We start from the raw sequence: 115343 nt of genomic DNA on the forward strand, positions 1-115343 counted from the left end.
GGGCCTGAACCGTTGTCTCTTCGAGATGGTCAATATCCGCGACCACTGCTCCTGGGTTCATGCCAACGAGCCCGCGGCCGCGACCCAGAAGTCCAAGGATCTGGTCCGCATGGGCATTGCCAAGGCCCGCCACATCCAGCCCCTGCCCGAGCAGACCGTGCCGGTCACGGCCAAGGCCCTGGTTCTGGGCGGCGGGGTGGCAGGATTGACCGCGGCCCTGACCTTAGCTGAGCAGGGCTTCCAGACCACGGTGGTGGAAAAGGAGGCGATCCTGGGCGGCCATCTCCAGCATCTTTCCTACACCCTGCAGGGTGACACGGTGAGCACCGTTCTCGGCGCGCTTACCGACACGGTGAAGAAGAACAAGAAGATCGAGGTGCTGACCAATACCGAACTGACCCAGGTCAACGGCTTTGTCGGCAACTTCAGCTCGGTGCTCACCACCACCAAGGGCAAGAAGGCTACGGAAACCACCCTCGACCATGGGGTGATCATCATCGCCACCGGCGGCCGCGAACATCGGCCCGAGGTGGTGCTGGGCAATCCGGTGAAGTTCTCCGACACCATCGTCACCCAGCGCGAGCTGGAGCAGCGTTTGGCCGGCAAGGGCAAGAACCTGGCACCCAAGTCGGTGGTCATGGTGCAGTGCGCCGGGTCCCGTGGGGATGATCTCAACTACTGCAGCAAGGTCTGCTGCAACCATGCGGTGAAAAACGCCCTCAAGATCAAATCGCTTGACCCTGCCTCCCAGGTGGTGGTGCTCTACCGCGACATGCGCACCTACGGCTTTGCCGAGGACGCCTACCGCGAGGCCAGGGAAAAAGGGGTGGTCTTCATCCCCTACAGCATGGACAACAAGCCCAAATTCAAGAGCAGCGGCAAGAAGACCAGCGTCACCTTTTACGATCCGATCCTGCGCGACGAGGTCACCATGACCCCCGAGGTGCTGGCCCTGAGCGTCGGCATCGTGGCCGAAGGGACCGAGGAGATCAGCAAGCTCCTCAAGGTGCCGGTGAACGAGGACAGGTTCTTCCTTGAAGCCCATGTCAAGCTGCGGCCGGTGGAACTGCCGGTGAGCGGGGTCTATGTCTGCGGCCTGGCCCATTCGCCCAAGCCGGTGGAGGAGATCATCGTCCAGGCGCAGGCAGCGGCGGCCAAGGCTTCCATCCCGCTCTGCAAGGGCTTTGTTTCGGTGGAGCCCACCATTTCCAGCGTGGACAAGGAAGCGTGCATCGGCTGCGGCCTGTGCGAATCGCTCTGCCCCTACCAGTCCATCCGGATCATCAAGGACGAAAACGGCAAGCGCAAGGCCGAGACCATCGCCGCCTCCTGCAAGGGCTGCGGCATCTGCGCCTCGCACTGCCCGGTGTTCGCCATTTCCATGGGTGGCTTCACCGACGAACAGATCAACGCGCAAATCACCGCCTTTGGTGAAACCAAGGAGGCTTAATATCTATGAGCAAGAATGATTTCAATCCCAGAATCCTGGGGTTTCTCTGCAACTGGTGCTGCTATGCGGCCGCTGACAGTGCCGGGGTTTCCCGCTATCAGTACCCGCCCAATCTGCGCACCATTCGGGTGATGTGCACCGGCCGGCTGGATGCGGCCTTTGTTCTGCGCGGCTTTGCCGAGGGAGCCGACGGCATCTTCACCGGCGGCTGACAACTCGGTGAATGTCATTACCAGGTTGGTAATTATGACGCGATGGGTGTGAGTGCATTGGTGAAGAAGGTTTTGAGCGAAGTGGGCATCAGGCCGGAGCGGTTCAATCTGCAATGGGCTTCCGCTGCCGAGGCGCCGCGCTTTGTCAAGCTGATCACCGATTTCACCGTGAAGATGAAGGAGCTTGGCCCGATCGGCCAGGTGGAGGGGGTTGCCCCGGAGGAACTGAAGAACCGGATCGACAAGGCCCTTGCCCTGGTCAGCGACAAGAAGCTGCGGGTTGCCTTTGGCAACGCCACCAAGGCCATCCGCAAGGAAGGGAATTTCAGCGAGGAATTCATTGCCGGGGTTATCGAGGACAAGCTTGGCAAGACCATGAGCGGCGCACTGTAAAAAGCTGAGAAAACGCTTCAGGTTTTTTTGCAAGACAGGTATGTTTGCGACAATGGGTTCGGGCCTTGGTGGTCCGAATCCATTTTTTTTGTTTCTGATACATGGTATGGTTATGGTGTCTCTCCCGGCAAGTTAGGAGCGGAAAGTCTTGCCGGTTTTGTTTCCCCGCCGGAGCAGAGTTCTTTCGCCGCGGTCTTAAAATATATACGCCGTCAAGGCTTTCAAGGAGGTCGTCATGGAGACATCAGCAGTCTTCCGTATTCCCCTCGGATTGCTTGTGATTTTCTGCTCGTTTTTCTCTCTCTTCATGTCGCCGCAACCGCTTTCGGCCCAGGACAGTGATCCGACCGCGCCGGATAAATACAGCCGGGAGGAGCTCGCCCAGATGCTGGCGCCCATCGCTCTCTATCCGGATACGGTTCTCTCGCAAATCCTGATGGCATCCACCTATCCCATTGAAGTTGTCGAAGCCGACCGCTGGACCAGGAAGAATCCGAACCTGAAGGGCGAGACCCTCAATACGGTGCTTTTGGACAAACAATGGAGCCCCAGCGTCAAGGCGCTCTGCCATTTCCCGCAGATTCTGGCTCTGATGAGCGAGCGGATCTCCGAAACCACCAACATCGGCAATGCCTTCCTCGCCCAGGAGGCCGAGGTCATGGATATGGTACAGGAACTGCGGGCCAAGGCCGTTGCCCAGGGCAACCTCGCCACCTCCTCGCAACAGAAGGTCGTCGTGGAAAAGGAGACGATCATCATCAAGCCGGCGGATCCCACGGTGATCCATGTGCCGTACTATGATCCCTTCCGGGTCTATGGTCCGTGGTGGTACCCCGCCTATCCTCCCCATTACTGGGGCCCTCCCGGCGTGAGCATCAGTGTCGGCATCTCTTACTGGCCCGGCATTTATTTTGGTTTTGTCTTTGGCAACTGGTGTTATTTTGATTGGCATCGACACTACATTTATGTCGATGTCCATCGGCGGCCGCGATTTGTCCGGCACGAACACTGGTATCCGACGCCTGGCCGTTGGCAGCACGACCCCAGGCATCGTCGGGGTGTCGCCTATTATGATAAGGCCACGGCAAGGAAATATGGCCAGTCTTTCCATCGTGCCGGTGATTACCGGCACGATACCCGGGGAGGGTCCGAGCAGGGGGACAGGGAGCGGGAACGTGAACGCCTCGAACTGGAGAGGCGGAAACATGAACGTGTCGAGGGCGAACGGAAGGAACGGCGGACAAGGAGCGAGGTTGACAGCCGGGAAGGCATGCGGCTTGAGCCGGAACGGCAGAAACAGGAGCGCGTCGAGTCCGACCGGAATAAAGGACGGACAGGAAGGGAGGTCGACAAACAGGAACGCCAACGGCTCGAATTGGAAAAACACGATCGCGTATCTGACGAGAGTCAACGCCAGGAACGGACCAGGAGCGAACCAAGCCAGCGCGGCAGCCGGCAGGGCCGGGGCGATGACTCCGGCGATGGCGGACGCTCGGACAGAGACTCCCGGGGGCGCGGCAACAAGTGGTGAAGCGAAAAATCAGACCATGATTCCATCCATACCGAGAGGGAGACTGGTGATGGGGCGAAAAGCAGAAGAGCCAGCTGGGCGGTAATGGTTTTGCAGGCCGCTCCGGAGCGATGGCGGCGGTTTGCCGCCCAGGATGCGGCGCCGGATTGCGTCGGCTCCGAAAGTGGTAAAGAAATTCGGCCCCTCAAGGAGGATTTGCCCCCTCGCCCGTTCCGACCTTGGTCAGAAAAAGCAAAGCAGCCGCAAGGCCGGGTACCCTGCCCGGCGGTTCCTTATCTTCTTGTAGATCCCGTCGCGCCTCGGTTGCCGGTGCCATCTCAACGCCACCCGGGCCAGCAGCCCCTTTGGGGAAATATTTTTCCCGACAGCCTCCGCAGGGGGGAGCACCTCCCCCCCTGACTCTGGTCATTGCAGATAATCCCGGATGGTGGCGATGGAATCCCCCTGGGTTTTCAGGAAGGAAACCCCGATGTCGAAAGATTCCCGACCGAGCTTTTCCAGCCGCACCACCTCGCCCTGAATGGTCAGTTTTTTGTTGGCGAGGATGATCTCGAGTTCGAGCTGGGAGCCGGTGTCGATGGGAACGCTGCTCTCCAGCAGGATGCCGGTGCAGCCGAGATTCTTGCTCTGCATCGGAGCCAGGCTAAAGGGTTTTGAGTCGATCTGCGTTATGGCGAGGGGGGCCAGGATTTCGACCCGTTTGGAGCGGCGTTTTTCCGGCACATGGTGCAGGATGATATTTTTCCCGGAATATTTGGCCTGATAGAGAGCATTGTCCGCATACCTGAAGACCTGCATGCCGCTTGCCGCGTCCTCGGGATAGGTGGCGATGCCCCCGCTTACCGTCAGGCGCACCTGCCTGTTTTCAACGACAAGGCATTCCTTGCTGATTTCCGAACGGATTCTTTCCGCCATCTCCAAGGCCTTTTGCTTGTCGGTGTCAGGAAGGAGCAGGACGAACTCATCGCCGCCGAAACGGGCGGCAATGTCAATGGACCGTTTGTTCTGGGCGATGATCCTGCCCACGTGTCGCAGTATCCTGTCTCCGGCCAGATGGCCGTGGCGATCGTTGATTTCCTTGAAGCAGTCCAGATCGAGGAAGAGGACGGAGAGTTCATGGTGGTAGCGTTCGGCCCGCTTGAATTCCTGGTTGAGTGCGCTTTCCAGGCTCTGTTTGTTGTGGAGACCGGTCAAAAAGTCAAACTGTCGCTCCATGTGCATGGCTTCAAACTCATGGACGTCGATGAGCTTGGGAAAGCTGCCCCAGGTGTCGTGCAGGGAGAAATAATCGCAGACCGCGACGGAAATGGTTACAACCCGGCCGAGGGAGCAGGACATCGCCCGATGGTGGTCAACGATCTCCTGCCAGTAATGTGCCGCCTCTCCGCAGCCGAAGCTGCGGTGCATGAGCAGTTCCAGGATGATCTTGCAGACGGAATTTCCTTCCTGGCGGACAAGTTGATTCAGATTTTCGAGGATATCCTCTCCGGGCGTCTGGTTCCGCAGGCAGGTCAGGACAGCATCCACGACAGGGTTTTCGGTCTCCGACTTCAGAAAGTTTCGGTTCAGGCTCTGTTCCATTCCTTTTCTCCCTGTTCGGCGTAGTGATTGTTTTTCCCTTCCGATCAGCAGCAGGAGCAGGATGCGGTCAACCGCTCGACCGGAGGACAGGCCGGGGAAAATTCCTGGTTCAGAACCAGCCCGACCCGCGGTGTCCTTTTCCTGGAGGAGATGGCCGGGCGTTTTCGTGCCTGGCCGGCGATTTTCGTTTTCATGGTTTTTTGCCCATTTTCAATTGGTTTACCTGCTTAGTTTGCAATAAGCGGGCCATTATGTTTTTGAAAATAATGTGCTTTGTTTTCAGTATGTTGTCGTTATTGGAAATGGCGAGCGACAAAAGGGTATGGGGATATTGCGAACTGTTGGGGATTTCACCAACTCGGGGAAGGGCTGAGAAAAAACTTGCAGGGGGCGACGGATACCGGTGCGGCCCAGCCCGCTTTGTAACGGACTGTTAGGGCATTTTTGCGGAAGCAAGGATTTTCCGGGCCAGGGGGATGTCGGCCGGAGCAAGCTGAAACTCCAGGAGATTCCGGGCCGGAACCCATTCGGCCCGGTCGTGGACCCGCAAATGGAATTCATGGTCGAGCAGTTCCGTTTCCAGGCCGATAAGTTTGATCTTCCCATGCGCATAGTGGTAAACGCTTTCAGCAAAAACGTCACCTGCCCTTGCCGCGACGCCGAGCTCTTCCTGCAGCTCTCTTTCCAGGCATTCCTGCAGCGTTTCCCCATCTTCGACCTTGCCGCCGGGAAATTCCCAATAACCTGACAATTTTTCCCCTTCCTTGCGTCGGGTCAGCAGGACGCGGTCGTTTTTCACGATTATGGCGGCGGTCACGGTCTTCATATCTTCCAAAAGAGGAGGCGCGGAATCCACTTCTCCGATGGGGGGCGCTTCGGCGCCTGCTTCCATGCCATCGGCGACTTCACGGATGATGCCCATGCGGATGTAGATCGGCCGGACCTTTTCCCTGATCTTCGGGAGATTTCTGGCAAAGAGCGCTCCGCCGGCAAGGCAGAATCCCGCCCCGAGCAGAAGCGTGTCGCGGGGGCCGATCGCCTGGGCCATGGCTCCGGCGGCAAGGTTGCCAAAGGGGGCTATCCCCACGAACGACATGGCGAAGAAGCTCATGACCCGGCCGCGCTTGTCTTCGTCAAGGATTGTCTGGAGGACCGTGTTGCTGGATGAGACGAGGGTCATGGCCCCGAAACCGGCCAGGCTCAGGGCCAGCAGCGAAAAAATGAAGCTGCGGGAGAGGGCGAAGGCGGCGATGCCGACCGCGAACAGGGTGGTGGCCCTGGTTATCACCCTGCCGAGCCCGAGGACGCTTTTGCGGGAGGCAAGATACAGGGTGCCCGAGAGAGCGCCGCAGCCAGCAGCGGTCATGAGGAAACCGAAGGTTTGCGCGCCGCCATGCAGGATCTCCTTGGCAAAAACCGGCGCCAGCACGGAATACGGCATCCCCATGAGGCTTACCAGGGCCATGAGAAGGAGGATGCTCCTGATCGGCCCGAAACCGAAGGCGTAAGCAAACCCCTCGCGGAGTTCGTGAAGAATGTGACGCCTCGGCCGTTGCTGGTGCTGGCCCGGATCTACCTGCATTGCCGCAAGGGCCAGAATCACCGCCAGGTAACTGGCCGCGTTCAGCACGAAGCAGATCCCCTCGCCGACGGCGGCCACAAGAATCCCGGCAATGGAAGGGCCGACAAGGCGGGCGCCGTTCACCAGGGAAGAATTGAGGGCAATGGCGTTGCCCAGATCTTCCCGATGGTCGACCATTTCGACGACAAAGGACTGGCGGATGGGGATGTCGAAAGCATTGACAATGCCAAGGAAAAGGCTCAGGAAGATTATCTGCCAGACCTCAATGGAGCCGGAGAGAACGGCCAGGGCCAGAAAGGCCGCTTGCAGCATGGCCAGGCTCTGGGTGGCGAGCAGCAGGCGGCGTCGGTCCCAGCGGTCGGCGAGCACGCCTGCCACGGGCGCCATAAAGAAGGTGGGAATCTGGCTGGTGAACCCGACCACGCCCAGGAGCAGGGTCGAACCGGTCAAACGGTAGACAAGCCAGCTCATGGCAACCTGTTGCATCCAGGTGCCGACGAGAGAGACGCCCTGGCCGGCGACAAAGAGCCGGTAATTTCTGGAGCGCAGGGCGCGCAACAGCAACCGGGCCCGTGTCCATTCTTTACCGTTCTTGATTTCCGCGGTCACCGCCATGCCGCTTTCGGTTTCCCGGACCCGAGAGAGACCACCGCTGCGGCCGCCAGCGAAAATGGGTAGAGATTCGCCCCCAACCCGGCCTCCCTACTGCGCAAGCGTCCCAACGATGTCCGGCATGGCCTGTTTCATGAGATCCTGCATGGTGTTGCGCAACATCTCCTCGGCGAGGCGGTCGCGGTCCTTGACCGCGATGTCGGTGCTGTTTGCCTTGTAACGGAGAATGCGGGCCGGGGCGCCTGGCCTGGCCACGGTGATGGCGACGCTGATGGTGCAGGAGCCGTCCACCCTGGAGATGTTGGTTTTCTGGTCCAGCTCGATGATCGCCTCGTTGATCTCCACCACTCTTGCCTCCGCGCCAGCGGGCAGGTTTTTCTGGGGAAGCACCTGATAGCCGGATTTGTCAAGCTCGCGGCTCAATGCGGTCTGGACCAGACCGGCAGGGGAGACGCCGCTCCAGAGGGTGTCGATGGGGTTGCCGTCCCGGTTCTTCACGGTGCCGATGGGCCAGGCCCCGGAGGAGGAAGGGGGTTGCAGCTCCGAGTTGACCAGATACAGCTCGCCGCCGGCGAAACGCTTGCTGGTGACGGGTTCATAGCGCATCACCACCTGGCGGGTGTAAGTGGCGCAGGCGCCGATGGCGAGAAGCAGGGGCAGACACAGGACCATAAGGGTGCGGCACGTGGTGGGTTGCATTGATTCCTCCATGGGATGAGAAAGGGTTTCCTGAAGTAAAAGCCGGCGTTCCCGACCGGGCGAGGCCGGGTTCATGCGGTTTTTCGGGAAGCGGCGCAGGTTGCGGCTGTTCACTGCGGTTCTGCATTAATTAGAATGTTCGCCGCCGGAAAGTCAATGGAAAAGCCTGGAGTCGCGGAAACTTGTCGGACCGGGGCAGGGGGCTACTCCTCCCCGTCTTCGGCATCGTCCTGCACGGCGAGCTGGCCGCAGGCCGCGGAGATGTCCGCGCCGCGGGATTCCCGGATCAGCGCGGTGATACCCGAGTCGCGCAGGGTGCGCTGGAAGAGTTCCACCCGCTCCCTGGGCGGGCTCTGATAGGGAAATACCTCGTTTTCGTTGTAGGGCAGGATGTTGACCTTGCAACGCAGGCCGTGCAGCTTTTTGATCAGGAGCCGTGCATGCTTGACCGAATCATTGAGATCCTTGATCATGATGTATTCGATCATCACCTTACGCCGGCTGGGCAGCGGATAGGCGCGGCAGGCGGCGAGCAGCTCGTCAATCGGGTAGGTCCGGTTGATCGGCATCAGTTCGTTTCTGGTTTCGTCGTCGGCCGCATGCAGGGAAATGGCCAGGTTCACCGGCACCGCCTCGCCCAGGGGCACGAGCTTGGGGATGATGCCGCAGGTGGAGACCGTGATTCTGCGGCTGGAAAAATCAAGGCCCCGTTGTTCCATGAGAATCCTGAGGGCCCGGATCAGGTTGTCGAAGTTGGCCAGGGGTTCGCCCATGCCCATGAAGACCAGATTGTTGATCCGGTTCCATCCTTCCGCCTTCACCTTTTCGCTGATGGCCTGGACCTGGCCGACGATCTCGGCGGGCTTAAGGTTGCGGACAAAGCCCATGGTGCCGGTGAGGCAGAATTTGCAGCCCATGGCGCAACCCACCTGGGAGGAGACGCAGAGGGTGAGGCGGTCTCCCTCCGGGATCAGCACCGATTCGATGAGGCTGCCGTCGGCGAGGCGAAAGCCGAACTTGCTGCTGCCGTCGCCGGAATGTTCCTCCACCTCAGGAAGCAGGCGGCTGATGACGGCCCTTTCGGCAAGCTCGGCCCGCAGCTCCTTAGAGATGTCGGTCATCTGGGAAAAATCGCTGACGCCGGGGCGGTAGAGCCAGGCGAAGATCTGCTGGGCCCGGAAGGCGGGCCAGCCCCGCGCCTGCACCCAGTCGCGCATTTCGGCCATGGTAAAGTCTTTGAGATCGGGCTTCTCCATTCACAGGGCTCGCAGGTATTCGGGTTTAAGATGGGCCCGGCCGGCCAGGGCCTGGTCGATTGCCGCCAGCACCGCCTCCTTGTCGCGGGGCAACCGCGCATTGATCGGCAGGTAGTTGGAGGCGTGGTTGCTCTGCAGCTGCCCCCGCTTCACCTCGATATGCTCCACCATGACGCGCAGCTCCTCCAGCATGGCGAAGCGGTCTGGAAGCCTGAATTTCCCGGCTTTTTCAAGGCGGTACAGCTCGGTGTCGGCAAGGAGCATCAGGGTGAGGATGCCGATCTGGTTGGGCTCCATGGCGGAGAGCACCCGGCCGGTGGCCCGGGCATGTTCCCGGGACAGGGCCTGGCCCGCGATGCCGAGCAGGGCGGTGACCGAAAAAAAGAGGCCGGCCGCGTGCAGCCTTGCCGCCGCTTCGATCATCGCCGCTGCGTCCGCGCCCTTGCTGATCTGGGCAAGCACCCGATCATGGCCGCTCTCCAGGCCCATGTAGACCCGGTTCAGCCCCAACCCTTTCAATTCCCGCAGCTGTTCGACGCTTTTGTTGCGGATCGCCCTGGCGTTGCCGTAGAGGCTGACCCGATTCACCCAGGGCAGCTGTCGGCGGATCTTTCCAAGCAGGGCAACGAGCCGTTTCTGGCTTAAGGCCAGGACATCGCCGTCGGCCAGAAAGACCCGGCTCTGCCTTTGACAGTAAGTGGCGGCAAAGTCGAGGTCCAGGTCCACGACCGCCAGATCCTTGATGCGAAAGCGCTCCCCCTTGTAAGTACCGCAGAAGGTGCAGCGGTTATGGGAGCAGCCCACCGTCACCTGGAGGATGATGCTGTCCGCCTCACTGGGTGGCCTGATGATGTGGGCGCCTTCGTAGTGCATGTTTCAGCTATAAGCCTTCAGCTTTCAGTCCTCGGCTGACGGCCATCAGCTTATGGCTGACAGCTGCCCCAATCAACCGTTCTTCTTCTCGAATTCGCGCATGAAGGCGACCAGCTTTTCCACCCCCTCCCTGGGGAAGGCGTTGTAGATGGAGGCGCGGCAGCCGCCCACGGAACGGTGGCCCTTGAGACCGTCGAAACCGGCGGCGGTGGCCTCCTTGATGAACTTGGCCTCAAGCTCCGGGGTGGGCAGGTTGAAGGCGATGTTCATGTCGGAGCGGGAGCCGGGCTGGGCATGGCCGCGGTAGTAGTCGGTGGAATCGATGGCATTGTAGAGGATGGCTGCCTTTTCCCGGTTGATCTTTTCCATGGCCGCCACACCGCCCAGTTTTTTAAGCCATTTCAGGACAAGGCCCACCACATGGATGGCGAAGCAGGGCGGGGTGTTGAACATGGAGCCGTTGTCGGCGTGGGTCTTGTAGCGCAGCATGGTGGGGACGTTTTCCGGGGTGCGCTCCAGGAGATCCTCGCGGATGATGACCACGGTAACCCCGGCAGGCCCCATGTTCTTTTGCGCACCCGCATAGACCAGACCGAAGGGGGTGATGTCGAATTGCCGCGAGAGGATGTCCGAGGACATGTCGGCGATGAGCATCTTCTCGCTTGTGGGCATCTTGGCGAACTGGGTGCCGTAGATGGTGTTGTTGGTCACGAAGTAGAGATATTCGGCTGCCGGATCCACGGCATAGTCGCCATCCCTGGGCACATGGTTGAAGGTGCTCTCCTCGCTGGAATAGGCCACCTGGATCTTGCCGAAGAGCTTGGCCTCCTTGATCGCCTTCTTGGCCCAGACCCCGGTGTTGAGGTAACTGGCGGTTTTGCCCGGGCCGAGCAGGTTCATGGGAATCATGGCGAATTGGGTGGAGGCGCCGCCCTGCAGGAAGAGCACCTTGTAGTTGGCCGGAATCTTCATCAGTTCGCGCAGGTTTGCCTCGGTTTCATCCACCACGGCGATGAAATCCTTGGAGCGGTGACTCATCTCGATGAGGCCCATGCCCTTGTCGTTGAAATTCACGATATCTTTGGCCGCCTGGGTAAGCACCTCGTAGGGAAGGGTGGACGGTCCGGCGCTGAAGTTGTAAATTCTTTCAGGCATGATTTTCTCCTTTCTGGATATATGGTATGGTGTTCGGCATTGGTCTGGTCAACGGGTTTTCGCCGAATTGACCGTGGCTTTATTCAAATCGGAACTGTCAAATTTACCGGAAATCAACGAGAAGAACAATCGATTTCTTTGTCAAACCGGAAGGATATCCAGCTACGCCCATGGCCTCAGGTCTTCACCACAACCCGATCGCGGAGCCGGTTCTTGTCCTGCTCGGTCCCACCGCCGTGGGCAAAACCGCGCTTTCCCTCAGGCTGGCCCAACGCTTTTCCTGCGAGATCGTGGGGCTTGACTCCATGCAGATCCACCGCCGGATGGACATCGGCACGGCCAAGGCCAGCCCGGAGGAACGCGCCCTCATCCCCCATCATCTCATCGACATCGTCGACCCTGACGAGGAATACCATGTTGGCCGTTATGTTGAGGATGCCGTGGCCGCCTGCCGGGAAATCATCGGCCGGGGCAAACGGCCCATGCTGGTGGGCGGCACCGGTCTTTATCTGAAGGCCCTCATGAACGGGCTTTTTGAGGTTGAGGCCAATGAACCGACCATACGCACACGCCTGAAAGAGCGTCTGGCCGAAGAGGGCAGGGCTGTCCTTTTTTCGGAGCTTGTCGCCTGCGACCCCCAGACTGCCGCGCGTATACATTCTAATGATACGCAGCGACTGCTGCGCGCGCTCGAGATATTCCTGGCAACCGGCAGAGGCTGGAGCACCCACTTGGCGCAGCAGCCCCGGCAGGAGCCGGTTTTTTCCAGAGTGTTGAAAATCGGTTTGCAGGGTGAGAGGGAGACGCTCTATGAACGGATCGACTTCAGGGTGCAACAGATGGTGGAACACGGGCTGCTGGACGAAGTCCGTTCGCTGCTTGACATGGGCTACCCGGCTGAACTGAAATCCATGCAGGCCATCGGTTACCGGCACATGGTCAATTTTCTCAGCGGCGCCTGGCAATGGGAAGAGGCGTTGCGCTTGCTGGCCAGGGATACCCGGCGCTATGCCAAGAGGCAGCTTACCTGGTTCGGGGCCGACCCGGAGATCCGCTGGTTTTCGCCCGAAGACGAGCAGGGGGTGCTCGCCAAGGTTGCCGTTTTTTTAAATGCCTAAGGCAGGTTTGTCGAGTAACTTGCCGGGGAAGGGGGGGAAGTGAACATACCAAACTGCATCACCATCGTCAGGATCCTCTTGATCCCGATTCTGGTCATTTTTCTACTGGAAGGCAGATTGCTTACCGCCTTCTGGATCTTTGTCGCCGCCGGGGTGAGCGATGGCCTGGACGGCTTTCTGGCCAGGGCACTCAAACAGAAAACCGATTTCGGCGCCTTTGTCGATCCCATTGCCGACAAGCTTCTGCTCATCACCTCCTTTGTCACCCTCGCCGCCCTGGGAATGTTGCCCAAGTGGCTGGCGGTGCTGGTGGTGAGCCGCGACATCCTCATTGTCGGCGGCATCGGCGTCCTCATGCTCTATGATCGCCCCTTTGACATCAAGCCCGCCTTTGTCAGCAAGATCACCACCTTTCTGCAGCTGCTCACCGTGGTTCTCCATCTTGGCCAGGAGTATGTGACCTCGCTCTTTGCCATGCGGGACTATCTGATCCTGTTGACGGCGCTGTTCACCATCCTTTCCGGAGCGCAGTATCTGATCAGGGGATTTACGATTCTCGGCAATCCTGATCTTGCCCACAGAACAAAGAAAAATGGCTGAATTTATTTTATAATTTCAGCCTATTGCCTCCAAAAGTTAACGTAGCGTCTCAGGTGTGTCCGATGTCTTCCTTGCTGAAGAAGAGATGGGAAGTTCTGCCGGTGGATGGGGGGCAGGCAGAGCGTCTTGGCGCCGAGTTGCGCCTGCCCGTGATCTTTGCCGCCCTTCTCCTGCAGAGAGGGATCGCGGACAGGGGGGAGGCGGAGCGATTTTTTTCTGCCTCCCTGGCTGATCTGCCTTCCCCCTTTTTGCTCAAAGGGATGCGCGAAGCGGTGCTGGCCGTGGCCTCGGCTCTTGCCGGGCAGCGGCCGGTGGTGGTCTACGGTGACTATGACGTGGACGGCACCACCGGCGCGGCGATTCTCTCGATTTTTTTGAAAGCAGTCGGCTTCCGGCAGGTTTTTCCCTGTCAGCCCCTGCGCCTTGAGGATGGCTACGGCTTGCATCCGCGGGCGGTGGAACGCAAATTACCCGCGGAAATTTTCGGTCAGGCGCCGCTGCTCATCACTGTTGATTGCGGGATTTCCGACCACCTGGAGGTGGGGCGTTTCAAGGAAATGGGCTGGTCGGTCATTGTTACCGATCATCACCAGCCGCCCGCGCAGCTGCCGGAAATGGCCGATGCCGTCATCAATCCGCTCCAGCCGGGCTGCGCTTTCCCCGACAAGAACCTGGCCGGGGTGGGGGTCGCCTTTTTTCTGCTCATGGGGGTCCGAAGCCACCTCCTCGCCCAGGGGTATTTTCCCGGAAAGGGCATGAGCCCCAACCTCAAGGCCTACCTTGACCTGGTGGCAATCGGCACGGTGGGCGACATGGTTCCCCTGACCGGGGTCAACAGGATTCTGGTGAAGGCGGGCCTTGAGCAGCTGCAGAAGTGCGAAAGGCCGGGGATCAACGAGTTGCTCAGGGTTTCCGGCCTCAAGGGGCCCGGGGTGGGCTGTGAGGATATCGGCTTCCGCCTTGGCCCGCGAATCAACGCCGCCGGCCGCCTTGGCGACGCGGCCAGGGCCCTGGCGCTTCTTGCCAGCAACGATGCCGGGGAAGCCCGAGAGTTGGCGGAAGAATTGAACCGGGAAAACGAAGCCCGGAAACTGCTCATCGATGCCCTGTTCAAACAGGCCGCACCCGTGGCCGAAGAGATGCTTGCCCGGGGGAAAAAAGGCCTTGTTCTCCTGGGGGAAGAGTGGCATCCCGGCGTGATCGGCATCGGCGCCGCCAAGATCGTGGAACGATATCATCGCCCGACCCTGGTCTTTACCAGACTGGCCAACGGCCTGGCCAAGGGATCCGGCCGCTCGGTCCCCGGTTTGAACCTCCATGAGATTCTACGGGCAATGGGCGAACTTTTCACCCATTTCGGGGGACATGAGGCGGCAATCGGCCTCAGTTTGCCGCTGGAAAACCTGGCGGAACTGGAGCGCCGTTTCGAGGAAAGCCTCGCGGAAAAGATGACCGCCGGGATGCTGCAGCCAAGGATCGAGATTGCCTGGCACGGGAAGGCGGACGAATGTGCCGGCAGGGAGTTTCATGCATTTTATGAAAGGCTGGCGCCGTTCGGCATGGGCAACCCGGAACCGATTTTTGCCCTGAGCAAAACCCTTGAGGAAGCGCGTGTGGTTGGCGTCAATCATCTCAAGTTCAGGACGAAGATCAACGGTGCGATTTATGGCGGTATTGGTTTTGGTCTGAGTGATTGTCTGCAACTTGCCGAGAGCGGTCAACGGCTGGAGCTGGCCTTCCGCTGGCGGAAAAATTTTTTCCGGGGAGAACAGAGCTGGCAACTCGACGTGGTGGACATCAGGCATTCATCTGACTGATTTTATTATTTATTCAAAAACTATACATAATATACATTATGCGACATTGTATATTGAGGTGAATTCTAAGTTCGGGCTCCAGGGCCTTTGTGGGAGCATTTTTTCATTTTTTTTGGTAAAGGATTTTCTGTGATTTTGCCCATGGTTCCATTCTTGGACCGCATGCCGCCTGAGCCTCTTTTCAGGCAAAAAAACAAACCATGCCGCAAGGCCGCTCCGGCGTTCTTGCCTTTTTTTAGGGAGATTTCCATGAACCGCGAGATCTATCAGGAGCCCCTGGTCAGCCGTTACACCAGTCGGGAAATGCAGGAGCTTTTTTCCGAGCGCACCAAGTTCGAAACCTGGCGCCGTTGCTGGATCGCCCTGGCCGAGGCCCAGTTCGAGCTGGGCCTCACCGAGATCATCACCCAACCCATGCTCGACGAACTCAAGGCCCATGCCACTGACATTGATTTTGAGGTCGCCGCCAGGAAGGAAAAGGAAATCCGCCACGATGTCATGGCCCATGTCTATACTTACGGCCTCAAGTGCCCCACCGCCGAACCCATAATCCACCTCGGCGCCACCTCCCAGTTTGTCGGTTGCAACACCGACCTGCTCATCCAGAAAAAGGCCCTCCGGCTTGTCAAAAAGGCTCTGGTCAACGTCATTGCCAACCTGAGCCGCTTCGCCCTTGCGCACAAGGATCTCGCCACCCTGGGCTACACCCATTACCAGGCAGCCCAGCCCACCACGGTGGGCAAGCGCAATACCTTATATATCCAGGATCTCCTCCTGGATCTTGATTATCTGGAAAATCTGGAAGGCCAGATCAGGGCCAGGGGCGCCAAGGGCACCGTCGGCACCCAGGCCACCTTTGTCGAGCTTTTCAAGGGCGACCATGAAAAGGTTCGCAAACTGGATGAGCTTGTTTCGCAAAAGATTGGTTTTTCGCAGGTTTTTGCCGTTACCGGCCAGACTTACACCAGAAAGCTGGATATGAAGACCGCCGAAACCCTTGCCGGCATCGGCGCTTCTGCCCACAAGTTCGCCGTTGACCTCCGCCTGCTTTCGAACCTCAAGGTTCAGGAGGAACCCTTTGCCAAGGATCAGGTGGGAAGCTCGGCCATGGCTTACAAGCGCAATCCCATGCGCTCCGAGCGGATGACCGGCCTGGCGAGGAAGCTGATGGGACTGCCGGCGAATTTCGCGGCCACCTATGCGAACCAGTGGTTTGAACGGACCCTGGACGACTCCGCCATCCGGCGCATGGATATTCCCCAGGCGTTCCTGCTCACCGACGCGATCCTGAGGCTGTTTCTCAACATCACCAGCGGAATGGTTGTTTATCCGAAACAAATTGAACGCCATCTCCGGCAGGAACTTCCCTTCATGGCCACGGAAAAAATCCTCATGGCCTGCGTGGAGCAAGGCAAGAGCCGTCAGGAGATCCATGAGGTGATCAAGGTCCATTCCGTGGCTGCCGGCAAGGTGGTCAAGGAGGAAGGCAAGGACAACGACCTCCTGGTCCGCCTGGGCAACGATCCGGCTGTGCCCTTTACTGCCGGCGAGCTTGCCGCCCTGGTCGGTGACGGCAGCGAATTTGTCGGCCGCGCGCCCCGGCAGGTTGAGGAGTTTGTCGCCGAGGTGGTCAAGCCCCGCCTGGCCCGCTATACTGATCTGCTCGGCGCCCTTGACGCCACCCTTTCGGTCTGAGTCCTGATGGAGAAGCGACTGGCCCGGCTCAGGGTGCGGATCAATCCCGGGCAGATTCATTTTCTCAAGTTCATTCTTGAGGCCTACGACGGCCTGGCCATCCTCTCCACGCTGGACAGAACCCTGGGGCTGATGGAGTTGAAATACCCGGAACAGCTGAAGACGGATCTTGACGCTCTTCTGGAGAGCATGTCCGCCCGCCTTGATTTGCAGCGGAATGTCGGGTGAGGTTTTGCCTTGACTGTACGTTCTATCGTTTTGTTTTTGTGTGATTTGTAATTGGTTTGCAGTCTACGGGGACTGCGATGTAGAGGGGACTGCGATGTAGACATGAAGCGGCACCCTGAAAAAAGAATTGAATTGAAAAAAATGAGCATCAGACATCTTTACATAGAAACCATCGGTTGCCAGATGAACGAGCGCGACTCCGAAATCATGGCCCAGCTCCTCGGCGAGCACGCCTATCTCCCCTGCGCTTCGCCGGAAGACGCGGATGTCATCGTGGTGAACACCTGCAGCATCCGCGGCAAGGCCGCCCAGAAAGCCTACAGCTCGTTCGGCCGCTATAAAAAACTCAAGGCGAACAATCCCGGGCTGATCATCGTCGTGGCCGGCTGCGTCGCCCAGCAGGATGGTGAAGCGCTACTTGAACGGATGCCCTACCTGGACATCGTCATGGGTCCGCAGGCCATCTATACCCTGCCGGATCTGGTCGCCAGGGTGCGGGAAAAACGCCATGGCCTGGTGGCCACCGGGCTGAGCCCGGACTTCGTCATCCCGCCCTTCCTGCCCAACCTCGCCGGCGCCACCCCGCACAAACGCTTTATCACCATCATGCAGGGCTGCGACAACTTCTGCACCTACTGTGTCGTCCCCCATACCAGGGGCCGGGAAATAAGCCGCGCCTTCACCGATATCCTGGATGAGGCAGCGCACCTCATCGGCCAGGGCGTCAGGGAAATCACCCTCCTCGGCCAGAACGTCAACTCTTACGGCCGGGAGCGTTCCGGCGCCCAGCCCCATACCTTTCCCGAACTTCTCCGCGCCGTGGCGCAACTGCCCGGCCTGGCGCGCCTCCGTTTCACCACCTCGCATCCCAAGGATCTCTCCGAGGAGCTGATGCGTTGTTTTGCCGAGATTCCCCAGCTCTGCCCCCATTTTCATCTGCCGGTGCAGTCGGGCTCAAACGCTGTGCTGAAGCGGATGAACCGCAAATACACCATCGAATCCTATCTGGACAAGGTTGTGAAACTCCGCGAATACTGTCCGCAAATCGCCCTCACCACCGATATCATCGTCGGCTTTCCCGGGGAAAGTGAAGCGGATTTCAACGCCACCATGGAGCTGCTCGAAACCGTGCGCTACCACGGCGCCTTTTCCTTCATGTATTCCGACCGTCCCAACGCCAGGGCCGCCGAGTTTGACGGCAAGGTCGAGGAGGAGGTGAAAAACGGACGGCTGGCCAGGCTGCAGGCCCGTCAGGAAGAGATTTCCCTGGCCCGCAAGCAGGAGGATGTCGGCAAAACCGTCACGGTGATGGTGGAAGGCAAGAGCAAGGCGGCGGGCAGCCAGTGGTGCGGCAGGAGCGGCACCAACCATATCGTGAATTTCAAGAGCATGGAGGCCCTGATCCCTGGGCAGATGCTCGATGTCATCATTGAAGAGGCCTGCCAGAATTCCTTGCGCGGCAGGATAGTCGGGGGCTCGCGGCCCATATGATCCATAAACGAATCTGGAGAATGCCATGATCGATCTGCATACCCATTCCCTGTTCAGCGACGGCGAACTGGTTCCTGCCGAACATGTACGCCGGGTGGAAATCCTCGGCTACGAGGCCATCGCCATCACCGACCATGCCGATTCCTCAAACCTCGAACTGATCATCCCCCATATCGTCCGGGTGGCGGCGGATCTTGCCCCACACTGTGCCACCAGGCTCATTCCCGGCATCGAGCTGACCCACGTGCCGCCTGATCTTTTTGCCGAACTTACCGCCAGGGCCAGGGCACTGGGGGCGCTGGTCGTGGTCGGCCATGGCGAGACCCCGGTTGAGCCGGTGCGGCCGGGCAGCAACCAGGCCGCCCTGGAGGCCGGCGTCGATATCCTGGCCCATCCCGGCTTCATCACCCTGGCCGAGGCGAAGCTCGCCGCGCGGAAGGGCATCCTGCTTGAGCTTTCCGGCCGCAAGGGACACAGTCTCACCAACGGCCATGTGGCGAAGATGGCCCTGGCGGCCGGCGCGAAGCTCGCGGTCAATGCCGATGCCCATGGGCCCGGCGATTTCCTCACCGCGAGGATGGCGGAAACGGTCGCCCTGGGCGCGGGCCTTTCCGCCGAAGAGTATGCCCAGGTGCGCAGTAACATGCGGGAACTGGTGGCAAGGGTATCGGGGTGAGTCTTTTTGCTGCTGAATCCCGATTCTCCAACAGCCCAAAAAAAACAGGGCCGCGAAAGCGACCCTGTTTTTTTTGCACCGCGCAAACGCGCTACGCCTTTTTCCTGCGCAGGCGCCTGCCGGCCAAGCCGGCCAGACCCGTGCCGAAGAGCAGCATGGTGGCCGGTTCGGGCACTTCATTGTCATTGTCATCGCCCGAGGCGTAAGTGAAATTATCGATGAAGACGTAGTCACTCCCGCCTCCGGTGATGCTCAATACGGCATGGGTGATGCCGCCGTAGGCAATGCCGAAATAATCGCCGCTGTTGCTTGCCCCGGTGGGGGTAATGGTAAGGGTTTCCAGCAAGGAAACGCCTGAATAGGCGGCCAGGCTCCAATTATAATCCGCGGCTCCCCACAAGAACGCAAAGGCATCCACCGGTGCGGCGAAGTCGAACCGGAAGGTGCTCGGGTAGGTGGGATAGCTTGTTATATGATATCTGCCCCGGGTATTGTACGAACCGGCATAGTCGCCATCCACGACAATATTCGCGTCGCCCGAGAAGGTTACGCCGGAAACCGTGAGCGAAGGGGCGTTGACGTATCCGGTCGACTCAAAGTCCACCACCGTTCCGCCGGTCAAGTTGATGTTGTCGGTGGGCAGCCCCTGACCGCTGATGGGGGTTGCGCCTGCCTGGGAAAGGAAAATCATCGGCGCTGCAACCACAATTGCCGTCGCCAATCCTTTGAAGATTTTTTTCTTCATAACGCCGCTCCTTTTTTCATTGTTGCCGGGATGAGAGCATCCGGCTGCTTGAATCGTAAAAAAAAAACCTTGTTTCGCCTCTGTCTTAAGCATGACAATTTTGCAAGAAGCGTGCCTCGTGTGATTTTTAAATAGTTTTAATAATTCAGATGTGTTACCTGCTGGCTGACCTTGGGAAAGACAGTGCGAAAATCCGGAAAAAAACCGCGGCTCTCCGTAAACCCGGACAAACGGCAGGCCCTGCCGCGTCTTTTTTGGAAATGTTCTTGCACACCCAGGCCCCTTCTGAGAAAATTTTCTACGCATATTAATCTGCGTCTCTGCGCCGTTGCCTTGAACAAACAGTCTTTTGCAACTCTTCGGAGTCTCCGCCGTGAAAGCCTCCCTTAACCTCACCATCCTGCCCCAGCCCGATGACACCACCTGCGGCCCCACCTGCCTGCACGCGGTCTATCGTTATTACGGCGACGCCATCTCCCTTGCCCAGGTCATCGACGAGGTGAAGCAATTCAAGACCGGCGGCACCCTGGCGGTGTTTCTGGCCTGCCATGCCCTGCGCCGCGGCTACGATGCCAGGATTTACACATACAACATGCATGTCTTCGACCCCACCTGGTTTGCCTTGGGGCCGGACCATATCGAAGAGCGGCTGCTCGCCCAGATGGAGGCCAAGGAGGATGAAAAGCTGCGCCTGGCCAGCCGCGGCTATCTCAATTTCCTGAACCTGGGCGGCGAACTGCGTTTTGCCGACCTCACCCCTTCCCTGCTCCGCAAGTATCTGAAACGGGAGCAGCCCATCCTCACCGGCCTGAGCTCCACCTATCTCTACCGGGCCATGCGCGAACACGGCCCCAATTGCGAGGACGACGACATTCGCGGCTTTCCGGCCGGCCATTTTGTGGTATTGTGTGGGTATGACAAGCCGGACCGCACCGTGATCATCGCCGATCCGCTCATGGAAAACCCGGTTGCGGCCAGCCAGTATTACCATGTCTCCATCGACAGGGTTATCTGCTCCATCCTCCTGGGGATCGTGACCTACGACGCCAATTTTCTCATCATCGAACCGAGGAAAAAGAAAGGAGAAACCAGGAACAGCCCATGAAAGTGCTGATCGTTGTCTACGACCCCAAGGACTGGCCCCTTGCCATCGAGGATGTCGAGGTGGTCCCGGCCCGCTCCTACCTGACCGAGCCGATCTATGCCGAAATGCGCGCCGCCCGTGTCTTCAACCTCTGCAGGTCCTACCGCTACCAGAGCACCGGCTATTATGTCTCCCTCCTTGCCGCGGCCCGCGGCCACAAGCCGCTGCCCGACGTCGCCACCATCCAGGATCTCAAATCCCAGACCATCATCCGCATCGCTTCCGGGGATCTGGACGAAATCATCCAGCACTCCCTCACCCAGATCAAATCCTCGGATTTCACCTTAAGCATCTATTTCGGCCATAACGTGGCCAAGCGCCACGACAAGCTGGCCCTGCAGCTTTTCAAGCTTTTCCAGGCGCCCTTCCTGCGGGCTCGCTTCAGCTATCATGAAAAGGACGGCAAATGGCAGATGCAGAGCATCAATCCCATTGCGGCCAGCGATATTCCCGAAGAACACCGCGATTTCGCCATGGAGATGGCACGGGAGTATTTCAACGGCAGGCACCGGATTTTTCACCACCGCCGAACGGCCCGCTATGATCTCGCCATTCTCCACGATCCGCGGGAAAAGGAAGCGCCCTCCAACGAAAAGGCCCTGCAACGCTTCAGCAGGGCGGCGGAAAGCGTCGGTTTTGCCGTGGATTTTGTCGACAAGGACGATTACGGCCGGATCGCCGAGTTCGACGCCCTCTTCATCCGGGAAACCACCAGCGTCCTCCACCACACCTACCGCTTCGCCCGCAGGGCCGCGGCCGAGGGGCTGGTGGTCATCGACGATCCCGAGTCCATCCTGCGCTGCACCAACAAGGTTTTCCTGGCCGAGCTACTGACCCGGCACAAAATCGCCATCCCCAGGACCACCATCCTGCACCAGGGCAACTGGCAGCAGGCCAGCACCGAACTCGGTTTTCCCTGCATCCTGAAAAAACCGGACAGTTCTTTTTCCCAGGGGGTGGTCAAGGTGGAGAGCAGGGAGGAACTGGCGGTTCAGGCCCCTGCCCTGCTGCAGAAATCCGACCTGATCATCGCCCAGGAGTTCATGCCCACCTCCTTTGACTGGCGGGTGGGTGTTTTCGACCGGCAACCCCTTTACGCCTGCAAATATTTCATGGCCAAAAAACACTGGCAGATCATCAAGCGCGACGAGGGCGGCCACAAGATCACCGACGGGGACGCGGAAACCCTGCCGGTGGAACACTGCCCGCAGGGATTGATTAAAATCGCCCTCAAGGCCTGCAACCTGATCGGCGACGGCCTTTACGGAGTGGATGTCAAGCAGGTGGGCAACCAGTTCTACATCATCGAGGTCAACGATAACCCCAACATCGATTATGGCGTGGAGGACAAGGTCTTGCGGGACGAACTGTACCTTCGCATGATGCGGGTTTTCGCCCGCCGGGTCGATGAACGCAAGGGAGGGCGGACGTGGGCGTAACCACCGCGGCTGCGGGCAGCCTGTTTCAGGCCTACGGCCTGGAGCTGGAGTACATGCTGGTCAACGGGGAAAGCCTCGATGTGGCGCCCGTTGCCGACGAGGTTCTCCGTCTGGAGGCAGGAACGCTTGCCAATGAGGTGGAAAAGGGCATCATGGCCTGGTCCAACGAACTGGCTCTCCATGTGATCGAGATCAAGAACAGCGGGCCGGTGGCGGCCCTGCCGGGTCTGGCGGCGAAATTTCAGGAGCAGGTCACGGCGATCCGGGCGGTGGCGGCTTCGCTGGGCGTCACCCTCCTGCCCACCGCCATGCACCCCTGGATGGACCCCCACCTGGAAACAAGGCTCTGGCCCCACGGCAACCGGGATATCTACAACACCTACGACAGGATCTTCAACTGCCAGGGCCACGGCTGGTCCAACCTGCAATCCACCCATCTCAACCTGGGTTTTGGCGGCGACGAAGAGTTCGGTCGTCTGCACGCGGCGATCCGCCTGCTCCTTCCCCTCATGCCGGCTCTGGCCGCAAGTTCTCCGGTCTGCGCGGGCCAGACCACCGGCCTCATGGACACCAGGCTCAACCACTACCGCGCCAACCAGCGTTCCATTCCCTCCCTCACCGCCAGGGTGATTCCGGAACCGGTCTTTACGGAGGCGGAGTACGAGAGGGTGATCTATCAGCGGATCAGCGCCGACATCGCGCCCCTGGACCCGGAGGGGGTGCTGGAGGCGGTCTGGCTCAACTCCCGTGGCGCCATTGCCCGTTTCGACCGCAACGCCATCGAGATCAGGGTTCTCGATATCCAGGAATGTCCCCTGGCCGATGTGGCGATCGCGGTTCTGCTCAGCGCGGTCCTCAAGGGGCTTGTCGGAGAGCGCTGGTCATCCTGGCCCGAGCAGAAGAAGGCTCAGGTGGGGCCGCTGGCAGAGCTTTTTGAAAAGACGATCGCAAGCGGCGAGGAAACCGTGCTCGCGGACGGCGATTATCTGCGGTTTTTCGGCCTAAACGACCGCGAACGCCTGACGGCGGGCGAACTCTGGCAGGAGCTGGCCGCCGCCTGCCGGGCGGATCTTGTGGAGGCAGGCCCTGCCGTCGTCGGCGCGGCTGAGGCCATCCTCAGCCACGGTCCCCTGGCCCGCCGGATTCTTCAGGCGGCCGGGCCAGCGCCTGCCAGGGAAAGGCTCCGGGAGGTTTATCGGGAGTTGGCAAGCTGCCTGGCCCAGGGCCGCCTCTTTCTGCCTTAGGCGCTTCGCGGCGGGCAAGCCGGCAGGAAATCGATTACCTGATTTTTCTCACCCAGAAGCGTTGGCCCTCGAATTCAACAATGGCCAGCTTGTTGCTCTTGAGGAGTTCGTCCCGCAGTTGCCGGCCGTTTTCCCGGCCCCCGAGCAGACGCTCCACCGTCTCGTCCCGCAACGGGTGAACCGCCGTGATGGCAAGGATCTCCCTGGCAACATCGTCACCGGCCACGGTACAGCTTTCCGCAAAGGCAAAAAGATACTCCACCCGCGGCAATTCCTTTTTCAGCAGATGATACGCCGCGGTCAGCACGGACTCGGCAGGCGCCCTGACCCGTTTTTCCGCGGGCGGGCGAATCGGCACGGCAAGATAGGCCCGGGCCGGAGCTATTCGGCCGAGAAAACGGGCCAGCGCTCGTATGGCCTCCGGTTCATCGTTGAGGCCCGCGACCAGCATGGTTTCCGTTACCAGCTCTCCTTGGAAGTCCGCGGCAAACCTCTCCACCCCCTCCAGAACCTCCCCGAGCCGCAGATCCCGATGTGGCCGGTTGATCCTTCGCCAGCAGCGGGGCTCGACCGCGTCGACCTTGACGGAAACCCAATGGGCCTTGGCTGCCGCTTGCCGCACCTCGGGATGCCAAAGCAGCGAGCTGTTGGTGATTATGCCTATTTTAAGACCCAGACCATGAAGCAGTTCGATGGTTTCTCCGAGCCGGCCATCGAGGGTGGGTTCGCCGTCGGGCACAAAGGTCAGGCAGTCCACCACGCTCCCCTGCTTGCGGAGGGCGGCCAGGCGCTGCTCCACCTGCGCGCATATCCTGGCCGGCGCAAAGAAGTCACGGGGCCGGGTTTCCATCCGCAGGGTTCGTCCCACCTGGCAGTATACGCAGGAGTAGGTGCAGACCTTGGGGCTTATGTTGTTGATGCCCAGGCTGTTGCCAAGCCGCCGGGAAACCACCGGGCCGAAGGGGATCATGGCTTCCTTCACTCTTCCTCCTTCGCGGCCGCGGCGGCCGATGCCCCGTGATTCTCTTCGCCAACCGGGACATGGAGTTCCTTCCTGGCTCCGGCCAGGGCCTCATCCGCCCCTGATTCCGAGGTCAGCAGAATTTCCACCCCGGCATTGCCGAAAACATAGGCCGGTCCCTTGTGTTCCTGGGACTTTCTCGCCACCAGAACATCAAGCCTGTTTTCCAGCAGCCATTGGGCAACCTTGATGCCTTTTCCTTTTTCTTCCTGGAGGAACGGATTGGTCAGAAGGCGCTCCTCGATCACGGCGCCGCTTCCCGGCAGCACGGTGAGCAGTTTGAAAAACGGCGCCTCCCCGAAATGGTCGGAAACAGTACGGCGATCCCGCGTCAGAGGGATGCCGAGGGTGAGATGTTCACGCCGTCGGGGCTGATAATGGATGAGGATGCGGTCGACATTGCCGATCTCCTTTTTGATCCGGTTGCCGAGCTCCTGCGACAGATTATGGCCCTTCTGCAGATCCTCGATGTTGAAGACCAGGTCGAGTTCGACAAACTTATAACGGCCGGCATTGCGGCCCCAGATCGCGTTGACCGCGGCCACCCTGGGGTCGGCCAGAACAATGCCGCTGATCCGGTTCAGGGTGGGATGATCGAGGGAGGCATCGAGCAGAACACGGACCGAATCAAGAAAGATGACAAAGGCGCTTCTGGCGATGAAGACCACCACGACCAGGGCGGCGTAGCGGTCGATGGCCAGGCCGATGGCGTCGCCCAGGAGGGAGCTGAGGATGACCAGGGACGAGAGCATGTCGGTCCAGATATGCCTGGCGTCGGCAATCAGGCTCGGCGAACCGGTTTCCTGCCCTTTTTTCAGTTCGTAGCGGGAAAAGGCCCAGGTGATGAGGATGGTGAGCCCGATGCCCGCCACGGAGAGGGGAATTGCCTCCAGTTGCCGCCGGGAGCCCTGAAAAACCTCCCGGCAGATCTCATATCCGGCCAGCAGGATCAGCAGGGAAGAGCCCAGGGCGACCAGATTTTCAAGCTTGTACAGGCCGTAGGGAAAGGCCGGGGACGAACGCCGGGACATCCTGATGCCGAGCAGGATGATGATCGAGGAGATGATGTCGGAAAACGAATGGACGGCGTCGGCCCGAATGGCCAGACTGCCGGAGACAACCGCCAGGGTTGCCTTGATCGCCACCAGCCCCAGGTTGGTGAGGATGGAGAGGACGGCGGTTTTTTCGGCGGTTTCCATGTTCGCTCTCCCTGGCGCTGTCGCGGCCCTGATCCGGCAGTCAGGGGCGGGATTGCCCGACCGTCATGACCTTTTCTCCCAGTATCGCGGCAAGAGCGCTGATCGCCTTTGCAGCCGGAGCGTCCGGATAGGCGTCAACCACCGCCCTGCCTCTGCGCAGGGCCAGGCCGACCTGCCGATCATGGGGGATTTCGGCCAGAATCGGATGGCCGAAATCCCCGGCATGGCGATAAATGGCCTCTTTGGAGGTCGGATGCATATCGCTGCGGTTGATGACGATCCCCACCTCCACCTGGAAGTGGCGCACAACCTGGAGCATCCGGGCAAGGTCGTGCAGGGCGGCCGGAGTCGGTTCCGTCACCGCCGCGACAAAATCGGCGCCCCGGACCGCCGCGATCACCGGACACCCGATGCCTGGCGGCCCGTCGATGAGCAGGATCTCCGCGTCACCCTGTCTCGCCTCTTCCCGTGCCTTTTCCTTGACCTTGTCCACCAGCAGGCCGGAGCTGCTTTCCCCGATCTGGAGTTCACCGGCCACCACCGGCATGCCGGCATCGAATATATTGATCCAGCCGTTGGCTGTTTTGGCCATCGTTATTGCCCGCGCCGGACAGACAATGGCGCAGGCGCCGCATCCCTCGCAGGCGTAGGGGACAATCAGGGGGGACTCCTCGCCGATGATGGCCGAAAACCTGCATACCTCCCGGCACGCTAGGCAGGCCTGGCATGCATCATGATCGATCCTGGCCTTTTCCGCGGTCTCGATCTCCTGCCGGCTCACCAGGCTCGCCCCGAGGGTCAGGTGCAGGTTCGGGGCGTCCACATCGGTGTCCGCCAGGACGACCCGGTGGGCGGCGGAAAAAATCCTGCCCAGGGAGGCGGTGAGCACCGACTTGCCGACCCCGCCCTTGCCGCTGAGAACGACGATTTCCTTCATGGTGAAAACTCCTCGGCCACTGCCCTGGCCAGTCCGAACAGGATCCCGGCGCAGGGGCAGGCGGGGTTCATCCGCACCAGGGGGGTCGCCGCCACATAACTTTGCGCCAGATTCTCATCCAGGGGGATGACAGCCCGGACCGGCGCGGCATGGTTGCCGGCGATGTCGGCGACGCTTTCCGCCTCCTCGGCGGATTCGAGGCGGTTGACGATCACCCGGCCGGGAATGTCAAAGATATCGAGCAGGGAAAGGATCAGCTCAAGATCATGGGCGCCCAGCGGGGATGGCTCGGTCACCGCCAGAACCAGATCGGCGCCCGCAAGGGCGAAGATGACATTGCAGTGGGTGCCCGGCGAAGTGTCGACGATGAGAAAATCGAAATCATCGGCTTCCTTGAAGGCCCTGCTCTTGACAGCCTTGACCACCTCGGCGCTTTCCTCGGCCGTGGGGGTCAATTCGCCGGTGAACAGGGTCAGGCCGGCGCCCTCGGCGCGGTGAGTGTGGCCGATGATCCGTTCCCTGCGCGCGAAAGCCTCTTCCGGGCAGACAAGAAAGCAGGCCTCGCAGCCGTTGCATTGTCCCAGGAGTATTGGCGTTCCGCCCCTGGGCAGAAAGAGGGCATTGCGACGGCAGACCTCGACGCAGGCCCCGCAACCGGTGCAGCGCTCCCGGTTGATCTCCGGCATGGTCACCGGGACGGGCTCATGGTTTACAAGCGGCAGGTCAAGGAGCAGGGCGGCGTTGGGCGCATCGACATCGGCGTCGATGAGGGCCACCTTCCGGCCGCTGTCGGCCAGGGCGCAGGCCAGATTGACGGCCACCGCGGTTTTGCCGACCCCGCCCTTGCCGCCGGTGACGCCGATGACCGGGGTGGCGAAGTTTTTCCGGTGAAAGGCCGCGATGATCTCCGGCTGCAGTTCTTTTATTCCCGGCATCTGTTCCAGCCTTTGCCCCGGCCGCCTCTCCCGCCCCGACCGGGGCCGCAGCCGCCAGCTTCTGGCCTTGGAGAGGTCACGGCTGCATAGCTGCCCTGCTTGAATTTCGCCATGGCCGTTTCGCCTGTGTCGCCTGGCTCCACGCCTTCATACACGGTGATGCCGGCCGCCCGCAGCGCCTCGACGGCATTGGGTCCCACCACGCCGGTGAGCAGCGCATCGACCTCCCTGTCGGTCAACATCTGGGCGGCGCGGATGCCGGCCCCCTGCCCGGTGGCGCTTGCCGAATTGACCACCGCCTCACAAGCCAGTGTTTCGGTGTCCACCAGAAGAAAGTAAGGAGCGCGGCCAAAACGGCTGTCCACCTTGGCCCGCAGGTTTTTTCCGGTGCTGGTGATGCACAGCTTCATGGATTTCCCCCCTTTTTCATGGTCCGCCTGGGTGCAGGCGTTTATTCTTTGGCCGGAGCGCGGTCAGCCGCGTTCCAGCCTTTGCGGGACAGGACGGCACGACCTACCTTTTCTCAAAGGCCATCTCCGTGTTCCACTCCTCCCAGACCTTGCCCACCAGATTGATGCCCGGCTTCAGGGTCTTTTTGCCCGGCAACCAGCCCGAGGGGGTCGCCTCGCCGCCCTTGGTTTCGCGGACCAGCTGGAAGGCCTGCACCTGCCGGATGGTTTCGGCGACGTTCCGGCCCACCGGCGGGCTCAGCACCTCAAAGCCCTGGATCACGCCGTCCGGATCGATGATGAAGCGGCCGCGGGTTTCCACCCCGGCGTTTTCATCGTATACCCCGTAGACCCTGCCGACCCGGCCGCCGGCGTCGGAGAGCATGGGGAAGGGAACGCCGCCCTTGACCATCCTGGCAAGCTCGTCGTCGTTCCACATCTTGTGGACAAACATGGAATCAATGCTCATGGCAATGACGTTGACGCCAAGTTTCTGAAATTCCGGATATTTTTCCGCAACTGCGGAAAGCTCGGTTGCTCAGACAAAGGTGAAATCGCCCGGATAGAAGCAGAGCAGCGTCCATTTTCCCAGGCTTTCCGAAAGTTTCATGCTGATGAACTTGCCGTTGTGATATCCAGGCGCCTGAAAATCGGGCGCTTTCTGTCCGACCATTACCATACGCTTTTCCTCCACGGGTTTTGTTTCCACTGTCTGTTCCTGGCCGGGCTCTTCATCACCGACCGGTCCTCCGGTGGGCCGGGCGCAACCGACGTTTAATTTCTCACCCATAGGCGCCTCCATGTTGGTTGTTTCCCCCTGGTGCCCATGCTTTTTTTTTCGGCAATGCCAGGGGTACGGTTTCTCCTTTCAGCCTATCAAAGCCCGGGCCTGAAAAGAACCCCGAAATTCAGCATGTCAACCTGGGAGGATATGCGAGGGGAAAAGTTGAAAAAATACGCAAAAATCGGGAGATTGGTGGCCTTGCCGGCAAAGGAAACCGGAAACGCCGGCAAGGCCACCAACGGCGGGCGGAAGGTCAGTGAAGAACGAGGTTTTTTTTGAGCACGGCCAGTTTTTTTTCGCCGATTCCCTTTACTTCAAGTAAATCCTCAAGGCTTGCCAGCCGCCCTCCCCTTTTCTCCCGCAGAGCAACGATCCTTGCCGTGAGCTTGGGGCCGAGGCCCGGGATGGTGGCAAGCTGCTCGGCCGTGGCGCTGTTCACGGCCAGGGGCTGGAAAAAGAGAGGAGCTGCCGCGTTGGGCATTCTTGCCAGGAATCGGGGGGGAGTTTCGGCTGTCAGGCGGATGGCGGCCTGGTTGGGCAGCGGCCTGGCAAGTTCCGCCTGCTCTGGCGCTTTGCAGCCGGTCCGCCGGTAGAGGTCGGCCAGAGTCGCGCCGGCGGGAAACTGATAGAGGCCGGCCCGGAGATCGCCCTCCAGCCAGACGATGACGGCAGGAGGGTCGGGGCGGCGGGAGTTGAGAAGGCCGCTGCTTCTCGCGGCGGCCAGGATAAGAATGAGGGCGGCCAGAATCAGGAGGACCAGCGGCCGCCGGTCCTCCCCTGCCTGCTCAATGCTGTTTTTTCTGCTCATCCTTCATGAGCTTGTAGGTGATGCTGTCCACCAGGGCCTGCCAGCTCGCCTCGATGATATCCGGGGAGACCCCGACGGTGCCCCACTGGCAGTCCTTGTCCCTGGTTTCGACCAGGACGCGGACCCGGGCGCCGGTGCCGTGCTCGCTGGCCAGGACCCGCACCTTGTAATCCATGAGCTCCATTTCCTTGAGGCCGGGGTAGAAGCGGGTCAGGGCCTTGCGCAGGGAACGGTCCAGGGCGTTGACCGGCCCGTTGCCCAGGGCGGCGGTATGCACCTCTTCCCCGCCCACGGCCAGGCGGATGGTCGCCTCTTCCTGGACGGCGCCGTCCGGATTCTTCTGGCTGATGACCCGAAAGCCGTGCAGGTCAAAGTATTTTTTGGGGCTGCCCAGGGCGCGGCGCATGAGCAGCTCAAAGGAGGCCTCGGCCCCTTCATACTGAAAACCCTGGTTCTCAAGCTCCTTCAATTCCTTGACGATGGCGGCCACGATGGGGTCCTTGCTGTCCAGATCCAGGCCGAATTTCCTGGCCTTGACCAGGACGTTGCTCTTGCCGGCGAGATCCGAGATGAGCACCCTTCTGATGTTGCCCACCTTCTCCGGCTCGATGTGTTCGTAAGTCAAGGGGTTTCTCTGCACGGCGCTGACGTGGATGCCGCCCTTGTGGGCGAAGGCCGCCTGGCCCACATAGGGCTGGTACTTGTTGTGCGGCAGGTTGGCCAGTTCGGTGATGAAGCGGGAAACCTCGGCGAGTTTCTTCATGTTTTTGGCCGCGAAAAAGTCATAGCCCATCTTGAGGGCCAGGGCCGGCATGATGGAGGTGAGGTTGGCGTTGCCGCAGCGTTCGCCAAAGCCGTTCATGGTACCCTGCACCTGGCGCGCCCCCAGGGAGATGGCGACCAGGGAGTTCGCCACCGCGGTCTCCGAGTCGTTGTGGGCATGGATGCCGAGGTGCACCGTGGCCTTCCTGGCGGCCAGATGCTCGTGCACCGTGGCCATGATCGCCGGGATCTCGGTGGGCAGGGTGCCGCCGTTGGTGTCGCAAAGGCAGAGGCAGTCGGCGCCGCCCTCGATGGCCCGGTCCAGGGTGGCAAGGGCGTATTGGCGGTTGGCCTTGAAGCCGTCGAAGAAATGTTCGGCATCGTAGAAAAGATGCCGAACATGGGGTCTCAGAAAGCGCAGCGACTCCTCGATGATCAGCAGGTTGTCGGCCAGTTCGATGCGCAGGGCGTCGCGGACATGGATGTCCCAGGTCTTGCCGAAGATGGTGATGGCCGGGGTGTTCGCCGCCACCAGGGCCAGCAGGTTCGGATCCTGGTCGGCCGGATTGGCAAAGAGCCGGGTGGAGCCGAAGGCGGAGACCTTGGCGTGCTTGAGCTCGTATTTCTGAATTTCCTTGAAGTATTCCGCGTCCTTGGGGTTGGAGCCAGGCCAGCCGCCCTCGATGAAGTCGATGCCCAGCTCGTCAAGCTTGATGGTAATGCGCAGCTTGTCCTCAACGGAGAGGTTGAAGTTTTCGGCCTGGGTGCCGTCCCGGAGGGTGGTATCGTAGATAACGACTTTCTCTGCCATGGTTCTCTCAATGTTCCTGTGCCGGCCGGCAACCCTGGGCCGCCGGCCGGCTTTTGTTTACGGATACGGTCTACTTGCCCTTTTCCAGGCCAAAGGCGTCATGCAGGGCCCGGACCGCCAGTTCCGTGTATTTTTCCTCGATGACGCAGGAAACCTTGATCTCCGAGGTGCTGATCATCAGGATGTTGATCCCCTCGTCGGAAAGGATCTTGAACATGGTGGAGGCGATGCCGGCATGGTTGCGCATGCCCACGCCGACGATGGAGACCTTGGCGATGTTGTCGGAACCGGTCACCCCTTCGGCGCCGATGTCGGCGGCGACCTTCTCGATGATCTTCATGGTTTTCTTGTAGTCGGTGCGGGGCACGGTGAAGGTCATGTCGGTCATTTCGCCGTCGCGGGTGTTCTGGATGATCATGTCCACCACGATCCCCTCGTTGGTGATGGGGTTGAAGATCCGCGAGGCGGTGCCCGGGACGTCCGGCACCTTGGAAATGGTGATGCGTGCTTCGTTCTTGCTGCAGGTTACGCCGGAAACCGGATTTGACTCCATAGCTTTATCCTCCTCAACCACCCAGGTGCCCACCGTATCGGTAAAGGTGGAGCGGACATGGACGGGAACTTTGTATCGTTTGGCAAAACTGACCGAGCGGATGTCGAGGACCTTTGCCCCGAGACTGGCCAGCTCCAGCATCTCATCATAGGAAATACGGTCGATCTTGCGGGCGTTCTTGCAGATGTTGGGGTCGGTGGTGTACACCCCTTCCACATCCGTGTAGATCTCGCACTCGTCGGCCGCCAGCGCCGCGGCCAGGGCCACGGCCGTGGTATCGGAGCCGCCGCGGCCCAGGGTGGTGACGTCGCCGTCTTCGGTGACACCCTGAAAACCCGCGACCACGACGATTTTGCCGTCGGCCAGATGCTTCCTGATCCGCTCCGTATCTATATGTTTGATTCTCGCCTTGGTGTGCATGGTGTCGGTGACGATTTTCACCTGATCGCCCAGAAGCGAAACCGAGTCAAGCCCGGCCTCCTTCACGGCCATGGCAAAGAGGGCGATGGTGACCTGCTCGCCGGTGGCCAGCAGCATATCCATTTCCCGGCTGTCCGGAATCGCCTGCATCTGATTGGCCAGATCGACGAACCGGTTGGTTTCCCCGGCCATGGCTGAAAGGACCACCACCATCCGATGCCCCTTGCGGTGGTAGCCCATGACCCGTTCGGCAACCGCCTTGATCTTTTGCGGGTTCGCAACCGAGGTCCCGCCAAACTTCTGTACTATGACCGCCATTGGTGCCTGTTGCTCCGTTTGTCTGTGCTTGGTTTATGGAAAGGGTTACGGCGCGAGGCGCCGGTGAAAAAATATCCGGCTCCGGCAGTGGGAGCCGGGAAAAATCGTAAATGAGAACAATGCAACAATTTATTTTTTTTTGCAACCGAAGTTATTGCTTCCCTTTTTCATTACAGCCACCCTGTTTCCCCATTCCGGCACCGGCTTGACAAAAAATGTCAAGCCGGTGCCGGAAGCCTCCCATGGCAGGCTTCGTCCACAGGGGCGTCAAAAAAACAACGGCCGGCCAGGCCGGCCATGCCCGGGGGGAAACCAGGCCAACACAGCGAATCAACAGGAAAATTGTCTGATTTGTTTCCGAGGGTATGCATCTTGCAAACTGTTTTACGGCGTGGAAGGGGGTGGCCGCGGCAAGGATTTCAGGCCGGGTTTTTCAGCAGGCCGCCATGCGCGATGCACGGCTTCCCCAACCGAAAAAAAAAGGGAACATAGGCGTTGCCGGAAATGTCATAACGTGCTAAAGAATAATGCATTTTCCTTACGGCGCCTTGTCCGGCAGCCTTTTTCACCAACCTTGGTGTTGGCGGTTTTTGGTAATCAGAAAAAAGAGTTGAACGTTTATCCTGAGCTTCCGAAGAGAAAATACAGTATTTTTTGGGCTTGCTCGGGAAAAGAAACTTGTAACAATCTCTTGATCTTGCTAATAAATGATATGGATTGCCAAAAGTAATTGTTTCTCAAGGCCATTGCACCATAAATCAGGACAATTTTACCATGGCAAAACTTTCCGAAATACTTTCAAAAAAGATTGAGATATCCACCATAGTCCGTTTTTGCAAAGAATATGTCTTTCCGTTCCTCAAGGGCCTCTGCATCTTCTGCGGGGACAGCAGAAAACAGCTTGTCACCTTTCTGAACACCTCCCATTTTCTGACCCTGGGGGTTTCCATCGCCCTGGTGGTGGCTTTTTTCCTCTATTCCGTGGACGGAAAAATGACGCTGGGCCGTTCCCTGGCCGTCGCCTCCCTTGCTCCGGCACAAGGCAAGCAGACAGATGGCGCCGGCCCGGCGGGCAAGGAGGATTCCGAAACGAGCTTCACCGAGATCGTGGGCGAGATCCGGCCCGGCGACTCCTTGAGTTCCTCCTTCCGGTACTATGGCGTGGATGAAGAGGTGCGCCTCACCGTGATCAACGCCTTTGGCGGGCTGATCAATTTCCGGGAGCTGCGGCCCCGGGACAAATACGTGGTGACCCTGGACCCCGAGGGCAAGCTGATCAAATGCCTTTACGAGTCCGGCCCCCTTGATGTCCATGAGGTCGAACGCAAGTCCGACGGCTCCTTCCGCGCCCAGAAGGTGGAGATCCCCCTGACTTGCCGCACCGTCAAGGTGCGGGGCACCATCGAATCCTCGCTCTTCGCCGCCTTTGCCTCTTCCGGCGAGGATGCCAAGCTGATCTACAATTTCGCCGACATCTTCGCCTCCCGCATCGACTTCAACACCGAAACCCGGGTGGGCGATTCCTTTGAACTGGTCTTTGAGAAGTATTTCAAGAACAACGCCTTCGTCGGCTACGGCAACATCCTGCTGGCCCGCTACGACAGCACCGAGAACGGCCTGATGGAAGGCTACTACTTCGACACCGGCGACCAGTACTCCGCCTCCTACTTCGACCGCGAAGGCAACGAACTGGGCGCCTCCTTCATCCGTTCCCCCGTGCCCATGGGCCGGGTGACCTCCCGGTTCTCCTACAACCGCATGCATCCGGTCCTGAACATCCTCCGCCCCCACCTGGGCGTTGACCTGGCGGCGCCGGTGGGCACCCCGATCATGGCGGCGGCGGACGGCCGGGTGCACTTCGCCGGCTGGAAAGGCGGCTTCGGCAAGCAGCTCATCATCGACCATGGAGGCGGCTTCCGCACCTATTACGGCCATCTTTCCCGCTTCGACAAGAGCATCAAGGTCGGCGCCAGAGTGCGCCAGAAACAGATCGTCGGCTATGTGGGCTCCACCGGCATGTCCACCGGCCCGCACCTTGATTACCGTCTCGCCCAGAACGGGAAATACATGAATCCCTTCAGCATGAAGTTCAAGCCGCGTTCGGTGCTTTCCGGCAGCCAGCTGGTCATGTTCCGGCAGGAGGTGCAGTCGATGGGCCAGTTGGCCGAACGGCTCGACGACCCCAAGCTGGTGCTGGTCAAAAGCGTGGTGGTGACCCCGGAAACCAGACTCACCCTGCTCTGATTGTTCCGTTGCCCGCCCCGGCCCCTTTTCATATCGTCCTGGTTGAGCCGGAGATCCCGCCCAACACCGGCTCCATTGCCCGGCTCTGCGGGGCCTCCGATTCGGTCCTCCATCTCGTGCACCCTCTAGGTTTTTCCACCGACGACAAGCATCTGAAGCGGGCCGGCCTCGACTACTGGAAGTTCGTCGCTATCCGCCACTGGCAAAGCCTGGAGGAATTTCTCGCGGCCCGGGACGAGCTGACCCTCCACTTCTTCACCACCAAGGTGAAACGGCTCTACACCGAGGTGCGCTACCAGCCCGGAGATTATCTGATTTTCGGACGGGAAAGCAAAGGCCTGCCCGCCGAAATCATCGGCAACTATCGCGACCGCTGCGCCACCATCCCCATGACCAACCCCAATATCAGAAGCATCAACCTGGCCATGAGCGCCGGCATTGTTCTCTACGAGGCGATTCGCCAACGGGATCTCGGGGGAATTTAAAAGACGGAAGAACGAAAAGAGCGGTCAGGATATCAACCGCACGGCAACGGCAAAGTGTTTTGCCGAGTCTGCCGACTGATTCCGTCGTCAGATGGGGATGTTTTCCAAGGCGGCCGGAGCCTGATGCAAAGCTACTCCCCTGCCCCGTACCGGTACCTGAGATCCTGGAGGAGCATTTTTTCCAAGGTTGCGTCAAGGAAGGGTTTCTTGCAATCCACCTTGGCCATGTGGCCGTCACGCTGATAGGCCATGTAACGGCAGCCGCCGAAGCAGAGGGGCAGATATGGGCACTCCCGGCAACCGGCTTCTTTCTGCCAATGAAAGGCGTGGTGGTTTTCCCTGTAAACTTTGTCCACCCCTCGCCAGACATCGCCTATTCTGAACTGCTCATGGCCGACCCAAGTCACGCATTTGTAAAGGCCACCGTCGTAGTTCACGGTATAGGCATCGTCCACCTCCACGGCGCAGGGAGCGGGAGAGAACTCGGCAATGGGGTAGCCCCGCCTGAAAACTTCCTCCCGCACATAAAGCGCCGCCTCCCTGAGCCAAGGTTCGTTTATGGTGCAGCAGCCCCCCAGATATTCGTTGCGGGTGATCTGATCCTTGACCTGCATGACGATGTTGAAATTAACCCGTTCAAGCCGTTCTGGTGTGATGCCTTTGGCGGCAAGAGCATCGAGGATGGGCGGGAAGGAGCGGAAGTTGTCGATGGTGTAATTGCCGCCCAGACGGATTTTGGTCTTGCCGCAAACCTTGGCAAGGTTTGCCACGATAATCTCAAAGCTTGGCTCCCCGGATTTGAAGGGACGAAAATGATTGTGGTTCTCCGGCGGTCCGTCCAAGGTAACCTTGACGCCGTCCAGCCCCCAGCGGTTCAGCTCGTCCACCACCTTTTCGGTAAGAAGTGAGCCGTTTGAAACAAGATCGATGACGAACTCGCCGCCCCGCTCTTCCACAAAGGGCTTGAGTCGTTGGGCGAGGGAGATGAGTCGCCTGATATAAAGAAGTGGTTCGCCACCGTAAACCTCCAACCGCAGTCTCTTTTTGCCTTGGACGAAGCGCTTTTTAATGAAGGTGATGAGCTGGTCCGTGGTTGCGTCATCCATGGCCTTGTTTCCCTTCTGCTCCCCTTCAAAACAATAACGACAACGGAAGTTGCATTCCAACCCCAGGACGATGGCCAAGGTGAGATTGGGGTTGAGGCGGTTGAGTTCATGCAAGTAGCCCATGACCTCCATGCGCTCCGCATCCTCGCTTTCAACCCAGAAACCCATTTCCATGAGGGACTCGGCAAGCTCCGCATCAACCCTGCCCTGCCGCAGATCGGCATAAGTCGTTGCAGGGAGCAGGATCATGGCGCAGGTTTTGGTGGCAAAGAGGAGGGTCTGTGTTGGATCATCCGGAAGCGGAAAAGAAATCAGATAAGGGGTGAGTTGCATGGAAATACCTTGTTGAAGCATAAGCAAAAAAAAGGAGAGCGTCTGCTCTCCTTTTTTTTGCTTAGATGTACAAAATTATTTCGTTGCAGTTGGCCCAACTGTACAGCAAGCTCCCATCCCAGCGACAGCTTTAATGTTTTTCCCTTTGGTCAAAATTTTCATTTCAAACCCTCCTGTTCGATAGATGTTATTTGAGAATAGTCTTAATCATATTGGCATGTTGATTAAGGCTAACAGAGCGCGATTCCCGCGTCCAATCAAAATTTCATGGATACTCCCACCTCCACCCAGCGGTCCGGATTAAAGTAATCCACGTCCCACATTTGGTTGCCGTTAAAAATATTATGGGCCTTAAAAAAAACATCCCCATCACATGCCGGAAGGGAGAGCGCTTTGCTTAAGTATTGCGTCCCAAATGATATCCTCATTGTCATGGGTATCGTTCTGTACATCAAAATTATACCAGATGTAGTTGCCGGCCAGTTCCGCCCTGATGCCGCTTGCCCGATGGCTGTAAGCGACTACAAGATTGGCGCTATAGGTTTCCTCGTTTTCCAGATCGGTTGAGCCGTACCCCATGCTGTCTTCCGTTGCATATGTGAAGTTGGTCTGCAAAGTGAGTCCTTTGTACTCATGGGTTTTGAGATCAATATCAAACCCGTCTCTGCGGATCTTGTTGCTGTTGATCGGATCATTGGTCCAAACATCCTTGACATTGAAATGAAAGGCTGTGAACTTGCATAAAAGATGAGGAATGCGGTAGGTTTCAATACCAGCCTGGTAAGCCCAGATAATCTCCGGCTTAAGATCCGGGTTGTCTCTTGAGGTTACGAGGTAGGGGGCGGAAAAGCCCTTGGTCACCGAAGCGCGCAACAGGGTGTCGTTTGCCACCTGAAAGGTGCCGCCAAGGGAGGGGCTGACAATCTCCTCGGAGTTGGAGTGGTAATCGTAGCGCAGTCCCGGGGTAAGGGTGAACTTGTCGACCACATAGGTGGCATTGGCATACACTCCCCGTCGTTCTTCCTTCAAAGGATCGTCGACCGTGGTTGACGATCCCCACAAAGCGCCCAATGCGGTGGTGGCGACCATTTTGCTTCGACTGGTTTCTGCGCCGAGGTTGGCATTGAAAGAATCACCCGCGTAAGAAAGATTGCCATTGAAGCTGGTGTTCTCATCCTCCCATTTTTGCAGAAAGACCAAATCTCCTCTGGGACCTCCGATTCCGGTACCCAGGGAGAGCTTGTTTTGAGTGTAGTCGTTTGCATAGCGTTGGGCGGAGAGATGGGCATTGACCCTGTTGGTGAGCTTGGTATCAAAATAAACCGTGCCCCAGGTATTGTCGTTGGTGACTTCTTCATAGAGGTTCAGGTTCGTAATCCCCCAGGCATCTTGCCAATCAAGGGCCTTGTAAAAAGGATCGCTGGAACCGGCCGTGGCCACCAGGGTAGAGTTGCGGGGCAGATTGAGTCGCAGTTTGCCGTATAACGCATCTCGTTCCGAATAGCGGTCATTTTTGAGGCCGTCAGAATCAATGTTGCCTCCATAGAGGTACACTCCTGTCTTTTCTGTGCCTGCGGCCAGGTCGGCGGAAAAATCACGGGTGTTTGCCTCGCCGTAACTTGCGTTGACGCTGCCTGTGGTCGCACTCCCGGATCCGGCATCCTTGGTGATGATGTTGACCACGCCGCCAAGGGATGAACCCCAGACCGAGGAGGCAGGCCCCTTGATGATCTCGATGCGCTTAATGATGCCCACGGGGATAAAGTTGGAAATGGCATAACCGTTTGAATTGAGGTTGATCCGGACCCCGTCCACCAGCATCAGCATCTGATGCCTCCGGGTACCGAGCAGACCCATGCCTGCATCCCCAATAATCTCACGGCCGCTGAAGAAGGTGAAAGTCCCGGACTCGCGACTGAGGATCTCGCCCACGGAATGGGCATGCATGGCCTCGATTTCTTCGGCCGTGATGATGGTGACGTTTTCCGCCACCTGGGTGATGGGTTTGGGCGCGCGGGTGGCGACCTCCACCATCTGGGTTTCGTCGAAGTACATGACCATGGGGTCGGAGGCAGAGGCCGGTTCCTGGGCCTGGGCCAGGGTGGGCAGAGCCCCGAGGGCGACGAAGAATGAACAGGCCGGGGAACGCCAGGGGCGTCGAAAAGCGCGGGGGGGCATGGGGGTGAACCTCCTTCCGGGATCGGGATAAAGATCAAGGCACGCGGCAACGTTCCCCAATCGGCATAAACAAGAGGGAAGAAAAAAGATTCTTTTGAGCCGGACAGGACAAAAGCCCCCTCTCCCCCGTCGGCGACGGCCACGCGTTCTTCCCCATACGCAAGGTTATTTATATTGCACTGTTCAGGACGCTGTTTGCAAAGAAAAAATGACCGGGTTCGTTAAAAAAAGATTCCCCTAACTTGTCATTCCCCCGATGGTTTTATCTTTCCATGGTTCTCCGGTGGGGAAGGACCGGGAGATTGAAGATACGGAAAGAATACGGATGTTCCGGGCGGGATCAAGGGCTTGCCTTTTGGGCGAAAAGAGGCCGGAGAGCCTGACGCACTGGCCTCTTCCGGGGACTGGCGTACCTGCCTTCGGTCGCAGGACCACCATCGGGAACACTCCGTATTTTTACGAAGAGTTCTTGCCGAACCCGCGCAAATTGCCTATTCTGCAGATTCAGACTGTACATCTTTCCCCTTGTTTGCGGATGGTCCTTGATGCCTTTGCGTGTTTTCATACTGCTCTGCTGCGTTTTCGCCGTTCTGGTCCCGGCCGGGGCCAGGTGCGCCGACATCGTGCTGGTGCAGTCCTCGAACCTGGCTCCCTACGAAGAGGCGCGCCGGGGCATCGAAGACTACCTGGCCACGCCCCATACCGGCCGGGGCGTCAAAAGCATTGCCTCCTCCACTCTTTCCTCCTTTCTTCTCACCGACTACGCCGCCGGCGCCGAGCTTGCCCGGGAAATAAACCGTGAGCAGCCACGGGTGGCGGTGGCCATCGGCCGGGACGCCCTGAACTTTTGCCGCGACAGGCTCTCCCTGCCCACCGTCTTTTTGATGGCCCCGGAGGCGCGCGACCTGCTGGGGAACCGCAAGGATATCGTGGGAATCACCATGAAGATTCAGCCCTCCCGGCAACTGACCGCGGTGGCCAAGGCCCTGCCCAAGGTCCAGAGCATCGGCGCCATCTACAACCCGCAACAGACCGGTGCCTGGGTGCAGGAGGCCCTGGTTTCCGGGGTGGGCGACGTGCAGGCCCTTCTGTTCCGGAAAATCGCCGCCACCTCGGATTTCGCCAAAACCCTCGCCGCCTTGAGCGTCGGCATCCAGGCATACTGGATGCTGCCCGATCAGTTGGCCACCACGCCGGAAACCTTGCAGCATCTGCTGCGGTTTTCCTTTGAGAATCGGATCCCGATCATCACCTTTTCGGAAAAATACCTGCGTCAGGGCGCGGCCCTGGCCGTAACCTTCGACATCGCCGACATGGGCCGACAGGCCGCCGAACTCGCGGAAAGCATCGCCAACGGTCTTTCCGTGCGGGATTTGCCTGCCTCCATTGCTCCCCGGCAGATCAAGGTGGTGGCAAACGTCAGGGTGCTCGAAAAGATGGGGGTGACGGTGAACACCACGGCGATCTCCGAGTCGTACTCCGGGGAGGGCTGGCAACCATGATCAGGCGACCGGGGCCGCGCATTCGCGGAAGAATGAACTTCAGCCTGAAGATCTTTCTCATCTTCCTGACCGTGCTCCTTCTTTTTGCCGTGGTCTCCACGCTGGTGTTCAATCAGGTGCAGCAGCGGCTGCTCCGGGAGCATATCTACAAGGAAGGCCGGCTCCTCGCCTCGGTTCTGGCCGGCAACCTGCAGGTCGGCCTCTACTTCGAGGATGAGAGGGAGATAGACAAAAACATGCAGGCCTTTTTCGACCTTGCCGATGTTCAGGCCGTTCTCATCTACGGCTCGGACGGCAGGGTCATCCTGCGCAAGGTGAAGCGTCTGCCCGGCTCCCTGCCCTCGGACGAACTCTTTTTCTCGGCCCTGGCCAGGATCCGCGCCGGAGAGATTCCCACCGGGGCCGGGGATGTGCATAACGGCCCTGATTTTCTTGTTTTTTCAGCAGACATCACCCATGTGGCCAGAAAGGACCAGTCCGATGCCGAGGAGGCCCTGTATTTTGACACGGAAACGGCCCCGGGCGAAGTGATTCGCCTGGGCAGGCTACAGCTTGTTCTGAACAAAAAGTATTTCGAACGCGGCCAGCGGGAGATCATCAAGCAGAACGGCCTGTTCACCATTCTCTTTGTGCTGCTTTCCCTGTTCGCCTCTTTCCTGCTTACCAGGGACGTGACAAAGCCGCTCAAGGAACTGATCGCCAGGATTCAGGAGCGAGGCGGCGTCGAAGCGCCGGGTCGCGACGAACTCAGCCTCCTGGAAGACACCTACCAGTCCCTGCTCGTCAGACTCGACCAGGACTTTGCCACGATCAAGGATCTGAAGGACGGCCTGGAAGACAAGGTCGTCGAACGCACCCGGGAATTGAGCCGGACCCTGCGGCAGCTCCAGGACGCCCAGGGCAAGCTGGTCCATTCGGAAAAGATGGCTGCCCTGGGCCAGCTGGTGGCGGGCGTTGCCCACGAGATCAACAACACCACCAATTTTGTCAGCGGCGCCTTGCCTCCGCTCAACAAGCGGCTCACCGAACTCGAGGCCCTGCTGGCCCAGCCGGCAACGGGGGAAGACGCCGCCGAGCGCCGCGCCCAGGCCATGAAGAGCATCCGGCTCCTGCTCGAAAACGTCCGCGAGGGCGCCCGGCGCACCAACAAGATCGTCAACGACCTCAAGAATTTTTCCCGGCCCGGCGACGAAGCCCTGCAGCCGGTGGATATCAACCAGTGCCTGGAGTCCACCCTCACCCTGGCCCATCCGGAATACAAGTACAGAATCACGGTCGCCAGGGAGCTGGCGCCGGACCTGCCTCCGGTGCAGGGAGCCCAGGGCCAGCTCAATCAGGTGTTCATGAATATTCTGCTCAATGCCGTGCATGCCTTTGCCGATAAGGGGACCATTTTGGTCCGCACCTGGCGCGAGGGCGAGAAGGTGCACATCCTTTTCAAGGACGACGGCCCCGGGATGCCGCCCTATGTGCTCAACAAGATTTTCGATCCCTTCTTCACCACCAAGGCGGTGGGCAAGGGAACGGGCCTGGGGTTGAGCATCTCCTACGGGATCGTGAAAAAACATGGGGGCGAGATTTTGGCGCGCAGCGTCCTGGGGCAGGGAGCCGAGTTTGAGGTGATTCTCCCCCTCAGGCAGGAAGGGGCCGCGGCCGCCGGGGATTCTGCCGGCGGGGAGGGAGGGGAATGAGAGGGAAGCGCCGGGGGAGGAATCGCGAAATGCCCATTCCCTCTTTTCTCCGGCCGGCGTGAAGTAGCGTCGCCGGACCTGACGCGGAAAAAACAGTGCGCCCGGAGCCGCTGGGGCTTGCGGGCAAAAGAAACAAGTGACGGGAAGACGGAAAACGGGGGTAGCCCATGACTGAAAAAAAAGGACGCGTGCTCTATGTGGACGACGAGGAGATCAATCTCACAAACTTTCGGGAGACCCTTGAGGACGAGTTTGAGGTCTACACCGCCCTGTCCGGCGAGGAGGCCGTTGAGCTGTTGAAGAGGGAGGGCGAGATGGCCCTGGTCGTTTCCGACCAGCGCATGCCCGGCATGAGCGGCATCGAGCTGCTCATCAAGGTGCGGGAGCTGTTTCCGGAAACGATCCGCATGATCATTTCCGCCTACACCGAAATCCACGAACTCATCGACGCCATCAACAAGGCCGAGGTGTACCGGTACTTCGTGAAGCCGTGGGAGGCGGATCATCTGCGCCTGACCGTGGGCAATGCCGTCAACACTTACAACCTGGCTCAACAGATCAAGGATTTTGTCGAGCAGGGCAAAAAAAATCTTGCCAGGGTAGAGAGCAGGATACCAAAGGGATAACCCATGCACACGCCAAAGGTGCTCTATGTGGATGACGAGGCGATCAACGGCAGTAACTTCCTGCAGACCTTCCAGGGGGAATACACGGTGCTGCTGGCGGCCTCCGGCGCCGAGGCCCTTGAGCTTATCGCCGACCACGACGACATCGCCGTAATCCTTTCCGACCAGCGGATGCCGGGGCTGTCCGGCGCCGAGGTTCTGGTTCGGGCCATGGAGCTGCGGCCCCATGCCGAACGGATCATGGTCACCGCCTATTCCGAACCCGACGATATCATCAGCGCCATCAATCAGGGACAGGTCTACCGTTACATCGTCAAGCCCTGGGCTGAAGAGGAGCTGCGCATCACCATGCTGCAGGCGGTGGAGCGCTTTCGCCTGAAACAGGAAAACCGCGGCCTGCTTGAGGAACTGCAATTGAAAAACCGGCAGCTTGCCGAGTGGAACGCCGTGCTGGAGCAGCGGGTCGCCGCGCGCACCGAGGAACTGGCCCAGCTCAATGAACACCTGCTTTCCAGGGTGGAGGAGCTGGAAAAGGCGAGAGACGAAGTGAGCGCCTTGAAAAAACTCCTGCCGATCTGCAGCTACTGCAAGAAGATCCGCGACGACCAGGATTACTGGCACAACCTGGAAAGTTATCTGCATCACAATACGGACATGATGTTCACCCACGGCATCTGCCCGACCTGCTACGATACGGTGTTGTCTCAGGAAATGGGCAAGGGCGGGAAAAAGAGCGGCAAATAAGCGCGACTCAGGGCCGTGAACCGTCGGCTGTTTTCAGAACCAACTCCGCCGCCCGGGCCGAGGCCCCTGCCCCGCCCAGCTTTTCGCGCACCTCGCCCAGCCCCGCCAGCATCCTGCCGCGTTCCTCGTTGTCCGCCAGCAGCTTCAGCGTCGCCTCGGCGATTTTTTCCGGGGTCGCCTCGTGCTGGAGCAGCTCCGGCACCACCTCCCGCCCGGCCACCAGATTGACCAGGGACGCGTATTGTACCTTGATGAGGCGCCGGCCCAGGAAATAGGTGAGCGGGGAAACCTTGTAGGAAATCACCATGGGCACGTTCAGGATGGCAAGTTCCAGGGAAACCGTGCCCGAAGCGGCCATCACCGCCTGGCAGGACGCCATCAGCTCGTAACGGTCTTCCCGGCTCACCCGCACCGGCAGACCGCAATCGGCCAGGCCCGCTGCGAACAGATCCTCCTCGGCCAAAGTCGGCGCCAGCGGCAGGAGAAAAACCGCATCGCGCACCTTTGCCTTGATGATTTTCGCGGCGGCCAGAAAAACCGGCAGCATGGCGGACAGTTCCCGCTTGCGGCTGCCGGGCAGCAGCCCCACCACGGTGGCCTCCGGCCCGATCTCGTGCCGGAGGCGGAACCGGGCGGCGGGGAGCGTTGCCCGCACCGCATCCATGAGCGGATGGCCGACAAAATCCACCTCCATGCCGAATTTGCGGTAAAAGGCCTGCTCAAAGGGGAGAATCACCGCCATGCGGTCCACCAGGGCGCGGATGGTTTTCACCCGGCCGCTGCGCCAGGCCCAGACCTGGGGGCTGATGTAGTAGAAGATCGGTACGCCCAGCTTTCTGGCCTTTTTGCCGAGGTGGAAGTTGAAGTCCGGGTAATCGACGAGGATGAGGAGATCGGGCGGGTCTTCCCGCAGGCGGCGCACCAGGATCCGCATCGCCTCGCGGATGAAGGAGAAGTGGCTGATCACCTCGAAAATGCCCACCACGGCGAGCCTGGCCGCGTCGTAGAGGATCTCGACCCCTTCCGCCGCAAGGGCCGGGCCGCCGACTCCGCAGATTCGCGCGTCCGGCCGTCTGGCCTTGAGCGCGGCGATCAATCGGGCCGCGTGCATGTCGCCGGAAGCCTCGCCGGCCACGATCATGATTTTAAGGGGTTTCATATCTGGTTCGGGTGCGATTTTTAAAATAGACGGGAGAGCATTTTCCCCTCTTTTCCCATTGGCACGCCGCCGAGCAGCACAGCAGTGTGACTTGAACACACGGCGAGTGACACTGGGTGCCCTTTCTTTGGTTCGTTTCTTTGCCCCCCACAAGGAGGATAACGTCCAGCAAAGAAAATGAACAAGTAGCTAGAATCTTGTACCCTTCTTCTTTTGCTTGCCCAAAAGAAGAAGCAAGAAAACGGCACCCAGTTCGTCCTGGCCCTTCGGGCTTCCCTGTGCTTCTCGGCCACGGCGGGCCGCTGTGAACTCGCACCCTGCGGGCGCTCAAACAGCACAGCGCCCTAATTCGCCATGGCCTGCGATGCTCGGCAGGACAAAATGGGGACTATATCATTTTCCCCATTGGCACGCCGCCGAGCAGCACAGCAGTGGCCGGAAAGGGGCTTGCACTGTTTGAGTACCCATGCGGGCATAAACTCCGCCGAGTTTGCAAGACCCCGGTCCAATGCGAGCAGCGCCGGGCATCCCGCCTTTGGCGGGACAGCAGTGTGACTTGAACACACGGCGAGTGACACTGGGTGCCCTTTCTTTGGTTCGTTTCTTTGCCCCCCACAAGGAGGATAAAGTCCAGCAAAGAAAATGAACAAGAAACGGAACAGCTCAGCGGCCGAGGAGATGGCGGTGCTTTTCGGCATGCGCCTTGATCTGGGCGATGATCTCCTGAGCCACGGCCAGGGCCATGCGCCCTTCCCTGCCGGAAACCCTGGGCTGGGTCCGTTCGCGTACGCATCTGACAAAATCGGCAAGCTCCATCTCCAGGGCATCCTGATGCACGTAGCAGGCCTTGATCACCTCCTCCCTGGGCAGGCCGCCTTCGCCGAGTTCCTTGCCGAGTTTGAATACCGCCATTTCCTTCTGGCCGTAGTCCACGGAGATGAAGGAGTTGGGCTGGAAGATGCGGATGCGGCGGATATTGTCCTTGGAGATGCGGCTGACGGTGATATTGGCGGTACAGCCGTTTTCAAAGATCAGGCGGGCGTTGGCGATGTCGGTGTTCGCGGTGAAGACCGGCACCCCCACGGTATGGATGGTTTGGATCGGCGATTTGACGATGCTGAGAATGATATCGATATCGTGGATCATCAGATCGAGCACCACATCCACGTCGATGCCGCGCGGCTTGAAGGTGTGGATGCGGTGCGACTCGACGAAGAGCGGATGGGTGAGATGCTCTTCCATGGCCATGACCGCCGGGTTGTAGCGTTCGATGTGGCCCACCTGGATCAGGCGTTCCTGTTCGATGGCGATGCAGATCAGATCGTCGGCCTCGGCCAGGGTGGTGGTCATGGGCTTTTCCAGCATCACGTCCACTCCGGCCAGCAGGCAGGTCTTGGCCACCTCGTGGTGCAGGCTGGTGGGCACCACCACGCTCACCGCATCCACCTGCCTGAGCAATTGTCTGTAATCGGTATAGGGTGCGGTGTTGCAGAACCTGGCCACCTCGGCCGCGTTTTCCGGGTTGGCGTCCGCCACGCCGACCAGTTCCACGTCGGGCATGGCCATGTACTTGTGGGCATGAAACTTACCAAGATAGCCTACGCCGATAACCCCGATCCGTATTTTTTCCATGGATATCTGCCTGTGATTGTAGATAATTTTGTCCGAAAAATACGCTATCCGGCCGGTTGTGACAAGGTAATTCTGCCGACCGCGCATGGACGACGGGACGGCGGGCGTCATCACCGGCCCCGCCGCCCTCGGCCCCTGGCGGCAATGGTCCGCCATTGCCCGCATTTATCATGGAAATTTCCAGAAAATAAATTTATAGGACAGGGAACTTGTGCTAATATCTGCGCACAGGGCTGGCCCTGGCAAGAAAGCGCGCTTCCCGCGCCGCAGCCGGCCACCGACAAAATCCGCGATCCGAGGGGGCGTGTCATGTCTGAAGCGCGAAGCAGTTGGAAATCGAACCTTGGCTTTTTGCTGGCCGCCATCGGTTCGGCCATCGGCCTTGGCAATGTCTGGCGCTTCAGCTACATGGCCCACCAATACGGCGGCGGTGCCTTTCTGGTCCCTTACGGGGTGGCCCTGCTGGTGGCGGGGCTGCCCATCATGCTGCTCGAGTACGGGGTGGGACATCGGGAAAAGGGCTCCTCGCCCCTGAGCCTGGCCCGCCTCGACCGCCGTTTCGAGTGGCTCGGCTGGTGGATGCCGGTGGTGGCCATGTTCGGCATCATGCTCTACTATGCGGTGGTGATCGGCTGGTGCGTCAACTATCTTTTTTATTCCTTCACCCTGGCCTGGGGGCCGGACCCCCAGGGTTTTTTCTTCGGCCAGTTTCTCCAGCTTTCCGATTCGGCGACCCACCTGGCCGGGGTCCGGGTTCCCATCCTTTTCTCCACCCTGCTGGTCTGGGTGCTCTGCTGGGCCATCTGTTACCGCGACGTGGGCCATGGCATCGAAAAAGCCAGCATCCTGTTCATGCCGATCCTTTTTGCCGTGACCATCGTCATCGTGCTCTGGACCATTTCCCTGGACGGCGCCTCCGAGGCGATTTTTTCCCACTATCTTTCCGCCGACTGGCGGAAAATCAACCTTTTCGCCGCTGAGCCCGCGGTGCGCGAGGCAGCAGGCCAGGTGTGGGCCGCCGCCTTCGGACAGATATTCTTCACCCTCTCCCTGGGCTTCGGCATCATGATCACCTACGCCAGCTATCTGCCCGCAAAATCCGACATCAGCAAAAACGCCCTGCTCACCTGCGTGGTGAACTGTTCCTACTCCCTCTTTGCCGGGCTGGCGGTGTTCGGCATCGTCGGCTTCATGGCCAAGAGCCAGGGGGTTCCCTTTGAGGAGGCGATCAAGGGCGGACCCCAGCTCGCCTTCGTCGTCTACCCCAAGGCCATCTCCCTGCTGCCCGGCATGAATTCCCTCTTCGGGGTGCTCTTCTTCCTGATGCTGGTCATCGCCGGGATCACTTCCGGCGTTTCCCTGGTGGAGGCCTTTGCCTGCTCCCTGACCGACAAGCTCGAATGGTCCCGGCAGAAGGTGGTCACCCTCCTTTGCGGCGTCGGTTTTCTGGGCAGCCTTGCCTTTACGACCAGGGGCGGTTTGTACCTGCTCGACATTGCCGACCACTTCATCACCAACTACGGTCTGATCGCCGGCGGCCTCTGCGAGTGCCTCATCGTCGGCTGGCTGCTCGGGCCGGAGACCTTGAGAAAGCATATCAACCGGATCGCCAGCAGGGTTCCCAGGGCCTGGAATCTTTCCATCAAATACATCACCCCCCTCATCCTTGCCGGCCTGCTCATCCTCTCTCTGCGCGGCGATCTCAAGGAAAACTACGGCGGCTATCCCACCGACCAGTTGCTCATCTACGGAGTGGGCTGGATGCTGATCTGCCTGGTGGCCGCCCTGGCCCTGACCTTTTGCGGCTGGCGGCCGGAGAAGCTCAAACGCCGGCACAAACCCGAAGAAGACAAGCTGCTGGTCTGACGCTCCTTTGTCGCAGGTTTTTTTGCCTGCAGGCCCTTATTGCGATGCCCAAGAAAAAGATCTTCAAGATAACCGCCATTCTCCTCCTCGCCACGCTCTCCCTGGCGCTGGTTCTGCCGCGGCTCTTCAACCTGGAAGGGCTGCGGGCGCATCTGGCCCGCGGGCTGGCAAGCAGGCTGGAAAGCACGGTTCGGTTCGAACGCCTGCAATGGCACTGGCTGCCCCTGCCCCATGTCACCCTGGTCGACTGCCGCTTTGAAAATGATGATCTGCTTCTCCGCCTGCCCAGGGCGGAGGTGTACCCGAACTGGCGGGCATTGCTGGGCAACGAGCTGCGGGCCGGCAAGGTGGTGCTCCATACGCCCGAAATCACGGTCAAGCGCTTTCCCGAGGCGACGGGAATACGCATTGAGGAACAGCTGCCCGGCGTTGCCGTGGAGGTGAAAAACGGCCTCCTGCATGTGAAGGCGCCGAGCCCATGGCCCCAGCTGCAAAACCGGGAATTCGCCCTGCGGGAATTGCAGGGCCGGGCCAGTGTTTCTCCCGCCGGCATCGATTTCAGCCTGGAAGGGAAGCCCACCTTCGGCGAGCGGTTTCGGGTCAGCGGCGGGATAGGGCGTGGGGATGGCCGCTACCGCATGGAATTCGACTGCCGCAAATTTAAGCTCCATGAGGTGCTGGTTTCCCTTGCCGACAAGGAACTTGTCCCTGTGGAGTCGTTGCTGAACATCACCGGCAAGGTCGAGGGCCAGGGCCTTGACTCCGTCCAGGCGCGGATCACCGGCGATCTTCCCTGTCTGCTTGTATTCCCGACCGACAAGAAGATTCTCCTCAATTGCGGCTTCGTCGATCTGGGCTTTGAGAAAAACGCGGCCGATCTCAGGCTGACCATCAATGAATTCGAAATGAAGGAGCCGGGCCTCTCCCTTACCGGCACCGTCAGCCGTTCCGTGGCAAGCCTCGAACAGGACGAACCCATCTGGGACATCGCCCTGACCGCGGCGGACCTCAACCTGACCCAGATCCGGGATTCGGTGCTCGCCATGTGGGGCAACAACGAAATCGCCCGGGGGGTCGGCGGGATCGTCCTGAGCGGCAAGGCCGGCAAGGCCGGGTACGCCTTTCACGGCAGGGTCGCGGATTTTAAGGATGTGCGCAACATGGAGATCAGCGCCGAGGAAATCGACGCCTCCATCAGGATTCCGGTGGGCGATCTCGTTCTCACCAACACCCGGGGCCGGATGCTGATCAAGGACGGCAAACTGCGCGTGAACGGCGACAGCGCCAAACTCGGCAACAGCAACGGCAGGAACTGCAATCTCGTTCTCGGCCTGCCCGAGGACGACGATTCCTTTTTCCTCGACGTTGATCTGGATGCCGATCTTGCCGAGCTTCCCGGGGTGCTCGCCCGCCTGATCGACGATCAGGCCTTTCTCGCCGAGCTGGCGAAGTTCGACAAGGTGTCGGGCAGCGCCAGGGGCCGCCTGCATATCGAGGACAGCCTCGACAACATCAAGGTGACGGTGGCGGTTTCGGACATGCGGGGCAACGCCGAATATGCGCCCCTGAACTGGGGGTTTGCCGTGGAGAGCGGCAGCATGACCATTGCCCCGCACCGGGTGACCTGGCAGGATGTCAAGGGCGAATACGGCCCGCATCTGATACAGCGGACCAGCGGCGAGGTGGATTGGCACAAGGAGGCGCTCCTCTCGGTGCGCCGGCTGGACGCCGCCATCTTCGCCCCGGATCTGCAGGCCGGCGCCCTTTCCTTCTGGAAAAATCTCGACGCGGTCATCGCCAGACACGCGCAGAGCCTGGACGGGACCATCGGGATCAGCCAGACCACCATTTCCGGCAGGATGGCCGAACCTGACTCATGGACTGGCTCGGCCGCCCTGAACTTCGACGGACTCAGGGTGAAAACGCCGTACCTGCCCGAAGCGGTGCGCATCAAAGAGGGGAGCGGCCTGCTTTCGGACAAGACGCTCGTGGTGAGCCGGTGCCGCGCCTCCCTGTTCGACGATACCTTTTCCGTGCGCGCCGATCTCCGCCATGAGGATTTGGCTGCCCTGCAAGGGACGATCACGGCCGACGGCACGGTGGGGGAACGTTTCGGCGCCTGGCTGCGGGAGCAGGATTTTGTGAAGAACAAGGCCCTGTTTCCGCGTCTTCCCCTGCGGGTGAGCTCCCTGGCCCTGGAACTCGGCGGGGAAAAGACCGTCGGCCGCGGCGTCGTTGCCGCCGGGGAAAAAGGCCCTGCGCTGCCCAGGGTGGAATTCAGCGCGGAATCGAACACCGCCGATCCCCTGCATCTGTCCCTGCACGTGGTCGGTGAGGGGGAGGAGGCCAGCATCGGGGTCGATTTCCTCGACAACATTCCGGAAACCTTTCTGTTCACCTGGGCGGGAAGCCTTTCCGAAAACACCGTCGACCGGCTCCTCGCCGACGAGACCCTGCTCGACGGCGCCATTTCCGGTGATTTTCAGCTCTATCTGCCCCACGACCCCAACAAGATTGCTTTCAGCGGCACCCTGACCGGGGAGGGGTTCCGCTGGTTCCTTGCCAACGGCACGGGTCGCTCGGTGGCAATCGACGACATCCGACTGGAAGGGGTGGGCAACGAACTCAAGGTGAAAAAACTCGCCTGCGCCTTGAGCGACCAGGAATCCATCCAGGCCAGCGGGGTGCTCTCCCGGGCCGACACCGGACTTGAGCTTACCCTCGACCTCGCCTCCCGGTTTCTTTCCAGGCAGACGGTCTTCAATTTCCTTGAGGATCTGAAAGGCCTCAAGGATGGTCACCCCCTTGCCGACCGGAAAAGGGAGGCGGACGACAAGGAGTGGAACCTCACCGGCACGATCAATTTCGACCTTGCCGAGTTTATCTCGGTGGCCAACGGCGGGGCGGAGCCGAAAAGCATCGTCCCGACCCTGACCTGGCAGCCTTTGCAGGGCGAAATCCGCATCCACCCGGGCGGGAAGCTGTCGGCAAGCATCACTTCCGGCCGCCTCTGCTGTCTTTCGACCACCGGGCAATGGTTTTCCTCCCCCGAGCTTGGCAGCAACACCTTTCAGCTGTTGAGCGCGGACTGCGATACCCCTCCCCGTTTCGAGCGGGTTTTGCCCTGTCTCGGCTATCCCCAGGATCTGATCGAGGGCGCGTTCAGCCTGGAGGGCAGCCTGAGCGGCCCCCTGAACAACTGGCAGGACGGCTACCTGGACGTGAATTCCCGGGCGGGCCGGATACTCAGGATGAAACTGCTCGCCAAGATCTTCAGCGTGATCAACGTCACCGATCTTTTCACCCCGGTTCCGGAGGGATCTGAAGGCGGCTCCGGCGCGGGATTCCCCTATTCGGAGCTGATTCTGAAAAGCCATGTCCGGAACAACGAACTGATCATCGACGAGGCCGTGGTCCGCGGCGAGGGGCTCAACCTCTTTGCCCGCGGCAAGATGAATATCGTCAGCCTGGACATGGATTTCGTGGTGCTGATCTCCCCCTTCAAGACCCTGGACGCCATCATCAGCAAGGTTCCCCTGGTGGGCAGGGTCATCGGCGGGGAGACCGCGACCCTGGTGACCTTTCCGGTGGCGGTGCGCGGACCGGCGCGCGACCCGGAGGTGACCCTGCTGCCTCCCTCCGCGGTGGGCGAAGGCATTATCAATATCATCAAACGGACGATTCTGCTGCCCTTCACCATCCTCTCGCCCATTCTGCCCGACGCGGCTCCGGACGAGGGTGGCCGCTGATTCCGGCGGCAGGCGGGCCGCCTAATTTCAGAAAGTGAGTGAATATATGGATTATTCTGCGTATTTTCAGGAGATTTCCCAGTTGCCCCTGGCCCGGCGGCTGTCGGTGGTGGTGGTCTACGCCCTGGCCGCGCTGGCGGTGGATATCTTTCTCAACCGGGTACTCAAGCGCCTTGTCTCTACCTTCACCGTCACGGAACTCGACGACAAGACCATCAACCTCCTGCATGGGCCCATTGTCGTCACCGTCTTCCTTGCCGGCGTCCTGCATGCGCTGGCCATGCCGCCCGCCCTGGCCCCGCCCTGGGAGCACTTTTTCCCGGCCGCCGCCAAGAGCGTCGCCCTGATCGTCTGGACCGTCGCCATGCTCCGGCTCTTTGTCCTCATTGGCGAGCACTTCCTGCAAGGCCTTCTCGAAAGGGGCAATCTCGGGGCGGATCTCTTTCTGCTCCTCAAGAACGTGGTCCGGGTCATCATCATCGTCTCCAGCCTGATCTGGCTTCTCTCCATCTGGAACGTCAACCTGGCCCCCCTTTTCGCCTCCGCCGGCATCGCCGGCATCGCCGTGGCCCTGGCCGCCAAGGACAGCCTCGCCAATTTCTTCGGCGGCATCAGCATCTTTGCCGACCGCACCTTCAAGGTGGGGGATTACATCATCATCGACAATGCCCAGCGGGGCGAGGTGGTTGAAATCGGGGTGCGCTCGACCCGGATCATGACCAGGGACGATGTTCTGATCACCATCCCCAACTCGGTTCTTGCCGCGAGCAAGATCGTCAACGAAAGCGCGCCCATCCCCCGCTTCCGGATCAGGGTGCCGGTGGGGGCCGCCTACGGCAGCGATGTCGATCAGGTCGAGGCGGTGCTCCTGGCCGTGGCCGCCGGCAATGCCGCCGTGGTGCCGGAGCCGGCGGCCAGGGTACGCCTGCGCGCCTTCGGTGCCTCTTCCCTGGATTTCGAGCTGCTCTGCTGGGTCGAGGACCCGCGGCTCAAGGGCCTGGTCACCCACGACCTTTTAAAGGCGATCTACAAAGCCTTTGCCGAGAACCGTATCTCCATCCCCTTCCCGCAGCAGGATATCCATATCAAGGAACTGCCGGCAGGAACCGGGAAATAAAAAATGGGAGGAATGCCTATGCAGATCGGCATGATCGGGCTTGGCCGCATGGGAATGAACATGGCGCGCCGCCTTCTGGCCGGAGGCCATGCGGTGGTGGCCTACAACCGGAGTCCTGAAAAAGCCGAGGCCCTAGCCGGGGATGGCGCTGTCGCCGCTTACAGCGTCGAGGAACTGGTCGCCGCCCTTACCCCGCCCCGGGTGGTCTGGCTGATGCTGCCGGCGGGCCGGGTGGTGGAGGAGCAGCTGGACGCGCTGGCCGGCCTGCTCGCCGCCGGCGATATCCTGGTGGAGGGCGGCAATACCTTTTATAAGGATGATGTGGCGCGGGCCGCACGGTTTGCCGGCCTGAAGATCCATTATCTGGACGCCGGGGTTTCCGGCGGCATCTGGGGCCTGACCAATGGCTACTGCCTGATGCTCGGCGGCGACCCGGCGGCGGTGACGCGCATCGAGCCGCTGCTCAGGACCCTGGCCCCGCCCGACGGCTATCAGCACTGCGGGGCTGCCGGCGCCGGCCATTTCGTGAAGATGGTCCACAACGGCATCGAATACGCCATGATGCAGGCCTACGGGGAAGGCTTCGCCCTGCTTGAGGCCTCGCCCTATGGCGAAGATCTCGATTTCTCCCGGCTGGCCCACCTCTGGAACCAGGGCAGCGTGATCCGCTCCTGGCTGCTGGAGCTCCTGGAATCGGCCTTTGCCAAGGATCCCAGGCTTGAAGAACTGCGCGGCCAGGTCGAGGATTCGGGCGAAGGGCGCTGGACCGTGCAGCAGGCCGTGGAAAGCGGGGTGAGCACTCCGGTGATCGCCCTGTCCCTGTTTGCCCGTTTTCAGTCCAGGCAGGAAAACGCCTTTGAAAACAGGGTGCTGGCTGCGCTGCGCAGGGAGTTTGGCGGTCATGCGGTGGTTGCCGCGAAGAAGGAATCCTGAACCCGAGGAGCTGCCATGCCTTTCCCGGATACAGCCGGAAGCGAACAGGGCGGGAAAATCCATCCCCATGGGGCATGCCCCATGCCGGGCCAGGAATATCCCGCCTCCTGCACCATCGTCATCTTCGGGGCCTCGGGCGATCTCGCCGCCAGAAAGCTGATCCCGGCCCTGTACAATCTTTTCCGCAACAAATCCCTGCCCAGGCCGGTGAACATCGTCGGCTGCGGCCGGACCAGGCTGAGCCATGAGTCCTTCCGCGCTTCCCTGCGGGAATTTCGGCACAAAGAGGGGCTGGAAGTCGATGGCCCCTGGGAGACATTCGCCGCCAATTTTTTCTATCAGCCGCTCACCTACGACAACCCTCCCGAATATCGGGACCTGGCGCGTTTTCTGGAGGAGCTTGACCGCGGACGCGGCACCGCCCCGAACAGGATCTTCTACCTCGCGGTGCCGCCCGGCCTGTATGCGCTCATCGGCCGCGAGCTTGGTGTTGCCGGCCTTTCCAGGGCCTTGGCCGGCAACTGGGCGCGGATCGTGGTTGAAAAACCCTTTGGCCAGGATCTCGATTCCGCGGTGGAGCTGGATCGCGCCCTGCACACGAGTTTCGGCGAAGAGCAGATTTTCCGCATCGATCACTATCTTGCCAAGGAAACCGTGCAGAACATCCTGATGCTCCGCTTCGCCAACACCATCTTCGAGCCGCTCTGGAACAGAAGCTTTATCGACTACGTGGGCATCGTCACCGCCGAAAAAATCGGCATCGAGCACCGGGCCGGGTATTACGAGGAGGCCGGGGTGCTGCGGGACATGTTCCAGAACCACATGATGCAGCTCCTGGCTCTCATCGCCATGGAACCCCCTTCCCGCTTTGACGCCGTTCAGGTGCAGGACGAAAAGGTCAAGGTCTTCCGCGCCCTCAAGGCCCTGGATGTGAAAACCCTTAAGGAGAATCTCTTTCTGGGCCAGTATACGGCAGGAGTGGTCGATGGCGCCCCTGTGCCGGGATACCGCCAGGAGGGGGGAGTCGCCGCGGATTCCCTGACCCCGACCTATGCCCTGCTCCGGGTTTTTCTCGACAACTGGCGCTGGCGGGGGGTGCCCTTCTACCTGGCCTCCGGCAAGCGGATGGCCCGCAAGGAAACCCGCATCGTCATCCAGTTCAAAAACGTTCCCCATTCCATGTTCAGCAACATCCTGGACGAGCACATCGCGGCCAACCGCCTGAGCATCGGCATCTACCCCCACGAAGCGATTTCCCTCACCTTCCAGACCAAGGCCGCCGGCGCCAAGGAATGCCTGCAGCCGGTGACCATGGATTTCCGCTACGACCGCGGCGGCATGGCCCGCTCCCTCGATGCCTACGAGATGGTGCTCCGCGATTGCATGCTTGGCGATCACATGCTCTTCTGGCGGCAGGACGGCGTTGAGCTTTCCTGGGCCTTCCTGACCCCGATTCTCAACGCCTGCGAGTCGTGCCCGGTCCAGGCGAAGGAATTGCTTGAATTTTACGAGGCCGGCAGTCCGGGGCCCGGCTCGGCGTGGAAATGGCTGCGCCTTATCATGGAGGAGTGATCGGCATGCAAACGCGCAATTTCACAAACATGGAAGCATTGAGCCGGGCGGCGGCAGAGGAGATCGTCTCCATCGCCGACAACGCCGTGGCCGGCAGAGGAATTTTCACCCTGGTTCTGACCGGCGGCAAAACCCCGGGCCTTCTCTATTCGCTCCTGGCCGAACCCCCTCTGGCCGGGCGGCTGCCCTGGAAGAAAACCCACCTCTTCTGGGGTGACGAACGCTGTCTGCCGCCGGACGATCCGGCAAGCAATTTTTTCCTGGCCAGGGAAACATTGTTGAAAAATGGTCTGGTGCCGCTGGAGAACATCCATCGTCTGGAGGGGGAGGATCCCGAGCCCGCCAGGGCGGCCCGACGGTATGAGTCCCTGCTCAAGGGCTTTTTCCGGGGGGCGGAAAAAGCCTGCCTGCCGCGCTTTGACTGCCTGCTTCTCGGCATGGGCAATGACGGGCATATCGCCTCGCTGTTTCCCGGCTCTCCCCTGCTCGGCGAGGAAAAACGGCTGGTTGCCGCCCTGCCTGAACCGGCCGGCACCCCCAAGGTCATCCGCCTGACCTTGACCCTGCCGATCATCAACAGCGCCAGAAAGGTGCTGCTGATGATCTCCGGGGCGGAAAAAAAGAAGATCTTTCAGGAGATCGCAGAGGACCGCGATGCGGCCATGCGGAAATACCCGGCGGCATGTCTCGCTCCGCAGGGGGAATTGCTCTGGTTTATCGGGGAGTAAAAAAGTGGGTGTCCGGCGCGGGCCGGAGGCTGCTCAGGCAAACTTGAGCAGCCTTTTCAGCCAGCCGCTCTCGCTTTTTTGCTGGGCGGCAAGCAGTTGGTGCAGGCGGGCAACCTGCCCGTTATCGGGCGGAACGAGAAATTCGAGCCCCAGATGAAAAGGGCGGCAAGGCTCGGAAAGGATGTGGTCGAACCAGACCGGGTGCATGGGGATGACGAGCTTCACCATTTCCTCGGGGTCGATCACCTCCAGGTTGATGACCCTGGATTCCTCATCGTTGAAGGAATAGAAAAGGTGGTACTTTCCGGCGCGGATGCGGTTGACCGTCACCCGCACTCCGTAGGTCGACATGTCGACCAGGCTGCCCATGATGGGTTCGGCGATCACCTGACTGCCTTCTGTCTCCCGCAGGATCAGGGTCACTGCAAGCGAGGCGGCAATTCTCGGTGCCCTTCGTGCTTCTTTACCCATGGTATATCATTGCCCCCGTTGGAACCCCCATCCCCTGACGGTATTATCCTCCTTCCTCGTTACATCACACCTTATTATTGTAACATTTTGATGTCAAAGGAAAATTGATGGCCATGCAAGAAATCGACAACCGGCTGGTCCGCGCGGTGAGGCAGGCGCGGACCAGCGTGCTTCCGGCCGTCCGCCGGACTGCTGCTACCGGGATTTCAGCTCGGGCAGGATATCCTTGACGAGCTGGCCGTTGGGCGCCGTGGCCATGGGATTGATGTCCACCAGCTCCTGCCAGGCCTTGACAGCCCCATCCTTGTCCTTGAGGTCGTAGAGCAGCACGATTCCTTTGTTGAAGCGGGCTGTTTCATGCCGGCTGTTGAAGGTGATCGCCCTGTCAAAGGTGGCGATGGCCTGCTGCGGGTTGCCGGCCCGCCGGTACATGACGCCGAGGTCGGTGAGGACGTCGGCGTTGTTGGGATTTAATTCCAGGGATTTGTTGTAGGCATTGATGGCCTTCTCAAAGGCGTCCGAGTCAAAGTAGAGGTGGCCAAGGCTGGTCCAGGCCTCGACATTGCCGGGGTTTTTCTGCACCTCCATCTCCAGCTGCAGCATGCGCTGGGCCTGCTCTGCCGTCAGACGCGCCCCCGCGTTCTGCTGCGGCGGCTGCTGCTGGCTCACCGGCTGGGCTCCCCCACCGGCACCGCCCGGCGATTTATAGACGCTGAAGACGATGCCGCCGAGAAAGCCGATGACCAGGCAACCGAGGGCAATGAGAATTACCGTTTCCTTTTTTAAGCCATTTGCTGCAGCTTGCTCAGACTGGGACATGAAGCATTGCCTCCTTCAGAGGGGATCTATTTTTTTCATTCACACATGGTAACAGAAAATACAGCACCGTCAATGCGCTGCTGGTCCGCAAAAAACATTCTTTCCTCTCATTGGGACACCAGGGTCAGGTAAAAAGTTCAGGAAAATTCATGCCGTCTCCAGCGCGGTCAGGGCATGGATCTGGACACAGCCTGCGTCGACGAGGGATCTGGCCTCCTCGACGATGCGACGGTGGTGGGTAAAGAGCAGAATCTGCTGCGAATCCGCCAGGCTGGCGAGGATTGCAAGGGTTGCCCTGGCGCGGGCGTCGTCAAAATTGATGAGGATATCATCTGCAATAAAGGGCACGGGCTCGTGGTTTTTCCGCCGCCACTCAAGAGAAGCCAGGCGCAGGGCGAGGTAGAGCTGATCCCGGGTGCCGTCGCTCATCTGGCCGATCTGGACCCGGATCGACTCACCTTTCAATCCGATGAGGATGGGCTCGCCTCTGTCGTTTTCATCGCTGCGCAGGCCGCTGTATGCCCCCAGGGTCATGAGCCGAAAATATTTTGAAGACAGGGTAATGACCGGGTCCTGGTTTTCCGAGCGATAGCGTTCGATCTCGCCTTTTAAGGCATGGGCTGCCAGTTTCAGCTTCAGATAGCGGTCGGCGAGACGCCGGATCCTGGCAAGCAGCAGGGCCGCTTCCTCGGCCGCCTCGGCCGCCCTGGCGTTGCCGTCCATCTGTTCAAGCCTGGTCCTCTTCTCGCCGATCAGTTCGGAGAGCCGTTTGCTCTGGGGCACCAGCTCCTCGTCGATTTCCCGGCGCAGGGCGTTGATCCTTTCCGGAAGGCTATCCGGCTCGCACTGGTTTGCCTCCTCTGTTAACTGAGCAAGGCTCAGGCCGCCTGCTCCAGCAATGAGCGTAGTTTCCGTCTCAATGAGTCTTTTCCGCAGTTCCCGACATTGGCCGGAAAGCTGTTCCGCCCCCTCAAGCTCGGCAGGCTGGCTGCAACCTGCCTGTCGGCAAAGCTCCTGAAGCTGCGTCTTGAGGCTTTCCAGCTCGCCGCTCAGGCCAATAACCTCTTCCTCGCCTTCGGAAATCGCCCCGGCATAGCCGGCAAGCAGGACGCGGTCGTTTCTGGCCTGATTGAGTCGGGACTTCAGTTGCACCACTATCTGTTCGGCAGGCTGGTCGATGATTTCAGGGGCAAGTTTTTCCGCCAGCGCTTTGACGGCAGCAAGAAAACGGCTGCTGTCCTGATCAATGCCTTCGATGCGCTTGGCAAATTCGCCGGCTTCCTTCAACCGCGCAAAACAGTTGTGAAGATTATCAAGCAGATCCAGGGCCTCGGCCGGGTAAAGATCCCTGCCCTCGCCGGCCAGGCCGGAGGTAAGCTCTCGCCACTCCCTGCGCCATTGGCTAAGGGCTGCCTCCCGCTCCTTTTGCTTGGCGAGCAGAAGGGAATATTCCTCTTCTCTGAGCCTCTTTTTTTCAAGATGCTGTTCCCGTTTTGCTCTTATTTCCAGCAGGGAGGCGAGAGCCTCCTCGGCATGGAGCAAAACAGGGGTCAGCTCTGAACCATCGGCCGCGGCAGGTTCGCCTATCCGCTTCAGTTCAGCGAGAAGGGCATCAAGGCGTTGCTGCCGCGCCTGACTCAGAAGTGCCAACTCCTGTTCAATTCGGCTCAACTCTTCAGCCTTGCCCCGGATTTTTTCCACACTCCCGAGCCAGAAGAGCATTTCTTTGGGGGTAAGCGGGGATACCCGGCACGGAGCCCAAATACTTTGCCAGTTCTCTTCAAGAGCGGCAAACTCCCTGGCAATTTGCTCCTCTTTTGACAGCAGCTCTCCCTGCAAGGAGGTGAGTCTTTCCTCCTCCGCCTTCAGGGCTCCATAGGCATGTACCCGCTCCGCCTCGTGGCGCAGGCGATCGGCAAGGGCATCCGCCTCGGTAATGTCCCTGGCAAAGGCGTCGGCCAACGACAGCTCGGGGTTGTATGCCCTGCTCTCCTCGCCGACATCCTCAGCTGCAAGCCATTGCCGCCGGACAAGGCTCCAGCCCCGGTCCCGATGCTCGCGAAGCCGGAGAAGCTCCTCTTCGCTGGGCACTGCCCCGGCCGTGGAAAATCTGGAAAGCTCGGTCCGCACGGAGCCAAGCTGGTGCAGGACTTGCTCTTTTTCCGCAATGAGCGTTGCCCGCCGACCGGCTGCCTCGGCAAAAAGACCCTCGTGATGAAGGACGGTCTTTTCCATGGGCAGGGGGAGCTGAAGAAGGTCGGCAATGGTGTCCTGCCAGAGCACAAGGCGCTTTATTTCCTGTTCGCAGTTGAGCCGCCGTTCCCCGCACAGCCTTTCCTTCTCGGCAATCTGCTGATCTATCTCGCCCGTCTTTCTGGCGAGATGCACGGCTTCGGCAAGATGGCGAGTCTCTTTCCCGGCCGGCAGGGAGGACAGGGCATTGTCGAGGCTTTGCCGGGCCTGCTCGAATGCGCCAAGGGCTTTTCGCCCATCTTCCAAGGCATTCATCAGCCCTTCATGCTTTGATGCCATGGTGCTGATGACCTTGGCCCTGGCCAGCAGCGGCCTCAGGCTCTCCACCTGGGCAAGGGTGAGATCCGCTCGCACCTGGACGAGAAACTCTCCGGCATCCCGCTTGGCACCGCTTCTCCTTCCTTCCAGCCGTGGCCGATCTTCAAGGGCCTTTTTATAGCTTCCCAGCCCCTGGTGCAAAGCCTCGATATTTTCTTCAAGATCAAGGGTCGGTTGCGGCAGATGGATCGCTGCCTGCTTCTCTTTCAGGGACTTCAACCTGCTTTGGGCGACATTCAGTTTTTCCGTCAGGGAATGGAGCTGATTTTCCAGGCCCTGACGGCGTTTGGCGAAATCCTCGGGCAGGAGCACCACCTTGCCCACTGCGGCTATTTTCTCCTGCAAATCCTTGCGCAGAGCCAGTTGGGGCAGAGCATGCCGAAGACGGGTAAGTTGCTGCAGTTGCCGTTCTTTTGCCGATTTTTTCTTTTCTATCTCGTCTAAGTTTTCTTCCGCTTCAGAAAGGGCGGTATGCAATTCCAGCCACTCCCTGGCCGATAAGCTGGCCAGCCGCTCTTGCCTCTGCAACTCATGATACCTGGCCAGGGCCGTGTTGATCTCCTGCTTGCTGCCCCGGACCTTGAAAAGTGCCTCCGCTTCGGCCTCAAGCTCGTTCAGCACCGCGCGCAGGGAGGAGAGCCCGGCGCCGGCCGCAAACAGGGCCTGGCCCACGTCTCCCTGCTGGGCCAGGATGTCTTCTCCGCCCTTGACGAGATCATCATGGTTGATGGCATGGAGGGTGTCGAAGATGGCCTGTTCGCGGATGGGCAGGAAGGCGGCAAGGGCCTCGGGAGGAAGCGGCTTGCCTGCCGCATCGAGCAGGTCCGCCTTTCTTCTTTTCCGGCGCGCGAAATACAGCTCACGGCCATTTTCGGCAAGAAGAGTGCCGGCGACCATGAGCTGGTCGTTGGCATGGTGAAAATTGTCGGCCGTGCGTTCGGGAAAGCCGAAAAGCCAGGCCTTGAGCGCCCTCAGGGTGGAGCTTTTCCCGGCCTCGTTGGCGCCGTAGATGATGTGCAGGCCAGGACTTTGCAGGGAAAAGTGGAGAACCTGGCTGGTGAAGGGGCCGAAGGCCGTCAGCTCAAGCTGTTTGATTCTCACCGGCCCCTCCCCTCTTTCAGCAAGCCGGCAAGAAGCAGCGCCTTCACCTCCTCGCAGAGTTCCGCGCGCCTGGCGGCATCATCGGCGAAAAGCCCCTGACCATGCTGCTGCAGCTCCGGCGGCAGTTTGCTTTTCAGGGCGGCGAGCTCGGGAAGCGCTTCGATGAGATGGGACGATCCAAGGTCGAGCCGGGCGATATTTTTCACGAGATCGGCAAGAGGGCTGTCCTCGCCAAAGGCGGCATCGAGCTCGGCCGTGCTTTCCGTGGCAAAAAGGACCTTTTCCAGCCAAAGATCGCCAAACCCCGCCGCCAACCCGCGAAAGGATTCGTTCAGGCTGAAGGAGTGTCCGTGCAGGCGAGAATGGAGCATGCTTTCGCCGACCAGGCTCAGGCGGATGGCCAGGGGGCGTTCAGCTGCCTCTTCTTCAAGGGAGGCGAAGCGAAGGCGCACCGCCTCCTCGACCATTGACAGATCGCTGCAATCGGAAATGTCGAGCGGACAGTAAAGCCAGCGAAGAACATCGAGGGAACGGTGCTCGACGGCGACGACCCCGCCCTCCCGCACCGTCACCAGGGTGGCGCCCTTGTCGCCGCTTTCCTGGATGTGCCGGCCCTGGATATTGCCCGGGAAGACCACCCAGGGCTCGCGGCAGACCTCCTCCCGCTTGTGGATATGGCCCAGTGCCCAGTAAGCATAGCCCTTGCTCCGCAGGTCGTCCAGGCTGCAGGGGGCGTATGGCTCATGCCCCTGCCTGCCGGTGAGGGAGGTATGCAGAAGGCCGATATTGAAATAATGGGGAAGCGCCAGGGGAAAGCCGGACGCCAGGTTGTCGGCAACGCCGCGCGTCTCATAGCCCTGCCCGTGCAGGGCCACCCGCAGCTCTTCGATGCGCACGGTTTCCGGGGCCTGAGTGGAGAAGAGATGGACATTGTCGGGCAGGACAAGCGACTTGCTGATCTGGCTTGCCGCATCATGGTTGCCGGAAACCAGAAAGACCCGGATCCCCTCCTTGCGCAGTCTGCCCAGGCGGTTGGCGAGGAAAAGGCCGGTGTTGTAATCCTTCCAGTCGCCGTCATAGAGATCGCCGGCAATGAGCAGAAAGGCGACCTGTTCGGCAATGGCCAGGTCGATGAGATTGTCAAAGGCGCGCCGGGTTGCGGAGCGGAGCTGTCCCAGCGGCGCGTCGGCATAGGCCTCAAGGCCATGCAGGGGGCTGTCCAGATGAATATCAGCGGCATGCAGGAATTTCACGAGGTTTCCATCCTGAAGAGGGGAAAGAACAGGGATCACCCTTTGACAAGCAATAGTATCGCAAAGAGAATCACCGTTGCCACCACAAATTTCCGCACAAAGGCATTTCCTTTTTTGACCGTGGTCCGTGAGCCGAGCGCGGCGCCGATGATGCTGCCGGCTCCCAGGGCAAGGCCGGGCACGACCTGCACTTTGCCGCCCACCCAGAACATCACCAGGGAAACCAGGGTAAAGACAAAGATGGTGAAGGTCTTGGTGGCGTTGCCTGCCACGAAATCAAAACCGCTGAAGAGCATGGCCGCGATGATGAGAAAACCGACGCCGGCCTGAATGAAGCCGCCGTAAAAGCCGATGCCGAAAAAGGCGAGCCAGATGAGAGCCCAGCGGCCAGGGGTATAGCGCGCCGCTCCTGCCTCCGGCGGTTTTCCGGGCTTGATGAAGGTGGTCAGGGTCATGAGCACCATGAAGACGGCCAGGTATCTTTTAAAGGCTGCATCGCTGATGACCATGGCGCACCAGGTGCCAAGTACGCTGCCGATGATCGCCGGGATGGAAACGATGAGGCTGAAACGCAGGGGAAAGACCCCGTAGCCGTGAAACTGCTTGGCCGCGGTCAGGCTCTGGAGGAAGACGCCGAGGCGGTTGGTGGCATTGGCCACGGTGGCGGGCAGCCCCATGAAGATCAGGAGCGGGATGGTGAGAAAGGAGCCGCCTCCGGCCAGGGTATTGATAAAACCGGCCACGGCGCCGGCGATTGTCAGCAAAAAGAGATTGAGCGGGGAAAAATGTTCCATGGCATGGACCGCAGTCGGAAAATAGAAAGGCAGACCCCTGGCGCGGGAATGAAGGCCGGAAAATTGCGCACCATTATATCGGAATTTTCCTTTTTTGCCCGTTATTCCTCACCCCTTTCTCCTTGACAGCGCCAAAACCGGCGTTGTATGGAACAAGCAGCAACCAACCATTTGCCCAAAAGGAGAGGGGCATCACCATGCCAATACGTTTTTTCAAGGATACCCTGGGGCAATCGGGCCGCCTGCTGCTCATCCTCGTCTGTCCGCTTTTTCTGTACACCGGCTGCGGCGGCAGCCCATCCCCTTCCTTGCTGCCGCCGGCCACGTTGCCTCCCGTCCTGGCCGGCGCCACTGGCCAGGACCTCGCCAGGCTGCGGAAGATCCTGGCCTCCACCCCATCCTACGAAACCGTGCAGTGGAAAAATGAAACAGAGATCGCCTTCAGCGTCACCCCGCGGCCGGTGTTCAAGGAAGAGGGCGGGCTCTGCCGGAAAGCCCTGGTGGAAAGGGAGCTGGGCGCAGAGAAAAGCAAGGCCGAAATAACCGCCTGCCGCCTTGAGGCACACTGGCAATTACTGGATTAAAAGGGGGCTTGTCCATGGATTTGCAGCAGCTCGCCAGACAGATCGAACATTTTCTTGCCGAAGACATCGGCCTTGGCGATATCACCACCGAATCCGTTTTTCCCCTGGAAAAAAAAGGGCGGGCCGTATTCGTGGCCAAGGAGGATTTCGTCGTGGCGGGTCTTGTCACGGTCGCCCCCCTGGTATTTGCCACCAGAAACAGGGAGATCGCCTGCGAGGTCATGCAGGACGACGGCGACACGGTCAAGGCCGGGGCAACGATCTTCGCCGCCATGGGACCGGTCCGGGACCTGCTCAGCGCCGAGAGGCTTGCCCTCAATCTGGTCCAGCGCATGAGCGGCATCGCCACCCTCACCGCCGAATTCGTGGCCAGGGTGGCTGATCTGCCGGTGAAGATCGTTGATACCAGAAAAACCACTCCGGGACTGCGGAGTCTGGAAAAATACGCGGTCCGCATGGGCGGTGGCCATAATCACCGCTTCAGTCTTGCCGACGGCATCCTCATCAAGGACAACCATATTGCCGCCTGCGGCTCCATCAGCAGGGCCGTGCAAACAGTGCGCGCCACAGCGCCGCACACGCTGCGGATCGAGGTGGAAACGGAAAATCTCGCCCAGGTGGATGAATGCCTCGCCAGCGGCGTGGATATCATCATGCTGGACAATATGCCCCTGCCGCTGATGCGGCAGGCCGTGGAACGCATCAGCGGCAGATGTCTGGTGGAGGCCTCGGGCGGGGTGAATCTTGACAACGTGCGGCAGATCGCGGAAACCGGCGTGGATCTGATCTCGGTGGGGGCGCTCACCCATTCGGCCCGGGCCATGGACATCAGCATGCGGCTCTCTCTTCTCGATTGAAACGCATTCCGAACGTGACAATGGCAGAACTACGCGGAGAAAGGGGAAAAACCTGCCTCCTTGCGTCAAGACTTTCTCAAGGCCGGCCAGCACGGCTCCTACGAGGTCACCACCTCTTTGATGGCGCGGGTCAGGCTTTCCATGGTGTAGGGCTTCTGGAGGAATTTTTTCACCCCCAGAGCAAGGATCTCCTCGATCCTGCTGTCCTGGCGGAACCCCGAGACCAGCAGCGCCTTGAGGCCGGGATTGATTTTCTTCATCTCGACAAAGGCCTCCCTGCCGGACATGTTGGGCATCACCATGTCCAGAAGGACCGCCCGGATGCTTTCGTGGTGCGCCCGGTACATGCTCAGCCCCTCGACGCCATCGGCGGCGATGATCACCTGATAGCCGACAAGCTGCAGGATTTCCCTGGCGGTCTCCCGGACAATCTCGTCATCATCCACAACCAGGATCACTCCCTCGCCCGGGCTTACCTTGGTCTCCGCGGCGGCGATGCCCCCCTGCTCCCCCCGGACAAGCACGGGGAGATAGACGCTGAAGGTTGAGCCGAGACCCTTTTCCGTATAGACATCGATGAAGCCGTTCTGCTGGTGGACGATGTTGTACACCATGGCCAGACCCAACCCCGTACCCCGGCCCTGCTCCTTGGTGGTGAAAAAGGGATCAAAGATCTTGGAGACGGTTCTGGGTTCCATGCCTACCCCGGTGTCGCTCACCGACAGCTTCCAGTAGGCGTCGCATGTGGCCTCGGGATGGCCTTTTTTGAAGATGTCGTCCGCCGCCACCTGTTCGATGCCCAGGGAAAGCGTACCGCCCCAGGCCTCTTCCTGCCCGCGCATGATGGTCATGGCATGGGCGGCATTGATGCAGAGGTTGAGGACGACCTGTTCCATTTCCGTGGGATCCGCCAGCACCGAGGCCGGTTCCGGGGCCGGCTGGACCCGGATCTGAATGGATTTGTCAAAGGTGGTTTCCGCGAGCTTGCGTACATGCTTCATGGAAAGATTGAGGTCCACCGGAACGAGGTCCACCTGCTGCTTGCGGGACAGGGAAAGCAGTTGGCGAACCATGTCCGTGGCCCGCTGCAAGGCGGTGTTCATCCGGTTCAGATACTCGCGCATCTGTTCGACCGGAATATCGGTCTTCAGGTCAAGCTTGTACTGGAAAAGGGAAAGGTTGCCGGCAATGGCCCCGAGAACATTGTTGAAGTCATGGGCCAGGCCGCCGGCCAGGGTGCCGATGGATTCCATCTTCTGAGCCTGCCGGAGCTGCTGCTCCTTTTGTTCGAGCTCGGTGATGTCGTCAAGGCGGATGGCAATGCCCGGGGTGCCGTTGGCGACCAGGGGAAAAAAGGTCAGGTTGTAGATGTGCTCGGTATCCTGCTGCACCTGCTCGCGGTGCAGCTTGACCGGTTTGCGCGCCAACCCTATTTCGTTGATCTGCTGGGCATATTTGCTGAAGAACGGGGCAATGTCGTAAATTTTTCTGCCGATGGCGGCCCTGGCCGGAATATTGGTCAGTTGTTCCGCTGCCGAGTTCCACTGGGTGACGATGCAGTCGCTGTCCACCGTGACAAGCATGGAAGGCATGGATTCGATGATGTTGTTGAGATAGTTGCGCATCCGCAGCATTTCGCGCTCCGCTTTGCGCTGCAAGGTGATATCGCGGATCATGCCCTCGTATTTACTGATGGCACCCTGGCTGTTTTGCACCACGTGACAGGTGAGGGAAACGACGATGGCCGTGCCGTCATGTTTTTTCAGGCTCAGCTCGAAATCCTTTACAAAGTTTTGTTTTGCCATCTTTTTTTGAAAAAAAGCAAAAGTTTCCTCCTCGAACATGTCGGCAAAGAGGTTATAGCCGATGAGCAGCTCCTTGGACGGGCAGCCCAGGATCGCAATGAAGGCCGGATTCACGTCAAGGAGCCGGCCCTGCCCGTCTGCTACGAAGATGCCTTCCATGGCGCGCTCGAAAAGATGCCGGAATTTCTTTTCCGAATTGCGCAGCTCCTGTTCCCGGGTGGCAATGGTGTCGATGGTGACCTTGAGGGCGGAGGCGAACTGCTCAAGTTCCAGAACCAGCTTCGGCGCTGGCAGCTCCACCTGAAAATCGCCTTGCCGGATCCTTTCCGTGGCGGCCATGAAGTTCTGGACCGGATCGCTCAGATATTTGGCCAGGAGAAAGCTGAAGACAAGGGCGATCAGCCAGCAGGCAAGGCCGGCGAGGGCGCCTTTTTTCTGAATGTCCGCCAGATGGGCCAGGATGGGCCTGGTGGAAAGGCTCACCCTGCTTCTGCCCAGATGCACCCCTTCCACAAGAATGGGCGCGGTGACGATGAGCTGCCCCTTCTCCTTGTCCATCCGGACGCAGATGCCGTTTTGCCTGGAATTGCAGGCAGATTCCGGATCCTTGTCCATGAGGGTGCCAAGCAGGTTCAGGTCGGAGGCGGCAAGCACCTGCGATTGCGCATCGCTGATTTCAATGGCGTCGATCTCGGCCCGCGAGGATATTTCGAGAATAAACTCCTGCATGGGCGCATAGTTTTCCGTGATAAGATCATCGGCCACGGAAAACGCGGTATTGAGGGTGATGGTCGTGCCGTATTCGGTGAGCGTCCTGACGGCATGCTCTTTAAAGCGGTTGGAATAGAGGGTGATGATTGCGGCGGTGAGGAGAAAGGTCACCACCGTGAAGGAAAAGAGCAGATGGCTGCGCAGGCGGAAGGAAAGCATCAGTAGGAAAGCTCTCCTGTTCTGGCGATCAGGGCCAGGATCGCATCATAGTCGCTGTCCTGGGCGGCGATGACCTCCTTGATCTGCAGGCTTTCCATGATTTCCCGGTCATCGGCATGCGTGGAGGAGAGCGAGGTGAGCACCTCCCGGATCAAGGCGACGGTCTGGGCGGGGACGCTGCCCTTGACCACAAAGGGAAACTGCGGGATCGCCACCGAACGGCTCACCACCCGCAGATTGTCCTTCACCTTGGCAAAGGCAGGATTTTCCAGGGTGTCCAGGCGAATGACCCCACCATCGTACTGCCTGTTGACGACGCCGTAGATGATCGTGTCGAGCTTGCCCAGAAAATGAACATCCACATCTTTTTCAGGCGACAGGCCGAGTTGGGAGATCTGTTCTTTGAAGAAGAGATAGCCGGCATAGGAATGGGTGCCGATGGCGGCTATCTTCCGGCCCTTGAATTGCTTGATGTCAGTGATGTCGCTGTCGGTACGGACAATGACGCTGCCATGAAAATCCGGGGTGCCCTTGGCGACCACCTTGTAGCCCGCGGAACTCAGTTGCGGCAGACAGGCCACGCAGGGCATGGCTATGTCATACTCACCGGCCTTGGCCCGTTCCAGGAAGGTGGCTGCGTCCGGGGCCGTGACAATCTGTACCCTCTGGTGCAGCTTGTTTTCAAACTTGCCGGCCATGGGGCCGAAAATGCCCAGAATGGTTCGGGGCGACTTGTAGGGAAAAATTCCGAACTTGATGACATTGGGGACAGTGCCGGCGAAGACGGCCCCGGCCACGACAAGGGAAGAGCAGGTTGCCGCCAGCAGAAGGATGCAAGTGAGAAGAGACACCTTTTTCATTGTGAGCCATCCTCGAAAGAGTAACCGCCCGTTTCTCGACGGACTGTTTGTTGAAGACCGCGGGACAACCGCAATGTGTTTTTTCAAGATAATGCTATGCCGCTGAACAGGAAAAGTCAAGCATCATAAGGCCTGGCGGGCAAATGCAGAATGTCGGAAGCAAGCGGGATCCGCCCTCTTCTTTCAAAACATCCTGGAAAGGGAAAAGAGGGTCAGATTCCGCTGATAGTCGTAAACGGAAAGGGAAGAGGAATTGTCGGTGTATTCGTGCTCGAGGTTGAGGCTCCAGCCGCATTCGAGGGTATAACCCAGGCGGAGGGTGGTGATGTAGCGTTCATCCTCCCGCTTGGCGTCGCCGGTGAGCGAGTAATCGCTTCGCCGGTAACTGAAGCCGGCAAAAAGCTCCCACTGTTCCAGCGGGGAGAGGCTTAGCCCGCCACCGAGCTGATGGCGGACAGGAGAGTAATCGTCATCGTCACGGTCGTTGCTCTCAAAACGATAATCAACAGACAGGCGCCACTGCCGGCTTCCGGAAAGAAGATACCCGGCTTCAAACCGTTGCCGGGTCCCGTTGAGGTAGTCGTAGTCCGCAGCGCGCATGTCCACGTAACTGAGGCGATAGCGGAACTTCAGAATGGCGCTGTCGGTCAACTCCCGCTTAAGACGGATGTTCAGGGAGGGAATCTGTTCGAAACCGGAGCCGTCCTGCAAGGTATAGGCAAAGTCTCCTCCGGATTCCAGGGACCATTTCCCCACCGGAACCGTATGAAAAAGGCCGGCATTGAGCGCGGCGAAATCATAGTCGTGCTCAGCAAAATATTTTTGCTGGTAGAGGGAGCCCTCGCCGTGCCAGAACCTTCCGCCCGCCGGGCTGAACGGCTCCTTGATAAAAAGGAGCGCCTCGAGAAAACCGTCGCCGCGATCGCTGCGTTCGAGGGATTCGTCTTCCGCGCTCAGTTCGACGTTATCGTCATAGCCCAGTCCCAGCGAGAAGTACTTCTGCCCCGCCGGCGCGTCAGGATTTTGCCGGTTCGTATTCAGGCGGGCCAGCGCCTGTTCGCTCAGTTGCCTCAAGCCTGGCTCCGAGGCGGAGGTCAGGGTTTTATTGAACCACACCACGGCCTCGGCCTCTTTTTCCTCCTGCAGGCAGACAAGCCCGAGATTGTAGTAGGCGATGGGCGCCATGGGCTCGTGTTGGGCAACCATCGTGAAATAATCACGGGCCAGGTCATATTGCCCGTTCTTGTAGGCGCACACTCCGATGTTATAGAAAAGTCCCGGTTGGCCGCCGCCCAGGGATTCCGCCTGCAAAAAAGCCGAAAGCGCCCTTTCATACTCACGGGCCGCGAAAAGACGGTGCGCCTCCTGGAGGGCAGCGGGCAGTTCATCGGTCGGAGCGGGCAAAGCTTCCCTTGCCGGCAGGCAGAAAAAAAGCAGGCAGAGAAGCGTTCGCCTGAGGAGGTGGGGATGTCTGGGTTTCATTCGCTCGGGTATTTGTTGCTCAGGCAGGCTGTGGATGATTTTTTTCCCAGACCGCGTTTGCGAGGGGATTATCAAGTCGATTGCGGCCACTGCGTGGGTGGACAGGTTTTAGCAAGGAAGCAATGGCAGCTCTGCCGCATCGGGAAAGCCGGTGATTCACGAAAAATGAAGCTGGTTGCCCGGAAAACGCGGACAACCAGCTTCATTTTTCTTTTTTTGCTCTGTTTTTGCAATGCGGCGTATTGTCGCTTATCTCCGCCAGTCTGGCAGAAACGCGAAAAGACGGCGGCTACCTGCTCCTTCCCTTGCCTTGTTGCGCCTGGCCCCTGACCTCTTGCGCCTCCTGCCTGGCGGCGTCGACGCCGCTCCGGGATTCCTGTGCCTCCTGGCGAATTTCCTGGCTCCCGGCACCATCGCGGATATCCTGTCGCACCTCCTTGCCCTCACGCCCAGCCTGCCCGACCTCCCCCTTTTCTCCGGATTCACGATAACGCTCTTCAGCGCGGATTCTTCTTTCCTGCTGTTCCCGTTTTTTCAGAAGAAGGGGCAATTCGATGGTCTTGGCGATCTCCTTGCTGGAGGCGGTTTTTTCATCAACCACGGTCATGGTGACCTCAAGGTCGCCAAGGTCTTTGGCCAGGCTCCGGCCTGGCGCGCAGAGGCACAGACAGAGGCACAGACAGAGGCATAACAGAGAGAATGCGGGCGTAAATCTCTTTTTCATATTCATCTTCCTGCGTAAAAAAGGCCTGGAGAGCAACCTGTTTCTAGCCCTGGAGAACGGAAGGTTCCAGGGCCCCGGTATGATCCTCTCCCAGGACTTGCATGTCGAACTTCAATTCCTTGCTTTTTGCCCCATGGTCGATGCGGGCCGCCACGGTTACCTCGCCCTTGCCGGTGCCGATCAGCGGCAGCGTAAGAAGATTGTTTCCCGGCGCCAGACTGGTGACAAAGGAAATCCGGCGTTCCTGGGGATAGCCTGCCAGGGCGAGCTGGGCCGGCAGGGTAATGGTGATCACGACTCCTTCCAGCGTTTCCCCTGACTCGACCAGCAGTTTCACCTGGGAGATCTCGTTGAGCCGGACTGTCCGCGCACTGCCGTCGCCGGAAGAAGGCCCGGCCGGCGGTCGGCCTGGCGGAGCGACCAGCAGCCAGACAAGCAGGAGGGCCGCCATGGCGCCGGCAGGAACAAGCCAGGGAAGACCTGGCCGTCTTTTTTCTCCTCTTCCCGGCAGGGCGGAAAAAACGCGGGCCTGAAAACCGGGCGGCGGGCTCGGGGCGGGAAGTTCTCTGAGGGCGGTCAGCAGTTGCCGCCCCTGCCGGCAAAGGGCTTGGCAGCGCGGGCAGGCCGCGAGATGAGCCGTAAACTCCTCCTCTTCCTTTGCGGAGAGGGTCTTGTCGAAATAATCGTCCAGGGAGCGCTCGATCTGTTCACATTTCATGCTCTTCCTCGATTCCATGGCTAAGGTTCCACCTTCAGCTTCCCTGCAGAAGCATCTTCCTGAGTTTTGCCCGGGCCCGATGCAGTCGCGATTTGAGCGTGCCGATGGGGGTGCCGAGAATCTGCTCCATTTCGACCAGGGTGTATTCCTCCATGTCATGCAGCACGCAGACGACGCGCTGGTCCTCTTTCAATTTCCGCAGCGCTTTCAACAGCCGGGCATTGGTCAACCTCTGGTCGAGAAGCTCTGCCGGATCGGGTTTGTCGCTCGCCAGCGTTTCCAGGAGCTGCTCAGTCCCCTCCTCGGAGGAAAAAAACTTCAGAAGAGAGAGGGGAGAGCGCTTCAGCTTCCGGCGCTGATCAAGAAAGGTCCGCAGCATAACCTTGGCCAGCCAGGGCCGCAGGCTTTCAATGGCGGCCAGCTCCATCCTGCGTGCATAGATCTTCAGCAAGACGTCCTGGACCAGATCTTCGGCGTCGGCGGAAGCGCAGGTGAGCCGGTGGGCAAGTCTGTACAGGTAATTCAGGTGCGGGGCGAGCAAACCTTCAAACGCCCGCGCGTAACCCTCTGTTTCAGTCTGCCCCGCTCTCATTTCCATTTGTATAAATATAACGGGATATTCCCCGGCTTGGTTCCAATGGCAATCATTTTTTTTACAACCCGGACCATTTTTTTGCGGGCAAGGCCATGCTTGCCTCTTGTTCAGGAATGCGGTAGGTTTTCACCACCATCAATCAACACGGGGCGAAGCGCATGAACACCCAGATAGGCAGACGGCTGGAACATATGGAGGATTTCCCCACTCTCCCCCAGAGTCTTCAGCATGTACTCGGCGAAATCGATGCCTATGAGTCCACCGCCGATTCGCTGGAAAAAATCATCGGCGAGGACCCCATGCTCACCGCCAGGATCCTGCGGATTGCCAATTCCGCCGCCTACGGGGTTGCCCATGAGATCAGCAGTGTCGCCAGGGCGGTCATGGTCCTGGGCTTCGATGAGGTGCGCAATCTGGTGGTTGCCCTCTCGCTGACCGGCGCCTTTGCCGTCGATCTTTCCATGGACGAGTTCGATCTGAGCCAGCTCTGGCTGCATCTGGTGGGCACGGCCAAGGCCGCGCAGATGCTCGCCCCGCACGTGCCGGGCCTGAAGGCGGACGAAATGTTCACCGCCGGCCTCATCCACGACCTGGGGCGGGTTCTTGCCTGCCTTTACTTCAGGGAAGAGATGCGGGCCATGGGCGAAGCCTGCCGTCGGGAAGGCATCACCATGCTGGAGGCGGAACGACGCCACGAACTGGCGCATACCGAGATAGGCGCCTTTCTCACGGTGAAATGGGGGTTTGGCGATCTTCTCGCCAGCGTGGTCCGTTACCACCACAACCCCACCGCGGCGGGCGACCACGAACAGGCAGCCTCGCTGATCTTTTTGGCCGACGGCATGGCCAAGAAGCTCGGGCTGGGCTGGAGCCTTTCCGATGGCGAGGAGCGGCTGCTGCTGCCCAAATGCCTTGCCTTGAAAGGCGAGACCATCAAGGAAGTCGCCCGGAAACTCCTTGAAGAGAAAAAGAATCTGATCGCAGGCTGGAGCCGGATCCTTTTCACCTGATCCCGCGGACGCGATGCCGCCAGGCTGATCTATTTCCCGTAAAAGTCGAGGATGCTGTCCACCAGGGCCGGAATGGTGTAGGTTCCAGGCTTCACGTCAACGGTGAGTCCGGCCTTCTCCGCGGTTTTCGCGGTGATGGGCCCGATGGTCGCCACCTTCACGTTCTTGAGCAGCTCCTCGCGGTCAGGGCCCAGCATCTCAAGGAAGTTCGTCACCGTGGAGGAGCTGGTGAAGGTCACCATGTCGATATTGCCCTCGGCCAGTTCCCGGCGGACCAGTTCGTAATCCTTGGGCCGGACATTCTGGTAGACGGGGATCACGGTCACCGCGGCGCCGTTTTCTGCCAGGATTTCCGGTAACACTTCCCGGGCTTTCTTGGCGCGGGGGATAAGCACCCTGGCGTCCTTTACCCCCTGGGCCACCATGCTTTCCGCCAGACCGTCGCCGGTGAACTCCTCGGGGATGAGGTCGGCCTGTATTCCGTATTCCTTGAGAACTTCCGCTGTGGCAATACCGACGGCCGCTATTTTCGGTCCCTTCAGGGCCCGGCAATCCAGGCCGTTTTCCAGAAGCCGCCCGAAGAAGAAACGGATGGCATTGATGCTGGTGAAGGCAAGCCACTGATATTCGCCGATCCGCTCCAGTTCACGATCCAAAGGTTCCCAACTGTCCGGCGGCTCCAGGGCGATGGTCGCCCCCTCCACGCAGTCGGCGCCCTGGTCCTCGAGAAGGCGCACCAGTTCGCTGGCCTGCTCGCGGGTGCGGGTCACCAGGATACGCTTGCCGAAAAGAGGCCGTTTCTCAAACCAGTTGATCACGTCCCGCAGCTTCACCACCTCGCCCACCACGATGAGGGCCGGGGCCTTGATCTTTTCCCTCTTGACCACCTCGGCGATGGTGGAAAGCGTCCCCACCACCGAACGCTGAATCGGAGTGGATGCCCAGCGCACCACCGCCACCGGGGTCTGCGGATCGCGGCCGTGCTTGATCAGGTTTTCGGCGATGATGGGCAGGTTCTTGATGCCCATGTAAAAAACCAGGGTGCCGATGCCGGTGGCGATCTTGTCCCAGGCGATATTGGATGTTTCCTTGGCCGGATCCTCGTGGCCGGTGATGAAGGCCACCGAGGCGGTGTAGTTGCGATGGGTGATGGGCACCCCGGCATAGGTTGCCGCCGCGGTGGCCGAGGTGACGCCGGGCACGATCTCAAAGGGGATGCCGTGCCTGGCGATCTCCTCGATCTCCTCGCCGCCGCGGCCGAAGATGAAGGGATCGCCGCCCTTGAGGCGAACCACGTTCTTGCCGGCCAGGGCATGATCAACCAGCATCTGGTTGATCTCCTCCTGGGTGTGGGCATGGCAGCCTCCCCCTTTTTTGCCGGCATAGATGAGTTCCGCATCCTTGGGAACATATTTGAGCAGCTTGGGGGTCGCCAGATAATCGTATACCAGCACTTCGGCCCTTTTCAGAAGCTCCAGCCCCTTCACCGTGATCAGGGTTGGGTCCCCGGGCCCTGCGCCAATGAGGTACACCTTGCCTTTCTTTCTTGTCGTGCCCGTCTTTTCTTGCTTTGTCATGGCGATTCTCAATAAAAAAACCGGCATTGCCGGTTTTTTGCCGTAAATTCAATTAAAAACAGCCTCATTCAAGGCTGTGGCCATATACTTCGGAAAGAATTTTCCCGCCGCCCCCGGCAAGGATCTTCTCGGCCAGGCGTACCCCCAACCCCTCAGGATCGCTCAGGTCAGCCCGCAGCTCCTGCCTGACGACCTGTTTTCCGTCCACCGAGGCGACAAGGCCGGTCATCTGCAGGGTGTCGGTGTCGGCAAGCCTTGCAAAACCGGCGATGGGCACCTGGCAGCCGCCCTGCAGCCTGTGCAGAAAGCCGCGTTCCGCCCGCACCGCCAGGGAGGTTTCCCGGTCATCCATGAACATCAGGCCGGCAAGCAGCTCCGTGTCGGCAAGGCGCAACTCAATGCCCACCGCGCCCTGGGCCACGGCCGGCAGCATCTCGCCTTCGCTGAAAAACGATTTGGCCCGCTCGGAGAGTTTCAGACGGTTAAGGCCGGCGGCGGCAAGGATGATGGCATCGTACCGGCCCTCATCCAGTTTGCGCAAGCGGGTGTCCAGGTTCCCGCGCAGGTCTTCGATGGTAAGGTCGGGACGGATATTGGCAAGCTGTGCCTTGCGCCGCAGACTGCTGGTGCCGACGGTCGCTCCCTGGGGCAGCTCGCGGCAGTTCGCGCATTTGTTGGAGATAAAGGCGTCAAAGGGATTTTCCCTCTTGGTGATAATGCCGATATGCAGCCCCTCGGGCAGCTCGGCCGGCACGTCCTTCATGCTGTGCACGGCGATATCGACCTCGTGCCGCAGCATGGCCTCTTCAATTTCCTTCACGAACAGCCCCTTGCCACCAACCATGGCCAGGGGCACATCAAGGATCTTGTCGCCCTTGGTGATGATCTTCACCAGCTCAACAGTGGTTTCCGGATAACGGGTCTCGATCAGTCCCTTGATCCAGGTTGATTGGGCCATGGCCAGCAGGCTTGCTCTGGTGCCGATCTTAATCACTTTCTGCATCGACTGATCCCTTTGTGTTGGTTAATCGAAGAGGCAGCCTGCTAATGGCAGGTGCTGCAGCTTTTCCCGGCGCAGCCAGAACATTTTGCGCCGCCGGCAGTGCCTTTGTCTCCGGTACGGGCGGCAAAGGTTGACATCTGCTTGGCCAGATCGCCGCTCTTGCATTTCGGGCAGGCAGGCTTGTCGCTGCCCATGACCAATGCCTCAAAGGCGCAGCCGCAGTTCCGGCAGATAAAATCATACAGTGGCATGGCATTATCCCCAGTTGTCCGGAAAGATAAGGAAAACAGCCACGAGGTAACAATCCGCCCCGACGGGTTACGGTGTGATGACACCGCGCAGGCGTGCTTTGTTCCGGTTGCAACAACACTTTTCTTTATCTTCTTTTGCCGGAATGTGCAAGATAATACCCAATGGGACGACCGGGAGAAAATGGCTACTCCTGCAGGCGGTCAAGCAGGGCTGCGGCCAGAAGCGGGATTAAAAGCTCGTGGTGGCCGATGATATTGTACCCCTTGCCGCCGCTCATGGTTGGGCGATTCACCACATTGGTCATGGTGCGGTAATGACGGATGAAATCGAAGTTGGCCGTGGTGAACCTGTTGACCGTGTGCCCCAGGTTGCGCACCAGTGTCAAGGCCTTGAGAAATACCTCGGGCAGGAGCACGGCGGATCCGAAGTTGAGATACGCCCCGCCCTCCAGGTCCGCGACCAGAGCCGCGAAAAGCCGGAAGTCGAAATGGCTGCACCGGCCGATGGCGGCGCCATTCACCGAGGGGTGGATATGGACGATGTCGGTGCCCATGGCCACATGCACGGTAAGCGGGATCTTGAGCCTTCGCGCCGTGGCAAGGAGGCTCACCGTGTTGTATGGGAAATCCCGGGCCAGCAGATATTCGCCCAGGGCCTCCCCGAGCCCCTGCCCTTTTTCCGCCCCCTCGTTGATGGCGGCATTCACCACCTCGCCGGTTTCCCGGGCCGCGCCAAAGGCGCCGCTGCCCAAAACATCGCCCACTTCTTCGGAGGTGCGGCCCACCATGGCGATTTCGGTGTCATGGACGATTCCGGCGCCGTTTAAGGCGATGGCGCTGATAATGCCGCGCTCCATGAGGTTGATGAGGATGGGATTGAGCCCCACCTTGATCACGTGGGCGCCCATGCCGACGATGATCGGCCGGCCGTTCCGGTGACTTTGCGCCAGGCGCTCGACCAGTTCCGGAAAATCAACCCCCAGAAGCTGCTCCGGCAGTGAGGCGAGAAATTCTTTCAGGCTGGCGCCCGGACCCACCGGCTTGGCAAAGTTCTCGACGGTTACCTTGCTGTGCCGGCCGTGCAGCGAATAAGTCTTAAGACCGGAAAGGTCGATGGGCTGGTATTGTTTCATGGATCCTGCTCCCCGGCTATGCGGTTACGCCGCTGCCGTACAGATCCTCCTCCAATATCCGGCAGAGCAGATGCTCCACCCAGAGATGGGCCTCCTGGATGGCGGGAGTGCTCGGCGAGGGCACGTTTACGGCAAGATCGGCGATGTTGATGAGCCTGCCGCCGTTCCTGCCGGTAAGCACCGCGGTTCTGATGCCCATCGTTTTTGCCTCCTCGACGGCTTTAATCACATTGGGGGAATTGCCGCTGGTGGAAATCCCCAGGGCCAGGTCTCCTTTTTTGCCAAGAGCCCGCACCTGTTTGCTGAAGATTTCGTCAAAGGAGAAATCGTTGCCGATGCTGGTCAGGATCGAGCAGTCGGTGGTCAGGGCGATGGCGGCGAGAGGCGGCCGGTCGATGAGGAAACGGTTGACGAATTCGGCGGCCATGTGCTGGGCGTCCGCGGCGCTGCCGCCGTTGCCGAAGATAATGAGCTTGTTGCCGCTCCTGATGGTCTCGATCATCCACTGCGCCAGTTTTTTCAGTTCGGCCAACTGGCTGTCGTAGAGGGCCTGCTTCGCGGCGATGGATTGCTGGAGGCTTTCGGAAATCAGACGGTCCATAACTCCCTCAAAAATAGAAAATGAAAAAAAAAGATGCGCCCCCCACTGTCGAAAAAAAGCGGGCCGCGCGGCCATGCCGTCACGCCTCCCGGCGGAGAGCGCAAAGGACATGCCCCAAGAGGCAGGGGCAGACAAACTTAGTACAGGGTCAACGCCTTGTCAACACATGCGGGAAGATAACCGCATTTAATTGGAGCGCGGCCCCCTGCGGACTCTTTTCATCGGTTGGCGCCGAAAACCCGCTGCAGAAGTTCGGTGGTTCTCTTGGCCGGATTTTGACGGATGGCGGCCTCTTCCTTGGCAAGGTAGTAAAAAATGCCGGCCATCCCCTTCTCGAGAACGTGTCTGGAAAGATCCGCCTTGATATCCGGCACAAAGGGCAAGGACTTGTATTGCCCCATCATCCGTTCATAGGCCTGGATGGCGCCGGCCTCGCCAAGACTTCGGTCGACAACGGGCTCCATGGCCTTGGCCAGGGCTGGCGACATCCTGCCCTGAAAATATCTGGTGGCCGCGTCGTTGGGCCCGTCATAGATGGCCTTGACGTCGTCGATGCTCATTTCCTTGATCGCCTGCCAGAGAAGCTCCTTGGCCTTTGGCGTTGCCGCCTCCGCGGCCCTGTTCAGCCTCAGTTCCAGATCCTCGGCCATGCCGCCCATGCCGACCCTGGCAAGCACCGCTTTTACCGTGGCAAACTCCTGGGGCAACGGGATATGCACCTTGGCGTCATTGTTGAATCCATCCACGGCGCCCAGTTGCCGCACCACATTCTCGGTGCCCACCTTGAGCGCCTCTTTGAGCCCGGCGCCGATCTCCTGGCTGCTCAAGCCCTGCCGGGTTTTCTGCTGCCCGGTCACGGCATTCAGGATGTCGTAACCGGTTTCCCGCCAGTTTGTTTCCGCGTGGAGTCTTTCCGGCCGGAGCGCAAACAGCATGGCCGCGGCGACAATGATGGCAACAATTGCTTTTCGCATGGTCGTCCTCCTCAGGTTGGCCGCGCGGGGGCTTGATAAAACGCAAAGGTCTTTTACAATGGACCGCCCGGCCGGCCGCCCCCGGCGGAGGCAAGGCGCCTGGTCAAAAAACGATCAAGCTGGTTTGCGAAGTTCTGGCAATCCTTTTTCCCGAAAACAGCCGGCCCGCCTGTTTCCACGCCGCTGCCCCTCAGGGTGTCCATGAAGTTGCGCATGGACAAGCGCTCGCCGATATTGGCCTTGGTGTAAAACTCCCCGCGCGGATCAAGGGCCTGGCCGCCCTTGTCGATCACCCGAGCGGCCAGGGGAATATCCGCGGTGACCACCAGATCACCGGGCAGAAGCCGAGCCACGATTTCACTGTCCGCCACATCGAGGCCACGGGAGACTAAAATCGTTTTCACATACCGGGATCTTGCCGTCGACATCCGACGATTGGCAACCAGATAAAGAGGAAGTCTTAATCGCTCGGCGGTGCGGGAGAGTATCTCCCTGATCGCTTGCGGGCAGGCATCGGCATCCACCCAGATTTGCAACGCAACCTCCTTTTTGGCCAGAAAATGAGCGTTCCGAAAAACACGGAACGCTCGACCGGATGATTGGCCCATATTGCCTGGGGAGGATCTTTCTGACAAGAAAAAAGAAAATAACCCGATGCGGCATCCAAGGAAGAACCGCCGTGATTCCGGCCCATTTGCCAAAGGAAGCCGGAATCACGGCAAGAGGAGGGTCTCAGTCGACCTTGGCAAAAGCCCGCTGGTTTGCCCCACACACAGGGCACTTTTCCGGAGGGGCGGCCCCTTCCACGGTATAGCCGCAAACCTCGCAGACATGATAGTCCTCGCCGGTCAATCCATCAAGGTTTTCAAGGGCTTTCCGGTACAGTTCGGCATGGATCTTTTCCGCCTCGTTGGCAAAACGGAAGGACTGTTCCGCCGCCTTGTTGCCTTCGGCAATGGCTGTCTCAATCATGTCCGGGTACATGGTCTTGAATTCATGGGTCTCGCCGGCAATTGCGGCTTTGAGGTTGGCCGCGGTGTCGGCGATGGCCTTCAAGGCTCGAAGATGGGCATGGGCATGCACGGTTTCCGCATGGGCCGCGGCGCGAAAAAGCTTTGCCACCTGTGTATGGCCTTCCTTTTCCGCCCTCTTGGCAAAGGCAAGGTACTTGCGGTTGGCCTGCGACTCGCCGGCAAAAGCTTCCCAAAGGTTTTTTTCGGTTTTACTCATTGATTGCCTCCTGATCAGAAGTAGAAATTCATTTCATAACTGTGTGTTAAAGATTAAATAAGAATAATTCTCAAAATGCAAGAATTTTTCTTTGCAAAAAAAAAGAATCATAGTAATAGGTAGAACTTCCGATCCACACGGGTTTGCAAGGGGCTTGTCTCGCAATATCTTCATCTTAGAATACCTTGACAGGGAATTGACATGAAAAAAAGAATCTTTCTGCCGGCTGAAGAGCGTATCAACCAATGGTACAATGTGATGCCCGACATCCCAAACGGCATGCGCCCCCCGCTCAACCCTGCCACCAAACAGCCGCTCACCCCCGACCTGATGGCGCCCATCTTTCCCATGGGCCTGCTGGAACAGGAGATGAGCGACAAGCGCTGGATCGATATCCCCGAGGAGATCCAGGATATCTGGTCGATCTGGCGGCCCTCCCCCCTGGTGCGCGCCAATTTCCTTGAGGAGAAGCTGGGCACCAGGGCCAGGATCTACTTCAAATACGAAGGCGTTTCCCCCTCGGGCAGCCACAAGACCAACAGCGCCGTGGTCCAGGCCTATTACAACAAACGGGAAGGCGTAAAGCGGCTGGCCACCGAAACCGGGGCCGGCCAGTGGGGCAGCGCCCTCTCCTTCGCCACCCATAAGTTCGGCCTTGAATGCAAGGTGTACATGGTCCGCGTCTCTTACGATCAAAAACCCTACCGCAAGTCGATGATGAACACCTATGGCGCCGAAATCGTGGCAAGCCCCAGCCCGGACACCCCCACCGGCCGCGCCATTCTGGAGAAGGATCCGAAAAATCCCGGCTCGTTGGGTATCGCCATCAGCGAAGCTCTTGAGGATGCGGTATCAAGAGAGGACACCAAGTACGCCCTTGGCTCGGTCCTGAACCATGTCTGCCTGCACCAGACCGTGATCGGTCTTGAGGCGAAGAAACAGCTGGCCATGATCGGCGAGACCCCGGATGTGGTCATCGGCTGCTGCGGCGGCGGCTCCAATTTTGCCGGCCTTGCCACCCCCTTCCTGCCCGACAAGCTGGAAGGCAAGAAGATCCGCCTGCTCGGAGTCGAGCCTGCCTCCTGCCCCACGCTGACCAAGGGCGTCTATGCCTATGATTTCGGCGATGTCTCGGCGCGCACCCCCTTGCTTTACATGTACACCCTGGGCCATGACTTCATGCCGCCGGGTATTCATGCCGGAGGGCTCAGGTATCACGGCATGTCTCCCATTGTCAGCGCCATGCTCCGGGAGAACCTGATGGAGGCAGTGGCCCTGCATCAGATGGAATGCTTTGAGGCGGGCGTGCTTTTCGCCCAGACCGAAGGCATCATCCCGGCTCCCGAGTCCTGCCACGCGATCCGGGCCGCCATCATCGAGGCCACGAAAGATCCCAAGGAACCGAAAACCATCCTCTTCAATCTTTCCGGCCATGGCCATCTTGACCTTTCCAGTTACGACAAGTTCTTCTCCGGCGATCTGCGCAACTTCGACTATCCGGCCGAGGCGGTGGAAGAGGCGAAGAAGCACCTGCCGAAGATCTGAGCCAGGCCTGTCCATGGCAATCCTGCGCGCCGCATCCCTGTTCCGGCAACTGAAGGGAATGCGGCGCGTTTTTTTTCTCGGCCTCGGCCTGTCTCTCGCCCTGCCCGCTTCGCCCATGGCCGGAGGCGGCCGCACCCTCGAATCCCTGGTGGAAAACGGCGGCATTCTCGTCAGCAGAAACGGCTCCACCCTGTACGAACACAACCCGGACAGCCAGTTCATCCCGGCCAGCGTTCTGAAAATCGGCACGGCCCTTGCCGGTATCCGGATCCTTGGCAAGGAGTATCGCTTCAGCACCCGGTTCTACCACAACCCGGACCACGATCTGTACATTCGTGGCCTGGCTGATCCCCTGCTGGTTTCCGAGGAAGTAGCCAAGATTGTCGCCATCCTCCGCGACCACGGCCTTTCCTCGATCCGCAACATCGTTGTCGACGAGACCGGCTGCCGGCTTGAAAACGGAACCGATGGCGCCACCAATACCCTCAATCCCTACGATGCCCAGAACAGTTGCCTGGCGGTGAACTTCAACACCATCCATCTCGTCAAGGGTGCGGACGGCAGTGTGCGCTCCGCCGAGGAGCAGACCCCTACCCTGCCGCTGATGCGGGAGCTGGCGCAGGGGCTGCCGCCCGGCATCCACCGGATCAACGCCACGGGCATCGGCAATCAGGGCCTGCGCCATGTCGGGGAGCTGTTCGCTGCCATGTGCAAACAACAGGGGGTGCCGGTGCGCGGCAAGATCATCCCCGCTCCGGTGCCGGAGGGGCTCAAGCCGTTCTACGAGCACATCTCCGGCAAGAACCTGGACGAGGTGCTGACCGGGCTGCTCAAGTATTCCAACAATTTCATCGCCAACCAGCTTTTCCTGGCCATGGGCGCAAAGCAATACGGCTGGCCAGCCACCTGGGACAAGGGCCGGCGGGCCGTGACCACTTTTTACCGCAACGAACTGGGGCTTTCGGAAAAGGATATCGTGACCAGCGAAGGCTCGGGCCTCTCCCGGCGGAACCGGGTGACGCCCAGGGCGATGCTCGCCATCCTCGAAGCGTTCAAGCCCCATGCCGGGCTGCTCCCCTTTGAGAACGACTGCCTGCGCAAGTCCGGCACCATGACCGGGGTGTACGGGTATGGAGGATATTTTGCCGGAGAGCGCGGACTGGACAGCTTCGTCCTTCTGCTCAACCAGCCGAAAAATACCAGGGATCAGGTGCTGGAGCTGCTTGGTGCCATGCACGAGGCAAAGGGGAATCGGAAGAACTGAAACATCCCGACGCCTGATTTGTTGATTAAAGAAACCGTTTTTTTTTCTTTTCTGATAAAAGCCTTGCCATTCACGATTCGGCTTGAGAAATCGGCAGAAAAACGTTAGGTCTGACTATCTGTCAGTAATTATATATCATTTTGATTGTGAAATTTCATGGCGGCCAAAGGTAATGGACAGCAGAAGTTCAAGAATAAAATCCATGCCGAACCGAACGACGACCGGGCATTGAATCGTTGAAGATAATTCCGTTGGAGGATTAGGTTATGCTGATTACTCGATTAAAGCTGAGAAACTGGCGGAACTTTTCCCATATCGATGTGCAATTAAGGGAAACGGTCTATCTCATTGGCCCGAATGCCTCCGGCAAGTCCAATCTCCTTGATGCAATCCGGTTTTTGCGAGATGTGGCGACACCGCGAGGGGGTGGCCTGCAAACGGCAATTGCTGACCGTCATGGTATGTCCAAGTTGAGAAGTCTTGTTGCGCGAACAAAGCCAGAGGTGGAAATTTGTATTGAGCTTGCTGAAGATGAGGACAGAGAAACTCCGTTGTGGAAGTACGAACTAGCATTTACTGCCGAAACATCAGGCCATCGCCGAAACATTATCACCCGTGAATTTGTATGGCATCGAGACAAAGGGCAACTGCTTAACCGCCCTAATCCAAAAGACAAACAGGACAAGGAGCTGTTAACCCAAACAGCGCTCGAAAACACGCTCACCAATAGTGAGTTTCGGGAAATTGCGAAATTCCTCGACGCTACAACCTACATGCATCTCGTGCCGCAACTATTGCGTCATCCTGAACTGTCTGCACCCAGCGCGCCTGACACCGACCCCTTTGGACAAAGGTTTCTTGAGCGGGTTGCCAAAGCAAGCGAAAAAACCCGCGAAATCTATTTAAAAAAAATGGAAGATGCCTTGAATCTGGCTGTGCCCCAACTTAAGGAACTGAAGATGGTGCGCGATGAAATGGGGCGTCCTCACTTAGAAGCTATATATAAACATTGGCGACCACGTGGAGCGCGGCAACGGGAAGATCAGTTTTCTGACGGGACTCTTCGCCTCATAGGATTGCTCTGGTGCTTGCTTGAGGGACATTCGCCCCTTCTTCTTGAAGAACCAGAGCTGTCATTAAATGACGCAATTGTCGAGCGAATACCAGCTCTTATTGACAGATTGCAACGAAAACGCTTGCAGCAGGTTTTCATGTCCACACACAGTTACGCATTGCTCGGCAATCCAGGAATTGACGGTCGGAATGTCCTGATTCTTGAGCCGGACGCAGAGGGAACCCATGTCCGGGGAATTTCTGAGGATGAAACTATTTTACTGAAGTCTGGTTTGTCGATTGCAGAAGTATTGCTTCCAAAAACCCGGCCGGAGTCGGCTGAAAAAATCACTTTAAACTGAGCCAACCATGGCTGATTTCTACATTGCAACCGAAGACCGCCTCAGTGAAACACTGGCCGAATATATTGTCCTTGCGACCGGTCATGTCGTTGCCGCGAAGATACCAAAGGACCGACGGAGACATGGCGGCTTCGGCTACCTTAAGACAAGACTGCCGGATTTCATCGAATCGTGTCGTGGAGGGTTGAGCTTCCTTTTGTTGGCCGATCTGGACACCAGCCCCTGCCCTCCTAATCTTTTGAAAAACTGGTTTGGGGGTGCTCACAAGCCGAAGAATCTATTGCTGCGTGTTGCGGTTAGGGAAGTGGAGGCATGGGTACTTGCAGATCGACTCCGGTTTGCTAACTGGTTGGGGATCGCAGAAACGGAGGTGCCAGTTGATCCTGAATCCTGCCGTGATCCAAAGGCTGATCTCCTGAATTTGGTAGCAAAATCCAAAAAACGCGCTTTAAAGGAAGGCTTACTTCCCAAAAAAGGTGCTCCAACTCCCGTCGGATTGGAATACAATGATTTGCTGTGCGACTTCGTTGAAACTGAATGGCGCTTGGATGAGGCGTTAAAGGCTGCACCCAGCCTGGCACGAGCAATTCTAAGGTTGCGGGAATTTCAATAGACTACCAATGCCCCCACTCCGCATCAACTTTCCCCACGAAGCCCCTTGTCAGCCTGTCCGTAGTGTTAGGCAGCAATTACAGGCTCAACGGCGCAAAATGCAATCAGAGTCCGGCATTTTGATTTATTCCATCAACGCACTTCAGGTAATCCTGTTTACTGAGATCAACCCAGGGACAACGGCTGAACTGCTGTTGCATCGCTTGCTCTTACTGGACGGTTTCATGGGAATTGCGAATCATAGCGCACCCTGATTACGTCTTTGCTGATACAAATATCGTGAATGCCGACCCAAGTCGTTTTGTTTTTGGTTTGATTTATCGCTTCAACCGGTCCTTGGGATACCTTGCCAAATTTAACAATGTCATTCAGCTCGAAGCAAAAATCCGCCTCCATGTCCATTGGCGAGAACACCACGTATTCATCAGGGCCTTTTCTGCCGAACAGGTAGCGCGGTGATTCATCTGGCGGAAAGATCGATTCAATTGTGACTTTCATCTTTCTCCTTTTTTTCTTATTGATGGCAAGGATAACCGGCATCTTCAACCGTCCGGTCGATGCGCTGGTTGATTCCCACATAATGCGATCCTATGTGATAGGGCATGGGAAGTCAAAAGAAAACATCCCCCTATTCCCGCTCCAGCCTCACCATGGTTTCCTGATGACCGGTCTGCGGGAACATGTCCACCAGGCGGACTTCGGCCAGACGGTGGCCGGCCTGGATAAGCCCGGTCAGATCGCGGGCCAGGGTGGCGGGATCGCAGGAGATGTGGATGATCTGCTTTGCCTCAAGATCGGGCAGCAGGGGAATCAGTTCGGCGCAACCGGAACGGGGCGGGTCGAGGAGGAGGCAGTCAAAGGTGGCCTTTTCGACCAGCAACCGTCTGGCCGCCCTGGCGGCGCTTTCCTGGCTGAAACGGCAGCGGTCGGCAAGACCGGCTGCCTCGGCGTTGCGCACACCGCTGCGGATGGTGGAGCGTTGCATGTCCATGCCGGTCACCTGCCAGCCCCGCATGGCCAGGGGCAGGGAGAAGTTGCCCATGCCGCAAAAGAGATCCAGGGCCTTGGCGGGTTGCATCTTGCCTGTCCACTCCAGCAACAGCTTGATACAGTTTTCGTTCTGCCCGAGATTGACCTGGCAGAATCCCCCCGGCTCCAGGCCCAGGGTCAAGGGCCGGCCGCACAGCTCTTCAGGCAGGGAAAACTCCACCAAGAGCCCGCTTAAGGGAATCTCGCCCGTGTCGTTGAAGCACGGCCCCTTGGCCTGGCCTTCCACGTTGAAGATCACCGCCTCAAGCAAGGGCAACGCCTGACAGAGAAGCCGGGCTGCCTGGTGATCTCCAGGCCTGGTTTTTCTGGTGTAGTGGATGAGGAGGATGATCGAGTTGTGACCGGGGTTTTCGAGCAACTCGATGGCCGAGGCCATGGGCAGGAGGGTTTGAAACGGTCTGGAGGCGGAGAGCGCGGCCAGCACCGCGTTGATACCATCCCCGGCCAGGGGACAGCGGGAAACAGGGGTCAGCCTGTGGCTCTGGCGACCGAAATACCCCAGCCTCCCCTGCGCCACCTGCAATCTGATCCGTTGCCGGTAGCCAAAGGGTTTGGGCGAGGCCAGGGGGGCTCCCAAAAGAGAGGCAAGTTCCTCCTTCCGGCACAACCCTGCCCGGCAGAGCGTTTCCCCGAGAACCCCGTTTTTCAGGCGCAACTGTTCCTCGTAGGTGGCGTGTTGAAAATCGCAGCCGCCGCAGGTGTTGTAGACTGGGCAGACCGGGGGTATCCGCTGGGCCGAGGACTCAAGCACCTCCAAGAGATCTGCTTCCTGGTACTGCTTGTGCCGGCGGCGCAGGCGAACCCGCACCACCTCCCCAGGCAGCACACGCGGCACCATGACCACCTGGCCATCGGGCAAACGGCCCAGGCCGAGGCCGCCTTTGATTATTTTGTCAACCGTGAGTTCCACGGGTTTGCTCACCGGCGGCTCCGCATGGTTTTTCTATCTTCTTTTGCGTACCCAAAAGAAGAAACAGGAAAATGATTGGTGTCCGGATAAAAAATGCCGGTCACAGGGCCAGAGCCCCATACCGGCATTTCGAGGGCAATCCTCCCCGTCACAACCTAATATTTCTTGTCAGCATAGGCAAGCCAACCGCCTGCTTCCACGAGTTTTTTGTCAAACTCGTTCATCCGGAAAGGGATGGTCAGCGTTTTTGCGCCTGAGGCGATAAGGGTGCAGGCAGCCAGGTCAACCGCTACCTCCACCTCCCTGCCCAGGTTGAAAATCGCCTCGATGTCCGCCTTGGGCAGTTCGATGGCCAGCATGCCGCAGTTGTACATGTTCTGCCGGAAGATCCTGGCAAAACTTTCGGCAATGACCACATTGATGTCGTTGACCTCGAACACCCAGACCGCATGCTCGCGGGAGGAGCCGCAGCCGAAGTTGGCCCGGGTGACGATGACCCCTTTTTCCGCCACATCCACGGAAGGATCAAAGCCGCCCAGCTTAAGATCCTCCAGGATGTAAGGCTGCAAAGCCATCTTGGTGTTTTCGGTCAGGTATTTGGCCGGAATAATTTCATCGGTATTGATGTCGCTTCTATCAAGAAACAGCACTTTGCCGCCGAACTCTTTCATGTGATTCACTCCTTTTTACGGTTCGCTCTGATTCGTTCAACTTAGAGGAGTTTCCGCGGATCGGTGATATGGCCCGTCACCGCGGTGGCCGCGGCGGTCAGCGGGCTCATCAGATGCACGATACCACCCTTGCCCATCCGGCCGTTGAAGTTGCGGTTGGTGGTGGAGGCACAGATCTCGCCTTCGGCCAGAACGCCGTTGCTCATGCCCAGGCAGGCACCGCAGGTCGGGTTGGTGACGCAGAAGCCGGCATCCATGAAGATCTTGATGATGCCCTCTTCCAGGGCTTGATCGTAGACCTTGGGGGTGGCGGGGGAAAGGATGCCCCGCAGATTCTCGGCGATCTTTCTGCCCTTGAGAATCCTGGCCGCCGCCCGCAGGTCTTCGATGCGGCCGTTGGTGCAGGAGCCCATGTAGACCTGATCGACGGGCTTGCCTTCCATGTCGGTCACGCTTTTCACCTCGTCGGGCTTATAGCCGTAAGTGACCTGCGGGGCCAGACCGGAAACGTCGAAGGTCAGCTCCTTGGCATAAACCGCGTCGCCGTCCGAGTGCCATTTGGCAAAATCAGCCACCGCCACCTCGATGGACTCGTACTCATCCTTGATAAACGGCCAGAGGTATTCGGCGGTCACCCGGTCGGGCAGGCAGATGCCGCAGGTGCCTCCGGCCTCGATGGCCATGTTGCAGAGGGTCATGCGCGCCTCCATGCTCATGGCGTCAACCACCGGCCCGACAAATTCCATGACCTTGTCCGTGGCGCCGTTCACCGTCACCTCCTTGATGATGTGGAGGATAACGTCCTTGGCGGAAACGCCGTCCTGCAGGCTGCCGGTGATGGTGAACCTGATGGTTTCCGGCTTTCTGAAGGAGCACACCCCCTTCAGGATGCCGACTTCGAGATCAGTGGTGCCGATGCCGGCGGCAAAGGCGCCGAAGGCGCCGTGGGTGCAGGTATGGGAGTCGCCCATGATCACGGTGTAGCCGGGGCGGATAAAGCCCTTTTCCGGGAAGAGGGCATGACAGACGCCGTTAAAGCCGATGTCGAAAAAATCATGGATCTTGTGGCGTCGGGCCCAGTCCCGAAGGATCTTGGCCTGGGTGGCGGTTTTGGAATCCTTGGAAGGGGTGACATGGTCGATAACGACCTTGACCTTGCTGGTATCGAAAACCCTGTCCATGCCGCGGGCCTCGAGATCGGTGATGGCAATGGGCGTGGTGATTTCATGGCACATCACCACGTCGATATCGAGAATGACATTTTCAGGGGTCGGAGTGTCACGCAAATGCGCTGCAAAAATCTTTTCCGCTATGGTTTTACCCATTGTTCATGAGCCTCCGTGCATGCAATTGAGGTGGAGAGTAAAGTATCGACCGTGAATCAGACTTTTTACCATATCCATGTGGTCATTGGCCACGACAAATAACAGGGGTTCCGGCAAAAAAACAAGGAGGCAAAGCCCTGAATCCCGGCGGATACAAAGAAAATTTTGACGAAAATGCGTTTGACCGCAGCCTTTTTGCTGTATATCATAAATTTTGAAAAATAACATGAAGATAGCCCGGCTTCCTCTTCCGGGGCAATGCTTCCTGTTTCCTTTCCTTGAACTCAACAGCGACAAGGCTTCATGGCAAAGACTAAGAAGAAAGCAGCAAAATCCCTCAAGCCGCAGGCCATGCAGAGCCAGCAGAAGATCATCGATGCTGTTTTCGAGATATCCCGATGTGAATTCGGCGCGGTTTCCCCACGATTGGCAAACCTGTTCAAAGATGTGGAAGATCTCTATGCAGGCCGCTGGCCGAGCCATGAGGCCTGCGGGGTGACCTACCACAGCTTCGAGCACGCCCTGGACGTCGCCCTGGCTGTTGCGCGCATGATTTCCGGCTGGAACAGAATCGAAACAGACCGGACCTTTTCCGAGGATCACTTCCATCTCGGCATGGCCGCCGCTCTTTTCCACGATGCCGGCTACATCAAGGACAAGGGCGATCACCAGGGCATGGGCGGCAAATTCACCCTGGTGCACGTCAACAGGAGCATGGAGATCGCCCGTGGCTATCTGCGCAGATATCAGTGGCAGCCGGCCGAGGTGGAGGCGGTGGCCGGGATCATCTCCATCACCGACTATTCGGCGGCCCCGGAAGTGGAGACCCTCTTTGCCGACCCCGCCCTGAAGACCCTGGCCCGCATGGTGGCAACCGCCGACCTCGTCGCCCAGATGGCCGACAACAACTATATTCAGCGCATCGACGACCTCTTTGCCGAATTCAAGGAGGTCTATGAGTTCGAGGAGACCGAAACCCTGGTGAAGAAAGGAACCAAGGTCTACCGGACCGTGCAGGAAATCAAGGATGGCACCATCTCCTTTTATGAGCATTTTGTGGTGCCGACCCTGCGCAAGCACGGGCGCATGGACCGCTATCTCACCAATTTCTTCGCCGACGGCCGCAACCCCTACCAGGAAAACATCACCGCCAACCTCTCCTTCCACCTCATGGATATCCGCTCCCAGTGGCGGCGCATCGGCGACATTCTCGAAGACCTTGGCCTTGCCTCCCCGGAACAGATCCAACGGGCCCTCAACCGCCAGCAGAAACTCAGCGCCGGCAAGAAGAACACCAGCCAGAATTTCAATGTGCAGCTCCGCGAACAGCTCCTCCCCTGGTTTACCGCCCGCTCCCAGGAAGGACGCTGTCTGGGCGACATTCTCATGGAGATGGAAGCGGTGAGCCCCAAGTCGCTGGCCAAGGGGCTGCTTGCCCAGATGCTGCCCGATTCCCTCTACGAATCCCTTTCCGCCAAGGAGCTTCATTTTCTTTTACAGACCGCGATCCTGCTGCAGAATATCTGCAAAGGGCCCTGGATACTCGGGGTGGTCATGGAGATGGCCAACGAGGTGCTGGATTGCGAGGCCAGCTCCATCCTCATCGCCGATCTTGAGGATAAGGAGATGCTGGTCGCTCTGCCCACCGGTCCGAAAAAAAACGTGGTCTACGGCCGGGGGATCGCCATGGACAAGGGCCTTTCCGGCTGGGTGTACCGGAACGGCAAGCCGGCCACCGTGAGCAATGTCGCCCGGGATGAACGTTTTGACAGCGGCATGGACAAGGACATCGGCTTTGTCACCCGCTCGATCCTCGCCGTGCCGCTCCATGTTAACGGCGAGTGCATCGGCGCCCTGGAGGTCTTGAACAAGAGCGATGACAACTTCACCCGGCACGACATGAATGTCCTGTCCATCCTCGCGAATATGCTTGCCAACGTGATGGTTGGCGTATTATGCATACAGGGGACCCACTGATCGCCCCCTTCTTTGGCAGGTCGCGCCTCCGCCGGCAAGCCGCAAGCAACGGAAATCCCCATGAGAAGCCTAGCCATAGCCTGCTCCATCCTGCTGTTCACCGCCTTTGCCGCCGTTGCCGGCCAGGGCATCAGCATAGACGGCAAGGTCAAGTACAAGCCCGGGTTCCGCCGATTCGATTATGTTTCAGACAAGGCGCGGGATGGCGGAAATCTCGTTCTGCACGACCTGGGCAGCTTTGACAAGCTCAATCCCTACACGCTGAAAGGCACCCCGCCGACCGGGCTTGACGAGTTCGTTTTCGAGACACTGGCCGTGCCCAGCCTTGATGAACCCTTTGCCGCCTACGGCCTGATCGCCAAGGATATCGAAGTGGCCCCGGACAGGCTGTCGGTGACCTTCACCATCCATGAAAAGGCCTGTTTTTCAGACGGCTCCCCCATCACGCCGGAGGATGTGAAATTTTCCCTGGAAACCTTGAAGAGCGACCTGGCAAGCCCCTCCTACCAGATCTATTTTCAGGATATCACCTCCGCGGAGATTCTCGACCGGCGCAGGATCCGTTTCAACTTTTCCCAGCGCAACCGGGAACTGCACATGATTGCAAGCCAGCTGCCGGTGTTTTCCAAAAAGTTTTATCAGGCCCATCCCTTCAACACCCCGAGCATGACGCCGCCGATTGCCTCCGGACCCTATCTGGTCAAGGAGGTCATCCCCGGCAAGGCCATCACCTATGCCAAAAATCCCCGGTACTGGGGCAAGGATCTCAATGTCCGCAAAGGCATGTTCAACTTCGAGACCATCACCTACAAATATTTCAAGGATCAGCTTGTGGCGGTGGAGGCCTTCAAGGCCGGCGAATTCGATTTCATGTACATCAACATCGCCAAGCAGTGGGCCCGCGATCTCGACGGCCCGCGCTTCGCCTCCGGAGAACTGCGCAAGGAAACCATGGCGCACAGGAACAACGCCGGCATGCAGGGGTTTGTCTTCAATATCAGAAAGCCCGTTTTCCAGGACCGCAGAGTGCGCCAGGCCATCGGCATGGCCTTTGACTTCGAATGGACCAATTCCACCCTGTTTTTCGACCAGTACACCCGCTGCGACAGTTTCTTCAGCAACTCGCCGATGGCTGCGCAGGGGCTGCCGACAGGCCTTGAGCTGAGCTATCTGGAACCTTTTCGCGGCCGGCTTCCCGACGAGGTGTTCACCACGCCGCCCGCCCCGGTGAGCACGGCGCCCCCCGCCAGCCTGCGGAACAATCTCAAACAGGCCAAGGCGATACTCGCCGAGGCAGGCTGGACCATCAGGAACGGGGTGTTGACCAATGCCCTGGGCCAGCCCCTGGAATTTGAAATACTTCTGGTTTCCCCCTCCTTTGAGCGGGTGATGGAGCCCTATATCAACAATCTGAAGAAACTTGGCATCAACGCCCATTCAAGGATCATCGACCCGGCCCTCTACATTCGCCGCCTGGACACCTTTGATTTCGACATGACGGTCAATGTCTTCGGCCAGTCGCAGTCGCCGGGCAACGAACAGCGGAACTACTGGCATTCCGCCGCGGCGGACCGGCAGGGCTCCCGCAACCTCATCGGCGTCAAGGATCCGGCGGTCGATTTCCTGGTGGAAAAGGTCATTTACGCCCAAACCCAGGAAGAGCTGATCGCGGCCTGTCGGGCCCTGGATCGGGTTCTCTGGTACGGGTACTATGTGGTGCCCAACTGGTATCTCGCCTATCACCGGATCGCCTTCCGCGATATCTTTGCCCGCCCGGAGACCCTGCCCCTCTACTACTCCCCCTACCAGGCCCTTTTGACCTGGTGGATGAAGCCTGTCGCCGGGAAGCAGGGGGCGAGGCGCTGACCTGCCATTGTGAAAACAGCCGGAAACCGACCGCAACCGCCATGAATCCGCATGCCATCATAATCTTCTGGCTCCTTCTTGCCTTGCCGCCGCAGATCCTTTCGCCCTCTCCCTGCCGGGCCGAAGAAACGCCGGGCAGGACCCTCACCATTCCCGGCACAGGAGACAGCCAATCCCTGCTGCGCAATCTCGCCGGCCATTTCATGCGTTTCCATCCGGGCATAACCGTCGAGATCCCGGACAGCACCGGCAGCGGCGGCGGCATCCATGCCGTGCTGCACAAGGAATACGAACTTGCCAGGGTAGCCAGGCCATTGAGGGGGAAGGAAACGGCCTTTCCCCTCAAACACCGCCCCTTTGCCCTTTCTCCCGTTGTTTTCGTGACGCATCCCAGTGTCGGCGCCGTGAAGAGTCTGAGCCCGGAGCAGGTCGTGGCCATTTACTCCGGTCGGCTCAAGGATTGGCGGGATCTGGGCGGCAGCGGAAAGATCTACGTCATGAACCGGGAGGAGGGAGACTCTTCCCGGTCGATCCTGGAGAGCGCGATCCCGGGCTTTCGGGACATCCCCGAGTTTGCCGGGGAAAAAATATACTCCACCCCCGACGCCGTGCATACCCTGCTTACCTATGCCAACACCATCGGCTACCTGCCGCTGCCCATGGCCAAGGGACAACCGCTCCACGTGCTGCGCTTCGACGGCATCGCCCCGGACGAAGCCAATATCCGAAATAAAAAATATCCGCTGGTCATCACCTTCGCCATGGTATGGCAGGAGCCGCTCTCCGGGCTTGCCCGCGATTTTCTGCAGTTTCTCCATGGCCCGGCGGCAAAAAAAATAATTATTGAAAACGGGGCGATTCCCGTCGAGTGAATCCCGGAAAGCCATGCGTTTCCCCATCGGCAAGAAAATCTTCATAAGTCACCTCGCCCTGGTGAGCATCGCCACCGCGCTGCTTTCCCTTGCCAGCTATTTTTTCATGGCGCGGCTGTTCAACGATTCGCAAAACGAACAGATGCGGATTCTTGCCTCAACCACGGCAAGCGCCGTGGCCGGCAGGGTGGAAAAGCATGCCGACCTGCTCAAGGAGATCGCCGAAGCGCCCGAGGTCCGGCGCTACGCGGAAAAGTATCAGGAACTGTTTCTCGCCAAACATCTGGCCCGCCACAAGGACCAATTCTCCTATCTCAGCTATGTGGACGAACAGGGGCATGAGGAGGTCAGCTCCCTTGGGGGCGAACTCTTCTCCGTGCTGCGGGACCACTCCACCTCGCGCATTTTCCAGGAATCCCTTGCCGCGCCGAACCGGACACACCTTGCCGGCGTGGTTTTCGAGCCGGTCCTGCAACGCCATGTCGTACGGTTTTCCTATGTCAACCAGGGGTATTTCGGCGATCGGTTCCAGGGGATGATTCTGGCCCATGCCGATCTCGAAGCCTTTGTCGGTCCGTGCGGAAACTGCTCCATGCAGAAAAAAGGAACCTGCATCGTGGTTGATCAGGATGGCACCATCCTCACCGACCTCGGAGGGAAAGAAGCCGCCCCTTCACTCACCCTGGCCGATACAGACATCGCATCCCTGCTCGCCGCGGCCGAAAGGAATGATCCTTCCCCGCCGCGGCAGGGCGTTTTTCAGGGGGTTGAATCGGTTTTCACCCTTGCTCCGGTGGAAAACACCACCTGGAGCGTGCTCTTCGTGCTGCCCCTGGCGGATTATACCGCGGTGCCGCGGCTCATCCGCAATCTTTCCCTTCTCATCCTTTCGGGCCTTGTCATTCTGGCCAGCATTTCCACCTACTTCATCACCCAGGGCATCACCACCCCCATACACAAGCTGGTCATGGCCAGCGAGGCCATGGCCAAGGGCATTTTCGACCAGAAGGTCGAGGCGGAAAACGATGAAATCGGTGATCTTGCCCTCTCCTTCAACAGCATGGCCGAAAAACTCAACAACTCGATAAACCGGGAAAAGCAACTGCTCGCGGCGGAGGCCTCGGCCCGACTTGCCGCCGAACTTGCCGATCAGCATAAAACAGAGTTTCTCTCCAGGATGAGCCATGAATTCAGAACCCCGCTCAGCATCGTCATCGGCATGGCGGAACTGCTGCTGCACGGCGGGCTCGATGAAAAGGAGCGGGAAAACGCTCTCTCCATTCAGGAAGCCGGCAGAGATCTGCTGAACCTCATTGACGGCATCCTGGATTTTTCAAGACTCGAAAACGGCACCATGCAACTCAGCAAGGCCCCGTTCGATCTGTACCGGATGCTGGAGAAACTGAAATTGAAATATCTGCCCGCCGCCCGGCACAAAGGCCTTGACCTCTATTACATAGAGCCTGTCGCGGTGCCGCGCATGGTATATGGCGATGTGAGCCGGATCTTTCAGATTTTTGAAAATCTGCTCGACAACGCCATCAAATTCACCGAGCAGGGCGAGGTGGTGATCCGCATACGCCCTCTCGGCTTTTTCTCAAGCGACAATGGCGCCCAGATCATCCAGCTCCGCTTCGAGGTCACCGACACAGGCTGCGGCATTCCCCTGGACCAGCAATCCGCCATGTTTGAATCCTTCAGGCAGATGGGGCCATACAGCACCAGGAAGATGCGCGGCCTCGGCCTTGGCCTGAGCCTGGCCCGGCACCTTGCCGATCTGATGGATGGCAGCCTCGGCATGAAGAGTGATCCCGGCAAGGGCAGCACCTTTTTCGTGGATCTGAAACTGCCCGTTGTCCTTGAGGGTGCGGGTGAGCTCTTCCCGCAAACCGGCCAGGGGAGTCCCGAGGAAACAGGAAACTCCGCCTGCCCCTTGAAAAAACTGCGGGTGCTCGTGGTCGAGGACAACCCGATCAATCAAAAATTTCTGCGGCTGATGCTCCAGATCCTTGGCCATCAGGTCATCATGGTGGCCGACGGCAAGGAAGCGGTGGCCGCCTTCAAGAGCGAGGCCGTGGACCTGATCCTCATGGATGTGCAGATGCCCGGGATGAACGGCTTTGAAGCGACCGGGCTCATCCGCGAGATCGAAGCGGCGGAAGGCCGCCATGTGCCGATCATTGCCGTGACTGCCCATGCCCTGCCCGGCTACAGGGAAAAGTGCCTGAAAGCCGGCATGGACAGCTATCTGGCCAAACCCTTCCGGATGCATGATCTCTGCGCGGCCATCAGGGAATCGGTTGCCTGAGGCGGCAAAATCCTTTTCCGGGATATTCCTCTTGACGCCCTGCCCCATTCCCTGCTAGTCAATGACTGAACTGTTGAGGCCCTTTTCCCCTCTGCTTGGTCGTCTCGTGCCCGTGTGGCGCCGAGGCTTTTACGGGACCGTCAATTCTCATTACCCAAGGCGATCATGGCCGCATACATCCTCCGCCGCATCCTCCTGATGATTCCCACCATTTTCGGGATCATGCTTGTCACCTTCACCGTGACCCAGTTCGTCCCGGGCGGGCCGGTGGAGAGGATGCTTGCCCAGTTGCAGGGCCACGACCGGGCCGGCGGCGAAGTCCGCCAGAGCAGGAGCGCCGATCTTTATCAGGGCGACAAAGGCCTTGACGAGGAACGGATCGCCAAGCTCAGGGAGCTGTACGGCTTTGACAGGCCGCCGGTGGAACGCTTTCTGTCCATGGTGAAGAACTATCTGGTCTTTGATTTCGGCCAGAGCTATTACCACCACAACAGCGTGGTTTCCCTGGTGGTTTCGAAGCTGCCCGTTTCCATGTCGCTTGGCCTCTGGTCCTTTCTCATCGTCTACGGCACCTGCATTCCCTTGGGGATCGCCAAGGCGGTCCGGGACGGCTCGCGCTTCGACGTCATCACCAGCTCCGCCATTCTGGTCGGCTACGCCATCCCGGGCTTTGTTCTGGCCATCGTCCTCATCGTTCTCTTCGGCGGCGGCAGCTTCTGGAACATCTTTCCCCTGCGCGGCCTCGTTTCCGACAACTGGGCCGAGATGAGCCTTGTCGCCAAGGTACTGGACTATCTCTGGCACATGGTCCTGCCCATCGTCTCCAGCACGGTGGGCAGCCTGGCGGTGATGACCCTGCTGACCAAGAACAGCTTCCTGGAGGAGATCAGAAAGCAGTATGTGCTCACCGCCCGGGCCAAGGGCTTAAGCGAAAACCGGGTCCTCTACCGCCATGTCTTCCGCAACGCCATCATCCCCATCATCACCGGCTTTCCCGGCTCCTTCATCACCGCCTTCTTCACCGGCAGCCTGCTCATCGAAACCATCTTCTCCCTGGACGGCATGGGCCTGCTTGCCTATGAATCCATCCTGAACCGCGACTATCCCGTGGTTCTGGGCACCCTCTACTTCTTTACCATCATCGGTCTCGTCTCCCGTCTGCTCTCCGACCTCAGCTATGTGGTCGTGGATCCGCGGATCACCTTTGAAAGCGTGGAAAACCAATAGCCATGGCAGAAGCGAGAGAAAAACTGTCCTCCCGTCGCTGGCGCCGCTTCAAGAAAAACAGGCGCGGCTACTACAGCCTGATTCTTTTTTCCATCTGCTTTCTGTTAAGCCTCTGCGCCGAGGTGCTCAGCAACGACAAACCATTTCTCGTCTACTACCAAGGCGGCTTCTATGTTCCGCTCTTCAGGGAGTACCCGGAAACCACCTTTGGCGGCGATTTTGAAACAGCCACCGACTACCGGGACCCCTACATCCTGGAAAAGTTGAGCAGCGGCGGCAACAGGGCCTTTTTCCCCATCAACCCCCACAGCTACTCCTCCATCAACCTCAGGCTCGACCAGCCGGTGCCATCGGCCCCTGACGCGGATAACTATCTGGGCACCGACGACCGGGGCCGGGATGTGCTGGCCCGCCTCATTTACGGATTCAGGCTTTCCGTCCTCTTCGCCTTCGTCCTCACCTTTCTCGGCACCCTGATCGGCATCATCACCGGCGCCGTCCAGGGATACCTGGGCGGCAGAACCGATCTTTTCATGCAGCGTTTCATCGAGATCTGGAGCGCCATGCCCGAGTTGTATCTGCTCATCATCTTCGCCTCGATCTTCAAGCCCAGCGTGCTCCTTTTGCTGGTCCTCCTTTCCATCTTCGGCTGGATGGGCTTGTCCGACTATGTGCGCGCCGAGTTCCTCAAGGGACGCAATCTCGATTATGTCCGGGCCGCCAAGGCACTCGGCGTCGGCAACCTCACCATCATGTTCCGGCATCTGCTGCCCAACGGCATGACCCCGGTCATCACCTTTCTGCCCTTCCGGATGAGCGGCTCGATCCTGGCCCTCACCAGTCTCGACTTCCTCGGCCTTGGCGTGCCGCCGCCCACCCCGAGCCTGGGGGAACTGCTGGCCCAGGGCAAAAACAACATCGAGGCCTGGTGGCTTTCCTTGAGCACCTTTGCGGTGCTGGTCGGCACCCTGGTGCTGTTGATCTTCATCGGCGAGGCCTTGCGGGAAACCTTTGACCCGCGCAAGGGGTAACCGCCTGTGCAACCGGAATCTTCCCTTTTCCACGGCCGCAAACGGGGTCTGCCATGCTGCTTGAAGTAAAGAATCTCACCACCGGCTTTTATTCGGATCAGGGCTTTGCCCCTGTCCTCGCCCAGGTTTCCCTCAGCATCGACCAGGGGCAGACCGTGGCCCTGGTCGGCGAGTCCGGCTCGGGAAAATCGGTGACCGCCCTCTCCATCCTCCGCCTGCTTGAAAAGGATATCGCCGCCATCGAGGGCGAAGTGCTTTTTGAAGGGGAAAATCTGGTCCGGGCCGAGGAGGAACGCCTTCGAAAGATCAGAGGCAACCGTATCGCCATGATCTTTCAGGAGCCCATGACCTCGCTGAACCCGGTGTACACCATCGGCGACCAGCTCATGGAACCCCTGCTGGTGCACCAGGGCCTGGGCAGGGAGGAGGCCCGCGAAAAGGCGGCGGCCCTGCTTGTCCGTTGCGGAATTTCCGATCCTGCCGAGCGGCTGGCCAGCTTCCCGCACCAGCTTTCCGGCGGACAAAGGCAGCGGGTGATGATCGCCATGGCCCTGGCCTGCCAGCCAAGCCTGCTCATCGCCGACGAGCCGACCACCGCCCTGGACGTGACCATCCAGGCGCAGATCCTCGCCCTGATCAAGGAAATCCAGCAGGAACTGGGCATGGCCCTGCTTCTCATCACCCACGATCTCAACATGGTGGGAAAAATCGCCGATTACGTCCACATCATGCACCAGGGCAGAATCGTCGAACATGGCCCGACCCCGGTGGTCTTTGCCAGGCCGAGCCACGACTACACCAAACATCTGCTCGGCTCGGTGCCCCACGGAGCGCCGGCCCCCAAGGAAAACCTGCCTGTTTTGCTTTCAGCCAGAAACGTCTCCTGCCATTTTCCGCTGAAAGCCGGTTTTCTAAGAAGAACCGTCAACGTCATCAAGGCGGTGGATGAGGTCTCCTTCACCATCCGGCAGGGAACCACCTTCGGGGTGGTGGGCGAATCCGGTTCCGGCAAGAGCACCCTGGGCATGTGCATCCTGAAGCTGGTGAACGGCAGCGGCGAGATCATCTATCAGGACCGGAATCTGCTCAAGATTTCAAACCGGCAGTGGCGGCCGCTTCGCAAGGAATTGCAGGTGGTGTTCCAGGATCCCTTCTCCTCGCTTTCGCCCCGCCTGAACGTGGGCCAGATCGTGGGCGAAGGCCTGGGCGTACACGGCATTGGCGCGAGACGGGAGAGAAGACGGCTGGTGGAGGAGGCGTTGGCCGAGGTCGGCCTTGCCCCGGAGATGGCGGAACGTTATCCCCATGAATTTTCCGGCGGCCAAAGGCAGCGCATCGCCATCGCCAGGGCGGTGATTTTAAAGCCCCGCTTCCTGGTGCTGGACGAACCGACCAGTGCTCTGGACATGACCATCCAGGCCCAGGTGATCGAACTGCTGAAGACCCTGCAGGATCGCTACGGGATCACCTACTTCTTCATCTCCCATGACCTGCGGGTGGTCAAGGCCCTGGCCGACGACGTGGCGGTGATGCAGGCGGGACGGGTGGTGGAGAGCGGGCCGGCGGCGAAAATCTTTACCAGCCCGGAGCATCCCTACACGAAAAAACTGTTCTCAGCGGCTTTTGACCTGGCTGCGGCCTGACACCCTACTTTTTCCAGTTGCGGATAAAGTCGAAAAGGGTGCGCACCGCGATGCCGGAAGGCCCTTTTGGAATGTAGGACTTCTCGGTAAAGCTCCAGGCGGTGCCGGCGATGTCCAGATGGGCCCAGGGGATATCGCCGACGAATTCCTTGAGGAAACAGGCGGCGGTAATGGAGCCGCCGTCCCGGTTGCCGACGTTTTTCAGATCCGCTATTTCCGATTTGAGCTGCTTGGTGTAGTCCGCTCCCAGGGGCAGACGCCAAAGCGGCTCTCCGCAGCGGGCTCCCGCGGCGACAAGCTTTTCGCAGAGCCCGTCATCGGTTCCCATCAGCCCGGTATGGTGATGGCCGAGACCTACGATCACCGCGCCGGTCAGGGTGGCGACATCAACCACCATGTCGGGCTTGTACTTCTTGATACCGTAGGCCAGGGCATCGGCGAGGATCAGGCGGCCTTCCGCATCGGTGTTGACCACCTCCACGGTTTTGCCGCCAAACTGGGTGATGACGTCACCGGGCTTGAGCGCGGCCGGACCGGGCAGGTTTTCCGTGGCCGGGACGATGGCCACCAGATTGAGACCCTTGAGCCCGGCTTCGGCGGCCGCCTCCATGGCGCAGAGCACGGCGGCGCCGCCGCACATGTCATATTTCATCTCTTCCATGCCGCTGCTCGGCTTCAGGGAAATTCCGCCGGAATCAAAGGTGAGACCCTTCCCGACCATGAGAAGGGTCGGGGCCTTTGCCGCGGCTTTGTACTCAAGAACGATCATCTTCGGCGGCAGGGCGGAACCCTGGTTGACGCCGAGAAGGCCGCCCATGCCCAAATGGCTGAGCTTTGCCTTGTCAAGGACCTTGCAGCTCAGGCCATGCTTTTCCGCCAGCTTTTTGCCGTAATCGGCAAAATGGCCTGGTGTCCAGTGGCTGCCGGGCTCATTGGCCATGTCCCGGGCGGCGCAGGCAGCCTTCGCCACGATCTCCGCGCTCCTGATCGCCGGCCGCAGCCCCTTGCCGTTGCTGGCATAAAGGGCAACCTCCCTGAGTTCGCCGCGGGAATTGTCGGGATCCTCCTTGGTTTTGTACTTCTTAAAACGGTAGGCGCCCAGGATCAGGCCTTCTCCCAGGCTTTCCGCCATGGCCGGCAGATCAAAATCAAGCTCCTCGGGCAGAACCAGGAGCATCTCCTTTGCCTTCCCCTTCATGGCCAGGGAGGCGGCGCTGCCGCCAGTCCTGCGGAACAGTTCCCGGCTCGGTTCCTCCTTGCCGAGGCCGAGGACCAGTATGCGCCTGCCGCTCTTTTTCCCGCCTGCTTTTTCCGGATAGAAGAGGAGGCTCTCCCCTTCCTTGCCGTCGAAATCCCCGACTGCGTGCACCCGCTTGATCACGGTGCCGACCCGGGGATCCTGGCATCGCGGAGCGCCTTTTTTCCCCTGCCGCACCAGATAAACCAAAAGATCGCCGGCATACTCCGCCGGGGTAACCGTGCTGAATCTGATCATTAACCCTCTCCCGCGAAAACGGCTGATTGAATGGTGCCGGTGGCCAAAATCCCTGTTTTTCCCGGCTGCCCGCAAATGACCCGCAAATACGAAGGTCTTGCCGGTCGGCCTGTTGCCGCCTGGCACAAGCCCATCACGGCCTTTTCCGGCCGTAATGGCAAGACCGCTATGCAGCTATGGGCATGGTTTTATCTGTAGTCAAAATCCGCGCAAATTGCAGCCATTTTTCCACCGGAAAATCACCGGCAAGCTCATTGAGGTCGGTGGTGATCCTGGAGCCATAGGCGGCGCTGAGCAGGCAGCGATCGGCTATGGCCACGCACTGCGTCACCCCGCGCAGCGAATTGAGGGGTTGCCCGTGATTGGCGGCGGCGTCCACCATTACCAGAGGCAGGTTCCACCAGAGGAGCAGCGAGCTGCCCAGTTCGAGATGGGAAATACCGAAGATCTGTTCCTCAAGTTCGGTGGCGAAAAGCTGATAGCGCTGCATGAAGGAAGGAGAATTCTGCAGATCCTCATCAAGGGAGGAAAGAAAAACCAGTTTGCCGATATCATGGAGCAGTCCCGCGGTGATCGCGGTTCTTTCCAGACCCGGGGCCACGTTTTCGGCGATAATACCGGCAAGCTTGCCGCACTGGATGCTGTGGTCGATGATCCGCAGGGCGTGGCGGTGATATTTTTTGGGATAGCGGAAATGGTTCAGCGCGGAAAGGAAGAGGATCATTTTCCTGGTCCGGCTGATGCCGAGAAAATTGACGGCCCGATGCAGATTGTCAATGCCAACGCCTCTGGCGAAAAGGGCGGAATTGACAATCTGCAGCAGGCGCCCGGCCAGGGGGGGATCCTTTTCGATCACCTCGACCACGTCTTTCAGGGCGTAATTGGCATTTTGGAGAATAAGCTCAAGTTCCCGCATGACAGGAGGCAGGGCAGGCAGACATTGGCCCTGCCGCATGAAATCCCAGCATTTGCGCACCCGGATCCGGGAGCGGACAAGCAGATCATGCTCCATTGCGCCGATCACCTGCGCGTCGACCGGGAGCAGAAAGGAACGGTGGGCTGAGCCAGTGGCAACCATTTTCAGCAGAGCATCGTTTTCGCCTTCCTCGGAAAATACGATTCTGATTGCGTGGGGACAGACATTCTGGACAAAACGGAGAAAATCATGCTCCTTTATCCCCGGCAGATTCAGGTTGCAGAGAACAACGTCGGGCATGACCCCGGAGACAAGCTGTTTGAAATCTTCAATACCGGCACAGAAACAGAGAAGATGCGGCCAATGACTTAGGGATTCTTGAAATGCGGTTCGGTGTGATACATTGTGATCAACAATAAAGACGGAATACTTCTTCATGCAACCCATAGATCGCCCAACCCCCCTTGGCCACTAACGCACGCAGCATGCAATAGTGCCTGTCTCCTGAAAAAAGGAGCAATCCCACCATGTTGGTGATATATGAAGGAGTTCGGATGTGTTACTTTTTTTTGCTGAGACCTGTTTTGTCTGCAAAATTATTGAAGGAGATAAAAAATATATATAATACATAGTATCCCTTATGCAACCAGAAATCTGCCTGCATTGCATAAATAATTGAAATAAATTCACGCAAAATGCGCCTCGACGGCGTGAGTAGCCAGCCCGTTGAAAAACGGGCTGGGCGGTACCGGATGTGTCGCCGGATTCAGCCGGATTCAGCCGGCCCAGCAAGAGCCAGGCAAAAGCCAGGCAATCCGGGAAGTTGGCCAAAGCGTCTTTGACCAGCCGGTGGTTGCAAAAGCCGTCCCCGGCTTTTGCAACCACCGTTAACAGCAAACCTGCCCCCTGGAGGAAAAATTGATCTTACAATTATGCCTTTCTGTCGGATTCGCCATTGTCATCTCTTCCTTATGCAGCATCTGCGAAGCGGCGCTCTACTCTCTGCCCGTGAGCCATATCGAAATCACCAGCCACACCCACAAAAGGATTGGCAAGATCCTGATGGCCCTCAAAAAGGACATCCACAGGCCCATCACGGCAATCCTCACCCTCAACACCATCGCCAACACGGCCGGTGCCGCCGTGGCCGGCGCCGCGGCAGCCGAGGTCTTCGGGGACAGCAGCATGGTGTGGTTTTCCGCCGCCTTCACCTTCGCCATCCTGCTTTTTTCGGAAATTCTGCCCAAAACCCTCGGGGTCGCCTACTGCAAAAACCTGGCTGTCTGGATCGCCTTTCCCCTGCACTGGATGGTTAAAATTCTAACGCCCCTGGTCCTTATCATCCAGGCGATCACCCGCCTGCTGCCGACCAGGGGCGACGGGCTTCTGGTTTCCGCCGAGGAGATCCGGGCCCTGGCCCGCCAGAGTCACAAATCAGGGGAGATCAGCCTGCAGGAACGGCGGGTCATCACCAACATCCTTGACTTGAAGGAAAAAAACGTCCGGCAGATCATGACTCCCATCACGGTCACCTTCATGCTCAACGCCGATCTGAAGGTGGAGGATGCCATGGGAGAAAAGGAAATGCTCAGCATGCACAGCCGCATCCCGGTGTATCAAAAAAACATGGATGACGTCATCGGTATTGTCCTGAGGAAGGATCTCCTGAGCTGCGCCACCCAGGGCGGGGAAAAGAAAAGCCTGCGCGACATCATGCACCCGGCGCATTTTGTCCCGGAAACCGGCCGTCTCACCAAAATCCTGCTCGAATTCTTTGAACACCACATGCATCTCTTCATGGTGGTGGACGAATACGGCGCCGTGACTGGGGTGGTGAGCCTGGAGGACATCATCGAGGAGATTGTCGGCAGGGAGATCATCGATGAATCGGATCAGGCCACGGACATGCGGGAGGTGGCCCGGAAAAAGAGAGTCTCGTTCCTCAATCAACTGAACAGACTAAAAAATGACAGTCAGATAAAAAAACAGAAGGAGAGCGATAAGTAAATTGATGCCGAGAAAGTTGCGCAGCCGGACATGCCCCTCGAAATCGTTGAGGCAGAACTGCCAGAGGATGTAGCATCCGGCGATGGAGCCGTTGAGCATGAAGAAGGCGGAGAGGATCTGCACCGGAAAATCCGGAATGGCGAAGAAAAGATTTAAAAGGAAGCCCAGGCCGAACTGCCTGCCCAGGGTGGGGATGAAATTGCCGAGCCCGGCGGCGAAATAGCTCATGCGGTAGACCAGTTCGCCGGTGAAGGCCATGGGGATCAGGATGGGAACCATGGGCGAAAATTTCCCGAAGAGTGGATCCTCGGTGATCCCGAAAAGCCGTGAACCGAAACGGATGATCGCCATGGAAAGGGCAAAGCCGACGAGGAGGAGCAGGCTGAAGAGAACGGCGTCGGGCCAGCCGGTGTAGGAGGCGACCTGACTGTACATCTCCTTCTTGCGCAGAAACCTGGCGAGCTGGGAGCCGATCAGGAAGGGAACGATGTAGGAACAGGTGATGTAGCGGCCCTTGTTGCGGATCAGCTCCGAGTAGGGGTTGCGCAGGAGGAGCTGCGGGGAATTGCGGTCGCAGAAAGGCAGGCAGTGACCGCAGACCAGGCAGTGCAGATTGTTCTGCACGTTATAGGCGCCCAGGTAGACCGGGCAGCCCCGCTTGCCGTCCAGCCCCTTTTTACAGGCAAAGGTTTCGCAACCACGGCACTTGTCGTGATCGGGCCTGAATTCGGTGATGGAAAGCGTGGCGGCCGCGCCGCTGATCCGGCCCAGCGGACAGAGGTGCCGGCACCAGGCCTGCCCGGGAAAAAGCACGGAAAGCACCGCCGCCCCCAGAACAATGGAAAGAACGAAATATGAAGTGCCCACCGGTGAGCGATCCAGGCTGGCAACAACCTCGATCCAGATGATCAGGGCCAGAAGGATGACCGAGGCGTAGACCCCGTATTTCTGCAGAATCCTCGGCACATTCCAGGAAAGCGTCAAGCCGCGGCGCTGGAGAAAGACCCCCAGGCCGGGAAAGGGGCAGATGCCGCACCACATCCTGCCCACAAAAAACCAACTCAGGACGATGGTGGGCCAGATAAACCCCCAGGAGAGAAAAACGGCGACGTTGCGGTCGGGGTCGCGGGGGCCGAAGAGGCCGGAGATGACCACGAGGACAAAGAGCACATCGCCGGCGGTCCGCAGATAGGCGTAATGGTGGCGGGCAGCCAGAAATCTGCGGATCCCGGGAAAAACCCGAAAGAGATCCAGACGCTGCTCATTAATGGAGATAAGACTTTTCAGGGCCCGCGTCCACCAGGTCAACTCGTTACCCCACCTCTTCCAGGCTCACGGAAACCTGGAGTTGTTGTCCTTCCCGTTCGATTGTCAGGGTGACCGCCTCGCCAACCTTATAATGGTCCAGGGCATTTCGCAAGTCGTCATATGAGGCGACTTCCTCCTCGTTCACCGCCACGATGATGTCGCCCAGGATGATCTCTTCCCGCAAGCGCCGGGTGCCCTGCAGGCCAGCCGCTTCCGCCCTGCTGCCCGGTTGCACGTTGATGATCAGCACGCCGGTGACCCCGATGCGCTTGGCAATCTGTTCATTGGCCACGGAAATGCCCAGACCGGGGCGGATGACCCGCCCATAGCGGATGATCTCCGGCACCACCCGGTTGACGACATCCACCGGCACGGCAAAGCCGATACCGGCGCTGCCGCCGGAAGGGCTGTAGATGGCGGTATTGACGCCGATGAGCCGGCCGGCGCTGTCAAGGAGAGGCCCGCCGGAATTGCCGGGATTGATGGCGGCATCGGTCTGGATAACTCCTTCAATGGTGCGGCCGGTGGCGGATTTAATCTCCCTGCCCAGGGCGCTGACGATACCGGAGGTCAGGGTCTGGTCAAGCCCGAAGGGGTTGCCGATGGCAAAAACCTTCTGCCCCACCAGGAGATTGCTCGATTCACCGATGGGCAGAGGATGGAGCTGGTCCGCCGGCGCTGCGATCCGCAGAACCGCGATGTCCTTGTCCGGCGCCACCCCCACCAGGGTGGCCTTCCAGGAGGAGCGGTCGGCAAGGGTAACCTCCACGCGGCTTGCCGATTCGATGACATGATAATTGGTGACGATGCGGCCCTCCTTGTCCCAGATAAAGCCGGACCCCGTACCCTGGGGGATTTCATGAACGTTCAGGCTGAAAAGGTTGCGCCGCAGTTCGATGTTGGTGATGTAAACCACCGACGGCGAGGAGACGCGAAAAAGTTCGATGGTGTTCTGTTCGTCAGAGGCGAGATCGCCCCTGGCGGTTATCGCACGCGGCTTGGCGGTGGGGTCGAGCGGCGAACGCTCATGCAGGAAAAAAAACCACCAGCCCACGAGGATGCAGACCAGGAGGGCAAGGAGGGAAACCCGGCGTTTGGCAACAGGATGTGACGGCGGCGTGATCATGTCCTAAAGATTGAGAAGAATTTTGGCTACGAAAAAATAGACGGTGACCCCCAGGATGTCGATGGTGGTTGTGACAAAGGGGCCGGTGGCGATGGCGGCGTCGATGTCGAGCCGACGGAAAACCAGGGGGACCAGGGTGCCCACCGTCGCGGCGAGGCTCATGGAAAAAAGAATGGCAAAGCCCACCACCAGTCCGAGGCGGGGCGTCTCCATATAGCCAAGATAGGCAAGAATTCCCAGAAACAGCCCATAAACCGCGCCAAGAAGCAGCCCGACCCGCATCTCCTTGAAGATCAGTTTGCCAAGGGCCTGCATATTGATGCGGCCGGTGGCGATGCCGCGCACGACAATGGTGCTGGACTGGGTGGCGATATTGCCCCCCATGCCGGCGATGATGGGAATAAAGGCGGCCAGGGCGACCACCTGCAGCAGTTCGGTCTGGAAGGAGCTGATGATCAGGATATTGACGACTCCGCCCAGCCAGGTGGCGAAAAGCCAGGGCGCCCTGGTCATGGCGTTTTTCAGAACCGGTTTCAGCAGGATCTCCTGGTCCTTGCCAGCGCCGGCCATTTGCAGGAACTCCTCCGTCGCCTCCTCGCGGATGACGTCGATGATGTCGTCAACCGTCACGATACCAACCAGGCGGTAGGCGGAATCCACGACCGGCACGGCAAGAAAGTTGTACTTGGAAACAACGTGGGCGACCTCGCCGCGGTCCATTTCGGTGGTCACGGCGATAACCCTGGGGTTCATGATGTTTTTCAGTTGCCGGTACGGAGGGTGCATCAGCAGTTCGCGCAGGGAAAGTACACCGGACAGGCGCGCCTCGTCGCCATGGGTGATATAGAGATAGAAGGACATCTCCTTTTCTTCGCTGTACTCCTGAATTTTCTTGATGGCGTCTCCCACGCTCATTTCGTCATCCAGGGCCATGAAATCGGGAGACATCAGGCCGCCGGCCGTTTCGGAGTCGTACTGGAGAAGCTCGTCGACCTCTTCCCGGTCTGATTTCTCCATCCCCTTGCGGATTTCGTTGGCCACGCTCTCGGGCAGTGCTTCCAGGATGTCGGCGGCGTCGTCCTTATCCATCTCCTTGATGATGGAAACCATGTACTGCGGGGTGAGGGCCTCCACCAGATCGATCATGATCGCCTGATCGAGCTCGCTCAGGAATTCACCGACTATGGGCGTTTGCGCTATGATGTTGAAGACGTTGCGACGTTCTTCCGAGGGAAGATGGCGAAAGATGACGGCCAGGTCGGCCGGATGGGTCTTGTTGACGAGCTTGAGGAGGTGATCGACGGCGTTGCGACGGTTCAGGCGGCGGATGGTATCGAGGATGACCATCGCTTCATTGCCGATGAGTTCTCTTTTCAGGGTAATATTCATGCTCTCAACCCTTCAGCGCGCCGGAAATAAGGTGGGAAATCAAAAAACTATAGCTTCTTCAGGCAAACACCGTCAACCATCTTGGATTCATTTCGCGGATCTTATCGAGCATTCCGGACCGATCAAGCCGCCGGTCTCGGTCCTGTTCCGGGGGAGAAACATCCGGTGGGCACCCTGCCCCGAAAAGGGTTACGCCAGCCAGCCGGTCAGGGCTTCAACGATCTTCTGGGCCTGGTCGGGGCTTGAGATGTTGAACTTGGACTGCTGGGAGTATTCGCCGTTGACCTTGCGGTAGCGCCGGATGGAATATCTGTCGGTGCTGTATTCGTTTTTCTTGGCATCCCACTGCTGGTAACGGAAAATTATCGTCGCCCAGGCACCCTTGGAAAGGATGATCTTGTCAAGCTCCTTGACGACCACCACCCCTTCCTCTTCGTATTGGATCGTTACCTCTTCAACATTCGCAGCCATATCACCCCTCAACATCCTTCAGCCTTGGCGAACGGACACGCGCTCAGGCCTCATCAAATAAAAAAAGGACTCAGCTGAGCTAAGTCCTTGTTATATGCTTGGTAGCGGGGGCTGGATTTGAACCAACGACCTTCGGGTTATGAGCCCGACGAGCTACCGAACTGCTCCACCCCGCGTCAGATTTAGCCATAATACCCTTTCCAGCGGAAATGTCAAGGAAGATAAAGGAATTATGCCGGCTTTGCCGATTTTTTTTGCAGCTGCGCCAGGATATCCGCCGGCAGCCTGGCGAGCTTGCCGTTGGCCGTCACCGCGGCATGCACGGTATATCCCTGGACCAGCAGCCTGCCGTCCTCTTCCCTCGTGATCCGGTAATTGAACCGGCAGGAAAGGGGCCGCACCTCGGCAAGACAGGTTTCCACCACCAACAGGTCGTCGTAGCGGGCGGAAGCCTTGTAACGGACATGGCATTCCACCACCGGCAGAATGAAACCGCTTGCCTCGATCGCCTTGTAGGAGGTGACCTGGGCCCGCATGAATTCGGTGCGCGCCGCCTCGAAATAGCGCAGATAGTTGCCGTAGTAGACAACGCCGCCGGAATCGGTGTCGCCGTAAATGACGCGCAGGAGATGCCGATGGATCGGCTCCCCCATGTTCAGGCTTTTCTCCGCCATCAACCCCGCTCAAGAATACGTTGAAAAAATTCCCGGCCGTCGGCGAGAAGCCTGCCGGTTTGGGCGGCGCTCTCCTCGTCGTAGGGCAGGCCGGACCCGGGAGAAAACTCGCGGGAATCATAAATAGCGACCGGTACAGGCTGCCGGCCATGGGTCCGGATGGCCAGGGGGGTGAAATGATCCATGGCCACCACGAGGCGAAAATCAGCACCCATCTGTCTGAGCCCCTCCAGTACCGGTTGCACGATCTTCTGGTCAAAATCCTCGATGGCGCGGATCTTGTCCCGCAGATGACCCTGATGCGCGGTTTCGTCGGGCGCTTCCACATGGACAAAAACAAAATCCTTGTCCCGCAGGGCGTCGAGCGCGGCCTTGGCCTTGCCCCCGTAGTTGGTGTCCAGATAGCCGGTGGCGCCGGGCACGTCGATGATCGAAAGCCCGGCGTAGACCCCGATGCCTTTTAAAAGATCCACCGCCGAGATCAGGGCGCCCTCAATGCCGTACTGCGCATTGAGGCTCGGCATGACGGGCGCCTTGCCCTCGCCCCAAAGCCAGATGGCGTTGGCGGGATTGAGCTGTTTTTCCCTGCGGGCCCGGTTCACCGGATGGTCGGCAAGGAATGCCACGACTTTGGCAAGCGCCTCCTTGAGGTGGGGATAGGCCTGGTAGCGTTGCCAGAATTCGCTGACCTCGCGCCCGGTATGATCATGGGGCGGCACGGTGACGAGCCCTGGAAGGACGCCGTCATGGACAAGAAGATGACGGTAGCTGACCCCGGGATAGAAGCGCAGGCGCGAAGACCCGGCAACCTCCTCGATCCCCTCCAGCAAAATCCTGGCCTCGGAACTGCTGATATGGCCGCTGCTGTAATCTTCCATGAAAACGCGGCCGTCCTCGGCAAAACGCAGGGTGACCAGATTGCAGCGAAAGGCGATCTCGTCCCTGGCCAGATCGACGCCGAGACTGGCTGCTTCAAGCGGAGCCCTGCCGCTGTAGCATTCGGCGGGCAGATAGCCAAGCAGGGAGAGGTTGGCCACGTCGCTGCCCGGCGGATACCCGTCCGGCACGGTGCGCAGGAGACAGAGTTCCCCTTTGCTGGCAACGGCATCCATGGCCGGGGTTTTCGCCACCTGGAGCGGGGTCTTGTTGCCCAGTTCGGCAATGGGGAGATCCCCCATGCCGTCGCCGACCAGAATGACGTATTTGAGGGGTTTACCGCTCTTCATGGTCATCCATGATCCGGATCTTCACGGTCTTGTCGGTACAGATGTCCAAAGCGTCAATCTCGGCAAGCGCCTTGCGGACCGAGGCCTCGCCGGCTTCGTAGGTGCGGATGACGATGGGCACCGTGCCCTTCTTCTCCCTGCCCTTCTGGATCACCGATTCAATGCTGATATTGTATTTGGCCAGGACGCCGGAAATGGTGGAAAGCACACCGGGCTTGTCCACCGCCGTCATCCTGAAATAGTAACAGCCGCGCAGGTTCTCCATCGGGGTGATCCCCCTGGCCTTGATCTCCGCGGGCAGATAGGAAAGGCAGGGCACCCGGTTGATGCTGTTGTTGAGGATATTCCTTGCGATATCAACGACGTCGGCGGCAACCGCGCTGCCGGTGGGCATCTTGCCGGCGCCCTGGCCATAGAGGAGGATGTCCTCAACCATGTCGCCGGTGAAATGGATGCCGTTATAGGCGCCGCCGATATTGGCCAGCATATGTTTTTCCGGAACCATGGTGGGATGCACCCGCGCTTCCACGGTATCGCCGTGATTCTTGCTGATGGCCAGCAGCTTGATGCGATAGCCGAACTCCCGGGCAAAGGTGATGTCGATGGGCTCGATCTGGCTGATGCCCTCGATGCTCACGTCGCTCAGGCTGACTTTCATGCCGTAGGCCATGGTCATCAGGATCACCAGCTTGTGCGCGGTGTCGATCCCTTCCACGTCATAGGTTGGATCGGCTTCGGCATACCCCTTTGCCTGCGCTTCCCTGAGCACCTCGTCAAAGCCCATGCCGAAGTCGGTCATCCGGTTGAGGATGTAGTTGGCGGTGCCGTTCATGATGCCCATGATGGAGAGGATCCTGTTGGCGACCAGCCCTTCCTTCAGGGCCTTGATCACAGGGATGCCGCCGCCGACGCTGGCCTCGAAACCGACCTCGACGTTTTTTTTCGCCGCCGCCTCGAAAATCTCCATGCCGTGCTGGGAGATCAACGCCTTGTTTGCGGTCACCACATGCTTGCCATGCTCGATGGCCTTCAGAATAAAGGTCTTGGCCGGCTCGATGCCGCCGATCAGCTCGACCACGATGTCGATATCCGGATCCTTGAAGATCAGATCCGCATCCCGGACCAGTTCTATATCGGAAAATTGCGGAGGCAGGGCCTCGATTCTGATGTCGGCAACCCGGCACAGCCTGATCACGGCCCCGGTTTTCCGCCGCAGCCTTTGCGACTGCAGAAGGAGCACCTCCGCCAAACCGCTGCCGACCGTACCAAAGCCAATCAATCCAATTTTGATCTCTCTCATGGGTGAGTTCCTGCTCTTCATTAAACAATAAACAATCCGTTGAAAAAACCGTGCCTGGCTTTTTCAACCATCGGTCGGCCATGGAAACCGCCGGCTGCCATCTCCCGAGGCCACGCGACGTCAGCGCCTGCCTTGCCCAAATTTCAAGGGTAAACAAATACCCTCTTTGCCAAACGATGTCAAAAAAATTAAAAGATGGGCCGGACGGGGGCCAGTCCGGTTTTTTTCAGGTGCCCCTCCCTTTGCCAGGGAGTAAGATTGACAAGTCAGGGAAAAAAAATTAAAGATAGCCATACTGTTTAGGGGCATATCAGCCGGAACAAATTCACCTCGTTTTCTTTTCAGAACAGCACCAACTGTTCCAGCCATGTTTATCCTTGGGAATTTGGCATTACACGTCATCCATTATCCAACCATTACTATGAAGAGGATTGCAGCAAGTGGGAGAGCTTAATGTTTTCGCAATGTTTTTAGGGGCAGGACTCGTGGTGAAATGCGTCATGCTGCTACTGCTCGGGTTTTCGCTCTATTCATGGTTCATCGTATTTCAAAAGTTTTCCCTTTACAAGAAGGCCAGGCTGGAAAGCGAAGACTTCCTGGACACCTTCTGGCAGAGCAAGAACCTTGCCGAGGCCGTGAAGTACTCCCAGGAGTTGACCCTCTGTCCGGAGGCGCACATCTTCAAGGCCGGGTACCACGAACTGCAGAAGCTCGGCAAGACCCACACCTCAAGCCGTTCCGCCGAAGAAACCCTGGAAGCGCGCCTCGCCGGGATGGAACCCCTGAAGCGGGCACTACGCAAGGCGGAAAACATGGAGTCGGCCCGCCTGTCGAGATCCCTGCCCTTCCTGGCCACCACCGGCAGCACCACCCCGTTCATCGGTCTGTTCGGCACGGTCTGGGGCATCATGACCTCCTTCCATGAGATCGGCATGCGCGGCTCCGCCTCGCTGGCCGTGGTGGCGCCGGGCGTATCCGAAGCACTGGTCGTAACGGCGGCGGGCCTTGCCGTTGCCATTCCGGCGGTTGTTTTTTACAATTACTATTCCAACCAGATGGCGGATATCGAAAGCAGGATGCACAGCTTTTCCGTTGATTTTCTGAATCTTGTCGAACGCGATTTCATCTCCCGTCAGGGATAATTTTTCAGCCGGGTAACATGCCATGGGTCCTGTAGAAGAGGGCGGAAGCTGCAAGAGACGCCTGGTTTCGGACATCAATGTCACGCCGTTGGTGGACGTCATGCTGGTTTTGCTGATCATTTTCATGATCACCGCGCCCATGATGACCCAGGGGGTCGACATCAATCTCCCCGAGACCACCGCGCGGCCTTTGCAGCAGGAGAAAAAACCGATCATCGTCTCCATCAATAAAAAAGGGGAGATCTTTCTCGATCAGAGCAAGGGCAGCCAGGCGCTGATCAAGCAACAGCTTGCCGATCTGGCCAAGAAAGGCACGGACAGCTCCATCCTGTTGCGGGCGGACAAGGATGTCCCTTACGGACTGGTCGTTTCCGTCATGAGCGATATCAAGACGGCGGGGTTTGACAAGCTTGGCATGATCACCCAGCCTGAAATCGAAAAAGCGAAGAGATAAGATACGACGTGCCGCACTTTTATCTCCCCAGCTCGGAAGATCCGGAAAAACAGTGGCGCATTTCCATGCTCCTTGCCATCGGCATGCACCTTCTTATTTTCCTGGTCGGCTATTTTGCCCCCAAATTTTTCAGCTTTCGCCCCAAGATCCAGGAGGTGCAAACGGTAAACCTCTTTACCGTGCAGGATATCAGGCAAAGCGCGCCGGCGGCGGCCCCTGCCCGGAAAGCGCCAGCCCCGGAGCCGAAGCCGGAAGCGAAAAAAAAGGCGCCCGAGCCGGTCAAGGAGCCGGAACCGGTGAAAGCGGAGCCGGTGAAAAAAACGGAACCCGTCAAGGCGGAGCCTGTTGCCAAAAACACCATCTCCCTGAAGCCGATCAAGAAAAAGGATAAGGCGGATATCGAGAAGGTAAAGAAGCTGCGGGAAAAGCTCCTTGCCGAAGAAAAGGCGAAAAAAGCCAAGGCTGACGCCGACAAGGCAAAAACAGAGGCAGAAAAGGCCAAGGCTGTTGCGGACAAGGCCAGGGCCGATGCCGAAGCCAAACTGAAATCCGCCATGGCCAGCCTCAAGCAGTCCCTCAAGGCCGGACAGGTAGCCGGCAAGGGAGGCCCCGGGGCAACGGGAACCTCGGCGACCGCCACCGGCACCGGCCCAGGCGCCGGCAGTGGCGCCATGGTGGAAGAGAATCTGCGCCGCTATCTGCTGGCGGTGAATGAACAGATTCAGGAAAACTGGCGACTGCCGGACCTGCAGAGCTGGAAGGACGATCTCGAGGCCATTGTCGTCATCCGGGTCCGCAGGGACGGCGTCGTGATCAACAAATTCTTTGAAAAGAAATCAGACAACATCTACTTTAACCAATTTGTCGAAAAAACCCTGAAGGACTCGTCGCCCCTGCCGGCGTTTCCCGTGGGGCTTGAAGATGAAGAAATGGAAATAGGCCTCAAGTTCAGGCCGGGAGAAGTGCTTTGATCATGTTGCGCGCCAAAATCCGTACACAAAAAATTTCACGATTGCTGCCGGCCCTGGCCCTCTTTCTCATCTGCGCCATTTCCGCGCCGCGGGCTGAGGCGAGGGTATATCTGGACATCACCTCCCCGAATTTTCGCAAGGTCAACATCGCGGTGCCCTACTTTGTCGACAAGGCGCATCCTGACAAAATGGCGGACTCCGGGAAGAGGATGGCCGATCTCATGAGCCGCGCCCTTGCCTTTCACGGCTTCGTGGAAATCATCAACCCCAACACCTACAACGGCAGCCAGGAGTGGGACTGGCCCGCCATCGGCGCCGAGTTCACCGTCCTGGGCCAGTATGAACTCGATCAGACCGGCATTGCTCTGGAAATGCGCCTTACCGACATCCAGGGCGGGCGGATGATACTGGGCCGCCGCTATAAGGGCGCAACCAGCAAAACCAGGGATATGCTGAAAAAGTTCTGCGACGAGGTGGTGTTGCAGCTCACCGGCGAACAGGGCATCAGCCTTAGCCAGCTTGCCTTTGTTTCAAACGGCACCGGCGCCAAAGAGGTATATCTTGCCGATGTCCTGGGCGACGATATCCGCCAGGTCACCCAACACGAGTACCTTGCCGTTTCCCCCCGATTTTCCCCGGACGGCAAGCTGCTCGCCTACACCTCCTATCATCGCGGCAACCCGAACCTCTACATCACCGAGTTGAGCACCCTGCGGAAGACCACGCCCATTTCCCGGCGCAAGGGGCTGAACATGGCCCCATCCTGGGCGCCGGACAGCAAGGTGATGGCCGCCACCCTCAGCAAGGACAACAATCCGGACATCTATATCATCGACAACAACGGCAACGAGCTGCGGCGCCTTACCAACGGCGAGGGCATCAATGTCTCGCCAAGCTGGTCGCCGGACGGCAAGAGCATGGCCTTTGTTTCGGACCGCAGCGGCACCCCGCAGGTCTATGTCATGGAGATCAAGACAAAGGCGGTGAAACGCATCACCTTTCTGGGCAACGAAAACACCACCCCGAACTGGTCTCCCAAGGGAGACTGGATCGCCTACACCGGACTCGTCAACGGCACAAGGCATATCATGATGATCAAGCCGGAAGGCGGCACCCCGGTGCAGATAACCCAGTCATGGGGAGAGCACGAATCGCCCAGCTGGTCGCCGGATGGACGCCAGATTGCCTTTTCGAGAAAACGCAACAACAAGCAGGAAATTTGCGCTATTTTCAAAAGCGGGGCCGGTTTGCGCACCCTTTTCAACCTGAAAGGTGACCAGTTTTCGCCGCAATGGTCCCCCCGCCAGGATATGTAGGTTCTTTTGCCAGAAAAAAGGGAGAATACCATGAAAAAAACCATGACAAACCTCGCCCTCACCCTTTGCCTTTCCCCACTGCTCATGCAGTGCGTCGCCGCGCAAAGCGATGTGCGGGGCATGGATCTGCGCCTGCGCACCATGGACACGAAGCTCACGGAAATGGACCGCAACTTCAATGCCCTGAGAAACCAGCGCGGTACCCAGGCGGAAATGGGCAATCAGCTGGATCAGATCAAATCACGGCTTCTCCAGCTCGAAGGCAAGCTCGATGAACATACCCACC

The 115343-nt window shown here is 59.1% G+C and carries 99 protein-coding genes and 1 tRNA gene (2 of these 100 only partly in view); 45 read left to right on the forward strand and 55 right to left on the reverse strand.

Features of this window, described 5'->3' with window-relative positions; all coding sequences use genetic code 11:
- The 3 genes from ACUUL3_RS05870 to ACUUL3_RS05880 form a co-directional block, all read left to right on the forward strand.
- Positions 1–1450, forward strand: the final stretch of a protein-coding gene (locus ACUUL3_RS05870) for an FAD-dependent oxidoreductase (protein ID WP_448555479.1). It extends 1613 nt beyond the left edge of the window; only the last 1450 of its 3063 coding nucleotides appear in the window; its start codon lies beyond the left edge, outside the window; its stop codon occupies positions 1448–1450.
- A 5-nt stretch (positions 1451–1455) separates the two neighbouring features.
- A complete protein-coding gene (locus ACUUL3_RS05875) occupies positions 1456–2055 on the forward strand; it encodes a hydrogenase iron-sulfur subunit (RefSeq protein WP_448555481.1) in 600 nt (199 codons plus the stop codon).
- A 235-nt stretch (positions 2056–2290) separates the two neighbouring features.
- Positions 2291–3586, forward strand: coding sequence for a DUF3300 domain-containing protein (locus ACUUL3_RS05880; protein ID WP_448555483.1), 1296 nt, complete (start codon positions 2291–2293; stop codon positions 3584–3586).
- A 405-nt stretch (positions 3587–3991) separates the two neighbouring features.
- Here the strand turns inward: ACUUL3_RS05880 and ACUUL3_RS05885 are convergent, their stop codons facing one another.
- The 7 genes from ACUUL3_RS05885 to serC form a co-directional block, all read right to left on the reverse strand.
- Entirely contained in the window at positions 3992–5167 is a 1176-nt protein-coding gene (locus tag ACUUL3_RS05885; RefSeq protein WP_448555485.1) for a diguanylate cyclase, read from the reverse strand.
- A 44-nt stretch (positions 5168–5211) separates the two neighbouring features.
- Positions 5212–5361: a hypothetical protein gene (locus tag ACUUL3_RS05890; protein ID WP_448555486.1), complete on the reverse strand. Its 150-nt coding sequence runs from the start codon at positions 5359–5361 to the stop codon at positions 5212–5214.
- Positions 5362–5600: 239 nt separating this feature from the next.
- Positions 5601–7364, reverse strand: a complete 1764-nt coding sequence (locus tag ACUUL3_RS05895) for an MFS transporter (protein ID WP_448555488.1) — start codon at positions 7362–7364, stop codon at positions 5601–5603.
- An 87-nt stretch (positions 7365–7451) separates the two neighbouring features.
- The gene (locus tag ACUUL3_RS05900; RefSeq protein WP_448555490.1) at positions 7452–8060 is read right to left on the reverse strand and encodes a hypothetical protein; all 609 of its coding nucleotides are present in this window, start codon (positions 8058–8060) and stop codon (positions 7452–7454) included.
- Between the two features lie 203 nt (positions 8061–8263).
- Entirely contained in the window at positions 8264–9316 is a 1053-nt protein-coding gene (gene rlmN / locus ACUUL3_RS05905) for a 23S rRNA (adenine(2503)-C(2))-methyltransferase RlmN (protein ID WP_448555492.1), read from the reverse strand.
- Positions 9317–10189 carry a radical SAM protein gene (locus ACUUL3_RS05910; RefSeq protein WP_448555494.1) on the reverse strand — a complete coding sequence of 291 codons (873 nt, stop codon included), beginning with the start codon at positions 10187–10189 and terminating at the stop codon, positions 9317–9319.
- A 72-nt stretch (positions 10190–10261) separates the two neighbouring features.
- Positions 10262–11344, reverse strand: coding sequence for a 3-phosphoserine/phosphohydroxythreonine transaminase (serC, locus tag ACUUL3_RS05915; protein WP_448555496.1), 1083 nt, complete (start codon positions 11342–11344; stop codon positions 10262–10264).
- Between the two features lie 170 nt (positions 11345–11514).
- On the opposite strand from serC, the gene miaA reads away from it, so the two are divergent.
- The 7 genes from miaA (at position 11515) to ACUUL3_RS05950 (ending at position 18969) form a co-directional block, all read left to right on the forward strand.
- Complete coding sequence (gene miaA, locus ACUUL3_RS05920; protein WP_448555498.1) at positions 11515–12462, forward strand: tRNA (adenosine(37)-N6)-dimethylallyltransferase MiaA; 948 nt, start codon at positions 11515–11517, stop codon at positions 12460–12462.
- Positions 12463–12501: 39 nt separating this feature from the next.
- On the forward strand, positions 12502–13062 hold the full coding sequence (pgsA, locus tag ACUUL3_RS05925; protein WP_448555500.1) for a CDP-diacylglycerol--glycerol-3-phosphate 3-phosphatidyltransferase: 561 nt from the start codon (positions 12502–12504) through the stop codon (positions 13060–13062).
- Positions 13063–13124: 62 nt separating this feature from the next.
- Positions 13125–14879 (forward strand): single-stranded-DNA-specific exonuclease RecJ, encoded by a 1755-nt coding sequence (recJ, locus tag ACUUL3_RS05930; protein WP_448555502.1) that lies wholly within the window; start codon positions 13125–13127, stop codon positions 14877–14879.
- A 249-nt stretch (positions 14880–15128) separates the two neighbouring features.
- Positions 15129–16574: an adenylosuccinate lyase gene (purB, locus tag ACUUL3_RS05935; protein ID WP_448555504.1), complete on the forward strand. Its 1446-nt coding sequence runs from the start codon at positions 15129–15131 to the stop codon at positions 16572–16574.
- A 6-nt stretch (positions 16575–16580) separates the two neighbouring features.
- Positions 16581–16802: a DUF4911 domain-containing protein gene (locus ACUUL3_RS05940; protein WP_448555505.1), complete on the forward strand. Its 222-nt coding sequence runs from the start codon at positions 16581–16583 to the stop codon at positions 16800–16802.
- 141 nt (positions 16803–16943) lie between these two features.
- Complete coding sequence (gene miaB, locus ACUUL3_RS05945; protein ID WP_448555507.1) at positions 16944–18293, forward strand: tRNA (N6-isopentenyl adenosine(37)-C2)-methylthiotransferase MiaB; 1350 nt, start codon at positions 16944–16946, stop codon at positions 18291–18293.
- Positions 18294–18318: 25 nt separating this feature from the next.
- Entirely contained in the window at positions 18319–18969 is a 651-nt protein-coding gene (locus tag ACUUL3_RS05950) for a histidinol phosphate phosphatase domain-containing protein (protein ID WP_448555509.1), read from the forward strand.
- Between the two features lie 91 nt (positions 18970–19060).
- Here ACUUL3_RS05950 and ACUUL3_RS05955 read toward each other — a convergent pair whose 3' ends face one another.
- A complete protein-coding gene (locus ACUUL3_RS05955) occupies positions 19061–19714 on the reverse strand; it encodes an Npun_F0296 family exosortase-dependent surface protein (protein ID WP_448555511.1) in 654 nt (217 codons plus the stop codon).
- Positions 19715–20087: 373 nt separating this feature from the next.
- Between ACUUL3_RS05955 and ACUUL3_RS05960 the strand changes: the two genes are divergently transcribed.
- Genes ACUUL3_RS05960 through ACUUL3_RS05970 form a run of 3 tightly spaced genes read left to right on the forward strand, consistent with a single transcriptional unit; the run spans position 20088 to position 23541 of the window.
- Positions 20088–20819, forward strand: a complete 732-nt coding sequence (locus tag ACUUL3_RS05960) for a hypothetical protein (protein WP_448555513.1) — start codon at positions 20088–20090, stop codon at positions 20817–20819.
- Positions 20816–22297 carry a RimK family protein gene (locus ACUUL3_RS05965; RefSeq protein WP_448555515.1) on the forward strand — a complete coding sequence of 494 codons (1482 nt, stop codon included), beginning with the start codon at positions 20816–20818 and terminating at the stop codon, positions 22295–22297. Before ACUUL3_RS05960 ends, ACUUL3_RS05965 begins: the two co-directional genes overlap by 4 nt.
- On the forward strand, positions 22288–23541 hold the full coding sequence (locus ACUUL3_RS05970; RefSeq protein WP_448555517.1) for a carboxylate-amine ligase: 1254 nt from the start codon (positions 22288–22290) through the stop codon (positions 23539–23541). Before ACUUL3_RS05965 ends, ACUUL3_RS05970 begins: the two co-directional genes overlap by 10 nt.
- A 34-nt stretch (positions 23542–23575) precedes the next feature.
- On the opposite strand, the gene ACUUL3_RS05975 is transcribed toward ACUUL3_RS05970, so the two are convergent.
- From ACUUL3_RS05975 to ACUUL3_RS06015, 9 genes are all read right to left on the reverse strand, one after another.
- Positions 23576–24523, reverse strand: coding sequence for a radical SAM protein (locus tag ACUUL3_RS05975; RefSeq protein ID WP_448555519.1), 948 nt, complete (start codon positions 24521–24523; stop codon positions 23576–23578).
- Complete coding sequence (locus ACUUL3_RS05980; RefSeq protein ID WP_448555521.1) at positions 24520–25761, reverse strand: cation diffusion facilitator family transporter; 1242 nt, start codon at positions 25759–25761, stop codon at positions 24520–24522. The genes ACUUL3_RS05975 and ACUUL3_RS05980 overlap by 4 nt, the downstream gene beginning before the upstream one ends.
- Positions 25762–25801: 40 nt before the next feature.
- On the reverse strand, positions 25802–26698 hold the full coding sequence (locus ACUUL3_RS05985) for an ATP-binding protein (protein WP_448555523.1): 897 nt from the start codon (positions 26696–26698) through the stop codon (positions 25802–25804).
- Positions 26695–27633 (reverse strand): nucleotide-binding protein, encoded by a 939-nt coding sequence (locus ACUUL3_RS05990; RefSeq protein ID WP_448555525.1) that lies wholly within the window; start codon positions 27631–27633, stop codon positions 26695–26697. Before ACUUL3_RS05990 ends, ACUUL3_RS05985 begins: the two co-directional genes overlap by 4 nt.
- The gene (locus tag ACUUL3_RS05995) at positions 27621–28043 is read right to left on the reverse strand and encodes a NifB/NifX family molybdenum-iron cluster-binding protein (RefSeq protein WP_448555527.1); all 423 of its coding nucleotides are present in this window, start codon (positions 28041–28043) and stop codon (positions 27621–27623) included. Before ACUUL3_RS05995 ends, ACUUL3_RS05990 begins: the two co-directional genes overlap by 13 nt.
- A 103-nt stretch (positions 28044–28146) precedes the next feature.
- Complete coding sequence (gene prxU, locus ACUUL3_RS06000) at positions 28147–28872, reverse strand: thioredoxin-dependent peroxiredoxin (protein ID WP_448555529.1); 726 nt, start codon at positions 28870–28872, stop codon at positions 28147–28149.
- Between the two features lie 247 nt (positions 28873–29119).
- Entirely contained in the window at positions 29120–29674 is a 555-nt protein-coding gene (locus ACUUL3_RS06005; protein ID WP_448555531.1) for a ComEA family DNA-binding protein, read from the reverse strand.
- Positions 29652–31247 carry a citramalate synthase gene (gene cimA / locus ACUUL3_RS06010; RefSeq protein ID WP_448555533.1) on the reverse strand — a complete coding sequence of 532 codons (1596 nt, stop codon included), beginning with the start codon at positions 31245–31247 and terminating at the stop codon, positions 29652–29654. The genes ACUUL3_RS06005 and cimA overlap by 23 nt, the downstream gene beginning before the upstream one ends.
- 70 nt (positions 31248–31317) lie before the next feature.
- Positions 31318–32538: an aspartate kinase gene (locus ACUUL3_RS06015; protein ID WP_448555534.1), complete on the reverse strand. Its 1221-nt coding sequence runs from the start codon at positions 32536–32538 to the stop codon at positions 31318–31320.
- A 774-nt stretch (positions 32539–33312) separates the two neighbouring features.
- Here ACUUL3_RS06015 and ACUUL3_RS06020 point away from each other — a divergent pair.
- Positions 33313–34782 (forward strand): M23 family metallopeptidase, encoded by a 1470-nt coding sequence (locus ACUUL3_RS06020; protein WP_448555536.1) that lies wholly within the window; start codon positions 33313–33315, stop codon positions 34780–34782.
- 8 nt (positions 34783–34790) lie between these two features.
- Positions 34791–35267, forward strand: a complete 477-nt coding sequence (locus ACUUL3_RS06025; RefSeq protein ID WP_448555538.1) for a tRNA (cytidine(34)-2'-O)-methyltransferase — start codon at positions 34791–34793, stop codon at positions 35265–35267.
- A 131-nt stretch (positions 35268–35398) separates the two neighbouring features.
- On the opposite strand, the gene gptM is transcribed toward ACUUL3_RS06025, so the two are convergent.
- Complete coding sequence (gene gptM / locus ACUUL3_RS06030; RefSeq protein ID WP_448555540.1) at positions 35399–36706, reverse strand: geopeptide radical SAM maturase; 1308 nt, start codon at positions 36704–36706, stop codon at positions 35399–35401.
- 369 nt (positions 36707–37075) lie between these two features.
- Positions 37076–38884 carry a TonB-dependent receptor plug domain-containing protein gene (locus ACUUL3_RS06035; protein WP_448555542.1) on the reverse strand — a complete coding sequence of 603 codons (1809 nt, stop codon included), beginning with the start codon at positions 38882–38884 and terminating at the stop codon, positions 37076–37078.
- A gap of 545 nt (positions 38885–39429) precedes the next feature.
- Between ACUUL3_RS06035 and ACUUL3_RS06040 the strand changes: the two genes are divergently transcribed.
- From ACUUL3_RS06040 to ACUUL3_RS06055, 4 genes are all read left to right on the forward strand, one after another.
- Positions 39430–40386 carry an ABC transporter substrate-binding protein gene (locus ACUUL3_RS06040; RefSeq protein ID WP_448555544.1) on the forward strand — a complete coding sequence of 319 codons (957 nt, stop codon included), beginning with the start codon at positions 39430–39432 and terminating at the stop codon, positions 40384–40386.
- Positions 40383–42077, forward strand: a complete 1695-nt coding sequence (locus tag ACUUL3_RS06045; RefSeq protein ID WP_448555546.1) for a sensor histidine kinase — start codon at positions 40383–40385, stop codon at positions 42075–42077. The genes ACUUL3_RS06040 and ACUUL3_RS06045 overlap by 4 nt, the downstream gene beginning before the upstream one ends.
- Positions 42078–42244: 167 nt before the next feature.
- A complete protein-coding gene (locus ACUUL3_RS06050) occupies positions 42245–42703 on the forward strand; it encodes a response regulator (RefSeq protein ID WP_448555548.1) in 459 nt (152 codons plus the stop codon).
- Between the two features lie 3 nt (positions 42704–42706).
- On the forward strand, positions 42707–43447 hold the full coding sequence (locus ACUUL3_RS06055; RefSeq protein WP_448555549.1) for a response regulator: 741 nt from the start codon (positions 42707–42709) through the stop codon (positions 43445–43447).
- 7 nt (positions 43448–43454) lie between these two features.
- On the opposite strand, the gene lpxB is transcribed toward ACUUL3_RS06055, so the two are convergent.
- Both lpxB and ACUUL3_RS06065 read right to left on the reverse strand, forming a co-directional pair.
- Positions 43455–44606, reverse strand: coding sequence for a lipid-A-disaccharide synthase (gene lpxB / locus ACUUL3_RS06060; RefSeq protein WP_448555551.1), 1152 nt, complete (start codon positions 44604–44606; stop codon positions 43455–43457).
- Positions 44607–45269: 663 nt separating this feature from the next.
- Entirely contained in the window at positions 45270–46238 is a 969-nt protein-coding gene (locus tag ACUUL3_RS06065) for a Gfo/Idh/MocA family protein (RefSeq protein ID WP_448555553.1), read from the reverse strand.
- A 309-nt stretch (positions 46239–46547) separates the two neighbouring features.
- Between ACUUL3_RS06065 and ACUUL3_RS06070 the strand changes: the two genes are divergently transcribed.
- Genes ACUUL3_RS06070 through pgl form a run of 6 tightly spaced genes read left to right on the forward strand, consistent with a single transcriptional unit; the run spans position 46548 to position 56203 of the window.
- Positions 46548–48104: a sodium-dependent transporter gene (locus ACUUL3_RS06070; protein ID WP_448555555.1), complete on the forward strand. Its 1557-nt coding sequence runs from the start codon at positions 46548–46550 to the stop codon at positions 48102–48104.
- Between the two features lie 44 nt (positions 48105–48148).
- The gene (locus ACUUL3_RS06075) at positions 48149–51853 is read left to right on the forward strand and encodes a hypothetical protein (RefSeq protein ID WP_448555557.1); all 3705 of its coding nucleotides are present in this window, start codon (positions 48149–48151) and stop codon (positions 51851–51853) included.
- Between the two features lie 46 nt (positions 51854–51899).
- Positions 51900–52970 (forward strand): mechanosensitive ion channel family protein, encoded by a 1071-nt coding sequence (locus ACUUL3_RS06080; protein ID WP_448555558.1) that lies wholly within the window; start codon positions 51900–51902, stop codon positions 52968–52970.
- A gap of 18 nt (positions 52971–52988) precedes the next feature.
- A complete protein-coding gene (gnd, locus tag ACUUL3_RS06085) occupies positions 52989–53903 on the forward strand; it encodes a phosphogluconate dehydrogenase (NAD(+)-dependent, decarboxylating) (RefSeq protein WP_448555560.1) in 915 nt (304 codons plus the stop codon).
- Positions 53904–53918: 15 nt separating this feature from the next.
- The gene (gene zwf / locus ACUUL3_RS06090; RefSeq protein ID WP_448555562.1) at positions 53919–55475 is read left to right on the forward strand and encodes a glucose-6-phosphate dehydrogenase; all 1557 of its coding nucleotides are present in this window, start codon (positions 53919–53921) and stop codon (positions 55473–55475) included.
- 5 nt (positions 55476–55480) lie between these two features.
- Positions 55481–56203 (forward strand): 6-phosphogluconolactonase, encoded by a 723-nt coding sequence (gene pgl, locus ACUUL3_RS06095; RefSeq protein WP_448555564.1) that lies wholly within the window; start codon positions 55481–55483, stop codon positions 56201–56203.
- Between the two features lie 33 nt (positions 56204–56236).
- On the opposite strand, the gene ACUUL3_RS06100 is transcribed toward pgl, so the two are convergent.
- From ACUUL3_RS06100 to ACUUL3_RS06120, 5 genes are all read right to left on the reverse strand, one after another.
- Complete coding sequence (locus ACUUL3_RS06100) at positions 56237–56674, reverse strand: hypothetical protein (RefSeq protein WP_448555566.1); 438 nt, start codon at positions 56672–56674, stop codon at positions 56237–56239.
- Between the two features lie 195 nt (positions 56675–56869).
- Positions 56870–57493: a tetratricopeptide repeat protein gene (locus ACUUL3_RS06105; RefSeq protein ID WP_448555567.1), complete on the reverse strand. Its 624-nt coding sequence runs from the start codon at positions 57491–57493 to the stop codon at positions 56870–56872.
- 147 nt (positions 57494–57640) lie between these two features.
- The gene (locus ACUUL3_RS06110) at positions 57641–61165 is read right to left on the reverse strand and encodes an AAA family ATPase (protein WP_448555568.1); all 3525 of its coding nucleotides are present in this window, start codon (positions 61163–61165) and stop codon (positions 57641–57643) included.
- Entirely contained in the window at positions 61162–62418 is a 1257-nt protein-coding gene (locus ACUUL3_RS06115) for a metallophosphoesterase family protein (protein ID WP_448555570.1), read from the reverse strand. The genes ACUUL3_RS06110 and ACUUL3_RS06115 overlap by 4 nt, the downstream gene beginning before the upstream one ends.
- Before the next feature lie 35 nt (positions 62419–62453).
- Positions 62454–63212 carry a sulfite exporter TauE/SafE family protein gene (locus ACUUL3_RS06120; RefSeq protein ID WP_448555572.1) on the reverse strand — a complete coding sequence of 253 codons (759 nt, stop codon included), beginning with the start codon at positions 63210–63212 and terminating at the stop codon, positions 62454–62456.
- A gap of 197 nt (positions 63213–63409) precedes the next feature.
- Between ACUUL3_RS06120 and ACUUL3_RS06125 the strand changes: the two genes are divergently transcribed.
- Positions 63410–63796 (forward strand): hypothetical protein, encoded by a 387-nt coding sequence (locus tag ACUUL3_RS06125; protein WP_448555574.1) that lies wholly within the window; start codon positions 63410–63412, stop codon positions 63794–63796.
- A 14-nt stretch (positions 63797–63810) separates the two neighbouring features.
- On the forward strand, positions 63811–64653 hold the full coding sequence (gene nadC, locus ACUUL3_RS06130; protein WP_448555576.1) for a carboxylating nicotinate-nucleotide diphosphorylase: 843 nt from the start codon (positions 63811–63813) through the stop codon (positions 64651–64653).
- 98 nt (positions 64654–64751) lie between these two features.
- On the opposite strand, the gene ACUUL3_RS06135 is transcribed toward nadC, so the two are convergent.
- The 6 genes from ACUUL3_RS06135 to ACUUL3_RS06160 all read right to left on the reverse strand — a co-directional run bounded on the left by ACUUL3_RS06135 (position 64752) and on the right by ACUUL3_RS06160 (position 71713).
- Positions 64752–67388: a PAS domain-containing hybrid sensor histidine kinase/response regulator gene (locus tag ACUUL3_RS06135; protein WP_448555578.1), complete on the reverse strand. Its 2637-nt coding sequence runs from the start codon at positions 67386–67388 to the stop codon at positions 64752–64754.
- Positions 67388–68248, reverse strand: a complete 861-nt coding sequence (locus ACUUL3_RS06140; RefSeq protein ID WP_448555580.1) for a phosphate/phosphite/phosphonate ABC transporter substrate-binding protein — start codon at positions 68246–68248, stop codon at positions 67388–67390. The genes ACUUL3_RS06135 and ACUUL3_RS06140 overlap by 1 nt, the downstream gene beginning before the upstream one ends.
- Positions 68249–68431: 183 nt before the next feature.
- On the reverse strand, positions 68432–69730 hold the full coding sequence (locus ACUUL3_RS06145; RefSeq protein WP_448555582.1) for a tetratricopeptide repeat protein: 1299 nt from the start codon (positions 69728–69730) through the stop codon (positions 68432–68434).
- A gap of 289 nt (positions 69731–70019) precedes the next feature.
- Complete coding sequence (locus ACUUL3_RS06150; RefSeq protein ID WP_448555584.1) at positions 70020–70454, reverse strand: hypothetical protein; 435 nt, start codon at positions 70452–70454, stop codon at positions 70020–70022.
- 43 nt (positions 70455–70497) lie between these two features.
- A complete protein-coding gene (locus tag ACUUL3_RS06155) occupies positions 70498–71172 on the reverse strand; it encodes an anti-sigma factor family protein (RefSeq protein WP_448555586.1) in 675 nt (224 codons plus the stop codon).
- A 34-nt stretch (positions 71173–71206) separates the two neighbouring features.
- A complete protein-coding gene (locus ACUUL3_RS06160; protein ID WP_448555588.1) occupies positions 71207–71713 on the reverse strand; it encodes an RNA polymerase sigma factor in 507 nt (168 codons plus the stop codon).
- A 212-nt stretch (positions 71714–71925) separates the two neighbouring features.
- On the opposite strand from ACUUL3_RS06160, the gene ACUUL3_RS06165 reads away from it, so the two are divergent.
- Positions 71926–72777, forward strand: a complete 852-nt coding sequence (locus tag ACUUL3_RS06165) for an HDOD domain-containing protein (protein WP_448555590.1) — start codon at positions 71926–71928, stop codon at positions 72775–72777.
- Between the two features lie 29 nt (positions 72778–72806).
- On the opposite strand, the gene cobA is transcribed toward ACUUL3_RS06165, so the two are convergent.
- From cobA to ACUUL3_RS06205, 8 genes are all read right to left on the reverse strand, one after another.
- On the reverse strand, positions 72807–74354 hold the full coding sequence (gene cobA / locus ACUUL3_RS06170; protein ID WP_448555592.1) for a uroporphyrinogen-III C-methyltransferase: 1548 nt from the start codon (positions 74352–74354) through the stop codon (positions 72807–72809).
- Between the two features lie 64 nt (positions 74355–74418).
- A complete protein-coding gene (gene hemC / locus ACUUL3_RS06175; RefSeq protein WP_448555594.1) occupies positions 74419–75357 on the reverse strand; it encodes a hydroxymethylbilane synthase in 939 nt (312 codons plus the stop codon).
- Positions 75358–75398: 41 nt separating this feature from the next.
- Positions 75399–75608 (reverse strand): FmdB family zinc ribbon protein, encoded by a 210-nt coding sequence (locus ACUUL3_RS06180; RefSeq protein WP_448555596.1) that lies wholly within the window; start codon positions 75606–75608, stop codon positions 75399–75401.
- A gap of 185 nt (positions 75609–75793) precedes the next feature.
- The gene (locus ACUUL3_RS06185; protein ID WP_448555598.1) at positions 75794–76741 is read right to left on the reverse strand and encodes a hypothetical protein; all 948 of its coding nucleotides are present in this window, start codon (positions 76739–76741) and stop codon (positions 75794–75796) included.
- A 16-nt stretch (positions 76742–76757) separates the two neighbouring features.
- A complete protein-coding gene (locus ACUUL3_RS06190) occupies positions 76758–77342 on the reverse strand; it encodes a D-sedoheptulose-7-phosphate isomerase (RefSeq protein WP_448555600.1) in 585 nt (194 codons plus the stop codon).
- Positions 77343–77560: 218 nt separating this feature from the next.
- Positions 77561–78316 carry a DUF4197 domain-containing protein gene (locus ACUUL3_RS06195; protein WP_448555602.1) on the reverse strand — a complete coding sequence of 252 codons (756 nt, stop codon included), beginning with the start codon at positions 78314–78316 and terminating at the stop codon, positions 77561–77563.
- Between the two features lie 53 nt (positions 78317–78369).
- Complete coding sequence (locus tag ACUUL3_RS06200) at positions 78370–78852, reverse strand: YaiI/YqxD family protein (protein WP_448555604.1); 483 nt, start codon at positions 78850–78852, stop codon at positions 78370–78372.
- A 196-nt stretch (positions 78853–79048) separates the two neighbouring features.
- Positions 79049–79546: a rubrerythrin family protein gene (locus tag ACUUL3_RS06205; protein WP_448555606.1), complete on the reverse strand. Its 498-nt coding sequence runs from the start codon at positions 79544–79546 to the stop codon at positions 79049–79051.
- A 201-nt stretch (positions 79547–79747) separates the two neighbouring features.
- On the opposite strand from ACUUL3_RS06205, the gene ACUUL3_RS06210 reads away from it, so the two are divergent.
- The 4 genes from ACUUL3_RS06210 to ACUUL3_RS06225 all read left to right on the forward strand — a co-directional run bounded on the left by ACUUL3_RS06210 (position 79748) and on the right by ACUUL3_RS06225 (position 84383).
- A complete protein-coding gene (locus tag ACUUL3_RS06210; RefSeq protein ID WP_448555607.1) occupies positions 79748–81091 on the forward strand; it encodes a TrpB-like pyridoxal phosphate-dependent enzyme in 1344 nt (447 codons plus the stop codon).
- A gap of 13 nt (positions 81092–81104) precedes the next feature.
- Positions 81105–82355, forward strand: a complete 1251-nt coding sequence (locus tag ACUUL3_RS06215; protein WP_448555609.1) for a D-alanyl-D-alanine carboxypeptidase/D-alanyl-D-alanine-endopeptidase — start codon at positions 81105–81107, stop codon at positions 82353–82355.
- 266 nt (positions 82356–82621) lie between these two features.
- Positions 82622–83770, forward strand: a complete 1149-nt coding sequence (locus tag ACUUL3_RS06220) for an AAA family ATPase (protein ID WP_448555611.1) — start codon at positions 82622–82624, stop codon at positions 83768–83770.
- A gap of 7 nt (positions 83771–83777) precedes the next feature.
- Positions 83778–84383 (forward strand): hypothetical protein, encoded by a 606-nt coding sequence (locus ACUUL3_RS06225; protein ID WP_448555613.1) that lies wholly within the window; start codon positions 83778–83780, stop codon positions 84381–84383.
- A gap of 221 nt (positions 84384–84604) precedes the next feature.
- Here ACUUL3_RS06225 and ACUUL3_RS06230 read toward each other — a convergent pair whose 3' ends face one another.
- From ACUUL3_RS06230 to ACUUL3_RS06245, 4 genes are all read right to left on the reverse strand, one after another.
- Positions 84605–84961: a hypothetical protein gene (locus ACUUL3_RS06230; RefSeq protein ID WP_448555615.1), complete on the reverse strand. Its 357-nt coding sequence runs from the start codon at positions 84959–84961 to the stop codon at positions 84605–84607.
- Positions 84962–85010: 49 nt separating this feature from the next.
- Positions 85011–86354 carry a 23S rRNA (uracil(1939)-C(5))-methyltransferase RlmD gene (gene rlmD / locus ACUUL3_RS06235; RefSeq protein WP_448555616.1) on the reverse strand — a complete coding sequence of 448 codons (1344 nt, stop codon included), beginning with the start codon at positions 86352–86354 and terminating at the stop codon, positions 85011–85013.
- A 143-nt stretch (positions 86355–86497) separates the two neighbouring features.
- Positions 86498–87013 carry a 3-isopropylmalate dehydratase small subunit gene (locus ACUUL3_RS06240; RefSeq protein WP_448555618.1) on the reverse strand — a complete coding sequence of 172 codons (516 nt, stop codon included), beginning with the start codon at positions 87011–87013 and terminating at the stop codon, positions 86498–86500.
- A gap of 41 nt (positions 87014–87054) precedes the next feature.
- Positions 87055–88338 (reverse strand): 3-isopropylmalate dehydratase large subunit, encoded by a 1284-nt coding sequence (locus ACUUL3_RS06245; protein WP_448555620.1) that lies wholly within the window; start codon positions 88336–88338, stop codon positions 87055–87057.
- A gap of 303 nt (positions 88339–88641) precedes the next feature.
- Between ACUUL3_RS06245 and ACUUL3_RS06250 the strand changes: the two genes are divergently transcribed.
- The 7 genes from ACUUL3_RS06250 to ACUUL3_RS06280 all read left to right on the forward strand — a co-directional run bounded on the left by ACUUL3_RS06250 (position 88642) and on the right by ACUUL3_RS06280 (position 99262).
- Positions 88642–90315, forward strand: coding sequence for a GAF domain-containing protein (locus tag ACUUL3_RS06250; protein ID WP_448555622.1), 1674 nt, complete (start codon positions 88642–88644; stop codon positions 90313–90315).
- Between the two features lie 60 nt (positions 90316–90375).
- Entirely contained in the window at positions 90376–92181 is a 1806-nt protein-coding gene (locus ACUUL3_RS06255) for an extracellular solute-binding protein (protein WP_448555624.1), read from the forward strand.
- On the forward strand, positions 92139–93053 hold the full coding sequence (locus ACUUL3_RS06260) for a PstS family phosphate ABC transporter substrate-binding protein (RefSeq protein ID WP_448555626.1): 915 nt from the start codon (positions 92139–92141) through the stop codon (positions 93051–93053). Before ACUUL3_RS06255 ends, ACUUL3_RS06260 begins: the two co-directional genes overlap by 43 nt.
- A 13-nt stretch (positions 93054–93066) precedes the next feature.
- On the forward strand, positions 93067–95361 hold the full coding sequence (locus tag ACUUL3_RS06265) for a response regulator (RefSeq protein ID WP_448555628.1): 2295 nt from the start codon (positions 93067–93069) through the stop codon (positions 95359–95361).
- A gap of 165 nt (positions 95362–95526) precedes the next feature.
- The gene (locus ACUUL3_RS06270; protein ID WP_448555630.1) at positions 95527–96588 is read left to right on the forward strand and encodes a microcin C ABC transporter permease YejB; all 1062 of its coding nucleotides are present in this window, start codon (positions 95527–95529) and stop codon (positions 96586–96588) included.
- A gap of 2 nt (positions 96589–96590) precedes the next feature.
- Positions 96591–97619: an ABC transporter permease gene (locus ACUUL3_RS06275; protein ID WP_448555632.1), complete on the forward strand. Its 1029-nt coding sequence runs from the start codon at positions 96591–96593 to the stop codon at positions 97617–97619.
- Between the two features lie 53 nt (positions 97620–97672).
- Complete coding sequence (locus ACUUL3_RS06280; protein ID WP_448555634.1) at positions 97673–99262, forward strand: ABC transporter ATP-binding protein; 1590 nt, start codon at positions 97673–97675, stop codon at positions 99260–99262.
- 4 nt (positions 99263–99266) lie between these two features.
- On the opposite strand, the gene ACUUL3_RS06285 is transcribed toward ACUUL3_RS06280, so the two are convergent.
- Together ACUUL3_RS06285 and ACUUL3_RS06290 are read right to left on the reverse strand one after the other, a co-directional pair.
- Positions 99267–100757: a leucyl aminopeptidase gene (locus ACUUL3_RS06285; protein WP_448555636.1), complete on the reverse strand. Its 1491-nt coding sequence runs from the start codon at positions 100755–100757 to the stop codon at positions 99267–99269.
- Positions 100758–100923: 166 nt separating this feature from the next.
- A complete protein-coding gene (locus ACUUL3_RS06290) occupies positions 100924–101973 on the reverse strand; it encodes an HDOD domain-containing protein (RefSeq protein ID WP_448555638.1) in 1050 nt (349 codons plus the stop codon).
- A gap of 618 nt (positions 101974–102591) precedes the next feature.
- Here ACUUL3_RS06290 and ACUUL3_RS06295 point away from each other — a divergent pair.
- Positions 102592–103680 (forward strand): hemolysin family protein, encoded by a 1089-nt coding sequence (locus ACUUL3_RS06295; RefSeq protein ID WP_448555640.1) that lies wholly within the window; start codon positions 102592–102594, stop codon positions 103678–103680.
- Here the strand turns inward: ACUUL3_RS06295 and ACUUL3_RS06300 are convergent.
- The 9 genes from ACUUL3_RS06300 to ACUUL3_RS06340 all read right to left on the reverse strand — a co-directional run bounded on the left by ACUUL3_RS06300 (position 103633) and on the right by ACUUL3_RS06340 (position 111543).
- Positions 103633–104988, reverse strand: a complete 1356-nt coding sequence (locus ACUUL3_RS06300) for a 4Fe-4S binding protein (protein WP_448555641.1) — start codon at positions 104986–104988, stop codon at positions 103633–103635. The genes ACUUL3_RS06295 and ACUUL3_RS06300 overlap by 48 nt on opposite strands.
- A 4-nt stretch (positions 104989–104992) precedes the next feature.
- Entirely contained in the window at positions 104993–106114 is a 1122-nt protein-coding gene (locus ACUUL3_RS06305; RefSeq protein WP_448555643.1) for a S1C family serine protease, read from the reverse strand.
- Between the two features lie 3 nt (positions 106115–106117).
- Positions 106118–107503, reverse strand: a complete 1386-nt coding sequence (gene mgtE, locus ACUUL3_RS06310) for a magnesium transporter (RefSeq protein ID WP_448555645.1) — start codon at positions 107501–107503, stop codon at positions 106118–106120.
- A 189-nt stretch (positions 107504–107692) separates the two neighbouring features.
- The gene (locus ACUUL3_RS06315; protein ID WP_448555647.1) at positions 107693–107974 is read right to left on the reverse strand and encodes a hypothetical protein; all 282 of its coding nucleotides are present in this window, start codon (positions 107972–107974) and stop codon (positions 107693–107695) included.
- A 99-nt stretch (positions 107975–108073) separates the two neighbouring features.
- A tRNA-Met gene (locus ACUUL3_RS06320) sits at positions 108074–108150 on the reverse strand.
- A 54-nt stretch (positions 108151–108204) separates the two neighbouring features.
- Positions 108205–108648: an acyl-CoA thioesterase gene (locus tag ACUUL3_RS06325; RefSeq protein WP_448555649.1), complete on the reverse strand. Its 444-nt coding sequence runs from the start codon at positions 108646–108648 to the stop codon at positions 108205–108207.
- A complete protein-coding gene (locus tag ACUUL3_RS06330) occupies positions 108648–109874 on the reverse strand; it encodes a cofactor-independent phosphoglycerate mutase (protein WP_448555651.1) in 1227 nt (408 codons plus the stop codon). The genes ACUUL3_RS06325 and ACUUL3_RS06330 overlap by 1 nt, the downstream gene beginning before the upstream one ends.
- Positions 109861–111174, reverse strand: a complete 1314-nt coding sequence (locus tag ACUUL3_RS06335; protein ID WP_448555653.1) for a homoserine dehydrogenase — start codon at positions 111172–111174, stop codon at positions 109861–109863. The genes ACUUL3_RS06330 and ACUUL3_RS06335 overlap by 14 nt, the downstream gene beginning before the upstream one ends.
- A 120-nt stretch (positions 111175–111294) precedes the next feature.
- Positions 111295–111543: a hypothetical protein gene (locus ACUUL3_RS06340; protein WP_448555655.1), complete on the reverse strand. Its 249-nt coding sequence runs from the start codon at positions 111541–111543 to the stop codon at positions 111295–111297.
- 95 nt (positions 111544–111638) lie between these two features.
- On the opposite strand from ACUUL3_RS06340, the gene tolQ reads away from it, so the two are divergent.
- The 5 genes in view from tolQ to ybgF are tightly spaced (at most 30 nt apart) and all read left to right on the forward strand, a layout consistent with a single transcriptional unit that may run on beyond the window.
- Entirely contained in the window at positions 111639–112316 is a 678-nt protein-coding gene (gene tolQ / locus ACUUL3_RS06345) for a protein TolQ (RefSeq protein ID WP_448556444.1), read from the forward strand.
- Positions 112317–112338: 22 nt separating this feature from the next.
- Positions 112339–112770, forward strand: a complete 432-nt coding sequence (tolR, locus tag ACUUL3_RS06350) for a protein TolR (protein WP_448555657.1) — start codon at positions 112339–112341, stop codon at positions 112768–112770.
- A gap of 8 nt (positions 112771–112778) precedes the next feature.
- On the forward strand, positions 112779–113741 hold the full coding sequence (locus ACUUL3_RS06355) for a TonB C-terminal domain-containing protein (protein WP_448555659.1): 963 nt from the start codon (positions 112779–112781) through the stop codon (positions 113739–113741).
- 2 nt (positions 113742–113743) lie between these two features.
- Positions 113744–115057, forward strand: a complete 1314-nt coding sequence (locus ACUUL3_RS06360) for a protein TolB (RefSeq protein WP_448555661.1) — start codon at positions 113744–113746, stop codon at positions 115055–115057.
- Positions 115058–115087: 30 nt separating this feature from the next.
- Positions 115088–115343 carry the 5' end (the start) of a tol-pal system protein YbgF gene (gene ybgF, locus ACUUL3_RS06365; protein ID WP_448555662.1) on the forward strand. The gene runs 743 nt beyond the window's last position, so 256 of the gene's 999 nt are visible here — the first part of the coding sequence; its start codon is at positions 115088–115090; its stop codon lies beyond the right edge, outside the window.

It is taken from the genome of Thiovibrio sp. JS02 (genome assembly GCF_053485635.1).

Bases quoted from the DNA above. Each gene is read 5' to 3' on its own strand.
- ACUUL3_RS06005 (WP_448555531.1), bottom strand. From the start codon at position 29,674: ATGAGCAGAAAAAACAGCATTGAGCAGGCAGGGGAGGACCGGCGGCCG.
- ACUUL3_RS06015 (WP_448555534.1), bottom strand. From the start codon at position 32,538: ATGGCGGTCATAGTACAGAAGTTTGGCGGGACCTCGGTTGCGAACCCG.
- ACUUL3_RS05885 (WP_448555485.1), bottom strand. From the start codon at position 5,167: ATGGAACAGAGCCTGAACCGAAACTTTCTGAAGTCGGAGACCGAAAAC.
- ACUUL3_RS05955 (WP_448555511.1), bottom strand. From the start codon at position 19,714: ATGAAGAAAAAAATCTTCAAAGGATTGGCGACGGCAATTGTGGTTGCA.
- pgl (WP_448555564.1), top strand. From the start codon at position 55,481: ATGCAAACGCGCAATTTCACAAACATGGAAGCATTGAGCCGGGCGGCG.
- ACUUL3_RS05910 (WP_448555494.1), bottom strand. From the start codon at position 10,189: ATGCACTACGAAGGCGCCCACATCATCAGGCCACCCAGTGAGGCGGAC.
- ACUUL3_RS06140 (WP_448555580.1), bottom strand. From the start codon at position 68,248: ATGAAAAAGGTGTCTCTTCTCACTTGCATCCTTCTGCTGGCGGCAACC.
- ACUUL3_RS06305 (WP_448555643.1), bottom strand. From the start codon at position 106,114: ATGATCACGCCGCCGTCACATCCTGTTGCCAAACGCCGGGTTTCCCTC.
- ACUUL3_RS06255 (WP_448555624.1), top strand. From the start codon at position 90,376: ATGAGAAGCCTAGCCATAGCCTGCTCCATCCTGCTGTTCACCGCCTTT.
- miaA (WP_448555498.1), top strand. From the start codon at position 11,515: ATGGCCTCAGGTCTTCACCACAACCCGATCGCGGAGCCGGTTCTTGTC.
- ACUUL3_RS05990 (WP_448555525.1), bottom strand. From the start codon at position 27,633: ATGCCGGGAATAAAAGAACTGCAGCCGGAGATCATCGCGGCCTTTCAC.
- ACUUL3_RS06325 (WP_448555649.1), bottom strand. From the start codon at position 108,648: ATGGCGGAGAAAAGCCTGAACATGGGGGAGCCGATCCATCGGCATCTC.
- ACUUL3_RS06070 (WP_448555555.1), top strand. From the start codon at position 46,548: ATGTCTGAAGCGCGAAGCAGTTGGAAATCGAACCTTGGCTTTTTGCTG.
- ACUUL3_RS06245 (WP_448555620.1), bottom strand. From the start codon at position 88,338: ATGGGTAAAACCATAGCGGAAAAGATTTTTGCAGCGCATTTGCGTGAC.
- ACUUL3_RS06040 (WP_448555544.1), top strand. From the start codon at position 39,430: ATGCCTTTGCGTGTTTTCATACTGCTCTGCTGCGTTTTCGCCGTTCTG.
- tolR (WP_448555657.1), top strand. From the start codon at position 112,339: ATGGGTCCTGTAGAAGAGGGCGGAAGCTGCAAGAGACGCCTGGTTTCG.
- hemC (WP_448555594.1), bottom strand. From the start codon at position 75,357: ATGCAGAAAGTGATTAAGATCGGCACCAGAGCAAGCCTGCTGGCCATG.
- ACUUL3_RS06035 (WP_448555542.1), bottom strand. From the start codon at position 38,884: ATGCCCCCCCGCGCTTTTCGACGCCCCTGGCGTTCCCCGGCCTGTTCA.
- ACUUL3_RS06135 (WP_448555578.1), bottom strand. From the start codon at position 67,388: ATGCTTTCCTTCCGCCTGCGCAGCCATCTGCTCTTTTCCTTCACGGTG.
- ACUUL3_RS06050 (WP_448555548.1), top strand. From the start codon at position 42,245: ATGACTGAAAAAAAAGGACGCGTGCTCTATGTGGACGACGAGGAGATC.
- cimA (WP_448555533.1), bottom strand. From the start codon at position 31,247: ATGGCAGAGAAAGTCGTTATCTACGATACCACCCTCCGGGACGGCACC.
- ACUUL3_RS06055 (WP_448555549.1), top strand. From the start codon at position 42,707: ATGCACACGCCAAAGGTGCTCTATGTGGATGACGAGGCGATCAACGGC.
- ACUUL3_RS06270 (WP_448555630.1), top strand. From the start codon at position 95,527: ATGGCCGCATACATCCTCCGCCGCATCCTCCTGATGATTCCCACCATT.
- ACUUL3_RS06075 (WP_448555557.1), top strand. From the start codon at position 48,149: ATGCCCAAGAAAAAGATCTTCAAGATAACCGCCATTCTCCTCCTCGCC.
- ACUUL3_RS06335 (WP_448555653.1), bottom strand. From the start codon at position 111,174: ATGAGAGAGATCAAAATTGGATTGATTGGCTTTGGTACGGTCGGCAGC.
- ACUUL3_RS06120 (WP_448555572.1), bottom strand. From the start codon at position 63,212: ATGGAACATTTTTCCCCGCTCAATCTCTTTTTGCTGACAATCGCCGGC.
- ACUUL3_RS06195 (WP_448555602.1), bottom strand. From the start codon at position 78,316: ATGCGAAAAGCAATTGTTGCCATCATTGTCGCCGCGGCCATGCTGTTT.
- ACUUL3_RS05895 (WP_448555488.1), bottom strand. From the start codon at position 7,364: ATGGCGGTGACCGCGGAAATCAAGAACGGTAAAGAATGGACACGGGCC.
- ACUUL3_RS06280 (WP_448555634.1), top strand. From the start codon at position 97,673: ATGCTGCTTGAAGTAAAGAATCTCACCACCGGCTTTTATTCGGATCAG.
- ACUUL3_RS05890 (WP_448555486.1), bottom strand. From the start codon at position 5,361: ATGAAAACGAAAATCGCCGGCCAGGCACGAAAACGCCCGGCCATCTCC.
- ACUUL3_RS06080 (WP_448555558.1), top strand. From the start codon at position 51,900: ATGGATTATTCTGCGTATTTTCAGGAGATTTCCCAGTTGCCCCTGGCC.
- ACUUL3_RS06180 (WP_448555596.1), bottom strand. From the start codon at position 75,608: ATGCCACTGTATGATTTTATCTGCCGGAACTGCGGCTGCGCCTTTGAG.
- ACUUL3_RS06205 (WP_448555606.1), bottom strand. From the start codon at position 79,546: ATGAGTAAAACCGAAAAAAACCTTTGGGAAGCTTTTGCCGGCGAGTCG.
- ACUUL3_RS06155 (WP_448555586.1), bottom strand. From the start codon at position 71,172: ATGAAATGTGAACAGATCGAGCGCTCCCTGGACGATTATTTCGACAAG.
- ACUUL3_RS06020 (WP_448555536.1), top strand. From the start codon at position 33,313: ATGGCAAAACTTTCCGAAATACTTTCAAAAAAGATTGAGATATCCACC.
- ACUUL3_RS06275 (WP_448555632.1), top strand. From the start codon at position 96,591: ATGGCAGAAGCGAGAGAAAAACTGTCCTCCCGTCGCTGGCGCCGCTTC.
- gnd (WP_448555560.1), top strand. From the start codon at position 52,989: ATGCAGATCGGCATGATCGGGCTTGGCCGCATGGGAATGAACATGGCG.
- purB (WP_448555504.1), top strand. From the start codon at position 15,129: ATGAACCGCGAGATCTATCAGGAGCCCCTGGTCAGCCGTTACACCAGT.
- ACUUL3_RS05985 (WP_448555523.1), bottom strand. From the start codon at position 26,698: ATGAAGGAAATCGTCGTTCTCAGCGGCAAGGGCGGGGTCGGCAAGTCG.
- ACUUL3_RS05900 (WP_448555490.1), bottom strand. From the start codon at position 8,060: ATGCAACCCACCACGTGCCGCACCCTTATGGTCCTGTGTCTGCCCCTG.
- tolQ (WP_448556444.1), top strand. From the start codon at position 111,639: ATGTTTTTAGGGGCAGGACTCGTGGTGAAATGCGTCATGCTGCTACTG.
- ACUUL3_RS06250 (WP_448555622.1), top strand. From the start codon at position 88,642: ATGGCAAAGACTAAGAAGAAAGCAGCAAAATCCCTCAAGCCGCAGGCC.
- ACUUL3_RS06150 (WP_448555584.1), bottom strand. From the start codon at position 70,454: ATGAAAAAGAGATTTACGCCCGCATTCTCTCTGTTATGCCTCTGTCTG.
- ACUUL3_RS06330 (WP_448555651.1), bottom strand. From the start codon at position 109,874: ATGAAGAGCGGTAAACCCCTCAAATACGTCATTCTGGTCGGCGACGGC.
- ACUUL3_RS06105 (WP_448555567.1), bottom strand. From the start codon at position 57,493: ATGTCCCAGTCTGAGCAAGCTGCAGCAAATGGCTTAAAAAAGGAAACG.
- ACUUL3_RS05880 (WP_448555483.1), top strand. From the start codon at position 2,291: ATGGAGACATCAGCAGTCTTCCGTATTCCCCTCGGATTGCTTGTGATT.
- ACUUL3_RS05940 (WP_448555505.1), top strand. From the start codon at position 16,581: ATGGAGAAGCGACTGGCCCGGCTCAGGGTGCGGATCAATCCCGGGCAG.
- lpxB (WP_448555551.1), bottom strand. From the start codon at position 44,606: ATGAAACCCCTTAAAATCATGATCGTGGCCGGCGAGGCTTCCGGCGAC.
- ACUUL3_RS06285 (WP_448555636.1), bottom strand. From the start codon at position 100,757: ATGATCAGATTCAGCACGGTTACCCCGGCGGAGTATGCCGGCGATCTT.
- ACUUL3_RS06265 (WP_448555628.1), top strand. From the start codon at position 93,067: ATGCGTTTCCCCATCGGCAAGAAAATCTTCATAAGTCACCTCGCCCTG.
- ACUUL3_RS06065 (WP_448555553.1), bottom strand. From the start codon at position 46,238: ATGGAAAAAATACGGATCGGGGTTATCGGCGTAGGCTATCTTGGTAAG.
- rlmN (WP_448555492.1), bottom strand. From the start codon at position 9,316: ATGGAGAAGCCCGATCTCAAAGACTTTACCATGGCCGAAATGCGCGAC.
- nadC (WP_448555576.1), top strand. From the start codon at position 63,811: ATGGATTTGCAGCAGCTCGCCAGACAGATCGAACATTTTCTTGCCGAA.
- ACUUL3_RS06165 (WP_448555590.1), top strand. From the start codon at position 71,926: ATGAACACCCAGATAGGCAGACGGCTGGAACATATGGAGGATTTCCCC.
- ACUUL3_RS06045 (WP_448555546.1), top strand. From the start codon at position 40,383: ATGATCAGGCGACCGGGGCCGCGCATTCGCGGAAGAATGAACTTCAGC.
- ACUUL3_RS06230 (WP_448555615.1), bottom strand. From the start codon at position 84,961: ATGTGGGAATCAACCAGCGCATCGACCGGACGGTTGAAGATGCCGGTT.
- cobA (WP_448555592.1), bottom strand. From the start codon at position 74,354: ATGACAAAGCAAGAAAAGACGGGCACGACAAGAAAGAAAGGCAAGGTG.
- ACUUL3_RS06315 (WP_448555647.1), bottom strand. From the start codon at position 107,974: ATGGCTGCGAATGTTGAAGAGGTAACGATCCAATACGAAGAGGAAGGG.
- ACUUL3_RS06340 (WP_448555655.1), bottom strand. From the start codon at position 111,543: ATGGCTGGAACAGTTGGTGCTGTTCTGAAAAGAAAACGAGGTGAATTT.
- ACUUL3_RS06215 (WP_448555609.1), top strand. From the start codon at position 81,105: ATGGCAATCCTGCGCGCCGCATCCCTGTTCCGGCAACTGAAGGGAATG.
- ACUUL3_RS06225 (WP_448555613.1), top strand. From the start codon at position 83,778: ATGGCTGATTTCTACATTGCAACCGAAGACCGCCTCAGTGAAACACTG.
- ACUUL3_RS06360 (WP_448555661.1), top strand. From the start codon at position 113,744: ATGTTGCGCGCCAAAATCCGTACACAAAAAATTTCACGATTGCTGCCG.
- ACUUL3_RS06210 (WP_448555607.1), top strand. From the start codon at position 79,748: ATGAAAAAAAGAATCTTTCTGCCGGCTGAAGAGCGTATCAACCAATGG.
- ACUUL3_RS05995 (WP_448555527.1), bottom strand. From the start codon at position 28,043: ATGAAGCTGTGCATCACCAGCACCGGAAAAAACCTGCGGGCCAAGGTG.
- ACUUL3_RS06145 (WP_448555582.1), bottom strand. From the start codon at position 69,730: ATGAAACCCAGACATCCCCACCTCCTCAGGCGAACGCTTCTCTGCCTG.
- ACUUL3_RS06100 (WP_448555566.1), bottom strand. From the start codon at position 56,674: ATGGGTAAAGAAGCACGAAGGGCACCGAGAATTGCCGCCTCGCTTGCA.
- ACUUL3_RS06125 (WP_448555574.1), top strand. From the start codon at position 63,410: ATGCCAATACGTTTTTTCAAGGATACCCTGGGGCAATCGGGCCGCCTG.
- ACUUL3_RS06240 (WP_448555618.1), bottom strand. From the start codon at position 87,013: ATGAAAGAGTTCGGCGGCAAAGTGCTGTTTCTTGATAGAAGCGACATC.
- mgtE (WP_448555645.1), bottom strand. From the start codon at position 107,503: ATGAATATTACCCTGAAAAGAGAACTCATCGGCAATGAAGCGATGGTC.
- zwf (WP_448555562.1), top strand. From the start codon at position 53,919: ATGCCTTTCCCGGATACAGCCGGAAGCGAACAGGGCGGGAAAATCCAT.
- miaB (WP_448555507.1), top strand. From the start codon at position 16,944: ATGAGCATCAGACATCTTTACATAGAAACCATCGGTTGCCAGATGAAC.
- ACUUL3_RS06190 (WP_448555600.1), bottom strand. From the start codon at position 77,342: ATGGACCGTCTGATTTCCGAAAGCCTCCAGCAATCCATCGCCGCGAAG.
- ACUUL3_RS05965 (WP_448555515.1), top strand. From the start codon at position 20,816: ATGAAAGTGCTGATCGTTGTCTACGACCCCAAGGACTGGCCCCTTGCC.
- recJ (WP_448555502.1), top strand. From the start codon at position 13,125: ATGTCTTCCTTGCTGAAGAAGAGATGGGAAGTTCTGCCGGTGGATGGG.
- ACUUL3_RS06185 (WP_448555598.1), bottom strand. From the start codon at position 76,741: ATGAAACAATACCAGCCCATCGACCTTTCCGGTCTTAAGACTTATTCG.
- ACUUL3_RS05950 (WP_448555509.1), top strand. From the start codon at position 18,319: ATGATCGATCTGCATACCCATTCCCTGTTCAGCGACGGCGAACTGGTT.
- gptM (WP_448555540.1), bottom strand. From the start codon at position 36,706: ATGCAACTCACCCCTTATCTGATTTCTTTTCCGCTTCCGGATGATCCA.
- serC (WP_448555496.1), bottom strand. From the start codon at position 11,344: ATGCCTGAAAGAATTTACAACTTCAGCGCCGGACCGTCCACCCTTCCC.
- ACUUL3_RS05980 (WP_448555521.1), bottom strand. From the start codon at position 25,761: ATGGAAACCGCCGAAAAAACCGCCGTCCTCTCCATCCTCACCAACCTG.
- ACUUL3_RS06220 (WP_448555611.1), top strand. From the start codon at position 82,622: ATGCTGATTACTCGATTAAAGCTGAGAAACTGGCGGAACTTTTCCCAT.
- ACUUL3_RS06290 (WP_448555638.1), bottom strand. From the start codon at position 101,973: ATGCCCGACGTTGTTCTCTGCAACCTGAATCTGCCGGGGATAAAGGAG.